94 protein-coding genes and 1 tRNA gene (1 of these 95 running past the window's edge) are annotated in these 115,343 nt (G+C 73.0%); 58 read left to right on the forward strand and 37 right to left on the reverse strand.

The annotated features are described in order from the left end of the window. Positions 1-35 precede the first annotated feature (35 nt). The 5 genes from hisN to MWU57_RS03705 form a co-directional block, all read right to left on the reverse strand. On the reverse strand, positions 36-755 hold the full coding sequence (gene hisN / locus MWU57_RS03685; protein ID WP_246907468.1) for a histidinol-phosphatase: 720 nt from the start codon (positions 753-755) through the stop codon (positions 36-38). Between the two features lie 102 nt (positions 756-857). Then, positions 858-1,907, reverse strand: a complete 1,050-nt coding sequence (rsgA, locus tag MWU57_RS03690; protein WP_246907324.1) for a ribosome small subunit-dependent GTPase A — start codon at positions 1,905-1,907, stop codon at positions 858-860. Continuing rightward, positions 1,907-3,232, reverse strand: coding sequence for a 3-phosphoshikimate 1-carboxyvinyltransferase (gene aroA, locus MWU57_RS03695; RefSeq protein ID WP_246907327.1), 1,326 nt, complete (start codon positions 3,230-3,232; stop codon positions 1,907-1,909). Before aroA ends, rsgA begins: the two co-directional genes overlap by 1 nt. A gap of 50 nt (positions 3,233-3,282) precedes the next feature. Continuing rightward, positions 3,283-3,915, reverse strand: a complete 633-nt coding sequence (locus MWU57_RS03700; RefSeq protein WP_246907329.1) for a DoxX family membrane protein — start codon at positions 3,913-3,915, stop codon at positions 3,283-3,285. 69 nt (positions 3,916-3,984) lie between these two features. Next, positions 3,985-4,131, reverse strand: a complete 147-nt coding sequence (locus MWU57_RS03705; RefSeq protein WP_246907331.1) for a hypothetical protein — start codon at positions 4,129-4,131, stop codon at positions 3,985-3,987. A gap of 93 nt (positions 4,132-4,224) precedes the next feature. Between MWU57_RS03705 and MWU57_RS03710 the strand changes: the two genes are divergently transcribed. From MWU57_RS03710 to rsrA, 3 genes are all read left to right on the forward strand, one after another. Then, the gene (locus tag MWU57_RS03710; RefSeq protein ID WP_106268955.1) at positions 4,225-5,190 is read left to right on the forward strand and encodes a GlxA family transcriptional regulator; all 966 of its coding nucleotides are present in this window, start codon (positions 4,225-4,227) and stop codon (positions 5,188-5,190) included. A 106-nt stretch (positions 5,191-5,296) separates the two neighbouring features. Next, entirely contained in the window at positions 5,297-6,022 is a 726-nt protein-coding gene (locus tag MWU57_RS03715; RefSeq protein WP_374108516.1) for a sigma-70 family RNA polymerase sigma factor, read from the forward strand. Continuing rightward, positions 6,019-6,291 carry a mycothiol system anti-sigma-R factor gene (rsrA, locus tag MWU57_RS03720; protein ID WP_106268953.1) on the forward strand — a complete coding sequence of 91 codons (273 nt, stop codon included), beginning with the start codon at positions 6,019-6,021 and terminating at the stop codon, positions 6,289-6,291. Before MWU57_RS03715 ends, rsrA begins: the two co-directional genes overlap by 4 nt. Positions 6,292-6,413: 122 nt before the next feature. Here rsrA and MWU57_RS18540 read toward each other — a convergent pair whose 3' ends face one another. Continuing rightward, a complete protein-coding gene (locus MWU57_RS18540; RefSeq protein ID WP_374108520.1) occupies positions 6,414-6,488 on the reverse strand; it encodes a 50S ribosomal protein bL37 in 75 nt (24 codons plus the stop codon). Between the two features lie 101 nt (positions 6,489-6,589). Here MWU57_RS18540 and MWU57_RS03725 point away from each other — a divergent pair, with 101 nt between their 5' ends. Further along, a complete protein-coding gene (locus MWU57_RS03725) occupies positions 6,590-7,384 on the forward strand; it encodes a DUF4097 family beta strand repeat-containing protein (protein ID WP_106268952.1) in 795 nt (264 codons plus the stop codon). A gap of 3 nt (positions 7,385-7,387) precedes the next feature. On the opposite strand, the gene MWU57_RS03730 is transcribed toward MWU57_RS03725, so the two are convergent. Further along, positions 7,388-7,999 carry a GDSL-type esterase/lipase family protein gene (locus MWU57_RS03730; RefSeq protein WP_243401053.1) on the reverse strand — a complete coding sequence of 204 codons (612 nt, stop codon included), beginning with the start codon at positions 7,997-7,999 and terminating at the stop codon, positions 7,388-7,390. A gap of 138 nt (positions 8,000-8,137) precedes the next feature. Further along, positions 8,138-9,070 (reverse strand): aldose 1-epimerase family protein, encoded by a 933-nt coding sequence (locus MWU57_RS03735; RefSeq protein ID WP_106269074.1) that lies wholly within the window; start codon positions 9,068-9,070, stop codon positions 8,138-8,140. A gap of 76 nt (positions 9,071-9,146) precedes the next feature. On the opposite strand from MWU57_RS03735, the gene MWU57_RS03740 reads away from it, so the two are divergent. Beyond that, positions 9,147-10,142, forward strand: coding sequence for an aldo/keto reductase (locus MWU57_RS03740; RefSeq protein WP_106268950.1), 996 nt, complete (start codon positions 9,147-9,149; stop codon positions 10,140-10,142). Positions 10,143-10,206: 64 nt separating this feature from the next. Here MWU57_RS03740 and MWU57_RS03745 read toward each other — a convergent pair whose 3' ends face one another. The 3 genes from MWU57_RS03745 to MWU57_RS03755 form a co-directional block, all read right to left on the reverse strand. Further along, positions 10,207-14,046, reverse strand: coding sequence for a multifunctional oxoglutarate decarboxylase/oxoglutarate dehydrogenase thiamine pyrophosphate-binding subunit/dihydrolipoyllysine-residue succinyltransferase subunit (locus MWU57_RS03745; protein ID WP_246907333.1), 3,840 nt, complete (start codon positions 14,044-14,046; stop codon positions 10,207-10,209). A gap of 295 nt (positions 14,047-14,341) precedes the next feature. Further along, positions 14,342-15,445 carry a cell wall metabolism sensor histidine kinase WalK gene (locus MWU57_RS03750; RefSeq protein WP_246907335.1) on the reverse strand — a complete coding sequence of 368 codons (1,104 nt, stop codon included), beginning with the start codon at positions 15,443-15,445 and terminating at the stop codon, positions 14,342-14,344. Between the two features lies 1 nt (position 15,446). Next, positions 15,447-16,175 carry a response regulator transcription factor gene (locus MWU57_RS03755; RefSeq protein ID WP_106268945.1) on the reverse strand — a complete coding sequence of 243 codons (729 nt, stop codon included), beginning with the start codon at positions 16,173-16,175 and terminating at the stop codon, positions 15,447-15,449. Between the two features lie 140 nt (positions 16,176-16,315). On the opposite strand from MWU57_RS03755, the gene MWU57_RS03760 reads away from it, so the two are divergent. The 3 genes from MWU57_RS03760 to MWU57_RS18320 all read left to right on the forward strand — a co-directional run bounded on the left by MWU57_RS03760 (position 16,316) and on the right by MWU57_RS18320 (position 19,744). Next, positions 16,316-17,647 carry a hemolysin family protein gene (locus MWU57_RS03760; protein WP_246907336.1) on the forward strand — a complete coding sequence of 444 codons (1,332 nt, stop codon included), beginning with the start codon at positions 16,316-16,318 and terminating at the stop codon, positions 17,645-17,647. After that, complete coding sequence (locus MWU57_RS03765; RefSeq protein WP_106268941.1) at positions 17,644-18,696, forward strand: hemolysin family protein; 1,053 nt, start codon at positions 17,644-17,646, stop codon at positions 18,694-18,696. The genes MWU57_RS03760 and MWU57_RS03765 overlap by 4 nt, the downstream gene beginning before the upstream one ends. Before the next feature lie 199 nt (positions 18,697-18,895). Continuing rightward, on the forward strand, positions 18,896-19,744 hold the full coding sequence (locus MWU57_RS18320) for a D-alanyl-D-alanine carboxypeptidase family protein (RefSeq protein ID WP_246907337.1): 849 nt from the start codon (positions 18,896-18,898) through the stop codon (positions 19,742-19,744). A 13-nt stretch (positions 19,745-19,757) separates the two neighbouring features. On the opposite strand, the gene MWU57_RS03775 is transcribed toward MWU57_RS18320, so the two are convergent. From MWU57_RS03775 to MWU57_RS03795, 5 genes are all read right to left on the reverse strand, one after another. Then, on the reverse strand, positions 19,758-20,387 hold the full coding sequence (locus MWU57_RS03775) for a CYTH domain-containing protein (RefSeq protein WP_246907338.1): 630 nt from the start codon (positions 20,385-20,387) through the stop codon (positions 19,758-19,760). Positions 20,388-20,397: 10 nt separating this feature from the next. Next, positions 20,398-21,540, reverse strand: coding sequence for a bifunctional 2-methylcitrate synthase/citrate synthase (locus MWU57_RS03780; RefSeq protein ID WP_106268935.1), 1,143 nt, complete (start codon positions 21,538-21,540; stop codon positions 20,398-20,400). Positions 21,541-21,556: 16 nt separating this feature from the next. After that, a complete protein-coding gene (gene prpB, locus MWU57_RS03785) occupies positions 21,557-22,486 on the reverse strand; it encodes a methylisocitrate lyase (RefSeq protein ID WP_246907339.1) in 930 nt (309 codons plus the stop codon). After that, on the reverse strand, positions 22,486-24,003 hold the full coding sequence (locus tag MWU57_RS03790) for an MmgE/PrpD family protein (RefSeq protein ID WP_246907340.1): 1,518 nt from the start codon (positions 24,001-24,003) through the stop codon (positions 22,486-22,488). The genes prpB and MWU57_RS03790 overlap by 1 nt, the downstream gene beginning before the upstream one ends. A gap of 216 nt (positions 24,004-24,219) precedes the next feature. Further along, positions 24,220-24,292, reverse strand: a tRNA-Arg gene (locus tag MWU57_RS03795). 130 nt (positions 24,293-24,422) lie between these two features. Between MWU57_RS03795 and argS the strand changes: the two genes are divergently transcribed. The 23 genes from argS (at position 24,423) to MWU57_RS03910 (ending at position 48,069) form a co-directional block, all read left to right on the forward strand. Then, the gene (argS, locus tag MWU57_RS03800; RefSeq protein ID WP_246907342.1) at positions 24,423-26,108 is read left to right on the forward strand and encodes an arginine--tRNA ligase; all 1,686 of its coding nucleotides are present in this window, start codon (positions 24,423-24,425) and stop codon (positions 26,106-26,108) included. 38 nt (positions 26,109-26,146) lie between these two features. Next, positions 26,147-27,541 carry a diaminopimelate decarboxylase gene (gene lysA, locus MWU57_RS03805; protein ID WP_246907470.1) on the forward strand — a complete coding sequence of 465 codons (1,395 nt, stop codon included), beginning with the start codon at positions 26,147-26,149 and terminating at the stop codon, positions 27,539-27,541. 142 nt (positions 27,542-27,683) lie between these two features. Next, positions 27,684-29,063, forward strand: a complete 1,380-nt coding sequence (locus MWU57_RS03810) for a homoserine dehydrogenase (protein ID WP_246907472.1) — start codon at positions 27,684-27,686, stop codon at positions 29,061-29,063. A gap of 2 nt (positions 29,064-29,065) precedes the next feature. Then, positions 29,066-30,172: a threonine synthase gene (gene thrC / locus MWU57_RS03815; protein WP_246907344.1), complete on the forward strand. Its 1,107-nt coding sequence runs from the start codon at positions 29,066-29,068 to the stop codon at positions 30,170-30,172. 1 nt (position 30,173) lies between these two features. Next, the gene (gene thrB / locus MWU57_RS03820) at positions 30,174-31,112 is read left to right on the forward strand and encodes a homoserine kinase (RefSeq protein ID WP_106268923.1); all 939 of its coding nucleotides are present in this window, start codon (positions 30,174-30,176) and stop codon (positions 31,110-31,112) included. A 280-nt stretch (positions 31,113-31,392) separates the two neighbouring features. Then, positions 31,393-33,321, forward strand: coding sequence for a transcription termination factor Rho (gene rho / locus MWU57_RS03825; RefSeq protein ID WP_308221133.1), 1,929 nt, complete (start codon positions 31,393-31,395; stop codon positions 33,319-33,321). A 131-nt stretch (positions 33,322-33,452) separates the two neighbouring features. Continuing rightward, positions 33,453-33,659: a 50S ribosomal protein L31 gene (gene rpmE, locus MWU57_RS03830; RefSeq protein WP_106268919.1), complete on the forward strand. Its 207-nt coding sequence runs from the start codon at positions 33,453-33,455 to the stop codon at positions 33,657-33,659. A gap of 132 nt (positions 33,660-33,791) precedes the next feature. Then, positions 33,792-34,883, forward strand: coding sequence for a peptide chain release factor 1 (prfA, locus tag MWU57_RS03835; protein ID WP_246907346.1), 1,092 nt, complete (start codon positions 33,792-33,794; stop codon positions 34,881-34,883). Beyond that, positions 34,876-35,871, forward strand: coding sequence for a peptide chain release factor N(5)-glutamine methyltransferase (prmC, locus tag MWU57_RS03840; RefSeq protein WP_246907348.1), 996 nt, complete (start codon positions 34,876-34,878; stop codon positions 35,869-35,871). The genes prfA and prmC overlap by 8 nt, the downstream gene beginning before the upstream one ends. A gap of 5 nt (positions 35,872-35,876) precedes the next feature. Then, positions 35,877-36,563, forward strand: coding sequence for an L-threonylcarbamoyladenylate synthase (locus MWU57_RS03845; RefSeq protein WP_246907477.1), 687 nt, complete (start codon positions 35,877-35,879; stop codon positions 36,561-36,563). Further along, on the forward strand, positions 36,560-37,828 hold the full coding sequence (locus tag MWU57_RS03850; protein WP_246907349.1) for a glycosyltransferase family 4 protein: 1,269 nt from the start codon (positions 36,560-36,562) through the stop codon (positions 37,826-37,828). The genes MWU57_RS03845 and MWU57_RS03850 overlap by 4 nt, the downstream gene beginning before the upstream one ends. After that, on the forward strand, positions 37,794-38,282 hold the full coding sequence (locus MWU57_RS03855) for a hypothetical protein (protein WP_246907350.1): 489 nt from the start codon (positions 37,794-37,796) through the stop codon (positions 38,280-38,282). Before MWU57_RS03850 ends, MWU57_RS03855 begins: the two co-directional genes overlap by 35 nt. A 179-nt stretch (positions 38,283-38,461) precedes the next feature. After that, positions 38,462-39,313 carry a F0F1 ATP synthase subunit A gene (gene atpB, locus MWU57_RS03860; protein WP_106268909.1) on the forward strand — a complete coding sequence of 284 codons (852 nt, stop codon included), beginning with the start codon at positions 38,462-38,464 and terminating at the stop codon, positions 39,311-39,313. Between the two features lie 98 nt (positions 39,314-39,411). Then, positions 39,412-39,648, forward strand: coding sequence for an ATP synthase F0 subunit C (locus tag MWU57_RS03865; RefSeq protein ID WP_098464265.1), 237 nt, complete (start codon positions 39,412-39,414; stop codon positions 39,646-39,648). Then, positions 39,648-40,235 (forward strand): F0F1 ATP synthase subunit B, encoded by a 588-nt coding sequence (locus MWU57_RS03870; protein ID WP_246907351.1) that lies wholly within the window; start codon positions 39,648-39,650, stop codon positions 40,233-40,235. Before MWU57_RS03865 ends, MWU57_RS03870 begins: the two co-directional genes overlap by 1 nt. Next, positions 40,235-41,050: a F0F1 ATP synthase subunit delta gene (locus MWU57_RS03875; protein WP_106268905.1), complete on the forward strand. Its 816-nt coding sequence runs from the start codon at positions 40,235-40,237 to the stop codon at positions 41,048-41,050. The genes MWU57_RS03870 and MWU57_RS03875 overlap by 1 nt, the downstream gene beginning before the upstream one ends. 79 nt (positions 41,051-41,129) lie before the next feature. After that, complete coding sequence (gene atpA / locus MWU57_RS03880; RefSeq protein ID WP_106268903.1) at positions 41,130-42,758, forward strand: F0F1 ATP synthase subunit alpha; 1,629 nt, start codon at positions 41,130-41,132, stop codon at positions 42,756-42,758. A 4-nt stretch (positions 42,759-42,762) separates the two neighbouring features. Next, a complete protein-coding gene (locus tag MWU57_RS03885; protein WP_106268901.1) occupies positions 42,763-43,662 on the forward strand; it encodes a F0F1 ATP synthase subunit gamma in 900 nt (299 codons plus the stop codon). A 67-nt stretch (positions 43,663-43,729) separates the two neighbouring features. Next, positions 43,730-45,211 carry a F0F1 ATP synthase subunit beta gene (gene atpD / locus MWU57_RS03890; protein ID WP_106268899.1) on the forward strand — a complete coding sequence of 494 codons (1,482 nt, stop codon included), beginning with the start codon at positions 43,730-43,732 and terminating at the stop codon, positions 45,209-45,211. A gap of 97 nt (positions 45,212-45,308) precedes the next feature. Then, on the forward strand, positions 45,309-45,596 hold the full coding sequence (locus MWU57_RS03895) for a F0F1 ATP synthase subunit epsilon (RefSeq protein ID WP_106268897.1): 288 nt from the start codon (positions 45,309-45,311) through the stop codon (positions 45,594-45,596). Between the two features lie 13 nt (positions 45,597-45,609). Further along, on the forward strand, positions 45,610-46,026 hold the full coding sequence (locus tag MWU57_RS03900; RefSeq protein WP_106268895.1) for a DUF2550 domain-containing protein: 417 nt from the start codon (positions 45,610-45,612) through the stop codon (positions 46,024-46,026). A 28-nt stretch (positions 46,027-46,054) separates the two neighbouring features. Beyond that, positions 46,055-46,750 carry an endonuclease NucS gene (gene nucS, locus MWU57_RS03905; RefSeq protein WP_246907352.1) on the forward strand — a complete coding sequence of 232 codons (696 nt, stop codon included), beginning with the start codon at positions 46,055-46,057 and terminating at the stop codon, positions 46,748-46,750. A 53-nt stretch (positions 46,751-46,803) separates the two neighbouring features. After that, positions 46,804-48,069: an N-acetylglucosamine-6-phosphate deacetylase gene (locus tag MWU57_RS03910; RefSeq protein WP_246907353.1), complete on the forward strand. Its 1,266-nt coding sequence runs from the start codon at positions 46,804-46,806 to the stop codon at positions 48,067-48,069. A gap of 3 nt (positions 48,070-48,072) precedes the next feature. Here MWU57_RS03910 and MWU57_RS03915 read toward each other — a convergent pair whose 3' ends face one another. Continuing rightward, the gene (locus MWU57_RS03915) at positions 48,073-51,033 is read right to left on the reverse strand and encodes a glycoside hydrolase family 3 C-terminal domain-containing protein (protein ID WP_246907355.1); all 2,961 of its coding nucleotides are present in this window, start codon (positions 51,031-51,033) and stop codon (positions 48,073-48,075) included. Positions 51,034-51,335: 302 nt separating this feature from the next. Here MWU57_RS03915 and MWU57_RS03920 point away from each other — a divergent pair, with 302 nt between their 5' ends. From MWU57_RS03920 to MWU57_RS03930, 3 genes are read left to right on the forward strand one after another with little or no spacing between them, the layout of a single operon-like run. Then, positions 51,336-53,003: an extracellular solute-binding protein gene (locus tag MWU57_RS03920; protein WP_246907357.1), complete on the forward strand. Its 1,668-nt coding sequence runs from the start codon at positions 51,336-51,338 to the stop codon at positions 53,001-53,003. Further along, positions 53,000-54,100 (forward strand): sugar ABC transporter permease, encoded by a 1,101-nt coding sequence (locus tag MWU57_RS03925; protein WP_246907358.1) that lies wholly within the window; start codon positions 53,000-53,002, stop codon positions 54,098-54,100. Before MWU57_RS03920 ends, MWU57_RS03925 begins: the two co-directional genes overlap by 4 nt. Further along, positions 54,097-55,098 carry a carbohydrate ABC transporter permease gene (locus MWU57_RS03930; protein ID WP_243401050.1) on the forward strand — a complete coding sequence of 334 codons (1,002 nt, stop codon included), beginning with the start codon at positions 54,097-54,099 and terminating at the stop codon, positions 55,096-55,098. Before MWU57_RS03925 ends, MWU57_RS03930 begins: the two co-directional genes overlap by 4 nt. Here MWU57_RS03930 and MWU57_RS03935 read toward each other — a convergent pair. Continuing rightward, entirely contained in the window at positions 55,088-56,110 is a 1,023-nt protein-coding gene (locus tag MWU57_RS03935) for a LacI family DNA-binding transcriptional regulator (RefSeq protein WP_106268887.1), read from the reverse strand. The genes MWU57_RS03930 and MWU57_RS03935 overlap by 11 nt on opposite strands. 3 nt (positions 56,111-56,113) lie before the next feature. Further along, complete coding sequence (locus MWU57_RS03940) at positions 56,114-58,759, reverse strand: glycoside hydrolase N-terminal domain-containing protein (protein WP_246907359.1); 2,646 nt, start codon at positions 58,757-58,759, stop codon at positions 56,114-56,116. Between the two features lie 112 nt (positions 58,760-58,871). Here MWU57_RS03940 and MWU57_RS03945 point away from each other — a divergent pair, with 112 nt between their 5' ends. The 7 genes from MWU57_RS03945 to nrdF all read left to right on the forward strand — a co-directional run bounded on the left by MWU57_RS03945 (position 58,872) and on the right by nrdF (position 69,272). Then, positions 58,872-60,977 carry a beta-galactosidase gene (locus MWU57_RS03945; protein ID WP_246907360.1) on the forward strand — a complete coding sequence of 702 codons (2,106 nt, stop codon included), beginning with the start codon at positions 58,872-58,874 and terminating at the stop codon, positions 60,975-60,977. Then, positions 60,974-63,274 carry an alpha-xylosidase gene (gene yicI / locus MWU57_RS03950; protein ID WP_246907361.1) on the forward strand — a complete coding sequence of 767 codons (2,301 nt, stop codon included), beginning with the start codon at positions 60,974-60,976 and terminating at the stop codon, positions 63,272-63,274. The genes MWU57_RS03945 and yicI overlap by 4 nt, the downstream gene beginning before the upstream one ends. After that, the gene (locus MWU57_RS03955; RefSeq protein ID WP_374108517.1) at positions 63,205-64,722 is read left to right on the forward strand and encodes a GH1 family beta-glucosidase; all 1,518 of its coding nucleotides are present in this window, start codon (positions 63,205-63,207) and stop codon (positions 64,720-64,722) included. The genes yicI and MWU57_RS03955 overlap by 70 nt, the downstream gene beginning before the upstream one ends. Before the next feature lie 633 nt (positions 64,723-65,355). Further along, the gene (gene nrdH / locus MWU57_RS03960) at positions 65,356-65,598 is read left to right on the forward strand and encodes a glutaredoxin-like protein NrdH (protein ID WP_106268877.1); all 243 of its coding nucleotides are present in this window, start codon (positions 65,356-65,358) and stop codon (positions 65,596-65,598) included. Between the two features lie 56 nt (positions 65,599-65,654). Then, the gene (nrdI, locus tag MWU57_RS03965) at positions 65,655-66,086 is read left to right on the forward strand and encodes a class Ib ribonucleoside-diphosphate reductase assembly flavoprotein NrdI (RefSeq protein ID WP_106268875.1); all 432 of its coding nucleotides are present in this window, start codon (positions 65,655-65,657) and stop codon (positions 66,084-66,086) included. Then, positions 66,083-68,239, forward strand: a complete 2,157-nt coding sequence (nrdE, locus tag MWU57_RS03970) for a class 1b ribonucleoside-diphosphate reductase subunit alpha (protein ID WP_106268873.1) — start codon at positions 66,083-66,085, stop codon at positions 68,237-68,239. The genes nrdI and nrdE overlap by 4 nt, the downstream gene beginning before the upstream one ends. Before the next feature lie 52 nt (positions 68,240-68,291). Then, entirely contained in the window at positions 68,292-69,272 is a 981-nt protein-coding gene (gene nrdF / locus MWU57_RS03975; protein ID WP_106268871.1) for a class 1b ribonucleoside-diphosphate reductase subunit beta, read from the forward strand. A gap of 224 nt (positions 69,273-69,496) precedes the next feature. Here the strand turns inward: nrdF and MWU57_RS03980 are convergent, their stop codons facing one another. Then, positions 69,497-70,477, reverse strand: a complete 981-nt coding sequence (locus MWU57_RS03980) for an FKBP-type peptidyl-prolyl cis-trans isomerase (RefSeq protein ID WP_246907364.1) — start codon at positions 70,475-70,477, stop codon at positions 69,497-69,499. A 165-nt stretch (positions 70,478-70,642) separates the two neighbouring features. Here MWU57_RS03980 and MWU57_RS03985 point away from each other — a divergent pair, with 165 nt between their 5' ends. The 3 genes from MWU57_RS03985 to MWU57_RS03995 all read left to right on the forward strand — a co-directional run bounded on the left by MWU57_RS03985 (position 70,643) and on the right by MWU57_RS03995 (position 72,488). Beyond that, on the forward strand, positions 70,643-70,882 hold the full coding sequence (locus tag MWU57_RS03985; protein WP_308221135.1) for a hypothetical protein: 240 nt from the start codon (positions 70,643-70,645) through the stop codon (positions 70,880-70,882). Positions 70,883-70,956: 74 nt separating this feature from the next. After that, the gene (locus MWU57_RS03990) at positions 70,957-71,697 is read left to right on the forward strand and encodes an alpha/beta hydrolase (protein ID WP_246907479.1); all 741 of its coding nucleotides are present in this window, start codon (positions 70,957-70,959) and stop codon (positions 71,695-71,697) included. Positions 71,698-71,702: 5 nt separating this feature from the next. Then, positions 71,703-72,488 (forward strand): alpha/beta fold hydrolase, encoded by a 786-nt coding sequence (locus MWU57_RS03995; RefSeq protein WP_246907366.1) that lies wholly within the window; start codon positions 71,703-71,705, stop codon positions 72,486-72,488. 44 nt (positions 72,489-72,532) lie between these two features. On the opposite strand, the gene MWU57_RS04000 is transcribed toward MWU57_RS03995, so the two are convergent. Further along, a complete protein-coding gene (locus MWU57_RS04000) occupies positions 72,533-73,966 on the reverse strand; it encodes a hypothetical protein (RefSeq protein WP_246907368.1) in 1,434 nt (477 codons plus the stop codon). A 283-nt stretch (positions 73,967-74,249) separates the two neighbouring features. On the opposite strand from MWU57_RS04000, the gene MWU57_RS04005 reads away from it, so the two are divergent. The 3 genes from MWU57_RS04005 to MWU57_RS04015 are packed head-to-tail and all read left to right on the forward strand — an operon-like array spanning position 74,250 to position 77,866. Beyond that, positions 74,250-75,803, forward strand: a complete 1,554-nt coding sequence (locus MWU57_RS04005) for a hypothetical protein (RefSeq protein ID WP_246907369.1) — start codon at positions 74,250-74,252, stop codon at positions 75,801-75,803. Then, positions 75,800-76,858: a hypothetical protein gene (locus tag MWU57_RS04010; RefSeq protein ID WP_246907370.1), complete on the forward strand. Its 1,059-nt coding sequence runs from the start codon at positions 75,800-75,802 to the stop codon at positions 76,856-76,858. The genes MWU57_RS04005 and MWU57_RS04010 overlap by 4 nt, the downstream gene beginning before the upstream one ends. 60 nt (positions 76,859-76,918) lie before the next feature. Continuing rightward, positions 76,919-77,866 carry a tetratricopeptide repeat protein gene (locus tag MWU57_RS04015; protein ID WP_246907371.1) on the forward strand — a complete coding sequence of 316 codons (948 nt, stop codon included), beginning with the start codon at positions 76,919-76,921 and terminating at the stop codon, positions 77,864-77,866. On the opposite strand, the gene glgB is transcribed toward MWU57_RS04015, so the two are convergent. Next, positions 77,860-80,076, reverse strand: coding sequence for a 1,4-alpha-glucan branching protein GlgB (gene glgB, locus MWU57_RS04020; protein WP_246907372.1), 2,217 nt, complete (start codon positions 80,074-80,076; stop codon positions 77,860-77,862). The genes MWU57_RS04015 and glgB overlap by 7 nt on opposite strands. Positions 80,077-80,189: 113 nt before the next feature. Here glgB and MWU57_RS04025 point away from each other — a divergent pair, with 113 nt between their 5' ends. From MWU57_RS04025 to MWU57_RS04055, 7 genes are all read left to right on the forward strand, one after another. Continuing rightward, entirely contained in the window at positions 80,190-81,212 is a 1,023-nt protein-coding gene (locus MWU57_RS04025; protein WP_246907373.1) for a LacI family DNA-binding transcriptional regulator, read from the forward strand. Between the two features lie 128 nt (positions 81,213-81,340). After that, positions 81,341-82,654, forward strand: coding sequence for an ABC transporter substrate-binding protein (locus MWU57_RS04030; protein WP_246907374.1), 1,314 nt, complete (start codon positions 81,341-81,343; stop codon positions 82,652-82,654). 63 nt (positions 82,655-82,717) lie between these two features. Further along, positions 82,718-83,665, forward strand: coding sequence for a carbohydrate ABC transporter permease (locus MWU57_RS04035; protein ID WP_106268853.1), 948 nt, complete (start codon positions 82,718-82,720; stop codon positions 83,663-83,665). Then, positions 83,662-84,573: a carbohydrate ABC transporter permease gene (locus tag MWU57_RS04040; protein WP_106268851.1), complete on the forward strand. Its 912-nt coding sequence runs from the start codon at positions 83,662-83,664 to the stop codon at positions 84,571-84,573. The genes MWU57_RS04035 and MWU57_RS04040 overlap by 4 nt, the downstream gene beginning before the upstream one ends. Further along, positions 84,570-87,137: a glycoside hydrolase family 2 protein gene (locus tag MWU57_RS04045; RefSeq protein WP_246907375.1), complete on the forward strand. Its 2,568-nt coding sequence runs from the start codon at positions 84,570-84,572 to the stop codon at positions 87,135-87,137. The genes MWU57_RS04040 and MWU57_RS04045 overlap by 4 nt, the downstream gene beginning before the upstream one ends. Positions 87,138-87,208: 71 nt before the next feature. Next, on the forward strand, positions 87,209-88,141 hold the full coding sequence (locus MWU57_RS04050) for a 1,4-beta-xylanase (RefSeq protein ID WP_106269063.1): 933 nt from the start codon (positions 87,209-87,211) through the stop codon (positions 88,139-88,141). Next, the gene (locus tag MWU57_RS04055; RefSeq protein WP_246907378.1) at positions 88,138-90,303 is read left to right on the forward strand and encodes an alpha-galactosidase; all 2,166 of its coding nucleotides are present in this window, start codon (positions 88,138-88,140) and stop codon (positions 90,301-90,303) included. Before MWU57_RS04050 ends, MWU57_RS04055 begins: the two co-directional genes overlap by 4 nt. On the opposite strand, the gene MWU57_RS04060 is transcribed toward MWU57_RS04055, so the two are convergent. From MWU57_RS04060 to glgX, 5 genes are all read right to left on the reverse strand, one after another. Beyond that, entirely contained in the window at positions 90,287-91,696 is a 1,410-nt protein-coding gene (locus tag MWU57_RS04060) for a phosphotransferase (RefSeq protein ID WP_246907380.1), read from the reverse strand. The genes MWU57_RS04055 and MWU57_RS04060 overlap by 17 nt on opposite strands. Next, positions 91,693-93,507 carry a maltose alpha-D-glucosyltransferase gene (treS, locus tag MWU57_RS04065; protein WP_246907381.1) on the reverse strand — a complete coding sequence of 605 codons (1,815 nt, stop codon included), beginning with the start codon at positions 93,505-93,507 and terminating at the stop codon, positions 91,693-91,695. Before treS ends, MWU57_RS04060 begins: the two co-directional genes overlap by 4 nt. Further along, entirely contained in the window at positions 93,504-95,567 is a 2,064-nt protein-coding gene (locus tag MWU57_RS04070) for an alpha-1,4-glucan--maltose-1-phosphate maltosyltransferase (protein ID WP_246907382.1), read from the reverse strand. Before MWU57_RS04070 ends, treS begins: the two co-directional genes overlap by 4 nt. A gap of 82 nt (positions 95,568-95,649) precedes the next feature. Then, positions 95,650-97,341, reverse strand: a complete 1,692-nt coding sequence (locus MWU57_RS04075) for an FAD-binding dehydrogenase (protein WP_246907383.1) — start codon at positions 97,339-97,341, stop codon at positions 95,650-95,652. A gap of 27 nt (positions 97,342-97,368) precedes the next feature. Further along, complete coding sequence (gene glgX / locus MWU57_RS04080) at positions 97,369-99,606, reverse strand: glycogen debranching protein GlgX (protein ID WP_246907384.1); 2,238 nt, start codon at positions 99,604-99,606, stop codon at positions 97,369-97,371. A 169-nt stretch (positions 99,607-99,775) separates the two neighbouring features. Between glgX and MWU57_RS04085 the strand changes: the two genes are divergently transcribed. From MWU57_RS04085 to MWU57_RS04095, 3 genes are read left to right on the forward strand one after another with little or no spacing between them, the layout of a single operon-like run. Then, positions 99,776-100,579 (forward strand): electron transfer flavoprotein subunit beta/FixA family protein, encoded by an 804-nt coding sequence (locus MWU57_RS04085; protein ID WP_246907385.1) that lies wholly within the window; start codon positions 99,776-99,778, stop codon positions 100,577-100,579. 14 nt (positions 100,580-100,593) lie between these two features. Then, on the forward strand, positions 100,594-101,580 hold the full coding sequence (locus MWU57_RS04090) for an electron transfer flavoprotein subunit alpha/FixB family protein (protein WP_106268833.1): 987 nt from the start codon (positions 100,594-100,596) through the stop codon (positions 101,578-101,580). Next, on the forward strand, positions 101,580-102,707 hold the full coding sequence (locus MWU57_RS04095) for a HesA/MoeB/ThiF family protein (RefSeq protein ID WP_246907387.1): 1,128 nt from the start codon (positions 101,580-101,582) through the stop codon (positions 102,705-102,707). Before MWU57_RS04090 ends, MWU57_RS04095 begins: the two co-directional genes overlap by 1 nt. A gap of 89 nt (positions 102,708-102,796) precedes the next feature. Here the strand turns inward: MWU57_RS04095 and MWU57_RS04100 are convergent, their stop codons facing one another. From MWU57_RS04100 to MWU57_RS04145, 10 genes are all read right to left on the reverse strand, one after another. Next, positions 102,797-103,039 carry a MoaD/ThiS family protein gene (locus MWU57_RS04100; protein ID WP_308221136.1) on the reverse strand — a complete coding sequence of 81 codons (243 nt, stop codon included), beginning with the start codon at positions 103,037-103,039 and terminating at the stop codon, positions 102,797-102,799. A gap of 3 nt (positions 103,040-103,042) precedes the next feature. Continuing rightward, on the reverse strand, positions 103,043-104,125 hold the full coding sequence (moaA, locus tag MWU57_RS04105) for a GTP 3',8-cyclase MoaA (RefSeq protein WP_374108518.1): 1,083 nt from the start codon (positions 104,123-104,125) through the stop codon (positions 103,043-103,045). A gap of 9 nt (positions 104,126-104,134) precedes the next feature. Then, positions 104,135-104,407: a DUF6457 domain-containing protein gene (locus tag MWU57_RS04110; protein ID WP_246907389.1), complete on the reverse strand. Its 273-nt coding sequence runs from the start codon at positions 104,405-104,407 to the stop codon at positions 104,135-104,137. Beyond that, positions 104,404-105,012: a molybdenum cofactor guanylyltransferase gene (locus MWU57_RS04115; RefSeq protein ID WP_246907391.1), complete on the reverse strand. Its 609-nt coding sequence runs from the start codon at positions 105,010-105,012 to the stop codon at positions 104,404-104,406. The genes MWU57_RS04110 and MWU57_RS04115 overlap by 4 nt, the downstream gene beginning before the upstream one ends. Continuing rightward, complete coding sequence (gene glp / locus MWU57_RS04120) at positions 105,009-106,352, reverse strand: gephyrin-like molybdotransferase Glp (RefSeq protein ID WP_246907392.1); 1,344 nt, start codon at positions 106,350-106,352, stop codon at positions 105,009-105,011. Before glp ends, MWU57_RS04115 begins: the two co-directional genes overlap by 4 nt. 73 nt (positions 106,353-106,425) lie before the next feature. Beyond that, entirely contained in the window at positions 106,426-107,652 is a 1,227-nt protein-coding gene (locus tag MWU57_RS04125) for a nitrate/nitrite transporter (protein WP_246907393.1), read from the reverse strand. Beyond that, positions 107,649-108,413 carry a respiratory nitrate reductase subunit gamma gene (gene narI / locus MWU57_RS04130; RefSeq protein ID WP_374108519.1) on the reverse strand — a complete coding sequence of 255 codons (765 nt, stop codon included), beginning with the start codon at positions 108,411-108,413 and terminating at the stop codon, positions 107,649-107,651. The genes MWU57_RS04125 and narI overlap by 4 nt, the downstream gene beginning before the upstream one ends. Then, positions 108,404-109,135: a nitrate reductase molybdenum cofactor assembly chaperone gene (gene narJ / locus MWU57_RS04135; protein ID WP_246907394.1), complete on the reverse strand. Its 732-nt coding sequence runs from the start codon at positions 109,133-109,135 to the stop codon at positions 108,404-108,406. Before narJ ends, narI begins: the two co-directional genes overlap by 10 nt. After that, entirely contained in the window at positions 109,132-110,817 is a 1,686-nt protein-coding gene (gene narH, locus MWU57_RS04140; RefSeq protein WP_246907395.1) for a nitrate reductase subunit beta, read from the reverse strand. Before narH ends, narJ begins: the two co-directional genes overlap by 4 nt. A 30-nt stretch (positions 110,818-110,847) precedes the next feature. Further along, positions 110,848-114,633: a nitrate reductase subunit alpha gene (locus MWU57_RS04145; protein ID WP_246907396.1), complete on the reverse strand. Its 3,786-nt coding sequence runs from the start codon at positions 114,631-114,633 to the stop codon at positions 110,848-110,850. A gap of 276 nt (positions 114,634-114,909) precedes the next feature. On the opposite strand from MWU57_RS04145, the gene MWU57_RS04150 reads away from it, so the two are divergent. Further along, positions 114,910-115,343, forward strand: the start of a protein-coding gene (locus MWU57_RS04150; RefSeq protein ID WP_246907397.1) for an MFS transporter. 976 nt of this gene lie beyond the right edge of the window; only the first 434 of its 1,410 coding nucleotides appear in the window; the start codon lies at positions 114,910-114,912; its stop codon lies beyond the right edge, outside the window.

Consider the following 115,343-nt stretch of genomic DNA (forward strand, 5'->3'; position numbering starts at 1 on the left):
GGTGCAAAACGGGCCAGAAATCGCGCCCACAACGCCTAGCCGAGGTAGACGAGGGCCTTGTCGTGCAGGTGGCTGTTGGTGGCCAGCGCGTTGCCGCCCCACGGGCCGTCCACGCCGTCGAGCGACGTGAAGCGCCCGCCGGCCTCGGTGACGATCGGGACCAGCGCCGCCATGTCGTACAGCTCGAGCTCGGGCTCGGCGGCGACGTCGGCGGCGCCCTCGGCGACCAGCATGTACGACCAGAAGTCGCCGAACCCTCGCGTCCGCCAGCACTCCCGGGTCAGGTCCAGGAAGCCGTTGAGCTTGTCGCGCTCCTCCCACCCGGCCAGCGACGAGTACGCGAACGAGGCGTCGGAGAGCGACTGCACACCCGACACGTGCATGCGGCTCGCGGCCGCGATGGACTTGCCGGTCCAGGCGCCCGAACCCTTGGCCGCCCACCAGCGCCGGCCCAGCGCGGGTGCCGAGACGAGGCCCATGACGACCTCGTCGCCGTCGGCCAGCGCGATGAGCGTGGCCCAGACCGGCACGCCGCGCACGAAGTTCTTGGTCCCGTCGATCGGGTCGATGATCCAGCGCCGAGCGCCGCTGCCGGCCTCGCCGAACTCCTCGCCGACGATCGCGTCGCGGGTCCGTGCACGCGCGAGCTGGGCGCGGATGAACTCCTCGGCGCCCCGGTCGGCGTCCGAGACGGGGGAGTCGTCAGGCTTGGTCTCCACGTGCAGGTCCACCGCCTTGAACCGCGACATCGTCATCGAGTCGACCTGGTCGGCGATCACGTGGGCCAGGCGCAGGTCGTCCTCGTACGTGCGTCCGTGCCCGTGCTGGCTGGAAGTCTGCTGGAAGGTGGCCACGACTCACACGGTAGCGGTCCGGGCGGCCAGCAGGCGCCGGAACGACGCCAGACGGGCAGCGCGTGTCGCCCGGGTGCCGTCGTCGGGGGCGTCGGCCGCCCACTCGTCGAGCGCGCAGTCGGGGGCGTCGGCCAGGTGCGTGCAACCGCGGGGACACTGCGCGGCGACCTTGTCCAGGTCCTCGAACGCGGCGAGCAGGTGGTCCACCTCGACGTGCGCCAGCCCGAAGGAGCGCACGCCGGGGGTGTCGATGACCCAGCCGTCGTGGACGCGCCCGGTGGTCCCGGCGGGCACGGGCAGGCGGAGGGCGACGGCGGAGGTGGAGGTGTGGCGACCGCGGCCCGTCACGTCGTTGACCACGCCGGTGGCCCGGTCGGCATCGGGGACGAGGGCGTTGATGAGCGTCGACTTGCCGACGCCGGAGTGACCGACAAGCACCGACGTGCGGCCCAGGAGGTGCTCGCGGACCGTCTCGACGGCGTCGGGCGAGTCGCGCCGGGTCACGACCACCTCGACACCGAGGGGGGTGTACAGGTCGCGGAGCCGGTCGGGGGAGGCGAGGTCCGCCTTGGTCAGGCACAGCAGGACGTCCATGCCGGCGTCGTACGCGGCGACGACGCAGCGGTCGATCATCCCCGTGCGCGGCTCGGGCTGGGCGAGCGCGGTCACGACCACGAGCTGGTCGGCGTTGGCGACGACGATCCGCTCGTAGGGGTCGGTGTCGTCCGCCGTCCGGCGCAGCACGGAGGTGCGGTCGGTGAGGCGGACGATGCGGGCGAGCGTGCCCTCGTCCCCGGTGGTGTCGCCGACGACGTCGACCCGGTCGCCGACGACGGTACGCGTGCGGCTGAGCTCGCGCGCCTTCATGGCGAGGATCTCGCGCTCGTCCGGACCGCCGTCGTCGATCACGAGGGTGTAGCGCCCCCGGTCGACGCCGACGACCATGCCGGTCACGGCGTCGGCGTGCTCGGGGCGCTGCTTGGTGCGGGGGCGGGAGCCGTGCTTGGAGGGGCGCGTGTACCGCGCGTGCTCGTCGCGGACCCGACGGACCATCAGCCCTGGTCCTCCGGCGTGCGGCCGAGCATGCGCAGCCACATCGTGTCGAAGCCGGGGAGCGTCTTGGCGGTGGTGGCGACGTCCTCGACCTGCAGGCCCGGCACGCGCAGGCCGAGCAGCGCGGCCGACGTCGCCATGCGGTGGTCGGCGTAGGTGCGGAACACGGCGCCGTGCAGCGGGCGCGGGGTGATGACCAGCCCGTCGCGCGTCTCCTCGCAGCGTCCGCCGAGGCGGGTGATCTCGGTGGCGAGCGCGGCCAGGCGGTCGGTCTCGTGGCCGCGCAGGTGCGCGATGCCGCGCAGCCGGCTGGGGGAGTCGGCCAGCGCGGCGAGGACGGCGAAGGTCGGGGCGAGCTCGCCGCCCGCGTGCAGGTCGACGTCGACGCCGCGGACCTGCCCGGTGCCGGTGACCGTGAGGACGTCGCCCTCCACGGTGGTGGTGGCCCCCATCTGCTCGAGCAGGCCGGGGACCATCGCCCCGGGCTGGGTGGTCTGCGCGGGCCAGCCGGGGACGCGCACGGTGCCGCCCGCCACGAGGGCGGCGGCGAGGAAGGGGGCGGCGTTGGACAGGTCGGGCTCGACGCGGACGTCGCGCGCCGCGATCGGCCCGGGGGTCACCTGCCAGATGCCGTCGCGGGAGTCGTCCACCGCGACGCCCACGTCGCGCAGGGTGGCGACGGTCATCGCGATGTGCGGCAGGCTCGGCAGCGTGGCGCCGATGTGGCGCAGGACCAGGGGCCGCTCGAACCGTGCGGCGGCCAGGAGCAGCGCGGAGACGAACTGCGAGGACTCCGAGGCGTCGACGTCGACCGCCCCGCCCGCGACCCGGCCGCGCCCCCGCACGGTGAACGGCAGGTGGGTCGGGAAGTCGGGTCCGTCCCCGACGACCCGGACGCCGAGACTGCGCAGCCCGGCGAGGACCGGCAGCATGGGCCGCACCCGCGCCGCGGGGTCGCCGTCGAACCGGACGTCGCCGTCGGCCAGGGCGGCCACGGGGGGCAGGAACCGCATGACGGTGCCGGCGAGCCCGCAGTCGAGGTCGACGTCACCGGTCACGGGGCCCGGGGTCACGTGCAGCGTGCTCGGCTCGCCGCCCTCGGTGATGGTGGCGCCCAGGGACCGCAGCGCGCCGATCATGAGGTCCGCGTCCCGCGACCGGAGGGCCCCGCGCAGCGTGCCCTCGCCGTCGGCCAGGGCGGCCAGGACGAGCAGCCGGTTCGTGAGGGACTTGCTGCCCGGCACCTCGACCGTCGCGTCCAGGGGGCCGTCGGCCACGGGGGCGTCCCAGAGCGGGGTCGTCGTCCTGTCGGGCGCTGTCGTCATGGGTCCGAGCCTAGTTGACCCGGTCCGACGACGGACGCCGCGTCCGGAGGTCAGGACACCTTGGCCTTGGCCTTCGCGACGGACGCCTTGGCCTGCCGGGCGGCGAGCCTGGCGTCCTTGGTCGCGGACCCGGCGGCGTGCTTCGCGTCCTTGGTCGCGTGCTTGACGGACCGCGACGCCGACGACGCGGCGTGCTTGGCGTCCTTGGTCGCGGCCTCCACGGTGTGCTTCGCCGTCCGGGAGGCCACCGCGCGCTGCTGCCCGATCCGGTAGCTCATACCCGGCCGCCCCTCGAGGTCGATGCCGGCGATGACGGCCGCCCCGACGGCGCCGAGGTTGCGCACGAACTTGCCGGTCTTCTCCTTGCGCAGCTCACCCTGGGACGAGAAGGGCTGGTTGACGACCGCCAGCGGGGCGCTGAGCGCGGCGAGCGTGAGGGCCGCGGTCCGGGGAGCGCGGCCGACGGCGAGCAGCAGCCCGGCGGCGACGGTGACGGCTCCGTGGGCGCGCACCAGCAGCGACACCTGGGTGTCGTCGAGGCGGTCGACCCCGAGGGTCTGGGTCACTCTGTCCGCGCCGTCGCGCGCGGCCGCCGTGTGCTCGGCGGGGTGCAGCGCGGCAGAGAGCCCGTCGTAGACGAACGGGGCGGCCAGCAGGGGGCGGGCGAGGCGTCGCAGCAGCATGGCCCCACTGTGGCAGAGGCCGCGCGTGCATGCTCGCCGACGGCGGTGGCGTGTCGGGGAGCGGGGCGCTCAGCCGGGCGCGGGGCCTTCCCACCAGTCGGGGTGGGAGCGGGGCGGGCGCCGGCTCCCGAGCCCGTCGTGGCGGACGGTGCGGCCGAGGGCGGCGACCCAGGCGCCGAGCAGGAGGGCGGCGAGCAGCAGGAGGAAGAGAGTCATGGCAGTAAGTCTTTGTCCGTCGAGTTCCTGTCACCAGTGGCAGAGATGTCAACGAGCATCGACTTCCAGCCAACCTCGTGGCAGCATGGCGGCATGATCCGCAAGGTCGCCGCCGTCGTGGTTCCCGGTGTCGCCCCGTTCGAGCTCGGCATCGCCTACGAGGTGTTCGGGATCGACCGCCGCGCCACGGGCGGGCCCACGTTCGACTTCACGCTCTGCACGCCGGAGCCCGGCATGGTCCCCACCAAGGGCGGCTTCCCCCTCGGGGTCGCGGCCGGGCTGGAGGCCACCGCCGACGCCGACGTCGTCGTCGTGGTGGCCTACGACGTCATCTCGGGGGCGGGTCGGGTCGACGTCCCGCCCGCCTACCTCCAGGCCGTCCGCGACGCCCACGCCCGTGGCGCCTGGATCCTCTCGCTGTGCTCCGGCGCCTTCGTGCTCGCCGCGGCGGGGCTCCTGGACGGCCGTCGCTGCACGACCCACTGGATGTTCTCGGACCGGCTCGCCGAGGCCGCACCCCGGGCCGACGTCGACCCCGACGTCCTGTTCGTCGACGACGACCGCATCATCACCAGCGCCGGGACCGCCGCCGGGATCGATGCCGCGCTGCACCTCGTGCGCGTCGAGCTCGGCGGGGAGGCGGCGCGGTCCATCGCGCGCCGGATGGTCGTCCCGCCGCAGCGGGACGGCGGTCAGGCGCAGTACGTCGTGGACCCGCTGCCCTGCGAGGCCGACTCCCTGTCCGACCTCCTGGCCTGGATGCGCGAGAACCTCGCCGAGCCGCACACCGTCGCCACCCTGGCCCGCCGCGCCATGCTCTCCGAGCGCACCTTCGCGCGGCGGTTCCGCGACGAGACCGGCACCACGCCCGGTGCCTGGCTCACCCGCCAGCGCGTGGCCCGCGCCCAGGAGCTGCTCGAGTCCACCGACGCGCCGGTCGACGAGGTCGCCCGCCTCGTGGGCTTCGGCAACGCCGCCGTGATGCGGCACCACTTCGCCCGCCGGCTGGGCACCAGCCCCGTCGCCTACCGGCGTCGCTTCGCGGCGGTGGCCTCGTGACCCGCCCGACCGCGGCGCAGCATCCGGCGGGCGGGGCCGCCCGCCGTCGGGCGCCGGAAAGTCGGGCGCAGGGAATGGGAGCGGTCCCCCGGTCGTTGCACCGACCGTGGCTACGCTTGCACCCGAACGACCAGCCGCCGTCGCGCTCGCTGAACTAGGCTCGACGGTGATGACCGACGAGACCGAGCGCACATCAGGTGCGCACCCGACCGCGGACGAGATCGGCGAGGACACCGAGCGCGCCCCGGAGGAGACGACGGCGGACCGCGCCGCGCGCTTCGAGCGGGACGCGCTGCAGTACCTCGACCAGCTCTACTCGGCCGCCCTGCGCATGACGCGCAACCCTGCCGACGCCGAGGACCTCGTCCAGGAGACGTTCGCGAAGGCCTTCGCGGCGTTCCACCAGTACAAGCCCGGGACGAACCTCAAGGCCTGGCTGTACCGCATCCTCACGAACACCTTCATCAACAACTACCGCAAGAAGCAGCGCCAGCCCCAGCAGTCGCAGACCGAGGACATCGAGGACTGGCAGATCGCGCGCGCCGCGACCCACACGTCCCAGGGGCTCCGCTCCGCGGAGGCCGAGGCGCTCGACCGCTTGCCCGACTCCGACGTCAAGCGGGCGCTCGCCGAGCTCCCCGAGGACCGTCGCATGGTCGTGTACTACGCGGACGTCGAGGGCTTCCCGTACAAGGAGATCGCCGAGATCATGGGAACACCGATCGGGACCGTGATGTCCCGGCTGCACCGTGGGCGACGCCAGCTCCGCGAGCTGCTCGCGGACTACGCCGCCGACCGAGGGTTGACCGCGGCACGCGGAGGGACGTCATGAACGCCGACATCACGCCGGTCCCGCACGAGCTCGCCGAGGGCGAGAGCGACTGCGAGCACATCCTCACGCACCTGTACGAGTACCTCGACTCCGAGATGACCGAGGCCGACGAGCACCGCATGCGAGCCCACGTCGCGCACTGCTCACCCTGCCTGGCCGAGCTCAGCGTCGAGGAGCTCGTCAAGAAGCTCGTCAAGCGGTCGTGCGCCGAGCAGGCCCCCGAGGAGCTGCGGTTGCGCATCCGCGCGCAGATCCTCGCCACCGGCTGAGGACGCCGGGCCGGGCCGCCCGGCGGTCACCAGCGCGGACATGAAAGATGCAGGCCTCCTGTCGGGGAGACCTGCATTTTTCACACCCACCGCGTGGGTGTCGGGGTGTGCCTGCCGACGCCTCAGGCGTTGGGGCGCTTGCCGTGGTTCGCGGCCTTGCCCTTGCGGGCGCGACGCTTGCTTCCGCGCTTGCTCATGGCTGTCTCCTCAGGAGAAGGTTTGACATGGGGTCGCTCTATGATCCCACACGGGCGGCCGGCATCGCGGCACCCGGAAGTCCCGGCACCACGGAGGCAGCATGACCAGCGAGTCCTGGGCGGTCGCCGCCCCGCAGACCCTCGACCTGGGCGGGGTCTCCGCGGCGTCGCTGCGGCTGCAGGACGGCCGCGCCGACGTCGTCGTGGACCCTGCGGCCACGCGGACCACGCTCGAGATCGTGGAGGTCGGCAAGAAGCCGTTGCAGGTCGTGCACGAGGGCGGCCGGCTCCGGGTGGCCTACGAACGGTCGCGGGTCGAGGCGTTCGTGGCCCGGGTCAAGTCGCTGGGCGACTCGGACCGCGCCGTCGTCCGGCTCACCGTGCCGCCGGGCGTCAGCGTCGACGTCGGCACCACGGAGGCCGACGTCGACGTCGCCGGGACGACGGGGACCGTCGTCAAGACGGTCACGGGCGCGATCCGGACCAGCGGCACCCACGGCTCGCTCTACCTCCGGTCGGTCTCCGGCGACGTCGCCGCGTCGGGCCACGCCGGTGACGTCTCGGCGCACGTGGTCTCCGGCGCGCTCGCCGTCGACGGCGCCCTGGGTCGGGTCTCGGCGGGCACCGTCTCCGGGGCGGTGGCGGTCACCGCGACCGGTACCGCGCCGATGGTGACCGCCAAGACGGTCTCCGGAGACGTGGCGCTGCGGCTCGACCCGGGCACCCCGGTCAGCCTCAAGGTCCGCGGTGCGGCGGGGCAGGTGGTGCTCGACGGCGAGGTCCAGGCCTCGGCCGCCCGGACCCTCTCCGTCGACCGTTCGGCGGCGGGCGAGGGCAGCGTGGCCTACCTGACGGCGAACGTGACGTCCGCGCGCGTCATCGTCTCCCGAGCCTGAGCGTCAGGACGCCTCGGCGTCGTTCGGCAGGCCCAGCCAGGCGTGCCACCCCGTGTGCAGCACGAGCCAGGCCATGAGCCCGTAGCCGGCCTGACCGGGGTACGTCGCCCCCGTGGTCGCGAGGTCGGCCAACCACTGCTCGTGCTGGGCGAGCGGGGTGTAGGTGTCCACGTACGGCACCCGACGGCGGTTGGCGACGTCCGCGAACGCCGCCGACAGCTCGGCGATGCGGTCGCCGTCCTCGGCGCGGCCGGGCGGGGGTCCGACGACGAACGTCGCCAGCCGGCGGTTGTCGGCCACGTCGAGGATGTTCGCCAGGTTCAGCCGGGACCGCGCCACGGAGAGGCCCGCGTCGATGTCGTGCCTGCCCAGCGCGACGACGAGGCGGTTGTCGCACGTCGCCTCGGGGCCGAAGCGGGACTCCGTCTCGGTCTCCCAGCGCGCACCGAGGGCGGACGTCGTCTCGCCGGGCACGGCGAGGACGAACGACATCGCCGGCCGGTCGAACCTGGTCCGCGCGAGCACCCGGCCCGTCCAGCCCAGGGCGCGTGCGTCCCCGACGCCCACACCGAGCTCGTCGCCCACCACGCAGATGCGCACCTCGCGCTCCGTCACGAACCTTCACCACCCTGCCGTCTTGCCGTTAGCGCCGCCATTGTTCCGTGCTCGGACGCGGCACCGCATGATCCCACGCCGCCCCCCCGGGACGAGGGAGGGCGGCGCGTCCGCGCTGATACCTCCTGCGTGCCGTGCTCAGCGCAGCGTCGCACCCCAGCGCACGGTGTGCGAGTCGCCGGGCGCCAGGAGCACCAGCCGGTCCCCGGTGTTGAAGGCGTCGGCGTAGCAGCTCATCGGCTCGGCGGCGAGGCCGAACCGGTGGTGGCCGGCGATGTGGTCCGCGGAGCACACCTGCCAGCAGTCCATCGAGTCGTCCATCCAGATCGCCGGTGTCCGGCCGTCGGGGCACCCGAGCAGGCACCACGAGAGGCCGTCGGCGTCGCGGGTCGCGCCGACCCACGCGTCGTCCAGGTCGAGCCCGGCCAGCGAGCGCGTCTCGCGCAGGTCGTGGTCACCGGTGACGGGCTCGACCCCGGTGGGCAGGAGGCGTTCGTCGACGGTCACGTGCTCGGCCGCGTCGAGGCGCACCGTGCAGGCGTCCAGGTCGGCGCCGCCGGAGGAGAGCCACGGATGGAAGCCCACGCCGTAGGGCGCGGTGCCGGTGCCGGCGTTGCGGGTCGTGACGCGCACCTCCAGGCCGCGCTCGGCGTCGAGCGAGTACCGGACCTGGCTGGTGAGCTGGAACGGCCAGCCCTTCTGCGCCGGCAGGGCGAGCTCGAGCGTCACGGAGTCGTCGGCGACCTCGACGGGCGACCAGCGGTACCAGCAGGCCAGGCCGTGCAGGGCCGTCCCGCGGTCCGGCTCGCTCACCGCGAGCTGGTACGTGGCGCCGTCGGCCCGGTAGCGGCCGTCGCGCAGCCGGTTCGGCCAGGGGACCAGCACGGCGGCGTTGAAGACGGGCGCCGCCTCGGTCTCGTCGAAGGGGACGAAGACGTCGCGCCCGTCCACGCTGTACTCCCGGACCATGGCCCCGACCTCGGTGATCGTGGCGGCGTGCGTCCCGGCGGTGATGCGGTACTGGGTGCCCGACGGCGCCTCGGGCGCGGCGGGGTTCGAGGTCGTGTTCACGGTCACACCGTAGTCGTCGCGCCGAGAGGCGCCGTGCCGCGTACCGTGTGGTGGTCACCTCAGAGGGAGAAATCACATGGATCAGCGGGTACTCGGCCGGACCGGGCGGATGGTGTCGGTGGTCGGCCTGGGAACCTGGCAGCTCGGCGCGGACTGGGGCGAGGTCGGCGACGACGAGTCGCGGGCCGTGCTCGAGGCGTCGCTCGAGGCCGGGGTCAGCTTCTACGACACCGCCGACGTGTACGGCGACGGCCGGAGCGAGCAGGCGCTGGGACAGTTCCTCGCGGCCCACCCCGGCGAGGGGATCACCGTGGCGACGAAGATGGGCCGCCGCGCGGACCAGGTGCCGGAGAACTACGTGCTGCCGAACTTCCGCGAGTGGACCGACCGGTCCCGGCGGAACCTCGGCGTGGACCGGCTGGACCTGGTGCAGCTGCACTGCCCGCCGACGGCCGTGTACTCCGACGACGAGGTGTACGACGCCCTCGACACGCTGGTCGCGGAACAGGCGATCGCGGCCTACGGCGTCTCCGTGGAGACGGTCGACGAGGCGCTCACCGCCATCGCGCGCCCGGGCGTCGCCACGGTGCAGATCATCCTCAACGCGTTCCGGCACAAGCCGCTCGAGGAGGTCCTGCCGGCGGCCTCCGAGGCGGGCGTGGGGATCATCGCCCGCGTGCCGCTCGCCTCCGGGCTCCTCTCGGGCCGCTACACCAAGGACACGACGTTCGCGGAGAACGACCACCGGACGTTCAACCGGTCGGGTGAGGCGTTCGACGTGGGGGAGACCTTCTCCGGCGTGCCGTTCGAGACCGGGGTCGAGGCCGCGCAGCGGTTCTCCGCCCTGGTCGAGTCGGCGCTGCAGCAGGACCTGACGCCGGCCCAGGCCGCTCTCGCGTGGGTGTGGCAGCGGGCGGGCGTCTCGACGGTCATCCCGGGGGCACGGAACCCGGAACAGGCTCGCCTCAACGCGGCCGCAGGGGACGCCGGCGTGCTCGGCCCCTTCTTCGTCTCCGGCGTGCGCGAGCTCTACGACGAGCTGGTCCGCGAGCACGTCCACGACAGGTGGTAGGTCGCCTCTGACGACAAGGCCCCGGTCACGCCGAGCGTGACCGGGGCCTTCGTCGTGGAGGGCCTCAGCGGGTGAAGACCTCGTCGAGGAGCACCGCCTGCTCCTCCTTGTGGCGCTTGGCCGTGCCGGCGGCGGTGGAGGCCGACGCCGGACGCGAGATCACACCGACGCGCGGCATGTCCTCCGGGAGCGCGAGGTGGAGGTACCACCACGCACCCTGGTTGCGGGGCTCGTCCTGGACCCAGACGACCTCGGCGCCCGGGTACTTCGCGAGCTCCTCGCGCAGCTGCTCCTCCGGGAACGGGTAGAGCTGCTCGAGCCGGACGATGGCGGTGGCCTCGTCCCCCCGCTGCTCCCGCTCGGCGATGAGGTCGTAGTAGACGCGCCCGGTGCAGAGCACGACGCGCTCGACGGCTGACGGCGAGATCTTGCCCGCCGCGACGGCGGAGTCCCCGAGCACCGCCTCGAACGTGCCGGTGGTGAAGTCCTCGACGTCCGAGGCCGCCGCCTTGAGGCGCAGCAGCTGCTTCGGGGTCAGCACCACCAGGGGCCGGCGAGGGCGGTCGTACGCCTGCTTGCGCAGCAGGTGGAAGTACGACGCCGGCGTCGACGGCTGGGCGATCGTCATGTTGTTCTCCGCGGCGAGCTGCAGGAACCGCTCGATCCGGGCCGAGGAGTGGTCCGGGCCCTGGCCCTCGTAGCCGTGCGGCAGCAGCATGACCACCGACGAGTTCTGCGCCCACTTCTGCTCGGCGGACGAGATGAACTCGTCGATCACCGTCTGTGCGCCGTTGACGAAGTCGCCGAACTGCGCCTCCCAGAGCACCAGGGCGTCCGGGCGCTCGACGGAGTAGCCGTACTCGAAGCCGAGCGCGGCGTACTCGCTGAGCGAGGAGTCGTAGACCCAGAACTTGGCCTGGTCGCCCGACAGGTACAGCAGCGGCGTCCACTCGGCGCCGGTGTTGCGGTCGTGCAGGACGGCGTGCCGCTGGACGAAGGTGCCGCGGCGCGAGTCCTGCCCGGCCAGCCGGACCGGTGTGCCCTCGATGAGCAGCGACCCGAAGGCGAGGAGCTCGCCGAAGCCCCAGTCGATCCCGCCCTCCTTGGACATGAGCTGGCGCTTCTCCAGCATCTTGGCCAGCTTGGGGTGGATCGTGAACCCCTCGGGCGCCGAGACGTGGACGTCGCCGACGCGCTCGAGCACGGAGTGGGGGACCGACGTCTTCCAGCCCACCATCGTCCCGGCGTCCTCGCGCTGGGACTCCGGCCGCTCCAGGCCCGCGACCTCCTCGGCACCGTCCGGTGCCGTGTACCCGCTGCCCTTGGTCTCGGTGAAGACCCGCTCGAGCTGCGCCTGGTAGTCCTTCAGCGCCTGCTCGGCCTCCTCGACCGTGATGTCGCCCCGGGCGACGAGGTTCTTCGTGTAGAGCTTGCGGACGGACTGCTTCGCCTCGATGAGGTTGTACATCAGCGGCTGCGTCATCGACGGGTCGTCGCCCTCGTTGTGCCCGCGGCGGCGGTAGCACACGAGGTCGATGATCACGTCGCGGTCGAACTGCTCGCGGTAGGCGAAGGCGAGCTCGGCCACGCGGACGCAGGCCTCCGGGTCGTCGCCGTTCACGTGCAGCACGGGCACCTGGTAGCCCTTGGCGACGTCCGTGGAGTAGGTCGTCGAGCGCGACGACGTCGGGCCGGTGGTGAAGCCGACCTGGTTGTTGATGACCACGTGGATCGTGCCGCCGGTGCGGTAGCCGCGCAGCTGGGCGAGGTTGAGCACCTCGGGCACCACGCCCTGGCCGGCGAACGCCGCGTCGCCGTGCACGAGGATCGGCAGGACGGAGAAGCCGTCCCCGCCCAGGTCGATGCGGTCCTGCTTGGCCCGCACGATGCCCTCGAGCACCGGGTCGACGGCCTCCAGGTGCGACGGGTTCGCGGCCAGGTAGACCTTGGTGGTCGCGCCCGACTCCGCGGTGAAGGTGCCCTCGGTGCCGAGGTGGTACTTCACGTCACCGGAGCCCTGGACGGACTTCGGGTCGATCTGCCCCTCGAACTCCTTGAAGATCTGGCCGTAGCTCTTGCCGGCGATGTTCGCGAGCACGTTGAGCCGGCCGCGGTGGGCCATGCCGATGCCGACCTCGTCGAGGCCGTTCTCGGCGGCCTTCGACAGGATCGCGTCGAGCAGCGGGATGACCGACTCGCCACCCTCCAGCGAGAAGCGCTTCTGGCCGACGTACTTGGTCGCCAGGAACGTCTCGAACGCCTCGGCGGAGTTGAGGCGGCGCAGGATGCGGAGCTGGTCCTCGCGCGGCGTGCGGGCGTACCCGTGCTCGAGCCGGTCCTGCAGCCACTTGCGCTGCGCCGGGTCGGCGATGTGCATGTACTCGATGCCGATGGAGCGGCAGTAGGAGTCGCGCAGCAGGCCGAGGGTGTCGCGGAGCGTGGCCTTGGCGGCACCGCCGAACCCGCCGGTCGGGAAGACGCGGTCGAGGTCCCACAACGTCAGCCCGTGGTTCTGGATGTCGAGGTCCGGGTGCTTGCGCTGGCGGTAGGCGAGCGGGTCCGTGTCCGCCATGAGGTGCCCGCGCGAGCGGTACGAGTGGATGAGCTCGGCGATCTTGGCCGGCTTGCCTGCCTCGACCTCGGCGTCGACGGTGTTGTCGCGTACCCAGCGCACGGGCTCGTACGGCACGCGCAGTGCCGCGAACACGCGGTCGTAGAAGCCGTCCAGGCCCAGGAGCTTGCCGCTGAGGATCTTGAGGAACTCGCCGGACTGCGCACCCTGGATGATGCGGTGGTCGTAGGTCGACGTGATCGTCATGACCTTCGAGACCCCGAGGCGGGCGAGCCGCTCCTCGGAGGCGCCGGCGAACTCCGCGGGGTAGTCCATGGCGCCGACGCCGACGATGGTTCCCTGGCCCTGCATCAGACGGGGCACGGAGTGCACCGTGCCGATGCCGCCCGGGTTCGTCAGCGAGATGGTCGTCCCGGCGAAGTCGTCCATGCCGAGCTTGCCGCCACGCGCCTTGCGCACCAGGTCCTCGTACGCGGCCCAGAAGCCGGCGAAGTCCATCTCCTCGGCCTTCTTGATGCTGGGCACCAGGAGCTGGCGGGAGCCGTCGGGCTTGGCCAGGTCGATCGCCAGGCCGAAGCCGACGTGCGCGGGCTGCACGACGTGCGGCTTGCCGTCGGTCTCCTCGTAGTGGGCGTTCATGACCGGCATGTCGGCCAGCGCCTCGACCAGCGCGAAGCCGATGAGGTGCGTGAACGAGATCTTGCCGCCGCGGCCGCGCTTGAGGTGGTTGTTGATGACGATGCGGTTGTCCACCATCAGCTTGGCGGGCACCGCACGCACCGACGTCGCCGTCGGCACGGAGATCGACGCCTCCATGTTGGTGACGACCCGCGCCGCGGGGCCGCGGAGCTTCTGGACGTCGTCCGTGGCGTCGCCGTCCTCGTCCTTGGGCGTGGACCGCGCGATCTCGGCGTACGGCGCGGTCGCCGGGAGCGCCTCGGCGACCGGCGCGTCGGCGGCGGAGACCGCCGGGTCGGCGGGCACGGGGGCGGGCTCGGGCGGCTGCGACGCCTCGGCGGCCGCCGTGCCCGACGCGGGCGAGGACGCCGTCGCGGCGTCCTTGGCCGGCGGGGCGGCGCGCCGCGGGGCGGGCTCCTCGGCCGCGGGCCTCCCGGCAGGACGCTCGGCCGGAGCAGGCTGCTCGCCCGCACCGGCGGCACCGTCGGACGAGTCGTCCGGCGTGTAGTCCGCGAAGAAGTCCCACCACGCGGGATCGACCGCGTTCTTGTCCTTCAGGTACTGCTCGTAGAGCTCGTCCACGAGCCACTCGTTGGCCCCGAACGACGCACTACCGGCGTTGATCGACTCTGACCCAGCCTTTGGGGACACCACGCCCGGATCGCCCACTTTCCCGTATTGCTTGGTTTGAACTGCTTGGTTTGCACTGCTCCGTCGAACTGCTCGTCGGACCGCGCACCCGTTCTCGGGCACCTCCAGCCTATGCCCTCGGTCGCTTCCTCGGAGTCCCGGGTTCGGCGGTACGGCGCGGCTCGTGGGCCATCTCTCACCGCCGTGTGGTGCCGGGGTAATAGGGCAGGAAAGCGATGGCAGCAGTTACGTCGCAAGGCGTCATGCGCACCTCACGAAGAAGGATCCGGCAGGTTTCGGTGTGATCGATCTCACCCGCTCACGCACCGGATTCCGTCGTCACTCCCGGGGCGGGCCGGGCGACGGCGGGAAGGGTCACCCGCATGGTCGCCCCCGGCTCGGAGTCCGCGACGGCGACGTGCCCGCCGTGCAGGTCCACGGCCCACCGCACGATCGCCAGGCCGATGCCGGTGCCGCCGCTCGCGCTGGGCTGCGGCCGGGCGTCGGTGGTCCCGCGGGCGAACCGCTCGAAGACCCGGTCGCGATCCTCGGCAGGGATGCCGGGACCCTCGTCGCCGACCTCGATGACGACGGCGTCGCCCTGGGGGTAGGCGTCGAGCCGGACGGTGCCGCAGTAGGGCGAGTGCCGGATGGCGTTCTGCAGCAGGTTGGTGACCACCTGGCGCAGGCGCTCGACGTCCGCCTCGAGCGGCAGGTCCTCGGGCGTGACGTCCACCACGTAGGTGAGGCCCTTCGCGGCGTCGACCATCGACATCGCCTCGGCGCACTCCTCGAGGAAGTCGCCGACCGAGAACTCGGTGAGCATCAGCGCGGAGGCGCCGGCCTCGACCCGGGAGAGGTCCAGCAGGTAGGTCACGAGGCGGCTGAGCCGCTCGGTCTGCTCCAGGGAGAGCTCCAGGGACGACGGCGTCGGCTCGGTGACGCCGTCGACCATGTTCTCGAGCTGGGCCTGCAGGGCGGCGACCGGGGTGCGCAGCTCGTGGGACACGTTCGCGATGAGGTCGCGGCGGATGCGGTCGGACGCCTCGAGGTCCCGCGCCATCGTGTTGAACGCCTCGGCGAGCTGACCGACCTCGTCCTGGCTCGTGGAGCGGACGCGGATGGAGTAGTCGCCGTCGGCCATGGTCTGGGCGGCGGCCGTCATCTGCCGCAGCGGTGACGTCATGCCGCGCGCGAGGACCTGCGTGAGCACCAGGGAGACGATGATCGCCAGGGGGAACGTGCGGCTCGGCCCGAGCTCGTTGCGCAGGCCCACCCAGGTGATGACGACGGCGACGGTCACGCTCGCGACGACGAGGAGCCCGAGCTTGACCTTGAGCGAGTGGACCGGGTCCAGCGGCCGGACGTCCGGGAGCCGGTGGTCCCGCCACCGCGCATGGTCGTCGTCGCGCGCGGGGCCCACGTCAGCCTGCCGGGGGCTCGAACGCGTAGCCCACGCCGTGCACGGTCCGGATCAGGTCCGGCCCGAGCTTGCGGCGCAGCGCCTTGATGTGCGAGTCGACGGTCCGGGTGCCGCTCGCGTCGGCCCAGTCCCAGACCTCGGCGAGGAGCTTCTCGCGGGTCTGGACGGTCTTCGGCGCGCTGGCGAGCATCACGAGCAGCTCGAACTCCGTCGGGGTCAGGTGGACCTCGTCGCCGGCTCGGTGCACCCGGCGCTGGGCACGGTCGATGGTCACGTCCCCGGCGACGAGCGGCGGGTCGGCCGGGGCGGTGGCGGCGGCCTGCGCGGCGCGCTCCACGCGGCGGAGCAGCGCCTTGACCCGTGCCACCAGCTCGCGCATGGAGAAGGGCTTGGTCATGTAGTCGTCGGCGCCCACGCCGAGCCCGATCAGCATGTCGGTCTCGTCGTCGCGCGCCGTGAGCATGAGGATCGGCGTGGGGTGGTCCGCCTGGATGCGACGGCACACCTCCAGGCCGTCCAGGCCCGGCAGCATGACGTCGAGCACCACGGCGTCGGGATGGAGCCGGGCGGCGGCGTCGACGCCGGAGATCCCGTCGCGAGCGACCTCGACCCGCCATCCCTCGGCCGAGAGGCGTTGGGCGATCGCCGTCGCGATCGCCGGCTCGTCCTCGACGACGAGGACGGTGGCGTTCTGCTGGCCCTGTCCCGGGCTGGTCGCAGTCGTGGTCATGAGCCCATCTTGCACGCAGAACCTGGGTGTCCGCTGGGGATGCGCTGGCGTGGCGGCGGGACGGGACGACCACGCCGAGTCCGGGATAGCATCGGTGCCACGATGGACGACAGTCGATATCCCGGCCTGCGAGGCCTGCCGTGCTGACCGAGACGATCATGATCGCCGTGGGTGTCCTGCTCACCGCAGGGACCGCGATCTTCGTGGCGAGCGAGTTCTCGCTCGTCACCCTGGACCCCGCCGTCGTGGGCAGCGACGACGAGGAGGGCGACAGTCCGCCGCCCGGCCGGAGGCGTCCCGATCGTCGGGACCGCATCGTCCGGGCCGGGCTCAAGCACCTGTCCACGGAGCTCAGCTCCGCGCAGGTGGGCATCACCGTCACCACGATCCTGCTCGGCTACACCGCGCAGCCGGCGCTGCTGAGCCTGTTCGGCGCCGGGCTGGCGGCCACCCCGCTCGGCACCGCCGCGTCCGCGGTGCTCGCCGGCGTGCTGGCCCTGGTGGTCGTCAACGCGTTCTCCATGCTCTTCGGTGAGCTGATCCCGAAGAACTTCGCGTTGTCGGCCCCGCACCCCACCGCCCGGGCGGTCGTGCCCCTGCAACGCGTCTTCACGATCGTGTGCGGCCCCCTCATCGCCGTGCTGAACGGGTCGGCGAACGCCATCCTGCGCCGGGTCGGCGTCGAGCCCCGCGAGGAGCTGTCCGGCGCCCGGTCGGCGACCGAGCTCCTCTCCCTCGTGCGTCGGTCCGCGCAGGAGGGCACGCTCGAGGAGGGCACGGCGGCGCTCCTGGCCAACACGCTCGAGCTCGACGCGCTCGTCGCCCGCGACGTGATGACCGACCGCACCCGGATGTCCGTCGTCCGGCGGGGCACGAGCGCCGCGGAGGTCGTCGCCCTGGCGCACCGGACGGGTCACTCCCGGTTCCCCGTCATCGGGGACGACCGCGACGACATCGTCGGCCTGGTGCACCTGCGCCGTGCTGTCGGTGTCCCCTTCGAGCGCCGCGACGAGGTGCCTGCGGGGGCCCTGATGGTGGACGCTCCGCGGGTGCCGGACACCGTCAGCCTCGGTCCGCTGCTCGTCGAGCTGCGCGGGCTCGGCCTGCAGATGGCCGTCGTCGTGGACGAGTACGGCGGCACGTCCGGCGTCGTGACCCTCGAGGACGTGGTCGAGGAGCTCGTCGGCGACGTCGCGGACGAGCACGACCGCCGTCGCGGGGGCGCGTCCCGGGCTGCCGACGGTTCCTGGGTCGTGCCCGGCGTCCTGCGCCCCGACGAGCTGGTCGAGACCACGGGCCTGCGGGTCCCCGAGGGCCCCGCCTACGAGACGCTCGGCGGGCTCGTCATGGCCAGTCTCGGCCGGCTGCCGGAGGTCGGCGACGACGTCGAGGTCGACGGCGTCCGCCTGCGTGTGGAGCTCGTCGACGGTCGGCGCGTGGAGCGCCTGCGCGTGCGGGAGGTGACGGCATGAGCACCGGCACCGCCCTGCTGGTCGGCCTGCTCCTGCTGGTCGGCAACGCCTTCTTCGTCGGCGCGGAGTTCGCCGTCCTGTCCGTGCGGCGCAGCACGATCGAGCCGCGCGCCGAGGCGGGCGAGAAGCGCGCCCAGATCGTGCTGTGGGCCATGGAGCACGTCTCGCTCATGCTCGCGTGCGCCCAGCTCGGGATCACCGTCTGCTCGACCGGGCTCGGCATCATCGCCGAGCCCGCGCTCGCGCACCTGCTCGAGGGGCCGTTCGCGGCCCTCGGCATCCCGGAGCAGCTCGTGCACCCGGTCGCGCTCGTCATCGCGCTGAGCATCGTCGTGTACCTGCACGTGGTGCTCGGCGAGATGGTGCCCAAGAACCTCGCCGTCAGCGGGCCGGAGACGGCAGCCCTCTGGTTCGCCCCGCCCCTGGTGCTGATCGCCCGCGTGCTGCGCCCGGTCATCGTGGCGCTCAACTGGGTGGCCAACCACGTGGTCCGTCTTCTCGGTGTCGAGCCGAAGGACGAGGTCGCCTCGGCGTTCACGGCGGAGGAGGTCCAGTCGATCGTGGAGCACTCCCGCGCCGAGGGCGTGCTCACCGACGAGCAGGGCCTCCTGTCGGGTGCGTTCGAGTTCTCGTCCCGCACCGCCGGCGACGTCATGGTCCCGCTCGACGCGCTGGTCACCGTCACGCCGGGGGCGACGCCGGACGACGTCGAGCACCTCGTCTCGCGCACGGGCTTCAGCCGGTTCCCGGTCGTCGACGTCCCCGTGGAGGGCGCCCCCGCGGCGTTGGTCGGCTACCTGCACCTCAAGGACGTGCTCTACGCGACGAACGGTGACCGGGACCGGCCCGTGCCCGCGTGGCGGGTCCGCGCGACGGCGCAGGTCGGCCCGGACGACGAGGTCGAGGACGCGCTGCGGGCGATGCAGCGCTCGGGGGCGCACCTCGCCCGCGTCGAGGACGGGTCGCGGACGGTCGGCGTGGTGTTCCTCGAGGACATCCTCGAGGAGCTCGTCGGCGAGGTCCGTGACGCGATGCAGCGTCTGCGGTGAGGGTGAACAGGTCTTGAACAACCCGGGACTTGGCCGTGGGCTACGTCACCGCTAGGGTGCGGTCACGGATCGACCGCGGGGGCGGCGGCGCTCGGCGTCGCAGGTCGCCGCGCAGGTCGGTCAGGAGATTTGACCGACAGTTCGAGCAGTTTCGAGCAGGTGCCGCGCGCTCGCGCGCGGCGAGAGGCACGGAGGTGGCGTGGACACGACGTCCCAGGGCGACGCTCCCGCTCCGCGTTCCCGGCGGGAGATCCGTGAGGCGGCCGAGGGCCGCTCCGGCCGACCCGCACGCCGTCGGTCCACCGGCACGGCGAAGAGCCGGGGTCGGGGCGCGCACGCCGCGCCGGCCGGGCACACCTGGGTCACGCGCGTGACGGTCCTCGGCTCGCTGGCGGCGGCCACCATCGCGGTGCCGCTGTCCGGCGCGGCGGACGCGGACGAGCGCTCGCCGTTCGACCTGGAGACGGCGCCCACGGGACCCTCCACCCTGGCCCTGCTGCAGTCGGGTGCGCAGACGCCGGGGACGGCGGCCGCCATCGCGGCGGCGCCCCGCGAGCGCAGCGTCGCGGCCGCGAGCCGGACCACCGAGCGTGACCCCCTGCCCGACTGCGACGCCGGCACCGAGGTCGTGGGCACCAACGGGCAGCTCACCGACCACTCCCTGTGCGACCTGTGGCAGAGCGGCGAGCAGCTGCGTCCCGACGCCGCCGTCTCCCTCAGCGCCCTCAACGAGGCGTTCCGCGCGCGGTTCGGCCGGGACCTCTGCCTCGTGGACAGCTACCGGTCGCTCTCCTCGCAGTACTCGGTCAAGGCGAGTCGCGGGTACCTCGCCGCGACGCCGGGCACGTCGATGCACGGCTGGGGTTTGGCGATCGACCTGTGCTCCAAGGAGACGGGCAGCGCCGAGGTCTACAAGTGGCTCTGGGACAACGCCCCGGCCTACGGCTGGGAGAACCCGCCGTGGGCCCAGCGCGGCGGGTCGGGCAAGTACGAGCCGTGGCACTGGGAGTACCGGGCCGGGGTCGAGGAAGTCTCCACCTGGCACTGAGCCGGGGGAGCGGCTACGGCGACTCGAGCCGCTGGTTCTCCCCGAAGTCGTCCCGGAACCGCGGCCCGGTGCGCGCGAGCTCCTGGGCGTGCTCGGCCGCCCACTCCCCGTAGGGCTCCACGGCGAGCGACTCGTTGGAGAACCGGCGCTCGTCGGTGATCTCGGTGACGCAGAAGTCGGGGATCTGCAACGCCGTCACCGGTCCGGAGCGTTCGCACTCGGCGACGACGAGCGGGCTGTTGGCACCGCCGAAGACGTCGACGGACCACCCGTCCGCCCCCAGCCACACCGCGTACCGGGTCTTGACGACGCGCGCGCCGCCCCGCCGGACCAGCTCGACGCCGACCAGGGGGTCGAGCTGCCGCTCCGCCTCGTAGCGGGTGCCGCCCGCCGACGGGCCCTTCACGGTGACGGCGGCGAAGTCGAACTGCTCCCGGTGGGCGTCGATGATCTCGGCCGGGTCGCTCTCGGCGTCGACACCGGCGTCGACGCCGCCGGCCTGCACCCGCACACGCAGCGCGTACCCGCCGTCGGACAGGAAGTACGACTGGACGATGAGCGACGGGGCGTCGCGCAGCACGTCCGGCAGCCGCCGGACGAGGAAGCGGCGCTCGAACTCGAAGTCGGAGTAGCTCGTGGACATGGTCCCGACACTACTGCGGCGGCACCTCGCGGCGCTCCGGGCCGACGTACTGCGACAGCGGGCGGATGAGGGAGTTGGCGGCCTGCTGCTCGGCCACGTGCGCCGTCCAGCCGGTGACGCGTGCCGCCACGAAGAGCGGCGTGAACGTCGGGGTGTCGAACCCCATGAGGTGGTAGGCCGGGCCGGCGGGGTAGTCGAGGTTCGGGTAGATGCCCTTGCGCTCGACGAACGCGGACTCCAGCGCCGCGTAGAGGTCTGCGAGGTCCGGGCGGTCGTAGTGCGCCACGAGGGCGTCCAGCGCGGCCTTCATCGAGGGCACCCGCGAGTCGCCGTGCCGGTAGACCCGGTGGCCGAACCCCATGACCTTGCGCTTGGCGGCCAACGCCTCGTCGAGCCACGCCTCGGCCCGGTCGGCGGTGCCGATCTCGGCGAAGGCGTGCATCACGGCCTCGTTCGCACCGCCGTGCAGCGGGCCCTTGAGCGCACCGATCGCGCCGGTGACCGCGGAGTACACGTCGGACAGCGTCGAGGCGATGACCCGCGCGGTGAACGTCGAGGCGTTGAAGGAGTGCTCGGCGTACAGCACGAGGGAGACGCGGAACGCGTCGACGACGGCGTCGTCCGGCACCTCGCCGAACGTCTGCCACAGGAAGTTGCGGGCGTAGTCGAGGTCGTCGCGCGGTGCGACGGGCTCCAGGCCGTGCCGTCGGCGCTGGCTGTACGCCACGATGCCGGGCAGCTGGGCGAAGAGGTAGACGGCTCGGCCCTGGTTGAGCTCGGGGTCGAGGACGCCGTCCGGGCGTCCCAGGGTGTCGTCCAGGCCGCCGAGCTGGCTGACCGCGGTGCGCAGCACGTCCATCGGGTGCGCCTCGAGCGGCACGTCGTCGATCGCTCGCCGGGTGCGGTCGTCCATCGGCCGCAGGGAGCGCTCGAGCCGCTCGAGCTCGGCGAGCTCCGCCCCGGTCGGCAGCTCGCCGTGCCACAGCAGGTGGGCCACGGCCTCGAACGGCTGGCTCGCCGCGAGGTCCTGGACCGGGTAGCCGCGGTACAGCAGGGAGTTGGTCTCGGGGTCGACCTTCGAGATCGCGGTGGTGTCCGCGACGACTCCGGCCAGGCCCTTGCGGACGTCGGGCTCGGTGCGGGGCTCGGTCATCGGTGCTCCTTCGCTCTCAACGACGTTCGGGGCGGTGGTGGCTGTGGTGCGTCTCCAGGGAGAAGTCGTACACGCCGGCGTCGAACGTGCTGTACGCCGGGTAGTCGAGGAGCTCGTAGAGCTCGGCGCGGGTCTGCATGTGCGGCACCTGCGCGGCGAGGGAGCCCTCGGTCCGCAGGTCGTCCAGCGCGCGGTCCGCGGCGCCCATCGCGAGGCGCAGCAGGGAGACGGGGTAGATCACCAGCGCGACCCCGGCGTCGCGCAGCCGGTCGGCGGTGAACAGCTCCGACTTGCCGAACTCCGTCATGTTCGCCAGGACCGGCACGTCGAGCGCGGCAGCCACGGCCGCGAACTCGTCGAGGTCCCGCAGCGCCTCGGGGAAGACGGCGTCGGCGCCGGCGTCGACGAGCGCGCGGGCCCGTTCGATCGCGACCTCGAGCCCGGCGCCGGCGCGGACGTCGGTGCGGGCCATGATCAGCAGGTTCTCGTCGCGGCGAGCCGTCACGGCCGCGCGGATGCGCTGCAGCGCCGTGGCGTCGTCGACCACCTGCTTGCCGTCCAGGTGGCCGCAGCGCTTGGGGTTGACCTGGTCCTCGATGTGCAGACCGGCGACGCCGGCGTCCTCCATCGTCTGGACGGTCCTGGCCACGTTCATGGCCTCGCCGAAGCCGGTGTCGGCGTCGACGAGCGTCGGCAGGTCGGTCATGCGGGCGATCTGACCGGCGCGGCCGGCGACCTCGCTCAGGGTGGTGAGCCCGACGTCGGGCAGGCCCAGGTCGGCCGCGACGACCGCGCCCGAGACGTAGACGCCGTCGAACCTCTTGGTCTCGATCAGCCGCGCCGAGAGCGGGTTGAACGCGCCGGGCAGCTGCAGCAGCTCCCCGGACCTCAGGCGCTCGCGGAACGCGGCACGCTTGGCCGCCGGGGTGAGCGTCGAGTACAGCATCAGAAGATCCCGGGGACGACGGCGGCACGGGCGGCCGGGTCGTCGGCCGGCGTCACGGTCAGCCCGGCGAGCTCGTCGGCGGTGAGCTCCGGCAGGCGCTGCGCGAGGTCGAGGAACCGCTCGGTCTCCTCCGGGGCGAGCACGCCGTCCGCCAGGGTGCGGAACTTCTGCACGTACTGGGCCCGGGCGAAGGGACGCGCGCCGAGCGGGTGGGCGTCGGCGACGGCGATCTCCTCGACCACGCGCTCGCCGTCGACCAGCTCGATCTCCACCCGTCCGCCGAACGACTTCTCGGCAGGGTCGGCCGAGTGGTAGCGGCGGGTCCACTCCGGGTCCTCCGCCGTGGTGACCTTGCGCCACAGCTCGATCGTGTCGGGCCGTCCGGCCCGCTCGGGCGCGTAGCTGTCGACGTGGTCCCAGTCACCGTCCTGCAGCGCGACGGTGAAGATGTAGGGGATCGAGTGGTCGAGCGTCTCGCGGCTGGCGGTCGGGTCGTACTTCTGCGGGTCGCCGGACCCGGAGCCGATGACGTAGTGGGTGTGGTGCGAGGTGTGCAGCACGACCGAGCGGACGGCCTGCGGCTCGCGCAGCTCGGGCCGCTCGCGGCCCAGACGGCGGGCGAGGTCGATCCACGCCTGCGCCTGGTACTCGGCGGAGTGCTCCTTGGTGTAGGTCTCGAGGATCGCGGTACGCGGCTCGCCGTGCTCCGGGAGCGGCACGGTGTAGCGGGCTTCGGGGCCGGAGAGCAGCCAGGCGATGACGCCGTCGGAGCCCTCGTAGATCGGGCTGGGGGAGGTCTGCCCCCGCATGGCCCGGTCGACGGCCTCGATCGCCATCTTGCCCGCGAAGGCCGGCGCGTGGGCCTTCCAGGTGGAGATCTCGCCCTTGCGGGACTGCCGCGTGGCGGTGGTGGTGTGCAGGGCCTGCCCGATCGCCTGATAGACCGTCTCGGTGGGCAGCCCCAGGAGGGTGCCGATCCCCGCCGCGGCGCTGGGGCCGAGGTGGGCGACGTGGTCGATCTTGTGCTCGTGCAGGCAGATGCCCTTGACGAGGTCGACCTGGATCTCGTACCCGGTGACGATCCCGCGCAGCAGGTCCGCGCCGTCGCGGCCCAGGTGCTGCGCGACGGCCAGGATCGGCGGGATGTTGTCGCCCGGGTGCGAGTAGTCCGCGGCCAGGAACGTGTCGTGGTAGTCGAGCTCGCGCACGGCGACGCCGTTGGCCCAGGCCGCCCACTCGGGGCTGGTGCGCTCGCGGCTGCCGACGATCGTGGCGCCTGCGCCGCCCCGCGAGACGGGGTGCGCCTCCGCCTGGGCGCGGGCGGCGAGGATCGGGGCGCGTCCCAGCGACGCGGTCGCGACGGCGGCGTTGTCGATGACACGGTTGATCACCATGTCGGTCACGGCGTCGGTGGGGTCGCTCTGCTCGGTGGCGACCTCCGCGATCTTCCAGGCGAGCTGGTCGGTGCGGGCCAGCGGCTCGTCCGCCCCGTAGGTGCGCACGGTGTGGTCGATCATGGGTCCTCCGGGTCGCGGGGAGCTGTGGTCGCGCGGACCGCCGGGTCGTGCGGAGCCACGCGTCGTCGTCGTCGACTGCTGCTTGGAACCTAACGTGCGGGTGCGACGGCGTCCAAGCGGCCGGTCCGGCGCCTCGCCCTGAGTCTCGCCCTGAGTCTCGCCACCGGGACGACGAAGGCCCGCACCGCGATCTCTCGCGCTACGGGCCTTCCGCGGTGCGCCTGGAGGGACTCGAACCCCCGACCTTCTGCTCCGGAGGCAGACGCTCTATCCACTGAGCTACAGGCGCGGGTGCCGGACGGCTCGCACGGGGCGACCCTTCGGCACGGTGACCGAGACTATCACCGTGGGTGTGCAGGTCGGAAACAGGGTCGCGAGACGCTGGCAGGTCGCCGTGGGCGGGCCGATAGAATCCCCCGGTGACACCCGACGAGCTCTCGCAAGCACTCAGCACCGCCCTCGCCTCGGCCGTGGCCGACGGCGCCCTCGCGCTCCCCGCCGACGCGGTCCCGGCGTCGGTGCACGTGGAGCGACCCCGCCAGCGCGAGCACGGCGACTGGGCGACCAACGTGGCGCTGCAGCTCGCGAAGAAGGCGGGTACCTCGCCGCGGGCGCTCGCCGAGGAGCTCGCGTCCCGGCTGGGTGCGACGCCGGGCGTCCGGGCCGTGGAGGTCGCCGGTCCGGGGTTCCTCAACATCACGCTCGACGCGGCGGCGGCCGGTGAGCTCGCGCGCACGGTCGTCGAGGCCGGCGGCGCCTACGGCCGCGGCGACTCCGAGGCCGGCAAGCGGGTCAACCTGGAGTTCGTCTCCGCGAACCCGACCGGGCCCATCCACATCGGCGGCGTGCGCTGGGCGGCCGTCGGCGACTCGCTGGCCCGGGTGCTCGAGGCGAGCGGCGCCGAGGTGGCACGCGAGTACTACTTCAACGACCACGGCGCGCAGATCGACCGCTTCGCACGCTCGCTGCTCGCGCGTGCGCGGGGCGAGGCGGCGCCCGAGGACGGCTACGGCGGCCAGTACATCTCCGAGATCGCGGACGCGGTGATCGCCGACGCCGTGGCCGCCGGCGAGCCCGACCCGCGCGAGCTGCCCGACGCCGAGGCCCAGGAGGTCTTCCGGGCCCGTGGCGTCGACCGGATGTTCGGGGAGATCAAGGCCTCGCTGCACGACTTCGGCGTCGACTTCGACGTGTACTTCCACGAGGACTCGCTGCACGAGTCCGGCGCGGTGGACCGTGCGGTCGCCCGGCTGCGGGACGCCGGCCGGATGTTCGACAAGGACGGCGCGACGTGGTTGCGCACCACCGAGTTCGGGGACGACAAGGACCGCGTGGTCCTCAAGTCCGACGGCGAGGCCGCCTACATCGCCGGTGACATCGCCTACTACCTCGACAAGCGCGAGCGGGGGTTCGACGAGGTCATCATCATGCTCGGCGCGGACCACCACGGGTACGTCGGGCGCATGATGGCGGTCTGCGCGGCGTTCGGCGACACGCCGGGCACGAACCTCCAGCTCCTCATCGGCCAGATGGTCAACCTGGTGAAGGACGGCCAGCCGGTCCGGATGTCGAAGCGGGCCGGGACCGTCGTCACGCTCGAGGACCTGGTCGACGCCGTCGGGGTGGACGCCGCCCGCTACTCGCTCGCCCGGTCGTCGGTCGACTCCACCATCGACCTCGACCTGGACCTGCTCACGCGGGCCACGAACGAGAACCCCGTCTACTACGTGCAGTACGCGCACTCGCGGACGTGCGCGGTGGACCGCAACGCGGCCGACCGCGACGTGTCCCGCGCGGACGGGTTCGACCCGGCGCTCCTCGACCACGCCACCGAGGCGGCGCTGCTCGGCCGGCTCACGGAGTTCCCGCGGATCGTGGCGCAGGCCGCCGAGCTCCGCGAGCCCCACCGGGTCGCGCGCTACCTCGAGGCGCTCGCCGGTGATTACCACACGTGGTACCAGCAGAAGGACCGCCGCGTCCTGCCCTACCCGGACGAGCCGGTCGAGGACCTGCACCGCACGCGTCTGTGGCTCAACGACGCGGTGCGTCAGGTGCTGGCCAACGGCCTCGGCCTGCTCGGCGTGACCGCGCCGGAGCGGATGTGAGCGCCGCGCCGGAGGCCGGCCGGTCCGCCGTCCTCCCGGTGGGCGGTCCGGGCGCGGCGGGCGCACCGTGGTCGTCGGGCGTCCGACGGCGCGCGGACGGCGAGGTCGAGGTCGCCGGCGTCCCGGTGAGCGAGCTGGCGGCCGCGCACGGCACCCCGGCCTACGTGCTGGACGAGGCCGACTTCCGCGCCCGGGCGCGGGCCTACCGGACGGCGTTCGAGTCCGCCTTCGCGGAGGTGGGTGCCGGCGTCGACGTCTACTACGCCGGCAAGGCGCTCCTCACGGTCGCCGTCGCGCGCTGGGCCACGCAGGAGGGGCTGCGCGTCGACACCGCCTCGGGCGGTGAGCTCGCGGTCGCGCTGCGGGCCGGCGTCCCGGGCGCTGCGATCGGGCTGCACGGCAACAACAAGTCCGACGCCGAGATCCTCGCCGCGCTCGACGCCGGCGTGGGTCGGCTCATCGTCGACTCGCTCGTGGAGATCGAACGCGTGGCGGACCTGGCGGCGTCGCGCGGGGTGGTCGCCCCGGTCATGGTGCGCGTCACCACGGGCGTCCATGCCGGCGGTCACGAGTACATCTCGACGGCCCACGAGGACCAGAAGTTCGGGCTGTCGGTGAACGCCGGGCCGGACGGCGGCACCTCGCCGGCGCTCGCGGCCCTCGAGGCGGTCGTGGCGCGGCCCGAGCTGGACCTGCTGGGCATCCACTCGCACATCGGCTCGCAGATCCTCGAGCCGTCGGGCTTCGAGGCGGCGGCGCGCGTGGTGCTGCAGCTGCGCGCCGACCTGGCGACCCGCACCGGGGTGCTCGTCGAGGAGGTCGACCTGGGCGGGGGGTACGGCATCGCCTACCTGCCGGGTGAGGAGCCGCTCGAGCCGGCACCGGTGGCCGTCTCGGTGGCGCAGGCCGTCGCGTCCGTCGCCCGCGAGCTCGGCACGCCCCTGCCGCGGTTCTCGATCGAGCCGGGGCGTGCGGTGGTCGGGCCGGCCGGGCTGACCCTCTACACGGTCGGGACGGTCAAGCCCGTCACGGTCTCGGCCCCGGCCGAGGACCCCGGGGCCGGCGCGACCTTCACCCGCCTGTACGTCTCCGTGGACGGCGGCATGAGCGACAACATCCGCCCGGCGCTCTACGGCGCGGACTACCACGCGGAGGTCGTGGGCCGGGCGTCCGCCGCCGGGACGGTGCTGGCCCGCGTGGTCGGCAAGCACTGCGAGAGCGGGGACGTCGTCGTGCACGAGGTCATGCTGCCTGCCGACGTGCGGGCCGGCGACCTGCTCGCGGTCCCGGCGACCGGCGCCTACGGCCGGTCGATGGCCTCGAACTACAACGGGCTGACGCGCCCACCCGTGGTGGCCGTGGCGGACGGCGCGTCCCGCGTCCTCGTCCGCCGGGAGACGCTCGAGGACCTCCTCGGGCTCGACCTCGGCTGACGAACGGGCCGACGGCCCGACCCGCGGCCCGGACGACGGCCCCACCATGCGGGACGGTGGGCCGCCGTCCGCCGGGCGTGGCTATCCTGAGCCACGTCCTCCCGATCTCGACCAAGGTGGTTTCGTGCCTGCTGCAGCTGACCTGCCCCCCGCGCCCGCGTCGTCGGGTGCCGCGCGGCCCGAGGTACGACCCCTGCGGGTCGCCCTGCTCGGGTGCGGCGTGGTGGGGACCGAGGTGGCGCGCGGGCTGCTCGAGAACTCCGCCGAGCTCGCCGCGCGGGCCGGCGCCCCGCTGGAGGTCGTCGGTATCGCGGTCCGCGACGCCTCGCGGCCGCGCGAGGGGATCCCGGCCGGGCTGCTCACCGAGGACGCCGAGGGCCTGGTGGCCCAGGCCGACGTCGTGGTCGAGCTGATGGGTGGCATCGAGCCGGCCCGCACCCTCATCCTGAGCGCCCTCGCCCGCGGCGCCAGCGTGGTCACCGCGAACAAGCAGCTCCTCGCCGAGCAGGGACCGGTCCTGTTCGAGGCGGCGGACGACGCCCGGGCCGACCTGTCCTTCGAGGCGGCGGTCGCCGGCGCGATCCCGATCGTGCGGCCGGTGCGCGAGTCGCTCGCCGGGGACCAGGTCCAGCGCGTCCTGGGCATCGTCAACGGCACCACGAACTACGTCCTGGACGAGATGACCAGCCAGGGCCTCGACCTCGAGGACGTCGTCAAGCGGGCCCAGGAGCTCGGGTACGCGGAAGCCGACCCGACGGCCGACGTCGACGGGTTCGACGCCGCGGCGAAGGCGGCCATCCTCGCCTCCCTGGCGTTCCACACGCGCGTCTCGATCCACCAGGTCGCCCGGGAAGGCATCCGGGGCATCACGCGCGACGACGTCGACTGGGCGCGCCGGACCGGCTACGTGCTCAAGCTGCTCGCCATCGCGGAGCGGACGTCGGAGGGTGTGGCGGCTCGCGTGCACCCCGCCCTCGTGCCGACGGACCACCCGCTGGCAGCCGTCCGCGGCGCGTTCAACGCCGTCTTCGTGGAGGCCGAGTCCGCCGGTCCGCTGATGTTCTACGGGCAGGGTGCCGGTGGCCGGCCCACGTCGTCGGCCGTGCTCGGCGATCTGGTCTCTGCCGCCCGGGACCGGTTGGTGGGCGGCAAGGGGCCGCGCGAGTCGGCCTACGCCTCCCTGCCGGTGCTGTCGGCCGACGCCGCCGTGACGCGGTACCAGGTCCGTCTCGAGGTGGCCGACCGGACCGGTGTGCTCGCCCAGGTCGCCGGGGTCCTCGCCGACCACGGCGTCTCCATCGACACGGTGCGCCAGAGCGAGGCGCTGACCGCGTCCTTCGAGGCGGAGCCCGCCTCCGAGCCGGCCGCGGAGGTCGAGCCCGAGGAGACCGAACCGGTCGCGCGTCTGGTCATCACCACCCACGCCGCCCGCGAGGCGTCGCTGGCCGCGACCGTCGCAGCCCTGGACGGGCTCGAGCCCGTCCGCCAGATCACGTCCGTCCTGCGAGTCGAGGGAGTCTGAGAATGCCGGCACACCAGTGGCGCGGTGTCATCACCGAGTACGCCGACCGCCTGCCGGCCCACGTCGCCGCGAGCATCGTCACCCTGGGGGAGGGCGGCACCCCGCTCGTCGAGGCCCCTGCGCTCTCGGAGCGCACGGGTGCCGAGGTGTACGTCAAGGTCGAGGGCATGAACCCGACGGGCTCCTTCAAGGACCGCGGCATGACGACGGCGATGTCGGCCGCGGCCGGGCGCGGCGCGAAGGTCGTCGTGTGCGCCTCGACGGGCAACACCTCGGCGTCCGCGGCCGCGTACGCGACCCGGGCGGGCATGACCTGCGCCGTCCTCGTCCCCGAGGGCAAGATCGCCATGGGCAAGCTGAGCCAGGCCGTCGCCCACGGTGCCCGGCTGCTCCAGGTGGACGGCAACTTCGACGACTGCCTCGTGGTCGCCCGCAAGCTCGCCGAGGCCTACCCGGTCGAGCTGGTGAACTCCGTGAACCCCGACCGCATCGAGGGGCAGAAGACGGGGGCCTTCGAGGTGGTCGACGCCCTCGGTGACGCCCCGGACATCCACGCGTTGCCCGTGGGCAACGCCGGCAACATCACGGCCTACTGGAAGGGCTACCGCGAGTACGCGGGCATCCCCACCAGCGAGGAGGGCCCCGGGGCGGCACCGCAGGCCGTCGCCACCCGGACCCCGGCGATGTGGGGGTTCCAGGCGGCGGGCGCGGCACCCATCGTCAAGGGTCATCCCGTCGACCCCGAGACGATCGCCACGGCGATCCGGATCGGCAACCCGGCCTCCTGGGCGCAGGCGGAGGCCGCGCGCGACGACTCCGGCGGTGTCATCGAGGCCGTGTCGGACGAGGCGATCCTCGCGGCGCACCGGGTGCTCTCGGCCGACGTGGGCGTCTTCGTGGAGCCGGCGTCGGCGGCCGGCGTGGCCGGGGTGCTCTCGCGCGCCGAGCGCGGACTGGTCCCGGCCGGTGCCCGTGTCGTGATCACGGTGACGGGGCACGGGCTGAAGGACCCGCAGTGGGCGCTGCGGACGCTCGACGGCGGCGAGGTCACGCCGACCCGCGTGTCGGCCGACGTCGTGTCCGTCGCGGACGCGCTCGGGCTGGAGTGACATGAGGCTCGGAGCCGACCACGTCCTGGTCCGCGTCCCCGCCACGAGCGCGAACCTGGGGCCCGGCTTCGACGCGATGGGCCTCGCCCTGGGGCTGTACGACGAGATCGAGGTCCAGCTCGTCGCGAGCGACGAGGTCCGCGTCGACGTCGCGGGGGAGGGCGCCGGCGAGGTGCCCGGCGGTGCCGACCACCTCGTGGTCCGGGCGCTGCAGCACACCCTCGAGCTCGCCGGAGCCCCGTTGACCGGGGTGCACCTGCGGTGCACGAACCGGATCCCGCACGGTCGCGGCCTGGGATCGTCCGCGGCGGCCGTCGTCTCGGGGATCGTGGCGGCACGCGGACTGCTCGCCGACCCGCAGGCGCTCGACGCCCGGACGATGCTCGGCGTCGCGACGGAGTTCGAGGGTCACCCGGACAACGCCGCCCCGGCGCTGCGCGGCGGCGCCACGCTGGCGTGGTCCGGTGCGGACGGGCCCCGTGCCGTGGACCTGGAGGTCGACCCGCGGATCCGGGCGACCGTGCTCGTCCCGGACGTCCGGCTCGCCACCAGCCGTGCGCGGGGCGTGCTCCCCGGGCACGTGCCGCACGCCGACGCGGCATTCACGGCCGGCCGTGCCGCGCTGCTGGTCGAGGCGCTCGCGCGGCGTCCGGAGCTGCTGCTCGACGCGACCGAGGACCGGCTGCACCAGGAGTACCGGGCCGGGGTCATGGCGGGCACGGCGGAGCTCGTCCGCTCGCTGCGCGCCGCCGGGCTGGCGGCGACCGTCTCGGGAGCGGGACCCACGGTGCTGGTGCTCACCACCGCCGACGCCGGACCGGAGCTCGAGTCGGCGCTGCGCGACCTGCTGGGCGATCCGCGCGGCGGTGCCGGCTGGCACGTCGGGCACCCGGCGATCGACACGTCCGGCACGACGTGTCGGAGCCTGCCGCATGAGTGATAGCATGAAGCAAGCCTTCAGGTTCGACCACGACGGCACCCACCCCACCCTGCGCCGCGCTCACGCGCGCATCGTCGCAGTCCGGGAGTGTCAGGGCGCGGCGGCAGCCACATCGCTACCGACGTCCCGTGCAGAAGGCCGACAGCAACCCCGTCAGCCGACGTCGTCGTACCACTGACGTGAGGTTCCGCGTCCAGGCGCCCCCCTGCGCCCGGACGCCCACCACCCCGGTCCGTGCGGATGAAACCGCCGGACCGCATACGAGGGGGAAGGGTCCTTCGTGACGAACACCACCGACAACCTGAGCTCGATGAAGCTTGCCGAGCTCCAGGCGCTGGCGTCCCAGATGGGCGTCAAGGGCACGAGCCGCATGCGCAAGGGCGACCTCGCCGAGACCATCCGCGCGAAGCGTGGTGGCGCGTCGGGCTCGCAGCCCACCACCGAGAAGCGTCCCGCCCAGCAGGGCGGCCCCGCCGTGGCCGAGGCCCCGGCCGTCGAGCAGGCCTCGTCCGCCGCTCCGGTCGCGGCGGCGTCCACCGGGACGCCGACGGTGCGCACCGATGCCCAGGCCGAGTCCGGCCAGCGCCGCCGGCGCGCCACGCGCCCGACCGGCTCCTCGGCCGACACCGGCACCGACCGGTCCGGCGGCAGCGCGTCCGGCGAGAGCGGCGCGGACCGCGAGGCGCGCCTCGCCGAGCTGGCCGACGCCGTGGCCGCACCCCGGGAGCGCGGGCAGCGCCAGCGGGGCGAGCGGCAGCCCAACCAGGGCGCCGGTCAGGGCGGCCAGAGCAACCAGGCCGCCACCAAGGGCTCCGACCAGGGTGCCGACGCCGACGACCGCGGCCAGCAGGACCGCCAGCGTCCCGGCGACCCGCAGGACCGGAACGGCTCGCGCCGCCGGCGGGGTCGCGACCGCGGCCGGGACCGCAAGCGCAACCGCGGCGGCCAGGGTGGCGGTCGGGGCGGCAACGCCCCCGACCTCGGCCCCGAAGAGGTCGAGGTCCGCGACGACGACGTCCTGATCCCCGTCGCGGGCATCCTCGACATCCTCGACAACTACGCGTTCGTGCGTACGAGCGGCTACCTGCCCGGCCCGAAGGACGTCTACGTCTCGCTCAACCAGGTCCGCAAGTCGGGCCTGCGCCGCGGTGACGCCGTCGTCGGCGCGATCCGTCAGCCGCGCGAGGGCGAGGAGCCGCCCAGCGGCGGCACCCAGACCGGCAAGAACGTGCGCAGCAAGTTCGCGGCGCTCGTGCGGCTCGACTCCGTCAACGGCATGACGCCGGACGAGGCGCGCCAGCGGCCCGAGTTCACCAAGCTCACGCCGCTGTACCCGCAGGACCGGCTCCGCCTGGAGAACCCCGAGGCGACCCGGCTCACGCCGCGCGTCATCGACATCGTCGCCCCGATCGGCAAGGGCCAGCGTGGTCTCATCGTGTCGCCGCCCAAGGCCGGCAAGACGATCATCATGCAGCAGATCGCCAACGCGATCACCGCGAACAACCCCGAGGTCCACCTCATGGTGGTGCTCGTGGACGAGCGGCCCGAAGAGGTCACCGACATGGAGCGGACGGTCAAGGGCGAGGTCATCGCCTCGACGTTCGACCGCCCCGCCTCGGACCACACGATCGTCGCCGAGCTGGCCATCGAGCGCGCCAAGCGTCTCGTCGAGCTGGGTCAGGACGTCGTCGTGCTGCTCGACTCCATCACCCGCCTGTCGCGCGCCTACAACCTGGCCGCGCCGGCGTCGGGCCGCATCCTCTCCGGTGGTGTGGACGCCGCGGCGCTCTACCCGCCGAAGAAGTTCTTCGGCGCCGCCCGGAACATCGAGGAGGGCGGCTCGCTGACCATCCTCGGCTCCGCGCTGGTCGAGACCGGCTCGAAGATGGACGAGGTGATCTTCGAGGAGTTCAAGGGCACCGGCAACATGGAGCTGCGCCTGTCCCGCAACCTCGCGGACAAGCGGATCTTCCCGGCGGTGGACGTCAACGGGTCCGGCACGCGCCGCGAGGAGATCCTGCTGTCGAAGGACGAGCTCGGGATCGTCTACAAGCTGCGGCGCGTCATGGGTGCGCTGGACCAGCAGCAGGCGATCGAGCTCCTGCTCGGTCAGCTCCGCAAGACCAAGACCAACGTCGAGTTCCTCCTGCACGTGCAGAAGACGACGCCGGCGGGTCTGTCGCACGACGACCCCGGCGAGACCGTCTGACGTCGCTCGACGTCATCACAGCGGGGAATACTCCAGGCGCGCACGCGTTCTGGCACAATGGTTCGTCGGCCGACCGGTTCACGGCTCGCTGTCCTGCGAGGCGACCCGGCGGCATCACACCAAGGAGCATCATGAAGTCCGGAATCCACCCCGAGTACGTCGTCACCGAGGTGACCTGTACCTGCGGCAACACGTTCACCACGCGCAGCACCGAGAAGTCCGGCAAGATCGCCGCCGACGTCTGCAGCGCCTGCCACCCGTTCTACACGGGCAAGCAGAAGATCCTGGACACCGGTGGCCGCGTCGCCCGGTTCCAGGCCCGCTACGGCAAGAAGTAGCCACCCCGCAGCGCCGGTGGTCCGCCCGACAACCTCTCCAGGGGCAGTCGGACGTCGGACCACCGGCGCTGTCGTGTCTCCGCACCGTGGGTACGGGACCGCTCGTGCCCATGACGAGAGAGAAGAGATGACGTGACGGAAGACTTCGCGGTGGCGGAGCCGCTCCTCGCCGAGCACGCCGAGATCGAGCGTGCGCTGGCGGACCCGGCGGTGCACGCCGACGCCGGGCGCGCCCGGACGCTCGGGCGGCGGTACGCCGAGCTCAACCGCGTCGTCGGCGCCTACCGGGGGTGGCAGACCGCACGGGACGACGCCGAGGCGGCCGCCGAGCTGGCCCGCGACGACGCGTCGTTCGCGGCCGAGCTGCCGGTCCTGCGATCGGCCCTGGACCGTGCGGCCGAGCACCTGCGGCGCGTGCTCGTCCCGCGCGACCCGGACGACGGCCGCGACGTCATCCTCGAGATCAAGGCGGGGGAGGGCGGCGACGAGTCCGCGCTCTTCGCCGGTGACCTGCTGCGGATGTACCTGCGGTACGCCGAGCGCCACGGCTGGAGCACGCAGGTCCTGGAGGCCACGGACACCGAGCTCGGCGGGTACAAGGACGTCCAGGTCGCGATCAAGTCGAAGGGCACGCCGCAGGACCCCGGTGACGGCGTCTGGGCCCACCTCAAGTACGAGGGTGGTGTGCACCGGGTGCAGCGCGTGCCCGTCACGGAGTCGCAGGGCCGCATCCACACGTCGGCCGCGGGCGTGCTCGTCTTCCCGGAGGTCGACGACCCCGGCGAGGTCGAGATCGACACGAACGACCTGCGCATCGACGTGTACCGGTCCTCCGGCCCGGGTGGTCAGTCCGTCAACACGACCGACTCCGCCGTGCGCATCACCCACCTGCCGACCGGCATCGTCGTGTCGATGCAGAACGAGAAGTCGCAGCTGCAGAACAAGGAACAGGCGATGCGTGTGCTCCGGGCGCGCCTGCTCGCCGCGCAGCAGGAGGAGGCGGCCGCCGCGGCGGCGGACATCCGCCGGTCCCAGATCCGGACCGTGGACCGGTCGGAGCGGATCCGCACCTACAACTTCCCGGAGAACCGCATCGCGGACCACCGCACGGGCTACAAGGCGTACAACCTCGACCACGTGCTGGCGGGGGATCTCGACCCGGTGGTGCAGTCGGCGATCGACGCCGACGAGGCGGCCCGGCTGGCCGCGGCCGGCGATGCCTGACCCGCGGGTGCCGGAGCTGCGCACGGCCACACTGCTCCGTACGGCGACGGGGACGCTCGCCGCGGCCGCCGTACCGTCGCCGCGGGTGGACGCCGAGGTCCTGCTCGCGCACGTGCTCGGCGTCGACCGGGGCGAGGTGCGGCGCCGGGCGCTGCTGGACGCCCCCGTCGCGGTCGTCGCGCCCGACGGCGGCACTCCGGACGCCGTCGCCGTCGCCGCACGCTTCGACCGTCTCGTGGCGCGCCGCGCCCGCCGGGAGCCGCTGCAGCACCTCACCGGGCTCGCCCCGTTCCGTCACCTCGAGCTGGCGGTGGGGCCGGGGGTGTTCGTGCCCCGTCCGGAGACGGAGGAGGTCGCCCAGGTGGCGATCGACGCGGCCGCCCGCACCGTCGCCGACCGCGGCAGCGCCGTCGTCGTCGACCTGTGCACCGGGTCGGGCGCGATCGCGCTGGCCGTCGCGACGGAGGTGCCGGGAGCGGTGGTCCACGCCGTCGAGCTGGACGCCGCCGCCCACGGGTGGGCCGCACGCAACGTCGAGGCGACGTCGGAGCAGCGGGGTGCCGCCGTCGTGCACCTGGTGCGCGGCGACGCCCGCACGGCCCTGACCGAGCTCGACGGGACCGTCGACGTCGTGGTCTCCAACCCGCCGTACGTGCCGCCGGGCGCGGTACCGCACGACCCGGAGGTCGCGGACCACGACCCGGCCGTCGCCCTCTACGGGCTGGGCACGGACGGCCTCGAGGTCCCGCGCGGGGTGACGGCCGCGGCCGCCCGGCTGCTGCGGCCCGGCGGGCTCTACGTCATGGAGCACGCCGAGGTCCAGGCCGAGCAGGCCCGCGCGACGGCGGCCGGCGCGGGGCTCGTCGACGCGACCACCCGTGCCGACCTCACCGGCCGGCCCCGGATGGTCGTCGCCCGGCAGGCGTCCGGGACCGTGCCGGGCCGTGCGCCGGGCGCCCCGCGAACCGTGACAGACTGGGACGTGTGAGCAGCGTGCACGACGTCACCGACGCGAACACCTGGGGACCCGGCATCGACGAGGCGGTCAACGCGATCTCCCGCGGTGGCCTGGTGGTCCTCCCCACCGACACCGTCTACGGCATCGGGGCCGACGCCTTCGACGCCGACGCGGTCGCCGCGCTCCTGGCGGCGAAGGGCCGGGGGCGCCAGATGCCGCCACCGGTCCTCGTGCCGGACGCGCGCACCCTCGACGGGCTGGCGACCGAGGTGCCCGACGCCGCGCGCGCCCTCGTCGAGGCGTTCTGGCCCGGCGGCTTCACCATCATCCTGCGCGCCCAGCCGTCGCTCCAGTGGGACCTGGGCGAGACGAACGGCACCGTGGCGCTGCGCATGCCGGACCACGAGGCCGCGCTCGCGCTGCTGCGCCGGACCGGGCCGCTCGCGGTCTCCAGCGCCAACCGCACCGGTCGTCCCGCGGCGCTCGAGGCCGCCGACGCCCTCGAGCAGCTCGGCGACGCCGTCACGTGCTACCTCGACGGCGGGACCGCGCCCGGCGGCGTGGCCTCGACCATCGTCGACGCGACCGGCGAGCACCTGCGCGTCGTGCGCGACGGCGCCGTGTCCCTGGAGCAGCTCCGTGCGGTCGCGCCCGTGCTGGGCGCGGGCGAGGAGCCCGGCGGGAACCCGGGCGAGGAGCAGGGCGAGGTGCCGGCCGGGTGAGGGCGTACCTCCTGGTCATGCTCATCGCCGCGGCGGTGACGTACCTGGCCACCCCCGGTGCCCGGTGGGTCGCCAACAGGACGAACGCGATCTCCGCCGTCCGGGCCCGGGACGTCCACGTGCTGCCGACGCCGCGCCTCGGCGGCCTGGCGATGCTGCTGGGGATCGTCGTCGCCGTGCTCCTCGCCGGCCAGATGCCGTTCCTCGACGGGGTGGCCGAGGAGCCGCAGGTGCTCGGCATCGTCGGGGGCGCGGTCATCGTCTGCCTGCTCGGATGGGCCGACGACGTCTGGGACCTCGACTGGATGACCAAGCTGGCCGGCCAAGTCCTCGCGGCCGGCTTCATGGCGTTCAACCAGGTCCAGCTCACGTCGCTGCCCACCCCCGGCGGGCTCACGATCCCGTCGGCCAGGCTGTCGTTGTTCGTGACCGTGCTCGTCGTCGTCGTGGCGATGAACGCCGTGAACTTCGTCGACGGGCTCGACGGGCTGGCGGCGGGCATCGTGGCGATCGGTGGTTCGGCGTTCTTCCTGTACACCTACTCGCTCACCACGCAGGCGAGCCCGACGGACTTCTCGAGCCTCGCGGCCATGATGACGGCCGTGCTGGTGGGCGTGTGCCTCGGCTTCCTGCCGCACAACTTCTATCCGTCGCACATCTTCATGGGCGACTCCGGGTCGATGGTGCTGGGCCTGGTGTTCGCCGGTGCCGCGATCTCGGTGACCGGGCGGATCGACCCGACGATCACCGACGCGCTGTCCGGCGCCCAGCGTGCGCCGCTGTTCATCCCGCTGCTGCTGCCGCTCGCCGTGGTGATGCTGCCGCTGCTCGACATGACGATGGCCGTGGTCCGGCGGCTGGCCGCGGGCAAGTCGCCCATGGCCCCGGACCGGATGCACCTGCACCACCGGATGCTGGCGCTCGGGCACTCGCACCGCCGCGCCGTGCTGATCCTCTACGTCTGGACGGCGGTGTTCGCGTTCGGCGCGTCGGCGTTCGTCCGGTGGCGCTGGCAGGTGGTCCTCGTCTGGCTGCTCGTCGCGGTCGTCGTCGCCCTCCTGCTGACGCTCGGCCCGCTGCGCACGCGGGGCCGCTTCCTGGACGACGACGTCGCCTCGGGCGCGCTGCCCACCGCCCGGGTCGCGGCCGCGCAGGCGGCGCAGACCGCTCAGGTCGCCCGGGGCGCAGGACCACCTCCCACCGTGACACCGCAGCCGAAGGAGTCGGACCATGACCGCACAGCCACCCGTCCCGGACAACCCTGACGAGACCGCGGACCAGCAGCCCGCCACGTCGGGGCGCTCGTTCGACGAGGTCCAGGCCGGCGAGCGGGCCATGCTGCGCCGCGCCATGCGGTCCACGCTGCTCCTCGTCGGCGCGCTGGTGGTCCTCGGCTGCGCCGTGGGAGCGCTCGTCGCCGGACTGCCTGGTGTCTGGGGCGCTCTCGTGGGCGCCGGCCTCGCCGCGTTGTTCTGCGGCACGACCGTCTGGTCGATGCAGCGCACGGTGGGCAAGCCCCCGACGGTGATGGCGGGTGTGGTCATGGGTGCGTGGCTGGCGAAGATCGTGGTGCTGGTCGTCGTCCTGGCCGTGCTGCGGGGTGCCGACTTCTACGACCCGTACGTGCTCTTCGTCGTGCTGGCGATCGGGGCGATCGGTTCCGCGCTGCTCGACTACCAGGCGGTCAAGGGCGCTCGCATCCCCTACGTCCAGCCCTGAGCGCCGCGTCGTCGCCCGTGTCGGGACGGCGCGCCGGTCGAAGAAAGTGCCGTCGTTCACAAGGCGCAGGATTCCAGCCTCGGTCGGCCGTGGAGAGTGTCGGAGCACGGCCGAGCATCCGGTAGGCTGTACCCGAATCCATGACGGCCAGGTCCGACGGCGTGCCCACTCCGTGGGGTATGCGCCGAGAAGACCATCGACCTCCGGGAGTCCTCCTGTTTACGTCAGCGACCCCCACGCTGCTCGCCGCCACCGAAGGTGAGGGCGGCTTCCACGTGCCGTCCATCGACGAGTTCTTCCCCCCGGCGATCCTGTTCGAGGACACGATCTTCCAGATCGACCGGATCTGGATCATCCGCGTCGTCGCGATGATCTTCCTGCTCACGGTCTTCGTCGTGGCCGCTCGCCGGGCCAAGCTCGTGCCCGGTCGCTTCCAGGGCGCGATCGAGATGATCCTCGACTTCGTCCGGGTCCAGATCGCGGAGGAGATCCTCGGCAAGGTGAACGCACGGCGCTTCGTGCCGATGCTGACGACCATCTTCCTGGCGATCCTCGTCTTCAACCTCACGGGTGTGATCCCGTTCCTCAACATGGCCGGCACCGCCCGGATCGGCCTGCCGCTGGTGCTCGCCCTGTGGGTCTTCGTGACCTACTGGTGGGTGGGCATCCGGCAGCACGGGCTGGGCGGCTACCTGAAGAACAACCTGTTCCCGCCGGGGATCCCGTGGCCGATCTACCTGATCGTCACGCCGATCGAGGCGCTGCAGATCCTCGTGGTCCGCCCGCTCTCGCTCGCGCTGCGACTCGCGGCCAACATGATCGCCGGGCACATCATGCTCGTGCTGTGCTTCGCCGCGACGCAGTTCTTCCTGCTCGAGGCGGCCCCGGCTCTCAAGGGGATCGGTGCGCTGACGCTCGTCGGCGGGTTCGCCATCACCCTGTTCGAACTTCTGGTCGCGGGGCTGCAGGCGTACATCTTCGCCCTGCTCGCCGCGGTCTACATCTCCCTGTCGCTGGAGGAGGAGCACTGACCCTCCGGTCGGCTCCCTGACTCGACAACGCCCACCACACCAAGACGCAAGTCAGCGACGTCGGACCGCCGGTCCGACGCCCAACGGAAGGAAACCCAGTGGACGTCACCACCCTCGCCGAGGTCACCGGTAACCTCAACGCTGTCGGCTACGGCCTCGCCGCCGTCGGCCCCGGCATCGGTCTCGGTATCCTCATCGGCAAGACCATCGAGGGCATGGCCCGCCAGCCCGAGGTCGCCGGCCAGCTGCGCGCCACCATGTTCCTCGGTGTCGCGTTCGTCGAGCTCCTCGCGCTCCTCGGTCTCGTCGCCGGCTTCCTCTTCCCGGCCGCGTGATGGCGGCGGCGCACATCGCCGCCCCGATCATCGTGGCGGCGGAGGACACGGCAGCGGAGGGGATCGACCTCTTCCTGCCTGCCTGGTACGACATCATCTGGTCGTCGGTCGTCATGATCGTCATCGCCGTCGTCTTCTACAAGTACGTGCTGCCTCGGTTCCAGGCTGTCCTGGACGAGCGCACGGCGAAGATCGAGGGAGGCCTCGCGAAGGCCGAGAAGGCGCAGGAGGAGGCCGCGGCAGCGCTGGCGGAGTACCACCAGCAGCTGGCCGAGGCCCGCGCCGAGGCGTCGAGGACCCGCGAGGAGGCACGTGCCGAGGGCACGGCCATCGTCGCGGAGCTGAAGACGAAGGCCAACGAGGAGGCGTCGCGCATCGTCGAGACCGCGCACCGTCAGATCGAGGCCGAGCGCCAGTCCGCGGCGGTCTCGCTGCGGGCCGAGGTGGGCACGCTGGCCACCGAGCTGGCGTCGAAGATCGTCGGCGAGTCCCTCGAGGACTCCGCCCGCCAGTCGCGCGTGGTCGACCGGTTCCTCGACGAGCTCGAGGCCGACCAGTCGGCGACGACGAGCGTCAAGGAGGTCTGATGCGAGGGACGAGCGGAGCATCGCTGGCAGCGGCCCAGGAGCGGTTCGAGCCGGTGCTGCGGTCTGCGGCCGGCGAGTCGGTCACGCTCGGCGAGCAGCTGTTCGCCGTCGTGACCGCTCTCGACGGGTCCGCTGCGCTGCGCCGCTCGCTCGGGGACCCGTCGCGGAACGGCGAGGACAAGGCACGTGTCGTGTCGGCCGTGCTGGCCGGCGGGTTCGACGAGCGCGTGGTCGACCTCGTGTCGGGTCTCGCCCGGTCGCGCTGGTCGCACGACGCCGACCTGGTCGACGCCGTCGAGCGCCTCGGCGTCGACGCGCTGCTGGCCGGGGCCGAGTCGCGGGGTGCGCTGGAGACGGTGGAGGACGAGCTCTTCCACCTGACGCGTGCGCTGGTCGGTCAGCGTGACGCCCGGCAGATCCTGTCGGACGAGACGACCGACCCGGCCCGCCGCACGGCACTGGTCGACGCGCTGGTCGAGGGCAAGGTCGACGAGGTCACGCTGGCGCTGGTGCGTCGCGCCACCACGACGCTGCGGGGTCGCCGGTTCGTGCCGACCCTCACCTGGTACGGGGACGTGGCGGCCGAACGTCGCCGGCGCCTCGTCGCTACCGTGACGAGCGGCTCGGTGCTGACCGTGGCACAGGAGCAGCGTCTCGGCGAGATCCTCGAGCGCGCCTACGGCCGCCCCGTGCAGCTCAACGTGACGGTCGACCCGGCCGTCGTCGGCGGGCTGCGAATCCAGGTCGGCGCAGACGTCGTCGACTCCACCGTGCTGTCCCGCCTGGCTGACGCCCGTCGCCGGCTGGCCGGCTGATCCATTCGACGCCCAGCCGGCCACCGGTCGGCGCAGATGAACGTTCGGTCGCAGACGCGGCCACGACAGGAGAAGAGCAATGGCTGAGCTGACGATCAGGCCGGAGGAGATCCGCGCCGCTCTGGACAGCTTCGTGAAGTCCTACGAGCCCGAGGGCGCGGTGACCGAGGAGGTCGGTCGCGTCACCTTCGCCGCCGACGGTATCGCCAACGTCGAGGGCCTTCCCGGCGCCATGGCCAACGAGCTGCTCCGTTTCGAGGACGGCACGCTGGGCCTCGCGCTGAACCTGGACGTCCGCGAGATCGGTGTCGTCGTCCTCGGCGAGTTCACCGGCATCGAGGAGGGCCAGGAGGTCCGCCGCACCGGCGAGGTGCTCTCGGTCCCGGTGGGCGAGGGCTACCTGGGTCGCGTCGTCGACCCGCTGGGCAACCCGATCGACGGCCTCGGCGAGGTCGAGACCGACGGACGTCGCGCCCTGGAGCTCCAGGCGCCCGGCGTCATGCAGCGCAAGTCGGTGCACGAGCCGCTGCAGACCGGCATCAAGGCGATCGACTCGATGATCCCCGTGGGCCGCGGCCAGCGACAGCTGATCATCGGTGACCGCCAGACCGGCAAGACGGCGATCGCGGTCGACACCATCATCAACCAGAAGGCCAACTGGGAGTCCGGCGACCCGACGAAGCAGGTTCGCTGCATCTACGTCGCCATCGGTCAGAAGGGCTCGACGATCGCCTCGGTGCGTGGCGCGCTCGAGGAGGCCGGCGCCCTCGAGTACACGACGATCGTGGCCGCGCCGGCGTCCGACCCGGCCGGCTTCAAGTACCTCGCCCCCTACACGGGCTCGGCCATCGGCCAGCACTGGATGTACGACGGCAAGCACGTCCTGATCATCTTCGACGACCTGTCGAAGCAGGCCGACGCCTACCGTGCCGTCTCGCTGCTCCTGCGTCGTCCGCCGGGCCGTGAGGCGTACCCCGGTGACGTCTTCTACCTGCACTCCCGCCTGCTGGAGCGTTGCGCGAAGCTCTCGGACGAGCTCGGTGCCGGCTCGATGACGGGCCTGCCGATCATCGAGACCAAGGCGAACGACGTGTCCGCCTTCATCCCGACCAACGTCATCTCCATCACCGACGGGCAGATCTTCCTGCAGTCGGACCTCTTCAACGCCGACCAGCGCCCGGCGGTCGACGTCGGTATCTCCGTCTCCCGAGTCGGTGGTGACGCGCAGGTCAAGGCCATGAAGAAGGTCTCCGGCACGCTGAAGCTCGAGCTCGCCCAGTACCGCTCGCTCGAGGCGTTCGCCATGTTCGCCTCCGACCTCGACGCGGCCTCGCGCGGCCAGCTCGCCCGTGGTGCGGTGCTGATGGAGCTGCTCAAGCAGCCGCAGTACACGCCGTACCCCGTCGAGGAGCAGGTCGCGTCCATCTGGGCCGGCACCAAGGGCAAGCTCGACGACGTCCCGGTGCCGGACGTCAAGCGGTTCGAGTCCGAGCTGCTCGACCACCTGCGGCGCAACACCGACGTCTTCGGCACGATCGAGAAGACCGGCAAGCTCGAGCAGGACACCGAGGACGCGCTCGCCGCGGCTGTCGACGACTTCCGCAACGGGTTCCTCAAGGGTGATGGCAGCCCGCTCGTCGGTGGCGACACCGCGGCGGAGCAGTCCGACGTCGAGCAGGAGCAGCTCGTCGTGCAGAAGAAGGCCTGATCGTATGGCCGGAGGATCCCAGCGCGTCTACAAGCAGCGGATCAAGTCGACGCAGTCGCTGAAGAAGATGTTCCGCGCGCAGGAGCTGATCGCGGCGTCCCGCATCAGCAAGGCGCGGGGGCGCACCGCGGCGGCGGCGCCGTACGAGCGGGCGATCACCCGCGCCGTCTCGGCGGTCGCGACGCACACGTCGACCGACCACCCGTTGACGAGCGAGCGGCCCGACACGAACCGTGTCGCGGTCCTCGTGATCGCGTCGGACCGTGGCATGGCCGGCTCCTACTCGGCGTCGCTCATCCGTGAGTCGGAGCGTCTCGTCGCCCAGCTGACGGCGGAGGGCAAGGACGTCGCCCTCTACGCCGCCGGCCGGCGGGCGATCTCGTTCTACCGCTACCGCGGGCGCGAGCTCGCCGGGCAGTGGTCGTACGGCTCGGACCACCCGCAGTCGGACACGGCCGCGGAGATCGCGGACACGCTGCTCGGAGCGTTCCTCGCGCCGGTGGCCGAGGGTGGTGTGGGTGAGCTGCACGTCGTGTACACGCAGTTCGTCAACATGGTCACCCAGCGGCCGCGCGTCGTGCGGATGCTGCCGCTCGAGGTCGTCGAGGGCGTCGCCGTCCCCGGCGAGCACGAGACGCTGCCGCTCTACGACTTCGAGCCGTCCCCCGAGCAGGTGCTCGACTCCCTGCTCCCGAGGTACGTGCGCAGCCGGATCTTCAGCTTCATGCTCGACGCCGCGGCCTCCGAGCTGGCCTCCCGCCAGCGCGCGATGCACACGGCGACGGACAACGCCGAGGACCTGATCCGTACCTACACGCGCCTGGCGAACCAGGCCCGCCAGGCGGACATCACCCAGGAGATCAGCGAGATCGTCTCGGGTGCCGACGCCCTCGCGGCATCGTGACGACCACCCGCGCACGACGCCGTCGACCGACGAACTCACACCCGAACCTTTCGAAGCGAGGCAAGCAATGACCGCCACTACCGTGGAATCACGCGGCGCGGCCCCGGCTGAGCCGGCAACTGGCCGTGTTGCCCGCGTGATCGGCCCTGTCGTCGACATCGAGTTCCCCGAGGACTCGATCCCCGACATCTACAACGCCCTGACCGTCGAGCTGGACCTGACGGGGATGGGCGAGGGGGAGAACAAGTTCACCCTCACGCTCGAGACCGCCCAGCACCTCGGCGACTCGCTGATCCGCGCGATCGCGCTGAAGCCGACCGACGGTCTCGTCCGCGGCGCCGTGGTCACGGACACCGGCGAGCCGATCTCCGTGCCCGTCGGTGACGTCACCAAGGGCAAGGTCTTCAACGTCACGGGCGACGTCCTCAACCTCGCCGAGGGCGAGAAGTTCGAGGTCACCGAGCGCTGGCCGATCCACCGCAAGCCGCCGGCCTTCGACCAGCTCGAGTCGAAGACCCAGATGTTCGAGACCGGCATCAAGTCCATCGACCTGCTGACCCCGTACGTCCAGGGCGGCAAGATCGGTCTCTTCGGTGGTGCGGGCGTCGGCAAGACCGTCCTCATCCAGGAGATGATCCAGCGTGTCGCGCAGGATCACGGTGGTGTGTCGGTGTTCGCCGGTGTCGGCGAGCGCACCCGTGAGGGCAACGACCTGATCGCCGAGATGGACGAGGCCGGTGTCTTCGACAAGACCGCCCTCGTCTTCGGCCAGATGGACGAGCCGCCGGGCACGCGTCTGCGCGTGGCGCTCTCGGCGCTGACGATGGCGGAGTACTTCCGCGACGTGAAGAAGCAGGACGTGCTGCTCTTCATCGACAACATCTTCCGCTTCACGCAGGCGGGCTCCGAGGTCTCGACGCTGCTCGGCCGCATGCCGTCCGCGGTGGGCTACCAGCCGAACCTCGCGGACGAGATGGGCATCCTGCAGGAGCGCATCACCTCGACGCGCGGTCACTCGATCACCTCGCTGCAGGCGATCTACGTCCCGGCCGACGACTACACGGACCCGGCGCCGGCCACGACGTTCGCCCACCTGGACGCGACGACCGAGCTGTCGCGAGAGATCGCCTCGAAGGGTCTGTACCCGGCGATCGACCCGCTCACCTCGACGTCCCGGATCCTGGACCCGCGGTACGTGGGTCAGGAGCACTACGAGGTCGCGACCACGGTCAAGCAGATCCTCCAGCGCAACAAGGAGCTGCAGGACATCATCGCGATCCTCGGCGTGGACGAGCTCTCGGAGGAGGACAAGACGCTGGTGGCGCGTGCGCGTCGTATCCAGCAGTTCCTCTCCCAGAACACCTACATGGCCAAGAAGTTCACCGGCGTCGAGGGTTCGACCGTGCCGCTGAGCGAGACCATCGAGGCGTTCAAGAAGATCTCCGAGGGCGAGTACGACCACGTGGCCGAGCAGGCCTTCTACAACATCGGTGGGCTCGAGGACCTCGAGCAGAACTGGGCGCGGATCCAGAAGGAGTACGGGGCCTGAGCCCTCGTCCTCGGACGCCCCCGCGTCGTCCTGCCGGCCCGGCCACGGGCCGGCAGGACGACCTCCCATCCTCGACTGAAGAACTCTGGAGCCCGACATGGCAGAGCTGAACGTCGACCTCGTCGCAGCCGACCGCAAGGTCTGGTCCGGCGCGGCGCGCGAGGTCAGCGCACCGTCCGCCGACGGTCAGATCGGCATCCTCGCCGGCCACACGCCGCTGCTCGCCGTGCTGCGGCCGGGCATCGTGAAGGTCTCCACCGCACCTGGACAGGTGGCGGTCGAGGCGCAGGTCAGCGGAGGCTTCGTCTCGGTGGACGCGAACGTCGTCACGATCGTCGTCGACGAGATCACCGAGGTCTCCGGCCGCGAGAGCGCGCTGGCCTGAGGCGGGGAGCACGGTGGGGTACGCGCTCGGGATCGTCATCACGATCGCGGTGGTGCTCGCCCTCGGGCTGGTGCTCGGAGCGTCGCGCCTGCACACGCTCTCGCGCCGCGTGGGCTCGTTCCCGTGCGGTGCGAGGCCTGCCCGACCGCAGGCACCGTGGTCGGCCGGCATCGCCCAGTACGGGGTGGGCCGGATCGACTGGTGGCGCTGCTGGTCGCTCGCGCCGCGACCGACCCGCACCTGGCACCGCGACCGGCTCACCGTGACCGGTCGTGCGCCGCTGGACCAGGCCGGCCAGGTGGACCAGTACCTGGTCCGTTGCCGCTACGACGGCGTGGACTTCGAGCTGACGATGTCGTCCGGCGCGTACGCCGGTCTCGCGTCGTGGCTCGAGTCCGCCCCTCCGGGTCGCCGCGGCCTCGTCGTCTGACCGACCACACAGCACCCGAAGGGGGACCGTGCGACTCGTCGTCGCTCGCTGCTCGGCTCGCTACACCGGCCGACTCACCGCGCACCTGCCGCAGGCCACCCGGCTGCTCGTCGTCAAGAGCGACGGCAGCGTGCTGCTGCACTCCGACGGCGGGTCGTACAAGCCGCTGAACTGGATGAGTCCGCCCTGCACGCTCGCGGTCTCCGCGCCGGACGCCGAGGCCGCGGCCCGCGGGGTGACCGCCGTGTGGACGGTGCAGCACCAGAAGTCGGACGACCGCCTGGAGATCGACCTGCACGAGGTGCACCACGACTCGTCGCACGACCTGGGCGTGGACCCGGGGCTCGTGAAGGACGGCGTCGAGGCGCACCTGCAGGAGCTGCTCGCCGCCCAGATCGAGCTCCTCGGGACGGGGCACACCCTCGTGCGCCGCGAGTACATGACGGCGATCGGCCCGGTCGACATCCTCGCGAAGCACCCCGACGGCGGCACGGTGGCCGTCGAGATCAAGCGCCGGGGCGACATCGACGGTGTCGAGCAGCTCACGCGCTACCTGGACCTGCTGAACCGGGATCCGCTGCTGGCCCCGGTGCGCGGCGTCTTCGCCGCACAGGAGATCAAGCCGCAGGCCCGGGTGCTCGCCACGGACCGGGGGATCGGTTGCCTCGTCCTGGACTACGACGCCATGCGAGGCGTGGACGACCCGGAGTCCCGCCTCTTCTAACCTGTTTGGCAGGGCAGTTTCCTAACCCCGCGGGCGTGGTGCAGGATGGAGGGATGGCCCTCGAACCCACGCCCGTGCCGACGGATCCTCCCGCCGCGCCCGCTGTCTTCGCCGTCCGCGGGGACGTCGTCACGCCCACGGGGCTGGTCCCGGACGCCGCCGTCGTGGTCGCCGGCGACCGCATCGTCTGGGTCGGGCCGCTGGAGGACGCGGCTGCCGCGGGCGTCGGCGACGCGGTGCTGGCCGCTGAGGAGCCGCCGCCGGGGACCTACGTGCTCCCGGGTCTGGTGGACCTTCACGACCACGGGGGTGGGGGCGCCAGCTTCCCGGACGCCACGACCTACGACGAGGCGCTCACCGCGGTGCACCAGCACCGCCGGCACGGCACGACGACGATGCTCGCCTCGCTGGTCACGGCCGACCGCGCGACGCTCCTGGACCGGGCCGCGCTCCTGGCCGACCTGGCCGACGCCGGAGAGCTGGCCGGGATCCACGCGGAGGGGCCGTTCCTGGCGCCCGCCCGACGCGGGGCGCACGACCCCGCCCACCTGCTGGCGGGCGACGTCACGCTGGTGCGCGAGCTGGTGGAGGCCGCCCGCGGGCACCTGCGGACGATGACCGTCGCCCCCGACGTCGAGGGCGTCGCGGGGGCGGGCGGAGTGGCCGACGCGCTGGTGCGCGCCGGCGTCGTCCCGTCGATCGGCCACACCGACGCGACGACGCAGGAGTCCGAGGACCTGGTCGCCCAGGTCGTCGCGCGGCTGCGGGAGGCCGAGGTGCCGCGGCGGATGACGGCGACGCACCTGTTCAACGCCATGCGGCCGCTGCACCACCGGGACGCGGGACCGATCCCCGCGTGCCTGGCGGCGGCACGCCGTGGCGACCTGGTCGTGGAGCTCGTCGCGGACGGCGTGCACCTCGACCCCGCGCTGGTCCGTACGGTGCTCCAGACCGTGGGCGTCGACCAGGTCGCGCTCGTCACCGACGCCATGGCCGCCGCCGGCATGGCGGACGGCGCCTACGAGCTCGGTCCGATGTCGGTCACCGTGACCGACGGCGTCGCCCGTGTCGTCGACGCGGACCACCCCGAGGGTGGCCCGATCGCCGGCGGCACCGCCCACCTGGTCGACGTCGTCCGTGCCACGGTAGCGGCGGGCGTCCCGCTCGCCGCGGCGGTGCGGTGCGCCTCCTGGGTGCCGGCCGGGGTGCTGGGGCTCGACGACGTGGGCGGGCTCGTCGCCGGTCGGCGCGCCGATCTCGTCGTGACCGACCGCGACCTGGCGGTGCGGCACGTGTGCCGGGGCGGGCGGACGGTCTGAGGCTCAGGCGCTGATCGCCGCGAGCCGTGCCCCCGGGGGGAGGGTGACCCGGACGTCGACGGGCCCCACGGGCGCCTCGTGCAGCGCTGCCGCAGCCTCCTGCCAGCGGTAGCGGCTGTCGACGCCCACGGGTCGCGGCACAACGGCGGTCGCGAGGGGAAGCCACGGAGCGTGCCGCTCCCCGGCGGGCCGCCAGTCCAGGCGCACCGGGGAGGCGGCGGTCCGGGTGGCGGCGAGGCGCAGGCGCGCGGTGCTGCACCCGTCGAGGTCCACTCCGTCGTACCGCACGACGCCCGGCGACCCGCCGGCGGGGACCTCGACGCAGGCTCCGGCCTCCCGGCTCAGGTCGCCGACGACGACGCCGGTGCCGGCGTGGAACGCGTGGGCCTGCAGCGGTTCGTCCACGATCCTGCGCACCCGCGGGGCCGAGCCCGTGACGCGGAGCGCGGCCCGGACCGGCAGCTCCGCGGCGGAGGTCCCCGCCGCCACGGTGTACGACCCGGGCTGGACGCGCAGCGCCCCGGCGTGGACCCAGTCCGCCGGGGCGCCGGGCAGCAGCTCGGCCACGTCCCAGACGGCGAGCCGCGCGACGTCGAAGGCCAGCGTCACCTCGCGGGCCTCGCCCGGCTCCAGCACCACGCGCTCGTGGGCGACGAGCAGCCGCCGCGGACCGGGCACGGGGAGCTCGCCGGGCAGCACGTAGAGCTGCACGAGCTCGTGCGCGGGCCGGGCGCCGGTGTTGCGCAGCGAGACCCGTGCCCGGACGCTGCGTGCCGGGGCCGCCGGGACGTCGCCGTACGCCGGGTGCGCGTGCGTGGGGGCGGGGGCGTCGACGTCGGACCGCTCGAGGACCAGGTCGGTGTACTCGACCGTCGTGTAGGTCAGTCCGTGCCCGAACGCGAAGGCGGGCTCGGCGTCGGCGAACCGGTAGGTGGCGTGCTGGCCGGCCAGGTCGTGGTCGAGCAGGTCCCCCGGGTCGGCCTCCGCGGCGGGCCAGGTCTGGGCGAGGCGGCCGGCGGGCTCCACGTCACCGGCGAGCACGTCGGTGATCCCGTGCCCCAGCTCCTGGCCGCCGTGACAGGACCACAGGACCGCGCGGGCGTCGGCAGTCTCTGCGCCCAGCACGTACGGGTAGCTCGAGACGAGGGCCAGGACGGCGTCGGGGTGCGCCTCGCGGGCCGTGCGCCACACCTCGACCGCGGCGTCGGGCAGGCGCAGGTGCGGACGGTCCTCCGTCTCCCGGCCGGCCAGGTGGGGGTCGTTGCCGACCACCACGACGACGGCGTCGGCCCCTGCGGCTGCCGTGGCGACGTCGGCGTGGCCCGAGCGGACGGTGCGCGCGGTGAAGCGTTCCGCCTCGGCGGGGGAGTGCGCCTCCGCGACGACGAGGCCGGAGCCGTGCTGCACACGCAGCCACCGGCCGGAGCCGACGTGCTGGAGGGACCAGGTGCCGTCGGTGTGGTGGTGGCGGCGGAAGCTCTCCTGGGCGACCCAGCCGCCGACCCGCGTGGCGGTGGCGCGCACGATCCATCCGGCACCCGTCAGCAGGCGGTCCCGGGCCACCGCGCGCAGCGTGAGCAGGCCGTCTCCCCAGTCGGTCACCTCGAGGTGGGTGGCGGGCCCCGCGTCGGGTGACGAGGCCGCCAGCACCGGACCGGCGTCGCCGTCCTCGGTGACCGTCAGGTAGGCGTGCGCCGTGGTCGAGCGCAGCGCCACCACGTCCGCGCCGGTCGCCACGGTGACCTCCGCACCGGGCCACCGCTCGCGGAGCGCGGCGGCGACGTCCACCGCGTGGGGCGGCGTGCCGGAGTACCAGTCGGTGAGCACGCGGTCGGCGAGCGGGCCGACGACGGCGACACGGGTCGGCGCTGCCGGCCTCCCGAGCGGCAGGACGCCCTCGTTGCGCAGCAGCACGACGGCGCGGGACGAGGCCTCCCGCGCGAGCGCCCGGTGAGCAGGCAGGTCGAGCGCGTCCGGCCCGATCCGGGCGTACGGGTCGGCGTCGCCGTCGAGCTCGCCGGTGCGCAGGCGCAGCTCGAGGAGCCGGAGCACGGCCCGGTCGACGTCCTCGGCGGTGAGGAGCCCGCGGTCCAGGGCCGCGGTGATCCGCGCGACGGTGGGTCCGGCGTCGGCGTCGTTGTCGGTGAAGGAGTCCACGCCGGCGCGCAGGGCCGCCGCGTGGGAGGTGACGTGGTCGTCGAAGTAGCGCTCGCCGGTGACCAGGTTGGTGGGCGCCGCGGCGTCGGAGACCACGGCGAGCGAGCCGTCGAGCGATGCGTCGGCCCAACGGCGCAGCTCGTCGAACAGCTCGCCGGAGACGTGGCAGGGCCGACCGTCGACGAGGTTGTAGGCAGGCATGACGGCTCCGACCGCACCCGCCTCGACCGGTCCGCGGTACGCGGCCAGCTCGTGCTCGTGCAGGGTGCGCAGCGTCAGGTTCGAGCTCGTCACGGCGCGGTCGGTCTCGTGGCCGTAGGCGAGGAAGTGCTTGAGCGTCGGGACCGTCTTCCAGACCGCCGGGTGGTCGCCGCGCAGGCCGGCGGCGAAGGCGCCGCCGAGGTAGGCCGTGAGGTGGGCGTCCTCCGACCAGCCCTCCTCGGTGCGGCCCCAGCGGGGATGGCGCAGCGGGTTCACGACCGGTGCCCACACGTTGAGGCTGATCGTGGGGTCGGCAGCGTGCTTGGCCCGCACCTCGGTCGCGACGGCGTCGCCGACCCGGCGCAGGAGCGCGGTGTCCCAGGTCGCGGCGAGGCCCACCGGCTGCGGGAACACCGTCGCCGTGCCCAGCCAGGCCACCCCGTGGAGACCCTCGGTGCCGGTGCGGAACGGGGCCAGCCCCAGACGCTCGACGCCGGGGGAGACCTGGTGGAGCATGGCGACGCGCTCGCCCGGGTCGAGCCGCCCGAGCAGGTCGCGCGCACGGTCGTGCAGGGGCAGCGTGGGGTCGCGGAACGGGTGGGTCACGACGGCGTGATCCTTTCCATCAAGGTCGAAACGGTTCGACTGCGCGGGCCGGTGAAGGGTGCGTGGGCAGACCCTACGGCATGGGCGACGCGGGCGTGCGCCTCGGCGCGAACCACGCGTCGGTGAGCCCACCTCACGAACGTCCGGGCCGCACAGGGCCCGGGCGTCGATGTGCGTCGAGGTGTTGTCAGGGGCGCCCGAGATGGCTACCCTTCCTAGTCGAAGCGCTTCGACGGAGAATCGCGGAGCAGTTGTCTGCACGGCGCCACCGGGTGCCGTGGTGTCCACGAAGGAGTGTCCGCATGACGACGAAGTCTCCCGGAATCCCGCCGGCCCGGTACCGGGTCGGCCGCAGAGGGTTCCTCGGCCTGATGGGACTCGGTGCCGCGGCGATCGGCGCGCCGACGCTGCTCGCCGCCTGCGGCAACGGTGGCGGTGCGGTCGGCTCGGCCGGCGGCGGCGGCTCGGTGAGCGCCGGCGTGCTGCCGAACTACCTGCCGATCGAGTACATCGCCCCTGACTTCCCGAGCGTCAACGGCTCCACGGCCGGCTACTCCTCCATCCCCGGCGACCTGGTCAAGGCGTTCTCCGCGCCGCCGGGCTCCGGCGGCACGTTCACGGCGATGACGCCGCTGTGGGGCACCATCCCGCCCACGGAGGGCAACCAGTACTACGACGCGGTCAACGGTGCGCTCGGCTCGACGCTCCGGTTCCAGATCTCCGACGGCAACACCTACGGCGACAAGCTCGCCGCCGTCCTGGCCTCCGCCGACGACGTCCCGGACTGGGTCAGCATCCCCACCTGGAACGTGCCGCCGCGGTTCACCGAGGCCGTCGAAGGACTCTTCGAGGACCTGACCCCCTACCTCTCCGGGGCCAACGTCGAGAAGTACAAGAACCTCGCCAACATCCCGACGGACGTGTGGAAGTTCTGCGTCTTCAACGACAAGCTGTACGCCCTGCCGTTCCCCGGCGAGGTCATCAACAACGCGATCTTCTACCGCAGGGACGTCCTGGAGGGCCTCGGCATCACCGAGCAGCCCACGGACGCCCGGGGCCTGGCCGACCTGGCGAAGGAGCTCACCAGCCCCGGGGACCAGCGCTGGGGCTGCGAGGACCTCTGGACCGCCGCGACGATGATGTTCGCCGTGCCCGAGAAGTGGACGCAGGACGACGCCGGCAACCTGGTCCACCGCATCGAGACCGAGCAGTACCGCGCCGCGCTCGAGTGGCAGGTCGAGCTCTACGCCTCCGGCGCCGTCCACCCCGACGCCGTCGCGGACAAGACCGAGGAGTCCAAGCAGCGGTTCGAGTCCGGCGAGTCGCTCATCGCGACCGACGGCGTGGGCGGCTGGCACGAGGCGCTCTCGCGTCAGCTCCAGTCGAACCCCGGCTACGACCAGCAGGCGTTCGCCCCCATCGCCGCCGACGGCGGTACCCCGGTGCTCTACAAGGGCTCCCCGGCCAACATCTTCTCCTTCCTCAAGAAGAACGAGGACCCGGCCAGGATCGAGGAGCTCCTCGCGGTCGCGGACTTCCTCGCGGCCCCGTTCGGCACCGAGGAGTACCACCTCGTCAACTTCGGCGTCGAGGGCGTGCACTACGAGACGGACGGCGACGGGCTGCCGGTGGCGACCGATCTCGCCGCGACCGAGCTGCAGCCCACGTACACGTTCCTCGTGGACCCGCCCGTGGTGAACACCAAGGTGCAGTACCCCGGATTCGTCGAGGACTACTGCACGTGGATGGCGGACGCGGCCCAGTACCTCGCCGACCCGCTGTTCTACGGCATGCAGATCAGCGAGCCGAGCCGGTTCGCCGCCCTCGACGCGCCGTTCCCCGACCTCGAGAAGGACATCGCCCGCGGCCGCAAGTCCATGGCGGACATGGACGAGGCGGTCGAGACGTGGCGCACCTCCGGTGGCGACGAGCTGCGGCAGTTCTACCAGGACATCCTGGACGCGCAGTGACGCACGGCTCCTCCCAGGACGTCCGCGGACGGGGGGACGCGGACGACCCGGCGCTCGCGACGGTCGCACCGACCGCCGCGAGCGCCGCGGCCGGCACCGCCGCCCCCGCGCTCGCGACCGCAGGCGACGCCGTCGTCGTCGACGAGGGTTCCGGCAGGCCGTCCGGCGCGGTCCAGCCCCGCCGGAAGGTCTCGTGGCGGGCACGGCTCGCCCGCGACCGGTCGCTGATCCTCATGACGATGCCGGCCGTGCTGCTGCTGGCCGTCTTCGCCTACATCCCCATCGCGGGCAACGTCGTGGCGTGGCAGGACTACTCGCCGTTCCTCGGGATCGCGGACAGCCAGTGGGTCGGGTGGTACAACTTCCAGCGCCTGTTCGTCAACGACGCGTTCTGGCACGCCGTGGGCAACACCCTGCTCATCACGGCGTTCCAGCTCGTGTTCTTCTTCCCGGTCCCCATCGTCATGGCGCTGCTGCTCAACAGCGTGATGACGCCCAGGGTGCGCACCACGATCCAGTCGATCGTCTACCTGCCCCACTTCTTCTCGTGGGTCATCGTGGTCACCGTCTTCCAGCAGCTCTTCGGCGGGGCGGGGTTCGTGGCCCAGCGGCTGGCCGACCTGGGGTACGACGGGTTCGACCTCATGACCGACCCGGACACGTTCCTGGTGCTCATCACCATGCAGAGCGTCTGGAAGGACGCCGGCTGGGGGATGATCATCTTCCTGGCGGCCCTGTCCACCGTCGACCCGGCGCTCTACGAGGCGGCCGTGGTGGACGGCGCGAACCGGTGGCGTCGCATCTGGCACGTCACGCTGCCGGCGCTGCGACCGGTCATCATCCTGCTGCTCATCCTGCGGCTCGGCGACGCCCTGACGGTCGGGTTCGAGCAGCTCATCCTGCAACGAGGAGCGGTCGGCGTGGACGCCTCCGAGGTCCTCGACACGTTCGTCTACTACCAGGGCGTCATCAACGGCGACTGGTCCTTCGCCGCGGCGGCCGGGCTCCTCAAGGGTGTCGTCTCGCTCGTGCTCGTCCTCGGCGCCAACAAGCTCGCCCATCTGTTCGGCGAGGCGGGGGTGTACAAGCGCGCATGACTTCCACGACACACCGACCTGCTCCGTCCACGGACGGGGAGCCCGACGCGGCGACCGGCGGGCCGACCGCACGCCCGGCGACGGCTCGGCGACGTCGCCGGTCCCAGCACCGGCCCGTCTGGGAGGAGGCTCCTGGACCGTTGGGGTTCACCGGCAAGGTCGTCCTGCTGGCGTTCATCGTGCTGGCCGTCGCCTTCCCGCTCTACACGATCATGCTGACCAGCGTCTCGACGCAGGCGGACGTGACGCGCTCCGGCGGCCTGGTCACCGTCCCCGGCGAGCTGTCCCTGGCGGCCTACGAGCAGATCCTCTCGGGCGGCATCGTCACCCGGGCGGCGCTGGTGTCGATCGGTATCACCGCGGTCGGCACCCTGCTGTCGACGGTGGTGTCCGTGCTGGCGGCGTTCGGGCTCTCCCGGCCCGGCTCGTTCGGCCACCGACCGCTGCTGTTCGTCCTGCTGATCACCATGTTCTTCGGCGCCGGGATGATCCCGACCTACCTGCTGGTCTCGGCGCTGGGGCTCATCGACTCGTACTGGGCGCTGATCCTGCCGACGGCGGTCTCCGCCTTCAACGTGCTGATCCTGCGGTCGTTCTTCATGGGGATCGACCCGGCCATCACCGACGCCGCCCGGATCGACGGCGCCGGGGACTGGCGGGTGCTGTTCCAGATCGTCACACCGATGTCCAAGGCGGCGATCGCCGTCGTGGCCCTGTTCTACGGGGTGGGGTACTGGAACGCGTTCTTCAACGCGATGCTCTACATCAACGACAACGCCAAGTGGCCCCTGCAGCTCGTGCTCCGTTCGTACGTGCTGCAGGGGGCGACGCTGCCCGGGTCGGGGGCCGGGCAGATCGACGTCGCGACGGGGGCCGTGACGGGCCTGCCGGTCAAGATGGCCGTCCTCGTGCTGGCGGTCGTGCCGATCCTGCTGGTCTACCCGTTCGTGCAGCGCCACTTCACCAAGGGCGTCATCTTCGGGGCCATCAAGGGGTGACGGGCAGCGCCGCGGGGCCGGGTGTCCCGCTGGCCCGTTCGGTGAGGACGGGGGCGAGCAGCCGGGTCTCTGCCGGCTGCTCGCCCTCGAGCCGCGCCATGACCATCTCGACGGCGACGGACCCGATGAGCTCGGCCGGGATGTCGATGCTCGTCATGGGCAGCGCCTGCGAGAGTGCGACGTCGGCCGGGCAGACCGCCACCACCGAGGTGTCGTGTCCGACGACGCGTCCGCGCTCGCGCAGGTGGGCCAGCACGTGCGGCAGCGCCCGCTCGTTGTGCACGACCAGGCCCGTGGTGCCCGGCGCCCGGTCGAGGACGGCGTCGACGGCCTGCTGGGCGCCGGCCGGGCTGGACCCGCACGGCTCGACGGTGGCCGCGAGACCGCGGGCGGAGGCCGTGGCGGTGAACCCGCGCACCACCCGGTCGGCGTACGAGGTGTGGCGGTCCATGACCTCGGGCGGCGATCCGAGCAGGGCGACGTCGTGATGCCCCGTGTCCGCCAGGTGCCGGGCTCCCAGCGCCCCCACGGCCTCGAAGTCCAGGTCGACGCAGCTCAGGCCGCCCGCGTCGCGGGGCAGACCGATCAGCACCGTCGGCTGACGCAGGGAGCCGAGCACAGGGATGCGCGGGTCGTCCGCCTCGACGTCCATCACGACGACGGCGTCCACCATGGATCCTGCGGCGACGCGTTCGAGCCCTCCGACGTCGTCCTGGGTGAGCAGCAGCACGTCGTGCTCGAACCCGCGCGCCCGGGTGACGACACCGGTGACGAACTGCATGATCACCGAGACGTCGACGCCGGAGCGCAGGGGTGCCATGAGCCCGATCACGTGGGTCCGGTTCGAGGCGAGGGCCCGGGCGCCCATGTGCGGCCGGTAGCCGAGCTCGGCGATGGCCTGCTCGACGCGTCGGCGCGTGGGCGGGGAGATCGACCGCTTGCCGGACAGCACGTACGACACGGTCGACGCCGAGACACCGGCGGCCCGGGCGACGTCCTCGATCGTGGCCATTCCTCAGCTCCTCGTGGTGGGGTGCACGTCGGCACCCTCGGTGAGGGAAACGGTAGCGCCCGCCGGCAGGTGCACCGGCGCGGCCTCGGCGAGTTCACCCGGACGGTGCACGACGACGGACGTCGCGGCCGAGGCGCGCAGCCCGGCGGCGGTCAGGCGCCCGGCCCGCCAGGCCAGGTCGACGACGACGCCGCCCCGCGCGCGCAGGCCGCACACCGATCCGTCGGGCCACGCGTCGGGCAGGGCGGGCAGCAGGTCGAGGCGGACCAGCCCGTCGGTGGTGCGGTGCGACTGCAGCAGCATCTCGGCGACACCGGCGGTGAGCCCGCAGTTGCCGTCCAGCTGGTACGGCGGGTGCGCGCTGAAGAGGTTGGGGTACATGCCGCCCCGGTGACCCGCCCCCTCGCCGCCGGCGGGCCGCAGCGCGAGGAGCACCTGGTCGTGGGCGCGCGCACCGTCGCCCAGCCGGGCCCACAGGGCCAGCCGCCAGGCGAGGGACCAGCCGGTGGACTCGGGCCCCCGCCGCTCGATGCTGCGGGTGGCCGCCGCGGCGAGCTCCGGCGTCGTCACCGGGTCCAGGGTGCCGAGCGGGAACAGGCCCACGAGGTGCGACAGGTGCCGGTGCTCGGGCTCGGCCTCGGGCAGGTCGGCAGCCCACTCGGCGAGCGCGCCCCGGCCGTCCACCCGCGGGTCGGGGAGCGCCGCGGCGACCTCCTCGAGCCGGCGCAGCCACGTCTCCGCCTCGCCGGCGCAACCTCCGAGCCCGAGCTCGGTGGCCGCGGCGCGGCAGGTCGCCGCGAGCCCTCGGACGAGGGCCACGTCCATCGTGGCCGACGTCGTCACGGCGGCCGGGGCGCCGTCGTCGGCCACGAACCGGTTCTCCGGAGAGGTCGAGGGCGAGGTCCAGGCGCTCCCGGCGCTCTCGGTGGTGCCGGTCTGCACCCAGTCGAGGGCGAACCGGGCTGCGCCGGCGAGGACAGGCCACGCCGCGTCGCGCAGGAACGTCAGGTCGGGGGCGAACTGGTGGTGCTCCCACAGGTGCTGGGCGAGCCACACCCCGCCCCAGGGCCACATGGCCCAGGACGCGTCGCCGTGGCCTGCACCGACGGGTGCGGCGTGCCCCCAGGCGTCGGAGTTGTGGTGCGCGACCCAGCCGCGCGTGCCGTACAGGTCGCGCGCGACGGCGGCACCCGGCCCGGCGGCGAGCCCGGCGACGAAGCGCAGCAGCGGCTCGTGGCACTCGGGCAGGCCCGTGACCTCGGCCGGCCAGTAGGCCATCTGGAGGTTGATGTTGAGGGTGTAGGCGCTCGACCAGGGCCCCGGCAGCTCGGTGTTCCAGATGCCCTGCAGGGTGGCCGGCAGGCCACCCGGGCGCGAGGAGGACATCAGCAGGTAGCGGCCGTGGTGCACGGCCAGCGCGGCGAGCCCCGGATCGGGGCGGTCGACGGCTGCCGCGATGCGGGCGTCGGTCGGCAGGGCGTCGGCGCCGGAAGCACTGGGCAGGTCGAGGTGGAATCGGTCGTAGAGCGCGGCGTGGGCCCGGACGTGCTGCTCGCGATCCACGCGCACGGCGGAGACGTGGCGCCCAGCCGCGTTCACGGGCGCGGGGCGCCCTCCACGTCGGGCTTGACGGCCGGGCGCCACGTCTCCGCCGAGCGCGTTGGTGACGGGCGGCGTCGTGCTCGTGTCGATGAGGAGTGTGTGCTGCCGACGAGGGGAGGTGCGCAGGGTGCCGGCGGTGACGTGCGCGTCGGGGTCATCGAGGGCGGCGACCGTCACGTGGCCGCGCCGGCCGTGCTCGGTGTCGTAGCGCACGGGTTCGGGGACGTCCTCGTGGCCGGGGGCCACGTCGACGGGCAGGTGCCACGTGCGGTGCAGCGTGCCGCCGGTGCCCGACGACGGCGCCGCGGTCGCGCTCGCGGCCGGGGTCGCGTCGTCGGTCGGGCGCAGGAGGCTGCTCAGCGCGACCTCGAGGCGCACGGGATGCTCCGCGTGCACGGTGTGGACGACCGGTCCGCCGTCCGAGGCGGCCGCGTCGGCCCACGTCTCCTGGACGACGCGGCCGGTCGTGGGCGAGGTCCAGGTGTGGGTGGCGACGGCCGTGCGCAGGTCGAGCTCGCGCCGCACCAGCAGCGGTGCGGCACGGTGGGCATCGGCAGGTGCGGCACCGGCAGCCCGGACGGCGACGTCGACCGCCGCGAGGGGCAGGTAGGCCTGGACCCAGGGGCTCTGCATCCGGGCCAGGAGGTCCTCGGCGCGGCGCACGTCACCGCCGGCGAGTGCCGCCCGCGCCGCGGTGAGGTGCGCCGGTCCGCGGGCGGCGACCCCGGACAGCGGGTCGGCGCCGGGCAGCCCGGACCAGGCGGTGAGGTCGTTGAGCCACAGGTGCTCGGTCCCGGGACGGCCGGCGCAGAGGGCGCCGCGGTGCCCGTTGCCGACCGGAAGCGCTTCGATCCAATCTGCTGCCGGAGTGTCGAACCAGAGTCGATGGAGGCTGCGGTCGTCCGACGGAGGGGCGCCGCCGCCGCCGCGGCCCGAGTCGCTTGCCTGTGGAGCGGGATGCCCGGACTGCTGCGGCTGAGAGCGTGTCTCGAGGGGCGGTTCGGTCGGGGAGGAGGGCGCGGTCGTTCGACGCTGGACACCGGGCATGGAGACAGGCTAGCGTGTTGAAACGCTTCGACGATCGCGCTCCAACGCCGGGTCGACGGGCACGAGCTGACCGAGCACGCGACGAGGCGTGCCGAGCGACAGGAGGGCGACGGTGCCGCACGAGAAGAGCGCGACCCGGCGGGCCGGCGACCTCGCCGGGTTCGCCGCGCTGACCGCCGACCTCGGCCTGCTCTACGGCGGTGACTACAACCCCGAGCAGTGGGACCGCCGGACGTGGCGCGAGGACATCAGGCTGATGGCCGGCGCGGGCGTCAACCTCGTCACCGTCGGGGTCTTCTCCTGGGCGCGCTACGAGCCGCGACCCGGCGCCCGCGAGTTCGCCTGGCTCGACGAGGTCCTCGACCTGCTGGGCGCGGCCGGCATCGCGGTGGACCTCGCCACGCCCACCGCCTCGCCGCCCCCCTGGCTCGGCCGGCTGCACCCGGACACGCTGCCCGTCGACGCCGACGGCGTGCGGCTCGTGGCCGGGTCGCGCAACCAGTTCAGCCCTGCCTCTCGCGTCTACCGCGAGCACGCGCTGGCGATCACCCGCGACCTGGTGGAGCGGTACGCGGGCCACCCGGCCGTGCGGATGTGGCACGTCGGCAACGAGCTCGGCCAGGTCTGCTACGGGGACGAGTCCGCCGCCGCGTTCCGGCGGTGGCTGCGCGCCCGGTACGGGACGGTCGAGGCGCTCAACGAGGCCTGGGCCACGACCGTCTGGTCCCAGCAGTACGCCTCGTTCGACGAGGTCCTGCCGCCGCGTCGGATGCCGTACCACGTCAACCCCTCGCAGTCGCTCGACTTCCGCCGCTACTCCTCGGACCAGCTGCGCACGCTGTACCGCGAGCAGCGCGACGTGATCCGCGCCGTCGACCCCGAGCGGCCCGTGACCACGAACCTCATGGGTTTCTTCGCCCTGGCGGACTACTGGTCGTGGGCCCGGGACCTCGACGTCGTCGCGGACGACGCCTACCCCGACCCGGGCGACCCGCGCTCGCCGGCCGACGCCGCCCTGACGGCCGACCTGATGCGCTCGCTCGGCGGCGGCCGTCCCTGGATGCTCATGGAGGCCGCCGTCGGCGCCGTGAGCTGGCGGGACCACAACCTGCCCCGATCGCCCGAACGGTCACGACGCGAGGCGCTGCAGGCGGTGGCGCACGGGGCCGACGGCGTCTGCTACTTCCAGTGGCGCGCGTCCCGGGCCGGGGCCGAGCGCTTCCACTCGGCGATGCTCCCGCACGCGGGTGCGGACACCCGGGTGCACGCTGGGGTGGTGCGTGTCGGCGGTGACCTGGCCCGGCTGCGCGACGTCGTCGGGCAGCGGGTCCCGGCACGCGTGGTCGCGCTCTTCGACTGGGAGTCCTGGTGGGCGGCCGAGGAACAGGCCCGGCCCACCGGGCGGCTGCGCACCCTGGACGTGCTGCGCGCCTGGTACCGCGTGCTCTGGGACGCGGGCGTCGCGGTCGACCTGGTCCACCCGGACGATCTGGCAATCACCGGCTCCGCAGGCTACGACGTCGTCCTCGTCCCGCAGAGCTACCTGCTCTCACCCGAGGCGGCCGACGCGCTCGGGCGCGCCGCCTCGCGGGGAGCGAGCGTCGTCGTCGGCTGCTTCACCGGTGTCGCCGACCGGGACGCCCACGTCCGCACCGGCCGGTTCCCGGTGCTCCTGGCCGACCTCCTCGGCGTGAGCGGCGAGGAGTGGGCCGCGCTGCCCGACGCCGGCGTGCCGCTCGCCGGGCCGCTCGTGGGCCCGGACGAGCCCGCGGACGCCGGCCCACGCGCCCACGTGCTCGGCGAGCTGCTGCGGACCGACGGGGCCGAGGTGCTGGCGAGCTACGCCGTCGGCCACCTCGCCGGTGCGCCCGCCGTGACCCGGCGCCGGGTGCCGCGGTCGGACGGCGTCGCGACCGCCGCGGACGCCGGCTGCGCCTGGTACGTGGGCACGGTCCTGCCCGAGCCCCTGCTGCGCCGCGTCCTGGCCGACGCCTGCGAGCGGGCGGGGGTGTCCGGCGTCGTGCCGGGCCTGGCCGACCTGCCCGACGTCGAGGCCGTGCGTCGCGGCGACCACCTGTTCGTGCTCAACCACTCCGGGGCCGCGGCGCACGTGCGCATCCCCGGGGAGCACTCCGACGTGCTGAGCGGCTCCGTCTTCACCGACCTGGTCGACGTGCCCGCGGGCGACGTCGTCGTCCTGACCGAGAGGAACGCATGAAGTTCACCGACGGCTACTGGCTGTCCCGGCCGGGCCTGCACCCGCTGTACGCGACGGAGGTCGACGACGTCCGCGTGGACGAGGTCGCGGGCACGATGACGGTCTTCGCGCCGACGTCCGTGGTCCGTGACCGCGGCGACACCCTCAACCGGCCCGTGGTCACGCTCACCTACTCCTCGCCGGCGCCGGGCGTCGTCACGGTCCGCGTGGAGCACCACACCGGGGCCGTTCGCCGCGGGCCGGACTTCGCGGTGCACGCCGAGCCCGGGTTCCGGCCCGTGGTCAAGGTCGACGAGACGGCGGGCGTGCTGGAGACCGGCGGGCTCAGCGTCCGGGTGCACCGGCAGGGTGCCTGGCGGGTGGACTTCGAGCACGAGGGCCGGGTGATCACCTCGAGCCTGCCGAAGTCGGTCGCCGTCATCGCGGCGGACACCGGCGAGCACTGGGTGCACGAGCAGCTCGCGCTCTCCCCGGGCGAGCACGTCTACGGGCTGGGGGAGCGGTTCGGCCCGTTCGTCAAGAACGGCCAGGAGGTCGACGTCTGGAACGCCGACGGCGGCACCTCCAGCGAGCAGGCCTACAAGAACGTCCCGTTCTACGTCACGTCCGCCGGGTACGGCGTCTTCGTCGCGCACCCCGAGAAGGTGTCCCTCGAGGTGGCCTCCGAGGTCAACTCGCGCGTCCAGCTCTCCGTGCCGGGGCAGTCCCTCACGTACCACGTGGTCGCGGGGCCGACGCCGAAGGACGTGCTGCGCCGCTACACGGCGCTGACCGGACGACCTCCGCGGGTGCCCGCCTGGTCCTACGGGCTGTGGCTGTCGACGTCGTTCACCACCGACTACGACGAGCGGACCGTGACCTCCTTCATCGACGGGATGGCCGAGCGGGACCTGCCCCTGAGCGTCTTCCACTTCGACTGCTTCTGGATGCGCGAGTACCAGTGGTGCGACTTCGAGTGGGACCCGCGGACCTTCCCCGACCCGGAGGGCATGCTCGCCCGCCTGCACGCGCGCGGCCTGCAGGTCAGCGCCTGGATCAACCCGTACATCGCCCAGCGCTCGCCGCTGTTCGCCGAGGGTGCCGAGCGGGGCTACCTGCTGCGCACCGAGGACGGCGGGGTGTGGCAGTGGGACCTCTGGCAGGCGGGCATGGGGCTGGTGGACTTCACCAACCCGGCCGCCACCGACTGGTACCTCGGCCACCTCGAGCGGCTGCTCGACCAGGGCGTGGACTGCTTCAAGACGGACTTCGGCGAACGTGTCCCGGCGCAGGGCGTGGTCTGGCACGACGGCTCCGACCCGCAACGGATGCACAACTACTACGCCCAGCTCTACAACGAGGCCGTGTTCGGGCTGCTCGAGCGACGGCGCGGCGCGGGCGAGGCGGTCGTCTTCGCCCGGGCGGCGACGGCGGGCGGGCAGCAGATGCCGGTGCACTGGGGCGGCGACTGCGACTCGACGTACACCGCGATGGCGGAGTCCCTGCGCGGTGGCCTCTCGCTGGCGATGTCCGGGTTCGGGTACTGGAGCCACGACATCGGCGGGTTCGAGGGCACCCCGGACGCGGGCGTCTTCAAGCGCTGGCTCGCGTTCGGGCTGCTGTCGAGCCACTCACGCCTGCACGGCTCCTCGTCGTACCGGGTGCCGTGGGCGTTCGACGACGAGGCGGTGGACGTCGCCCGGCGGTTCACGCACCTGAAGATGCGCCTCATGCCCTACCTGGGCCGCCTCGCCGAGGAGGTCGCGGGCGCCGGGACGCCCATGATGCGCCCGATGGTGCTCGAGTTCCCCGGCGACCGGAGCACGTACGGCGTCGACACCCAGTACATGCTGGGCGACTCGCTGCTCGTGGCGCCGGTCCTGCGCGAGGACGGCACGGCGGACGTCTACGTGCCCGAGGGGCGCTGGACCCTCGTCGACCCGGGATCCGTGGCCGACGGCGGTCCGGTCGAGGGGCCCGTGGTGACCGGTCCGCGGTGGGTCGCCGAGACACACGGGTACGCGAGTCTGCCGCTGCTGGTGCGACCGGGTAGCGTGCTCCCCGTCGGGGCCCGCACCGACCGTCCCGACTACGCCTGGGCCGAGGGCGTGACCCTCCACTGCGTCGAGCTCGCAGCGGGTCACGACTCCGAGGTCAGCGTGCCCGGTGGCGAGGGCGCACCGGCGACATTCCGTGTACGACGCACCGAGAGCGCCGTCGTCGTCTCGAGTGGGAACGCTTCCACCCGATGGGCGGTCCAGGTCGGTGGCCTGCGGACCGAGGCGAACGGTCCGGACGAAGTGAGGATCGACCTGTGAGCACCATCAGCACGACCGGGCAGTTCCCGGACGGCTTCCTGTGGGGTACCGCCACGGCGGCCTACCAGATCGAGGGCGCGGCGGCGGAAGGCGGGCGGGGTCCGTCCATCTGGGACACGCTCTGCCGTGTGCCCGGCGCCGTCCAGGGCGGCGACACCGGCGACGTCGCCTGCGACCACTACCACCGCTGGGCCGAGGACGTGGACCACCTGGCGCGGCTCGGGGTCAGCGCCTACCGGCTGTCGATCTCCTGGTCGCGCGTGCAGCCGGGGGGCAGCGGGCCGCTCAACGCCGAGGGCGTCGACTTCTACCGGAACCTGCTCGACGCGCTCCGGGAGCGGGGGATCACGCCCTACGTGACCCTGTACCACTGGGACCTGCCCCAGGAGCTCGAGGACGCCGGCGGCTGGGCCGCCCGCGAGACGGCGTACGCGTTCGCCGACTACGCCCGGGCGATGGCCCGTGAGCTCGGCGACCGGGTCGCGCTGTGGACCACGCTGAACGAGCCCTGGTGCTCCGCCTACCTCGGGTACGCCTCCGGGGTGCACGCGCCGGGACGCACGGAGCCGGCGGCGGCGCTCGCGGCCGTGCACCACCTCAACCTCGCGCACGGCCTGGCCGTCCGGGCCATCCGCGAGGAGCTGCCCGGGGCCGCGTGCTCGATCACGCTGAACCTGCACGTGCTGCGGGCGGCCTCCGGCTCGGACGCCGACGCCGACGCCGTGCGCCAGATCGACGGGCTGGCCAACCGGGTGTTCCTCGGGCCGCTGCTCGAGGGCACCTACCCGGCCGACGTCCAGCAGGACACGGCGAGCGTCTCGGACTGGTCGTTCGTGCACGACGGCGACCTCGACGTCGTGCGGCAGCCGCTGGACGTGCTGGGGGTCAACTACTACTCGTCCACCCGGGTGCGCCGGTTCGACGGCGAGGGCGAGCCCGTGCGAGCCGACGGGCACAAGACCACGGCGGCGTCGCCGTGGGTCGCGGCCGACGACGTCGAGTTCCTGCCGCAGCCCGGCCCGTACACCGCGATGGGCTGGAACGTCGAGCCCGCGGGCCTGACGGAGCTGCTGCTGGACCTGCACGAGCGCTACCCGGACCAGCCGCTCGCCGTGACGGAGAACGGCGCGTCGTTCGCGGACGAGGTGGTCCAGGACCCGGCGCTCGGGATCCCGCGCGTCCACGACATCGCCCGTGTGGCGTACCTGCGGGACCACGTGGCCGCCGTCGCCGCGGCGATCGACGCCGGCGCGGACGTGCGCGGCTACTTCGCGTGGTCGCTGATGGACAACTTCGAGTGGGCCTACGGGTACTCCAAGCGGTTCGGCATCCTGCACGTCGACTACCCGACGGGGGAGCGCACCTGGAAGGACTCGGCGTACTGGTACGCCCGGCTCACCCGGACCGGCCGGATCCCGGCGGTCTTCGAGGCCGGTCCCGCGGCCTGAGCGCCCGTCCCGCCACGAGCGTGCGGGCCTCGTCCTCGAGCGGGTGCCGAGGAGGGGGCCGCACGCTCGTGGTGCGTCCGGGGACGACGACGCGCCCGGCCGGCGCGACACGCCCGGCCCGCGCAGGTGTGAGGAAGATCAGAGGTAGGCCTCTCCGGTCGTCGCCCGCGACCGGTGCGGAGCCGTGCACAGGGTGTGGACCGCCGTCGTCCACGGGCTGTGGACGAACCGCCCCGAGGCGCGTGACGCCGCCGCCGAGGGGTGTCCGGACCGGTGCACCGAGCGGTGGACGGCGAGCCCTGTCAGACCCCCGTGCGACGATGCTCGCAGGTGGCTCCCGGAGCCTCACGAGGGTCAATCCGGGCGAATCACGCCCGTGTAACCACATCCGTGTCGACCACAACATGTCGTGGGCAGGCAGTCGCGGAACACTAGGTGTAGTGTTTGAGGGACGCGAGGGGCTCTGCTCCTCGCACCGGCAACATCGGTGTAGTTCCACCGGTGTCGGCACTGGTCACAGGCCTCTCGACAGGGGGCGCGGAGGCCGGTCCCGGCCCCCGCGGGACGCCGCCGGAAACGACATCACAGGACTGACGGACACCGCCGATCGGGCGGCGAGACAGGGAGTGCGACATGAGCGTCACGGTCTACAGCAAGCCGGCCTGCGTGCAGTGCGATGCGACCTACCGCGCCCTCGACCGCAAGGGCGTCGAGTACACGGTCGTGGACATCACCGAGGACGCCGAGGCCCTCGAGATGGTCCGTGGGCTCGGTTACCTGCAGGCTCCTGTCGTCGTCGCCGGGGACACCCACTGGTCGGGCTTCCGCCCCGACCAGATCAGCGCCGTCGCGGCGCAGCAGGCCGTCTCGGCCTGACCTCCTCGCCGGCCGCGGTCGGCGAGCACGCAGCACGTCCTTCGGGGGAGGGTGACATGGGGTCGCTCGTCTACTTCTCCAGCGTCTCGGAGAACACGCACCGGTTCGTCCAGCGCCTCGACCTCGAGGAGCTGGGCATGCCGGTCCACCGCATCCCGGTGCGCCCCGCCGACGGGTTCCTGACGGTCGACGAGCCGTACGTCCTCATGGTCCCCACCTACGGCGGGGGCAACGAGGGCGGATCGGTGCCGCGCCAGGTCCGCCGGTTCCTCGGCGACGCGCACAACCGGTCGTTGATCCGTGGCGTCATCGCCGCGGGCAACACCAACTTCGGCGCTGCGTACTGCATCGCCGGCGACATCATCTCGGCGAAGTGCCAGGTGCCGTACCTGTACGCCTTCGAGCTGCTCGGGACGGCCGAGGACGCCCAGCGCGTCCGTGACGGATTGGGACGATTTTGGCAACGACAGTCACTGATCCCGGCGTGAGCAGCACGCCGGGCACCGCCACGGCGGTCCCGCTGCAGCAGGCGGAGCTCGACTACCACGCGCTCAACGCGATGCTGAACCTGTACGGACCGGACGGCACGATCCAGTTCGACAAGGACCACGAGGCCGCGTCCGCGTACTTCCGGCAGCACGTGCTGCCCAACACGATCGAGTTCGACACGCTCGACGAGAAGCTCGACCACCTGGTCGAGAACAAGTACTACGACCCCACCGTGCTGGCGAAGTACTCCCGCGCGTTCGTCAAGGAGCTGTTCCAGCGCGCCTACGCCGCGGACTTCCGCTTCGAGTCGTTCCTCGGCGCGTTCAAGTACTACACCTCGTACACGCTCAAGACGTTCGACGGCAAGAAGTACCTCGAGCGGTTCGAGGACCGGGTCTCGATGGTCGCGCTCGGCCTCGCCGACGGGGACGAGCAGACGGCTCGCGACATCGTCGACGAGGTCATCTCCGGCCGCTTCCAGCCGGCCACCCCGACGTTCCTCAACGTGGGCAAGGCGCAGCGCGGCGAGCCCGTGTCCTGCTTCCTGCTGCGCATCGAGGACAACATGGAGTCCATCGCGCGCGGCATCAACTCCGCGCTGCAGCTCTCCAAGCGCGGCGGCGGTGTGGCGCTGCTGCTGAGCAACGTCCGTGAGCACGGCGCGCCGATCAAGCACATCCAGAACCAGTCGTCCGGCGTCATCCCCGTGATGAAGCTCCTCGAGGACTCGTTCTCCTACGCCAACCAGCTCGGTGCCCGCCAGGGAGCCGGCGCGGTGTACCTGCACGCGCACCACCCGGACATCCTCCGGTTCCTCGACACCAAGCGCGAGAACGCCGACGAGAAGATCCGGATCAAGACCCTCTCGCTGGGCGTCGTGATCCCGGACATCACGTTCGAGCTCGCCAAGCGCAACGAGGACATGCACCTGTTCAGCCCGTACGACGTCGAGCGCGTCTACGGCAAGCCGTTCGCCGACGTCTCGATCACCGAGAAGTACGACGAGCTGGTCGCGGACGAGCGGATCCGGTCCACGACGATCAAGGCCCGCGACTTCTTCCAGACGATCGCGGAGCTGCAGTTCGAGTCCGGCTACCCGTACGTGATGTTCGAGGACACGGTGAACCGCGCGAACCCGATCAAGGGGCGCATCACCCACTCGAACCTCTGCTCCGAGATCCTGCAGGTCTCCACCCCGTCGACGTTCCACGAGGACCTGTCCTACGACGAGGTCGGCCGGGACATCTCCTGCAACCTCGGTTCGCTGAACATCGCCAAGACGATGGACTCGCCGGACTTCGGCGCGACGATCGACACGGCGATCCGTGCGCTGACCGCGGTCTCCGACCAGACCAGCATCGAGTCGGTGCCGTCGGTCAAGCGGGCCAACGAGATGGGGCACGCCATCGGCCTGGGGCAGATGAACCTGCACGGCTACCTCGCGCGCGAGCGGATCTACTACGGCTCCGACGAGGGCATCGACTTCACGAACATGTACTTCTACACGGTCGCGTACCACGCGATCGCGGCCTCGAACCGGCTCGCCGAGCAGCGCGGGCGGGCGTTCGGCGGCTTCGAGGACTCGAAGTACGCCACCGGGGAGTACTTCGACAAGTACACGGACGCCGAGTGGAAGCCCGCCACCGAGCGGGTGGCCCGCCTCTTCGCGGACGCCGGCGTGCACATCCCGACGCAGGACGACTGGCGCCGTCTCAAGGCGTCCGTCATGGAGCACGGCATCTACAACCAGAACCTCCAGGCGGTGCCGCCGACCGGCTCGATCAGCTACATCAACAACTCGACGTCCTCCATCCACCCGGTGGCGGCCAAGATCGAGATCCGCAAGGAAGGCAAGCTCGGCCGGGCCTACTACCCGGCGCCGTACATGACGAACGACAACCTGGAGTTCTACCAGGACGCGTACGAGATCGGCTACGAGAAGATCATCGACACCTATGCGGCGGCCACCCAGCACGTCGACCAGGGCCTGTCGCTGACGCTGTTCTTCCCGGACACGGTGACCACGCGCGACGTGAACAAGGCGCAGATCTACGCCTGGCGCAAGGGCATCAAGACGCTCTACTACATCCGCCTGCGTCAGCTGGCGCTCGAGGGCACCGAGGTGGAGAACTGCGTCAGCTGCATGCTGTGACGCCGACCCGCTCTCGACCGCATCCCGTCACTCGTACCTGAAGGAACCCGCCATGGCACCCACCGGCCAGCTCAAGCTCATCGACCGCGTCAGCGCGATCAACTGGAACCGTGTCCAGGACGAGAAGGACCTGGAGGTCTGGGACCGCCTGGTCGGCAACTTCTGGCTGCCGGAGAAGGTCCCGGTGTCCAACGACATCCAGTCGTGGAACACGCTCTCGGACGCCGAGAAGCTCATGACCACGCGCGTCTTCGCCGGGCTGACGCTGCTGGACACGATCCAGGGCACCGTCGGCGCGGTCTCGCTCATCCCCGACGCGATCACGCCGCACGAAGAGGCGGTGTACACCAACATCGCGTTCATGGAGTCGGTGCACGCCAAGAGCTACTCCTCGATCTTCTCCACGCTGATCTCGACCAAGGAGATCGACGAGGCCTTCGCCTGGTCCGAGGACAACCCGTACCTGCAGCGCAAGGCGGAGATCGTCCTCGACTACTACCGCGGCGACGACCCGCTGAAGCGCAAGGTCGCCTCGACGATGCTCGAGTCGTTCCTGTTCTACTCGGGCTTCTACGCACCGATGTACTGGTCCAGCCGCGCCAAGCTGACCAACACGGCCGACCTGGTCCGCCTCATCATCCGCGACGAGGCCGTGCACGGGTACTACATCGGCTACAAGTTCCAGAAGGGGCTGGCCAAGCTCACCTCGGCCGAGCAGGACGAGATGAAGGCCTACACCTTCGAGCTCCTCTTCGAGCTCTACGAGAACGAGGTCGAGTACACCGACGCGCTGTACGGCGAGCTCGGCCTCACCGAGGACGTCAAGAAGTTCCTGCGCTACAACGCCAACAAGGCCCTGATGAACCTGGGCTACGAGGGCCTCTTCCCGAAGGACGAGACCGACGTCAACCCGGCGATCCTCGCGGCGCTGAGCCCGAACGCGGACGAGAACCACGACTTCTTCTCGGGGTCGGGCTCCTCGTACGTCATCGGCAAGGCGGTCGAGACCGAGGACGACGACTGGGACTTCTGATCGCTGACCCGGGGCGGTGACCACCGCCCGACGCCCCTCCGCTCAGGCCGAGCGGAGGGGCGTCGTCGTCCCCGCTGCTACCTCGGCGGGGCCGCTACTACCTCGGCGATGTCGGCACTACCTCGCGGCGCGCGCCACTACCTCGAGGGATCCGGAGACGACGACGGCGGGCCCTCGCATGGAGCGAGGGCCCGCCGTCGTCGTGGTGGGCCGCGGCCCGGGGATCAGTCGGCGTCGAGGATGTCGACGACGAAGACGAGAGGACTGTCCGGCTCGATTCCGCTGCCCTCCGGCGGGTTGGCGCCATAGGCCTGCTCAGCAGGGATGACGAGCAGCACCTGGCTGCCCACCGTCTGGCCGGAGATCCCGTCGGTCCAACCGGGGATGACCTGCTGCAGCGAGAACGACGACGGCTCACCGCGCTCCCAGGACGAGTCGAAGACCTCGCCGTCCAGCGTCCAGCCGGTGTAGTGCGCGATGACCGTCTGGTCGGGGGTCACCTCCGCGCCGTCGCCCTTGATCAGCGTCTGGGCGACGAGCTCCTCCGGGGCCTCGTAGCCCTCGGGGATTTCGACCGACGGGGCGCCGTCGTCGCCCAGGGTGACCGTCGGCAGGCCCTCGGCGGGCTCGACGGCCTCGCCCTCGGCCCGCGACGGGATCTGGACGGCGTCGGTGATCTCGATGAGGTTGACGACCGTCGAGGGCTCGTTCTGCGCGTCGACGGTCGGGTTGGCGATGAGGAGCCGCGTGCCGACGGGCTGGCCGACCAGAGGCTCCGTCAGGATTGAATAACGCTCATCTCCGAGCGTGAAGCTCTCCGGGGCGTCGTTCTCCCAGGTGGAACCGAGCCGCTCGCCCGCGGCGTCGTAGGCGACGTACTGCATGGTGACCTTCATGCCCTCGGCGAGCTCCTCGCCGTCGCCGGTGTCGACGACGCGGGTCGTCGGCACGGAGACCTCGAGCCCCTCGAAGGCGAGCTCGGGCTCGGAGCCCGGGTCACCGGTGACCTTGATCGCCTCGACCGCGGCGATGTCTGCCTCGGTCGGCTCGGCCTGGTCGGTGGCCTCGGCGGACTCCGACGTCTCGGCGGACGCCTCGGGGGAGGGGGAGTTCTCCTCGGGCGCGCTGTCGTCGGCGCAGCCGGCCAGTGCGAGGGAGGCGGCCAGCACGACGCTGGTGGCGCCGACGGCGGTACGGAGCTTCACGAGGTGCCCTTCGGTCGACAGTGGATCCGGGACACTCTAACGGCCGAACCTGAGCCCCGTTCCCAGGTGCGCCGCCGGAGTCGCGGACGCGTGACAATGGATGGCATGCCGTCGCGTCGACCCTCCCGGAAGCGCCCCTGGGGCGCCGAGCACCAGCCTCTCGACATGGACCGCGCCCTCGGCGGCACCCGGCACGTCAGTGCGGGCGACGGAGAGTGGACCGTCCGGCGCGTCCGTGGGGGAGACAAGGTCTACACGTGCCCGACGTGCCACCAGCAGATCCCGGCGGGGACGCCGCACGTGGTGGCGTGGGCCCGCGACGCGATCGGCGGCGAGGCGGCCGGCCTCGAGTCGCGCCGGCACTGGCACTCCGCATGCTGGGAGCGGCGCGAACGGCTGCGCTGACCTGCGGGAGCTGGCGCCCGAACTAGGGTGGAAGAGTGAACGACGACGCCACCACCGGCCACCAGATCCGCTCCATGACCGTCCTGCCCGCCCGTCGCGAGGACGTCGAGCTGCACACCGCGGACGGGCTGACGCTCGTCGGTGAGCTCGCGCTGCCGGCCGCGAAGGAGCCGGTGGCGAGCCTGCTGACGTTCCACCCGCTGCCGACGCACGGCGGGTTCATGGACTCGCACGTGTACCGCAAGGCGGCGTGGCGGCTGCCGGAGCTCGCCGACCTGGCGGTCCTGCGCTTCAACACCCGCGGGACGTCGTCCGCCCGGGGCACCTCGCAGGGCGAGTTCGACGGCGGCGACGCGGAACGCTACGACGTCGCGGCGGCCCTCGAGCTCGCCGAGTTCCGCGAGCTGCCGCACCCCTGGCTCGTCGGCTGGTCGTTCGGCACGGAGCTGGTCCTCAAGCACGGCGCGGACCCGAGCATCGAGGGTGCGATCCTGCTCTCGCCCCCGCTGCACCGTGCCACGGACGCCGACCTCGACCGCTGGGCCGCGTTCGGCAAGCCGCTCGTCGTCCTCGTGCCGGAGCACGACGACTACCTCCGGCCCGCCGAGGCGCGGGAGCGGTTCGCCCGCGTGCCGCAGGCGGAGGTGATCGGCGTGGACGGCGCCAAGCACCTGTGGGTGGGGGAGCCGGCGGTGCGGCGCGTGCTGGACGAGATCGTCCAGCACGTGCTGCCCGGCCACCCCTCGCTGCCCACGCACTACGACGGCGAGGTGCAGCACGCCTCGGACGTCGCACCGGCCACGACGAGAGGATGACGACGATGACGAACCCGACCCTGGCCACCTACCTGCTGCGCGACGGCGCCGGCGTGCCCCTGGTGCTGCTGCACGGCTTCCCGCTCGACCATCGCATGTGGGTCGCCATGGTCGACGAGCTGCCGCAGGGCCCCCGTGTCATCGCCGTGGACCTGCCGGGTCACGGGCACAGCGACCTCGGTCAGCTCCCGGCGAGCCTCGACGCGACGGCGGACCTCGTGCACGCGACGCTGCGCGAGCAGGGGGAGGGCAACGCCGTTGTGGTGGGGCTGTCGATGGGCGGCTACGTGGCCCTCGCGATGGCGGAGCGGCACCCCGGGTTCGTGCGCGGCCTCGGTCTCGTGGACACGAAGTCGACCGCCGACGACGACGCGGCCCGCGACGGCCGGCTGCGGGTCGCCGCCGCGGTCGAGTCGACGCAGACCCTCGACGCGGTGATGGGCATGCCGGCCAAGCTCCTCGGCCCGACGTCGGAGCTGGAGCGGCGCTCGCTCTACCCGACGGTGTACGCCTGGATCCGCTCGCAGGGTCTGTCCGGTGTGGCCTGGGCGCAGCGGGCGATGGCGGCGCGGCCGGACCGGACGGACGTCCTGCGTTCCTTCGGCGGGCCGGTGGCCGTCGTCGTCGGGGCGGAGGACCAGGTGACCACGGTCGACGACGCGCGCCACATGGCCGGCGCTGCGCGGGACGCGACGCTCGCCGTGGTGCCGAACGCGGCTCACCTCAGCGCGGTCGAGGAGCCCGCCGCGGTGGCCCGGGCCGTGGCAGACCTGCACGCCAGGGTGAGGTGACCGCCGCGCGGTGACCTCCGCGCGGTGACCCGGGCCGCCCGGCGTCAGGCCCGGGTCGTCGCCGTCTCGTCCGTGGGCGAGGCGCCCTCCTCCGCCGACTGCGCGGAGGCGGCACGCGCCCGCTGGGCGGGGGTCTGGTCGAGCGGGCTGGCGGGCTGCGGGCTCTCCGAGCTCGCGGCCGACCGCGGCTCGGCCGAGGGCGTGCCGCCGGACCGGCCCGAGGGGGCGTCGACGGTCGCGACCGGGATGGCGTCGGCCGCCTTCTCCGTGCCCAGCAGGCCGCGCAGCTCCTCGAGGTAGGAGTTGATCGAGTCGTGCCGGCGCGTCAGGTCCTCGAGCTGACGCTCCGCGGTCGTCCGGCTCTGCTCGGCCTCGGCCTGGGCGTCGGAGACGGTCTGGTCGGCGAAGGTGCGTGCCTCGGCCACGATGGAGTCGGCCGTGCGGCGCGCGTCGGCGACGAGCTCCTTGATGTAGGCGTCCGACTCGGTGCGGACCTGGTCCGCCTGCTCGAGGGCGACGGCGACGCGCTTCTCGGCCTCGGCGGCGTGCTCCTCGGCCGCGGCGACCAGACGCTCGGTCTCGGCCCGGGCGACCTCGTGGCGCTCAGCGGCCTCGTTCTCGACGCGCTCGCGGATCTGGGCCGCCTCGAGCTCGGCGTCGGAGAGGGCGCGGCGCGCGCGCTCCCGGAGGTCCTCCAGCTCGGTCGTGACGGCGTTGGCCGCCTCGGCGGCCTGGTGCTTGGCCTCCGCCACGATCCGTGCGGCCTCGGTCCGGGTGCGCTCCAGGAGGTCGTTGGACTCGCGCTCGGCCTCCTCGCGCAGGGCGGCCGACTCGGCGGCGGCCTCGGCCCGGAGCTGGGCGACCTCGCGGTCCGTCGTGACGCGCGCCTCGGTCACCTCGCGCTCCGCGGTGGACCGCATCGTGCCGATCTCACGCTCGAGGGACGCGCGCCGCTCGCTCTCCTCCGTGGTGAGGGTGCTCATGATGAGCGCCGACTCGCGTTCCGCGGACCCGACCAGCTCCTCGGCGCGGCGCTGGGCGCCCTGCAGGACGCCCTCGGCCTCCGACCGGGTGGTCGAGCGGATCTCCTCGGCCTCGCGGCGGGCGCTGGACAGCAGCTCGGAGGCCTCGGTCTCCGCCCGCTGGCGGACCTGGCCGGCCGACAGCTTGGCCCGCGCCATGACGTCGGACGCCTGCTGGTTGGCCTGCGTCAGGACCTCGGCGGCCTGCTCGTCGGCCGAGCGGAGCAGCCGCTCCGCACGAGCGCCGAGCCCTGCGTAGGACGGCTTGTCGTTCTCCCGGAGCTGGCGGTGCGCCTCGGCGAGCTCGGAGGAGAGCTGCATGGCGCGGGCGTCGGTCGACTCGACGTTGCGTCGAGCCTCCTCGACGGCCTGCTCGAGGCGGGAGATCTGGTTCTCGACCGCGGCGCGGTCGTAGCCGCGCATGGTGATCGGGAAGAGCGTGCGCTCGTCGGACACGTGAAGACCTCCGTCTGTCGTGGGTGCCGAGGCTCCGGCCAGGATAGACGTCACGTGCAGCCACCGACAGCCGAGCAGGGGGTCCGATCCTCACGAAAGGGAAAGATCACCGTCCTGCGGCGACCCGTGCGGTGGTCGTGGGGCCCGGAGCCGTGGGAGGCTCGGGGATGCTGGTACCGGACTCGTGAAGGGTTCGTGAACCGATCCGTCCCGGGCGCCCTCGTGGTCCTGGGCGATCGCCACGCCTCCCTATCCTGAGGAGTCCACGTCGAAGGGAAGCTTGGTGCTGCAACGCATTCTCGGTGCCGTCCTGGTCATCGCCGGTCTGGCCGCCATCGCGTTCGGGGTCGCGACAGCGACGGTCCTGCGCGAGTCGGACACGGTGGTCGCCACGGCCCGTCCGGTGGGCGACGGCACGCTCGTCGTCACCGACCCCGGGGTCCTCGACCTCGTCGACTCCGACGTCACGGTCACCGCCTCGGTACCCGCCGGCCAAGAGGTCACCGTCGTCGTCGGCCGTGACGTCGACGTGCTCGGGTGGCTCGACGGCGACCCGTACGCACGGGTCACCGGCCTCGCGGACTGGGACACGCTCACCACCTCGGAGGTGCGCCCCGAGGAGGCGGAGGACACCGAGGAAGCGGCGGAGTCCGAGGAGTCGGAGGAGTCGGCCGAGCTGCCGGACCCGGCGGGCTCCGACATGTGGATCACCGAGCTGACCGCCGCCGAGGAGGTCAGCCTGCGTTGGAGCGACCGGCCGGGCCCGTGGATGCTGCTCGCCGCCGGCACCGGTGCGGCCCCCGTCGAGGAGGCCGCCGAGGGCGAGGAGGCCCCGGTCGAGGCGTCCGACGCCGACGCGGTGGCCCCCACCCTCACGCTCACCTGGGACCGCGAGGTCGGCACGCCCTGGCTGTGGCCGGCCGTCGGGCTCGGTGGCCTGCTCCTGCTGATCGGCATCGTCCTGCTCCTGCTCGGACGCCGGGGGTCGACGAAGAAGACCGGCCGTGGCCGCCGTGCCGGCGCCAGGTCCGGCGCCACGGCCGACGCGTCGCCGCAGACGGCGTCGTCCGCACCGGCGGTCGAGAGCCCCGACGATCCCGCGTCGCCCGCCTCGCCCTCCTCACCGGCTGCGCCCGCGTCGCCCTTCGGGCCGACGTCGTCGTCGAGCGGCCCGGCGTGGGCCGCTCCGGCCGCGGGTGCCGCTGCGGGCGCCGGCTGGCCCGCCCCCGCACCCGCCCACGGCGCGCCGTCCGACGCACCGGCCGGGGCCGCGGACACCCCCGCCGGGGACGGTCCGGGCGAGGAGCCCGCCGGCGACGGCCGGACGGGCACGGCACCGGTGCCGGTGGCCGGCCGGTTCTCCCGCCGGTCGTCCCGCCTGCGGCGCACGCGTTCCGCCCCGGAACCGGCACCCGCCGACGGCGAGGGCTCGCCGTCCGGGGCCACACCTGCGCCGGCATCCCTACCAGCACAGGGACCGGCACCTGCGCAGCCGCCCGCCGAGTCGCCCACTGAGCCGCCCACTGAGCCGCCCACCACGACGACCGGCTCGATGCCGATGGTCGACGGCCGACCGCTGACGCGCCGCGAGCTGCGCCGGCGCGAGGAGGAACGGCGCACGGACGCCCAGTCCGGCATGGGCCGGGCGCTGCGCGCGCTCACCGGCCAGACCCCGGTGGTCCGGCCGGCACCGGCGCCGGAGTCGCCACCGGCCGCCGACGACGCCCCCAGCACCTCGGGGCGTCGTGCCGCGGCCTGGCGGGAGACCTGGGGCTTCGACCCCACCGCCGCCCGCCAGGACCAGCAGGACGACCCGATCGACGGGGGGACCCGATGACCGCCAGGACCACGCGCGTCGCGCGGCGCACGAGCGCCGCCGTCGGGGTGGCGGCCACCGCCGCCCTCCTCGCCGGCTGCGCCGAGGAGCTGCCCACCCCGGCCGCGGACGAGCCCTTCGAGGGCCCCGTGCTGACGATGGAGCAGGAGACCGCCGTCGTGCAGGACGTCGGGAGCGTCCTCGAGCAGGCGGGGGAGGAGTCCGACCCGAAGATCCTGCGCGAGCGCGTCGGAGGGCCGGCCTACGAGGTCCGCCGGAGCCAGATCAAGGTGGCCGAGGCACGAGGCGACGACTCGCTGGTGACGCAGATCCCGACCGACCTCCGGGCGGCGATCATCCCCACGACCGAGTCCTGGCCCCGGGTCACCTACACGATCACGCAGCCCACCGAGAACCTCGAGGTCCCCCGGATGGTGGCCTACCAGCAGGAGTCGGCGCGGGACAACTACAAGCTGTGGTCGTGGGTCCAGCTCATCCCCGGCACCACGATGCCGAACTTCGCCGACCCCGAGGCGATCGGCTCGGAGGAGGTGGCCGCGGACGACGACTCGCTCACGGTGACCCCCGCCGACGCCGTCGCGCAGTACGCCGACCTGGTGACCAAGGGCCCCGAGGAGTCGGAGTACGCCGACGCCTTCGAGCTCCCCGGCGACAGCCAGGACCTCGTCAAGCGCATCCAGGCCGACGCGCGCAACGTGCGCGGGGCCGACACGTTCGACGCCGCCGACGGCCGGTACCGGCTGGCCTTCGCCGCGCGGGACGAGCCCCTCACGGTGCGGACGTCCGACGGCGGCGCCGTGGTCATGGGCGCCCTGGACGGCAACGTCCGGCTCGACGTCGAGGAAGGCGGCACGATCCCGCCGCTCACCGAGACGCAGTCGGCGCTCCTGGAGGGCGAGGACGAGACGAACGAGCTCTATGTCGAGTACACCGACCAGGTGGCGCTCTACGTGCCGCCGGCGGGTTCGGAGGAGCCGATGCGGCCCCTCGGGTACTCCCACGTGGCGGTCGACGCGGCGAACGAGATCCCGAGCGAGCGGAACACGGACCGATAGCGGCCGAGCCGCTGGTCCGGCCCGGTCCGCCCCACCTCCGAGACTTCGTAGGATGAGCGCATGAGCAACCCTGTGCCCGACCCGAGCTTCAGCCCGCGCGGCGCCGTCGACCTGTCGGCGCTGAACCGCCCGCAGTCACCGCCCCCGGGGGAGCCCGGCGGCGCACCGACGGCCGGCGGCTACGTCGTCGACCTGACGGACGCGAACTTCCAGCAGGTCGTGCAGGACTCGACGAAGCACCTCGTGGTGGTCCTGCTGTGGAAGCCCACCGACCAGGCGAACGCGGACCTGGCCACGAGCCTGGGAACCATCGCCGACGAGTACGCCGGACGGTTCCTCCTGGGCCGCCTCGACGTCGACGCGTACCCCCAGATCGCGGCGGCGTTCCAGCCGGAGGGCGTGCCGACCGTCGTCGCCGTCCTGCAGGGCCAGCCCGTGCCGCTCTTCGCCGGCGGCGCGTCGGACGAGCAGGTGCGCGGCGTCCTGGAGCAGCTCCTGGCCGCCGCCGAGCAGAACGGTGTGACCGGGCGCGCCCCCGCGCAGGGCGGGGAAGCGCCCGCCGCGGACGAGCCGGCCGAGGAGCCCGAGGAGCCGCTGCCGCCGCTGCACCAGGAGGCCTACGACGCGATCGAGCGTGACGACCTGGACGCGGCCGCCGCGGCGTACGACAAGGCGCTCAAGCAGGACCCGAAGGACGCGCAGGCGGTCGCCGGGCTCGCGCAGGTGGCACTCATGCAGCGCACCCGCGGCGCCGACCTGCAGCAGGTCCGGCAGGCTGCGGCCGACGCGCCCGCGGACGTCGACGCCCAGCTCGCCGTGGCCGACATGGACATGCTCGGCGGCAAGGTCGAAGACGCGCTGGCGCGCCTGCTGGACCTCCTGCCGGGTGCGGACGACGACGCCAAGGAGAAGCTGCGCGGCCGCCTGGTCGACTACTTCGAGGTCGTCGGCGTGGCCGACCCGCGGGTCGGCAAGGCCCGCCGACGCCTCGCGATGTACCTCTACTGACGGCGCAGGACCAGGCCGCCCAGCGGGGGCACGCGTAGCGCGAGGGAGTGCCGGCGCCCGTGCGACGGCACGTCCTCGGCGTGCAGCTCGCCGGTGTTCACCACGCCGGAGCCGCCGTACTGCAGCGCGTCCGAGCAGAACGCCTCGACCCACGTGCCGCCGTCGGGCAGCCCGAGCCGGTAGCCCTCGTGGGGCACCCCGGCGAAGTTGACCACGACGACGACCGGCGTGCCGTCGGCGGCCCGCCGGGCGTAGGCGAGGACGTTCCGGGCGGCGTCGTCGGCCTCGAGCCACTCGAAGCCGGAGCCGTCGAAGTCGCGTTCCCAGAGCGCGGGCGTGGCCCGGTAGAGGGCGTTGAGGTCGCGCACGGCCCGCTGGACCCCCGCGTGGCCAGGGTCGTCCAGGTGCCGCCAGTCGAGGCCCCGCCCCTCGCTCCACTCGGCCTCCTGGGCGAGCTCGCAGCCCATGAAGAGCAGCTGCTTGCCGGGGTGCGTCCACTGGTAGGTCAGGAAGGCCCGGACCCCGGCGAGCTGCTGCCAGCGGTCGCCGGGCATCTTGCTCAGCAGGGAGCCCTTGCCGTGCACGACCTCGTCGTGGCTGATTGGCAGGACGTACTGCTCGGAGAACGCGTACACCAGCGAGAAGGTGAGCTCGCCGTGGTGGTGGCTGCGGTACATCGGGTCCTTGGCCATGTAGCGCAGGGAGTCGTTCATCCAGCCCATGTTCCACTTGAGGCCGAACCCGAGGCCGCCGGTGTCGGTGGGGCGGGTGACGCCAGGGAACGCCGTCGACTCCTCGGCGATCATCATCACGCCGGGGCTGCGCCGGTAGGCCGTGGCGTTCGCCTCCTGCAGGAACGAGATCGCCTCCAGGTTCTCGCGCCCGCCGTGGACGTTGGGGGTCCAGCCACCCTCCTCGCGCGAGTAGTCGAGGTAGAGCATCGAGGCGACGGCGTCGACGCGCAGCCCGTCGGCGTGGAACTCCTCGAACCAGTAGGTGGCGTTCGCCACGAGGAAGTTGCGCACCTCCCGGCGGCCGAAGTCGAAGACGAGCGTGCCCCAGTCGAGCTGCTCGCCGCGGCGGGGGTCCGGGTGCTCGTACAGCGGCGTGCCGTCGAAGCGGGCGAGCGCGAACTCGTCGCGGGGGAAGTGCGCCGGCACCCAGTCGAGGATGACGCCGACGCCGGCCTGGTGGAGCCGGTCGACGAGGTACCGGAAGTCGTCGGGGGAGCCGAGCCGCGCCGTGGGCGCGAAGTAGCCGGTCACCTGGTAGCCCCACGAGCCGCCGAAGGGGTGCTCGGCCACCGGCATGAGCTCGACGTGCGTGAAGCCCTGCTCGGTCACGTAGGCCGTCAGCTCCTCGGCGAGCTCCCGGTACCCGAGGCCGGGACGCCACGAGGCGAGGTGGACCTCGTAGACGCTGATCGGCCCGGCGTGCGGGTCGGACGACGCGCGGCGGGCCATCCACTCGCCGTCGTTCCACTCGTGGTCGGCGGCGGCGACGACGGAGGCGGTGGCCGGGGGTGTCTCGCTCGCCTTGGCCACGGGGTCGGCCTTGGCGCGCCAGACGCCGTCCGGACCGCAGATCTCGTACTTGTAGCGGCACCCGACGCCGACGTCCGGGACGAAGATCTCCCACACCCCGCTGGAACCGAGCGAGCGCAGGGGGTGCACCGACGACCAGCGGTTGTGGTCGCCCACGAGCCGGACGCCGCGGGCGTTCGGGGCCCAGACGGCGAAGGAGGTGCCGGTGATGTCCCCTCCGGCAGCGGGGTAGGACTTGAGGTTCGCACCGAGGACCCGCCAGAGCGTCTCGTGGCGGCCCTCGCCGATCAGGTGCAGGTCCATCTCGCCCAGGGAGGGCAGGAACCGGTACGGGTCGTCGGTCGTGGTCGTCTCGTCGCCGTACCGCGAGCGGACGCGGTAGTCGGGCGCGTGCCGCGTGCCGTCGTCGTCCACCGGGGCGGGGACGACGACGGACCACACGCCGGCGGCCTGGTGCGTCGTCGGGTGCTCGGTCCGGGACCCGTCCGGACCGCCGGTCAGGATCACGACCTCGTCGGCCAGCGGCCGCAGCACCCGGACCACGGCGTACGGGCCCTCCTCGGGAGCGAGCAGGTGCGGCCCGAGCACGGCGTGCGGGTCGTGGGTGGTGCCCTGCGCGACGGCGGTGAGGACCTCGGGATCGACGGCGGGAGGCTCGGGTGTCATACGTCCACCCTTCCACCGTGGCCGCGAGTTGTCGCCATGTGCGCGCCGACGTGTCGGGTCCGGTCCTGCCGGCTGCGGGAGGACGTACGATCCTTGGCGAGGAGAGGTGAGGAATGGCTCGCATCACGATCGCCGACATCGCCGACCGCGCCGGGGTGTCGACCGGAGCCGTCTCGTACGCCCTGAACGACCGGCCGGGGGTCTCGGCACGGACGCGCGAGCGCATCCTCGCGATCGCCGCCGAGATGGGCTGGCGGCCCAGCCAGGCGGCGCGGTCGCTGTCCGGCGCGCGGGCCGAGACCATCGGCCTGATCCTGGCGCGGGCGCCGGAGACCCTCGGGTTCGAGTCGTTCTACATGCAGTTCGTGGCCGGCATCGAGCAGGTGCTCTCCGAGCGGTCCTACGGACTGCTCCTGCAGGTCGTGCCCGACGTCGACGCCGAGATCGCGGCGCACCGGCGGTGGCGTGCGGCCCGCCGGGTCGACGGCGTCGTGGTGGTGGACCCGCGCCAGGACGACCCCCGGCTCCCGCTGCTCACCGACGCCGACGCCCTGCCCGCCGTCGTCGTGGGGGACCCGTCCCTCGCCGGCGGTGCCACCGCGGTCTGGACCGACGACGCCGCGGCGCTGCGCGAGTGCGTCGGCTACCTGGCCGGGCTGGGGCACCGGCGGATCGGTCGGGTGACGGGGACGGAGACGTTCGGGCACACCCACATCCGGGACCTCGCGTTCGACGACGAGACGCGACGGCGGGGGGTGGAGCCCCGCGTGGAGCGCGCCGACTTCACCCCGGAGGCCGGCGCCGCGGCGACGCGCGCGCTGCTCACCGCGGACCGGCCGGTCAGCGCCGTCGTCTTCGACAACGACGTCATGGCGCTCGCGGGGCTCGGCGTCGCCAACGAGCTGGGCGTGCGCGTCCCGCAGGACCTCTCGCTGGTGGCTTGGGACGACTCACCGCTGTGCGAGGCCGCGTTCCCGCAGCTCACCGCCCTGAGCCACGACGTGACCAGCTACGGGGCGCACGTCGCCCGCCGGCTCTTCGAGCGGATCGAGGGAGCTCCGCACGGGAGCTTCCTCGACGCCACCCCGGTGCTCCGGGTGCGCGGCTCGACCGGTCCGGCTCCCGCGGAGTCCTGACCGGCGCTCGTCCCGACGGGGGCGAAGCGACGAGGCATCGATCCGGCGGTGGTGGTTGACCGCCGATAACTTAACCGCTTAAGGTGAGCGTCGTCACCCCGTCAACGACGACCGGAATCGAGCACGACATGGCAACGAGGCACCTCATCCCCGGCGCGGCCGTCACCGCGGCCGCTGCGCTCGCGCTGTCCGCCTGCGGTGGCGGCACCGACCCGGGCGGGTCCGCCGACGACGGCGAGCCGTCGGGCGAGATCACCGTCATCACCCAGCGCACCGACATCGTCGACACCGTCTTCATGGACTACAAGGAGCGGTTCGAGGCCGAGTACCCCGACGTCACCGTCGAGTTCGAGGCGCTCACCGACTACGAGGGCGAGATCGCCGTCCGGATGAACACGGCGGACTACGGCGACGTCCTGCTCATCCCCAACAGCGTCACCCCCGACCAGCTCGGCACCTACTTCGAGCCGCTGGGCACCGTGGAGGAGCTGAGCGAGAAGTACCGCCTGGTCGAGGAGAAGGCCTACGACGGACAGGGCTACGGCGTCTCCATCACCGTCAACACCCAGGGCCTGGTCTACAACAAGAAGGTCTGGGAGGCCGCCGGCATCACCGACCTGCCGACCACGCCGGACGAGTTCCTCGACGACCTGCAGGCCATCGCCGACAGCACCGACGCGGTGCCGTACTACACGAACTACGCCGACGGCTGGCCGCTGAGCCAGTGGGACGGCAACCGGGGCGCCATGGGCGACCCCGAGTACCAGAACACGCACGTCGCCCACAGCGACACGCCCTGGGCCGCCGACGAGTGGCACGGCATCTCCGACGGGCTGCTGTTCGACATCGTGGCGAACGGCCTCAGCGAGGAGGACCCGACCACCACGAACTGGGAGGAGTCCAAGACCCTCCTGGGTTCCGGGGAGGTCGCCACGATGCTCCTGGGCTCCTGGGCCATCACCCAGATGCAGCAGGCTGCCGAGGACGCCGGCGCCTCGGCGGACGACATCGGCTACATGCCGTTCCCGTACCAGGTGGACGGCACCTTCCACGCCCAGGTGGCGGGCGACTACAAGAACGCGATCAACGTCAACTCCGAGCACAAGGCCGCCGCCCGCGCCTGGATCGAGTGGTTCGCCGAGGAGTCCGGCTACGCCTACGACGAGGGCGGGATCTCCCCGCTCGTCGACGGCCCGGCGCCCGAGACGCTCGGTGACTTCGACGCCGCCGGCGTGGAGTACGTGGAGATGACGCCGGCCCCTGCGGGTCAGGAGGCCTACGAGTCCGAGGTCGTCAACACCGCCGAGATCGACCTGTACGGGAACATCTACCGCCAGGAGCTCGTCGACGTCGCCCGCGGTGCCGCGGACGGCGACAAGGAGTCCTTCTTCGCCGAGCTGAACCAGCGCTGGGCCGACGCCCGCGCCGCCGTCGGCGAGTGACCGAGCTCCCCGGTGCGGCGGAGGACCTCCGCCGCACCGGGGCCCAGCGAGAGGAGGACCGCCATGTCGACGGTCTCGTCCCCGGTCCGTGGGGCGGCAGTCCGCACCACGGCCACCCCGCCCCCGGCGCCACGACGGCGCGGGCCGGGCCGCGGCTGGAGGGTCACGCCGTGGCTCTTCCTCGCGGCACCCCTCGGCCTGCTGGTGCTGTTCACGTACGTCCCCGTGGCCAACATGGTCTGGTACAGCTTCACGAGCTGGAACGGGATGGCGCCCGTCAAGGAACCCGTCGGGCTGGAGAACTACCAGCGGATCTTCACCGACCCGGACATGTTCAGCGTCTTCCTCGTGAGCCTGTACTACCTGGCGGGCGCCTTCCTGCAGCTCGGGCTCGCGCTGTACTTCGCGACGATCCTCAGCTTCCGCACCCGGGCACGGAACTTCTTCAAGGGGATCATCTTCTTCCCCTACCTGATCAACGGGGTCGCGATCGGCCTGGTGTTCCTGTTCTTCCTGCGCCCGGGCGGCACCCTGGACGCCCTGCTCGCCCTCGTCGGGGTCGCCGAGCCTCCCCAGTGGCTGGGGAACCCCGACCTGGCGAACGTCTCGTTGGCCTCGACCAGCGTGTGGCGCTACATGGGCCTCAACTTCGTGCTGTTCCTCGGGGCGATCCAGTCGATCCCGCACGAGCTCTACGAGGCCGCGGACCTCGACGGCGCCACGAGCTGGCAGAAGTTCCGCTACATCATCGCGCCAGGGATCAAGCAGGTGATCGGCCTGACCACGATCCTGGCGATCTCCGGGTCGCTGGCCGTGTTCGAGATCCCCTGGATCATGACCGGCGGGGCCAACGGCACCACGACGTTCGTCATCCAGACCGTCCAGCAAGCCTTCGAGTTCAAGAAGTTCGGTCTCGCGTCGGCGATGGCCGTGGTGCTGCTGCTCATCGTGCTGCTCATCACCTGGATCCAGCGCCGGATCTTCCCCGACGAGAAGGTGGACCTGACATGAGCACGACGACGCTGCCCGGACGGACGGGTCCCGTCGAACGGACGGTGCTGCGGCTGCGGCACGGCGTGCGTGCGCTGCACCCGCTCCTCGGGCCCGTGGCCACCACCGCGAAGTACGCCAGCCTGGTCGTGGCCTGCGCCGCCGCGATCATCCCGCTGGTGACCGTCTTCATGGCGGCCTTCAAGACCAAGGAGGAGTTCGCGACCACCGACCCCCTCACCCCGCCGACGACCTGGACGAACCTCGACAACTTCGTCACGGCCTTCACCCAGGGCGGCATGGTGCAGGGGTTCGTCAACACCTCGATCATCCTCGTGGTGGCGCTCGTCGGCACCATCGTCATCGGCACGATGACGGCCTACGCCGTCGACCGCTTCGACTTCCGTGGACGGCGCCTGGTCATGGGCGCGTTCCTGCTCGCCACGCTCGTGCCGGCGGTGACCACGCAGGTCGCCACGTTCCAGGTGGTCAACGGCCTGGGGCTGTTCAACACCCGGTGGGCCGCGATCGTGCTGTTCACGGGGACCGACATCATCTCGATCTACATCTTCCTGCAGTTCATGCGGGGCATCTCGCGGTCGCTGGACGAGGCCGCGATGCTCGACGGCGCGAACCGCCTGACCATCTACGCACGGATCATCTTCCCGCTGCTGCGGCCGGCGATCGCGACCGTCGTCATCGTCAAGGGCATCGCGATCTACAACGAGTACTACATCCCGTTCCTCTACATGCCCTCGCGCGACCTCGGCGTCGTCTCGACCTCGCTGTTCCGGTTCATGGGCCCGTTCGGCGCCCAGTGGGAGATCATCTCCGCCGGCGCCGTGCTCGTGATCGTCCCGACCCTCGTCGCGTTCCTCCTGCTGCAGCGGCAGATCTACAGCGGACTGACCTCCGGAGCCACCAAGTGACCCACCCTTCCCCCCGCCGCACCGCACCGCTCCACACCGGGTGGACCGCCCGGAGCACGAGCCCCCGCGTCCCCGAGCACCTGGCCGAGCACCTCGCCGGCCCGGGGGTCGCGGCCACCGTGCCGGGCTGCATCCACACCGACCTCCTGGCCGCCGGGCTGATCCCCGACCCGTACCTCGACGACCACGAGCGCCTGCTCGGCTGGATCGGCCGGTGCGACTGGGAGTACACGACGACCTTCACGCACGCCGCCGGTCCGGACGACGCCCGCCACGAGCTGGCGTTCGACGGCCTGGACACCGTCGCGACCGTGCTGCTCAACGGCACCGAGGTCGCCCGCACCGCGAACCAGCACCGCTCCTACCGGTTCGACGTCACGGAGCTGCTGACCGACGGCGACAACGAGCTCGTGGTGCGGTTCACCGCCCCGGTGCCGTACGCCGACGCCCAGAGCCTCGCGCTCGGCCAGCGGCCCCAGGTCAACCACCACCCGTTCAACGCGATGCGCAAGATGGCGTCCAACTTCGGCTGGGACTGGGGGATCGACGTCGCCACCGTGGGCATCTGGCGCCCGGTGCGCCTCGAGTCGTGGCGCGCCGCTCGCCTCGGCGCGGTCCGCGTGCTCGCGACGGCGTCGTCGGGCACCGCGGAGACCGGCCGGGGGACCGGTCCGCGGACGCCGGACGACGGCGCTCGCGGGCACCTGGAGGTCCGCGCGGACGTGGCGGCGGCGCCCGGTGGGGTGGGCGGGACCGCCGACGTGTCGGTCCGGCTCGCCGGCCGCCAGGTCGACCTGACGGGTACCGCCACCGTCCCCGCGAGCGGGGGGACCGCCGTCGTCCACCTCGAGGTGCCCGACGTCGACCGTTGGTGGCCACGCGGGCACGGCGCCCAGCCGCTGTACGACGTCGAGGTGGGCCTCGCCGTCGGCGGCGCGGTCGTCGACACGTGGCGGGGCCGTACCGGCTTCCGCTCGACCCGGCTGGACCAGGTCCCGGACGACGACGGCACCTCGTTCACGCTGGTGGTCAACGACCGCCCGGTGTGGGTCAAGGGTGCCAACTGGATCCCGGACGACGCGTTCGTGCACCGCGTGGACCGGGCGCGGTACGCCCGCCGGCTCGACCAGGCCGAGCACGCGGGCATCAACCTGCTGCGCGTGTGGGGCGGTGGCATCTACGAGGCGGACGACTTCTACGAGCTGTGCGACGAGCGCGGCATCCTCACCTGGCAGGACTTCGCCTTCGCCTGCGCCGCCTACAGCGAGGACGAGCCGCTGCGCTCCGAGGTGGAGGCGGAGGCCCGCGAGAACGTCGCCCGGTTGACGCCGCACCCCTCGCTGGTGCTGTGGAACGGCTCCAACGAGAACGTCTGGGGCGTGCAGGAGTGGGGCTGGGAGCCCCTCCTGGAGGGCAGGTCGTGGGGATGGGGCTACTACTCCGAGCTGCTGCCGACCGTCGTGGCCGAGGTCGACGGCACGCGGCCCTACACGCCGTCGTCGCCGTGGTCCGAGGACCCGGCCGTGCACCCGAACGACCCCGACCACGGCTCCATGCACTCCTGGGAGGTGTGGAACCGGCTGGACTGGACCCGCTACCGCGACGACGTCCCGCGGTTCATGGCGGAGTTCGGCTGGCAGGGGCCGCCGACGTGGGCGACGCTCACCCGCGCCGTCAGCGACGACCCGCTGACCCCTGAGTCACCCGGCATGCAGGTGCACCAGAAGGCGATGGAGGGCAACAAGAAGCTCAGCCTCGGGCTCGTGCCGCACCTCGCGCTGCCGGACGACATGGAGGACTGGCACTGGGCGATGTCGTGGAACCAGGCCACGGCGGTGCAGGTCGCCGTGGAGCACCTGCGCTCCTGGGCGCCGCGCTGCACGGGCTCGGTGGTGTGGCAGCTCAACGACTGCTGGCCGGTGACGTCCTGGGCGGCGGTGGACGGCGACGAGCGCCCGAAGCCCCTGCTGTTCGCGCTGCGGCACGCACACGCCGACCGCTTGGTCACCGTGCAGCCTCGCCGGACGCACGGGCGCGACGGCCTCGCCGCGGTGCTCGTCAACGACAGCGACGAGCGCTGGACGGGCGACGTCGTCGTGCAGCGTCTCGACGACGCCGGCACGGAGCTCGCCAAGACCTGCGAGCGCGTGGACGTGGCGCCGCGTTCCACGCACACGCTGCCGCTGCCCGACGACGTCGCCGGAGCGGGCGAGGCGGGCGGCGAGCTCGTCCGCGCCCACCTGGGCGACGTGCGCGGGCTGTGGTTCTTCGCCGAGCCGCGCGACTCGGCGCTCGCCGCCCCCGTGCTCGAGACCACGGTGGAACCCACCGGTGACGGGTACCGGCTCCGGGTGCGGGCGCAGAACCTGGTGCGGGACCTGACGCTGCTCGCCGACAAGCTCCACCCGGACGCGCGCGTGGACGACCAGCTGGTCACGCTGCTGCCCGGCGAGGAGGTCGCCCTGCACGTCACGGTGCCCGACGGCGTCACGCTCGACGCCGAGGCGATGGTGGCCCCGACCGTCCTGCGATCGCTCAACCAGCTCGTGGTGGCTGGCCGATGACCGGGCCGACGACCGGCCCGGTGGCCGGCCGGGCACCCGTGGTGCCGCTGCCCGGCGGCCCCGTGCTCGGGATGACGTGGGGCTGGACCGGGGTCCGTGGCACGTGGGCCACGCCGGAGGCCGAGCGGTCGATGGACGCGATGGTCGAGTCGCTGGCCACCACCTGGACGGCGGTGACGTACGCCGCCGAGCAGGCCACCGCGCAGTCCACCGAGATCCCGTTCCGGGACGCCCCGGCGCTCACGGACGACGAGGTGCGCTGGGCGGTGCGCGCGGCGAAGGCGCGCGGGCAGCGCGTGTGCCTCAAGCCGGTGGTCAACGTGGCCGACGGCACGTGGCGCGCCCACATCGGGTTCCTCGAGCCGGACGTGCCGCACGAACCGACGTGGTCGCAGTGGTTCGCCGCGTACACGGAGTTCGTGGTGCACCACGCCAGGATCGCGGCCGCCGAGGGTGCGGAGATGTTCTGCGTGGGCTGCGAGATGGTCCGCGCCGACGCCCACGCCGACCACTGGCGGGCCGTCGTCGCGGCCGTGCGCGAGGTCTACGACGGGTTGATCACCTACAACTGCGACAAGTACCAGGAGGACCGGCTGACCTGGTGGGACGCCGTCGACGTGATGAGCGCGTCCGGCTACTACCCGCTGGGGCAGTGGGAGGCGCAGCTCGACCGCATCGAGGAGGTCGTCGCCCGGGAGGGCAAGCCGTTCTTCTTCATGGAGACCGGCTGCCCCAGCCGGTCCGGCTCGGCGGCGCTGCCCAACGACTGGACCCTCGCCGGCGCGCCGGACCCCGCCGAGCAGGAGCGCTGGTACGCCGACATGCTCGCCGCCACGGCCGCGCGGCCCTGGGTGCAGGGCTGGGTGCTGTGGGACTGGCCCGCCGGACTCTACGCGCCGCAGGATGCGGCGACGGACGACGACTACTGCCCCTACGGCAAGCCGGCTGCCGACGTGATCGCGGCGACGTACCGCCGGCTCGGCGGGGGAGGCACGAGCGCATGAGCGGCCGCACCGGCCTGCACCACCTGCGTGCCGGCGGCGTCAGCCTCGTGCTCGACGTGGCCGACGGCCGCCTGCCGGTGGTCGTGCACTGGGGGACCGACCTCGGCGAGCTCACCGACGCCGAGCTGCACGCGCTCGCCCTCGGCGTCGCGCCGCAGCCGTTCGGGTACCCCGTCGACGGGCCGATGCCCGTGTCCGTGCTGCCGGAGGCCTCGACCGGGTGGCCGGGCGTGCGCGGGGTGGCCGGGCACCGGGCCGGGGCCGCGCCGTCGACCCGGTTCGCCGTCACGGCGGTCGAGCGCGACGAGCGCCCCGCACCGTGGGCGTCGGGCCTGACCGTCCACGCCACCGACGACGCGGCCGGGCTCGACCTGCGCCTGGAGATCGAGCAGGCGCACACCGGACTCCTCCGGCTACGGGCGGCCATCACCTCCCGCGCCGGCGACGTGTACGACCTGGCCGGCGTGCTGCCCGCGCTGCCCGTGCCCGCCCGGGCCACCGAGCTCCTCGACTTCACCGGTCACCAGCTCCGCGAGCGGGCCCCGCAGCGGCAACCGTTCGCGCACGGCACGCACGAGCGCAGCGGGCACCGGGGGCGGCCCGGGTTCGACAGCGGGTTCCTCCTCTGCGCCGGCGAACCGGGGTTCGGCGCCCGGTCCGGTGAGGTCTGGGGCGTGCACCCCGGCTGGTCCGGCAACCAGCGGATGCTCGCCGAGCGGAGCCACCACGGCGTGTCCCTGCTGGCCGCCGGCGAGCTGCTCGAGCCCGGCGAGGTCCGGCTCGGACCCGACGAGAGCTATGTCTCGCCGTGGACGTACGCCACCTACGGGGTGGGGCTCGACGACGCCGGCGCGCGGGTGCACGACTGGCTGCGCGCCCGGCCCGAGCATCCCCGCAGCCCTCGCCCCGTGGTCGTCAACACGTGGGAGGCGGTCACGTTCGACCACTCCCTCGACCGGCTGACGGCGCTCGCGGACGCCGCCGCCGAGGTGGGCGCGGAACGGTTCGTCCTCGACGACGGCTGGTTCGGCGCGCGGCGCGACGACTCCACCGGGCTGGGCGACTGGACGGTGGCGCGCGACGTCTACCCCGACGGGCTGTGGCCGCTGGTGGACCACGTGCGCGCACTGGGCATGGACGTCGGCCTCTGGGTGGAGCCGGAGATGGTCAACCCCGACTCCGACCTCGCCCGCGCCCACCCCGAGTGGGTGCTCACCGGGGCGGGCGGGCGCCTGCCCGGCGCGGCCCGGAACCAGCAGGTCCTCGACCTCGCCGACCCGGGGGCGTTCGACCACGTGCTCGTCCGGCTCGACGCGCTGCTCGCCGAGTACCCGATCGCGTGCCTCAAGTGGGACCACAACCGGGAGGTCGGCGAGGCCGGGCTGCCGCCGTCGGGCCGCGGTGCCGTCCACGCCCAGACGCACGCCGTCCTGCGGCTGATGGACACGCTGCGCGCGCGGCACCCCGGCCTGGAGATCGAGACGTGCGCCTCGGGCGGCGGGCGCGTCGACCTCGGCATCCTGCAGCACACCGACCGGGTGTGGGCGTCGGACTCCACCGACGCCCACGAGCGCACCGCGATCCAGCGCTGGACCTCCCTGCTGGTGCCGTACGAGCTGCTCGGTGCGCACGTCTCCGCCCCCGTGGCGCCGACGTCGGACCGGGCGCTGCCCCTGGACTTCCGGTGCGCCGTCGCGCTGTTCGGGCACTTCGGCATCGAGTGGGACGTCACCGAGGCCGATGCGGCCGAGCGGCGGCGGCTGGCCGAGTGGGTGGCGCTCTTCCAGGAGCGGCGCGCGCTGCTGCACTCCGGCCGCGTGGTGCACGCGGACGTCCCGGACCCGGCCTACGACCTGCACGGCGTCGTCGCGCACGACGGTTCCGAGGCCCTGTACGCCTGGGTGTGCACGGCGTCGTCGGACACCTGGCCGCCACCGCCGGTACGGCTGCCGGGTCTGAGCGCGGACCGGACGTACCGCGTGGCGCTCGACGGCCCGGTGCGCGAGCTCGACGGCATCGCCGCCCGGTGGGGCGTGCCGCTGCCCTGGGTCGAGGCCGGGGGAGCGGTGCTGCCGGGTCGCGTCCTGGGCGAGGTGGGCCTGGCGATGCCGGTGCTGTTTCCCGACCGCGCGGTCCTGCTGCGGGTCACACCGGCCGGGTGAAGACCCGGTCGACGGCCCCGAGCGGGATCGGCAGCCACTGCGGGCGGTGGTGGGTCTCGTAGACCACCTCGTACAGCGCCTTGTCGAGGACCAGCGCCCGGAGCACCAGCTCCGCGGTGTCGTCCGTCATGCCCGACGGCGGCACCCGCCCCGAGCGGTACCCGGTCAGGAACGCGCCGGTAGCCTCCGCCTGCCAGGTCGCCGGGTCCGGTGCGGCACCGACCGCGGCGGCGTAGTCGAACGACCGCAGCATCCCGGCGACGTCACGCCACGGCAGGTCCGGACGGGTCCGCTCGGCCACGGGGCGCTGCGGCTCGCCCTCGAAGTCGAGGACCTTCCACGCGCCGTCGCCGAACAGCGTCTGGCCGAGGTGCAGGTCGCCGTGGATGCGCTGGGTCGGGACGGGCTCGGCGAGGGCCCCCAGCCGCTCCTCGAGCGCGTCCAGCAGGGACGCGATCTCGCCGGTGTGGTCCGCCAGCGACGGCGCGTCGGCCACGGCGCGGGCCGCCCGGCCGCGCAGCCCGGCCACGAAGGCCGCGGCGTCGAGCGGAGGCCCGGTCGGCAGCACGCGCGCCATCCGTTCGTGCAGCTCGGCGACCAGCCGGCCGAGCGCCGTCGCATGGGCGGTGAAGGACTCGCCGCGGCTCGCGAGGTCGCACGCCAGCTCGAACCCGTCGACCGCGTGCGGCACGAGCTCGGACATGATCGCCAGGTGCACCGGCACCGGTACCGCCCCGTCGGCGTCGCCGGTCTCGATCTCGAGCGCGCCCAGGAACCGCGGCACACCGTCCCAGCCGTCCTCGGTCAGGGCCTGGGGCACCACGACGTCCGGGTGCGGCCCGTCCGCGACCGTCCGCAGGATCTTCAGCATCCCGCCCGCGCCTCCCGCCGACGGGACGCCCGGCAGGATCACCGAGGTGTTCGACTGCTCGCCGGCCAGCACGCGTCCGCGATCGGTCAGCGTCGTCGCGGGGCCCTCGATGCCCATCGCCCGGGCCAGGGTGAGCCAGCAGACCGGGTGCGCGCCGCCGTCGTGCACGGCGACGTCGCCGGACGACGTCGCCACCGTGTCGATGTACCCGGGTCCGGGCGCGGCCGGGTCGGAGAGCACGAGCGGCACCTGCACCGTGACGGCGCCGCCGGGCAGCGCGTCGCCCTCCAGCCGGGTGAGCAGCAGCACGACGTCCGCCGACGTCGCCTCGAGGGTCTCGCCGTCGGGTCCGGTGGTGGTCTCGCCGTCGTCGCCGGGGTCGAAGGTGACGGCCAGCCACGGCTCGGCGTGGACCTCGCCGCGCCCGGGGTACCAGCGCCGCGTGGGCAGCCACGTGGCCAGCAGGGCCTCGACGCTCGGGTCGGGTCCCTGCGCGGCTGCCCGCACGGCGAGATCGGTCATGACGACTCGCCTGCCCGCGTCGGCTCGGTCCGGTCCTTGGAGGGGTCGTCGGGCGGGGTGGCCACCAGCCAGTAGAAGTCGCGGGACCCCCACGAGAGACTCACGCGCCCGTCGGGGCCGACGTCCGGGAACTTCCCGCCACCGAACAGGTCGGTGAGCGACCAGCCCTCGAGGCCCTCCAGCGTGATCGCCGCGGACCGCGCGGTGGCCGACAGGTTCGCCGCGACCACCAGCGTCTCGCCCTCCGTGCGGGTGAAGGCCAGGATCGCCTCGTCGTCGGCCTCGCACGCGGCGAAGGCCCCCGTGCCGAACGCCGGGTGGAGACGCCGCACGGCCAGCATGCCGTGCACCCAGTGCAGCAGCGACGACGGCTGCGCCAGCTGCGCCTCGACGTTCGTGTGCTGGTAGTGGTGCACCATCGACTGGATCAGCGGCAGGTAGAGCTTGCCCGGGTCGGACGTGGAGAAGCCCGCGTTGCGGTCCGGGGTCCACTGCATCGGGGTGCGCACGGCGTCGCGGTCGGGCAGCCAGATGTTGTCGCCCATGCCGATCTCGTCGCCGTAGTACAGGCACGGGCTGCCGGGCAGGGAGAGCAGCAGGGCGTGGACGAGCTCGATCTCCTTGCGCGAGTTGTCCAGCAACGGGGCGAGCCGACGGCGGATGCCCACGTTCGCGCGCATGCGCGGGTCGTGCGCATACCAGCCGTACATGGCGGCGCGTTCCTCCGTGGAGACCATCTCCAGGGTGAGCTCGTCGTGGTTGCGCAGGAACGTGCTCCACTGGCCCCCCGGGGCGGGGATGTCCGGCGTGTCGGCCAGGATGTCCAGGAGCTGGTTGGCCCGCTGGTCCTTCACCGAGTAGAAGATGCGCGGCATGACCGGGAAGTGGAAGCACATGTGGCACTCGGGCTCCTCGTCGGTGCCGAAGTACTCCACGACGTCGCGCGGCCACTGGTTGGCCTCGGCCAGCATGATCCGGCCGGGGAACTCGTCGTCGATCATCCGCCGTACCTGGCGCAGGAACTGGTGCGTGCGGGGCAGGTTCTCGCAGTTGGTGCCCTCCTCCTCGAAGAGGTAGGGCACGGCGTCGAGGCGGAAGCCGTCCACGCCGATCCGCAGCCAGAACCGGGCGACGTCGATCATCGCCTGCGTCACCTTGGGGTTCTCGAAGTTGAGGTCCGGCTGGTGGTGGAAGAACCGGTGCCAGTAGTACTGCCTGCGCACCGGGTCGAACGTCCAGTTCGACGTCTCGGTGTCGACGAAGATGATCCGCGCGTCCTCGTAGCGCGTGTCGTCCTCGGACCACACGTAGAAGTCGCCGTACGGTCCCTCGGGGTCCGAGCGGGACGCCTGGAACCACGGGTGCTGGTCGCTCGTGTGGTTCATGACCAGGTCGATCACCACGCGGATGCCGCGGGCGTGCGCCGCCTCGATGAGGCGCTGGAAGTCCTGCAGCGTGCCGTACTGGGGGGCGATCGCCGTGAAGTCCGCGACGTCGTAGCCGCCGTCGCGCTGCGGCGACGGGTAGAAGGGCGGCAGCCACAGGCAGTCCACCCCGAGCCACTGCAGGTAGTCGAGCCGGTCGGCGATCCCGCGCAGGTCGCCCGACCCGGCCCCCTCTGTGTCGGAGAAGGCGCGGACGATGACCTCGTAGAAGACCGCCTTGCGGTACCAGTCCGGGTCGTCGCTCAGGCCCGGCTTGGCCAGCGGCGGCGGCTCCGGCTGCTGGCGCGGGGGCAGCGCCTGCACGGGGATCTGCCGGGTGATGGGGCGGGGGACCTCGACGCCACCGGCGCTCACGGACGCGTTCATGCCGGACCGATCCTCAGGAGATGGGCCACCTGCTGCTGGGGGTCCAGGCGGACGTACGGATGCTCTCCCCAGGGGTAGGACTCCCCGGAGAGCAGGTCGTGCGCCGTGAAGAACGGCTGGTCCTCCACGCCGTCGGGTCGGGTCAGGCCCAGGGCCTCGAGGTCCAGGAGCACGGTCGACTCCTGCACCTGGTGCGGGTCGAGCGTCAGCACGACGAGGACGACGTCGTCCTGGGTGGCACCGGGGTGGCCGGTGGCCGGCAGGTGCTCGGCCCGGACCCGGCGGGAGAAGGCCACGACCTGGTCGTTGGTGGTCGGGTGGACGGCGAGGTTGCGCAGCTGCTGCAGGGCGGGGTGCGCGCGGCGGATCTCGTTGAGGCGCCCCAGGAGCATCGAGATGCCGATCTCGTCGGCCCGCCCCCAGTCCCGTGGCCGGTACTCGTACTTCTCGTTGTCGATCTGCTCGTCGGCGCCGGGCCGGGGCACGTCCTCGACCAGCTCGTAGCCGGAGTAGATCCCCCAGGTGGGGGCGCCGGTCGCCGCGAGGACCGCGCGGATCGCGAAGCCCGCGACGCCGCTCTGCTGCAGGTACGGCGGCAGGATGTCGTGGGTGGTCGGCCAGAAGCTGGGCCGCATCACCGACCCGGCCTCGCCCGAGACCTCCTCGAGGTACTCGAGCACCTCCTCCTTGGTGTTGCGCCAGGTGAAGTACGTGTACGACTGGTGGAAGCCGATCCGGGCGAGGGTGGCCATCATGGCGGGCTTGGTGAACGCCTCCGACAGGAAGATCACGTCCGGGTCGGTCGCGTGGACCTCCGCCAGCAGCCACTCCCAGACGTCCAGGGGCTTGGTGTGCGGGTTGTCCACGCGGAACAGCGTGACGCCGCGGTCGATCCACCGCCGCACGACGCGCAGGACCTCGGCGTAGATGCCGGCCGGGTCCCTGTCGAAGTTCAGCGGGTAGATGTCCTGGTACTTCTTGGGCGGGTTCTCGGCGTACGCGATCGACCCGTCGGCGCGGACGGTGAACCACTCCGGGTGCTCGGTGACCCAGGGGTGGTCGGGCGAGCACTGGAGCGCCAGGTCGAGCGCCACCTCCAGGCCGTTCTCCCGGGCCTCCGCGACGAACGCCTTGAAGCCGCGCTCCGTTCCGAGCTCCGGGTGGATGGCGTCGTGCCCGCCCTCCGGCGAACCGATCGCGTAGGGGCTGCCCGGGTCGCCGGGCTGGGCGTCGAGCGTGTTGTTGCGGCCCTTGCGGAACGTGGTGCCGATGGGGTGGATCGGGGTGAGGTAGACGACGTCGAACCCCATGGCCGCGATGGCGGGCAGCCGCTTCGCCGCGGAGACGAACGTCCCCGACCGCCAGGTGCCGTCGCGCCGCTGCGTGGCGCCCTCGGACCGGGGGAACATCTCGTACCAGGCGCCGGCCAGCGCCAGACGCCGGTGGACGCGCAGGGGATAGGTGGCGCTCGGGCTCATGAGGCGCCGCAGCGGGATGCGCCGCAGCGCGTCCCGGACGTCGTGGGTGGTGGCCATCGCGAGGCGCGCCTCCGCGGGGCGGGTGGTGTCGGCGAGCTCGCGGGCCACGTCGGCGAGCAGCGCGGCGTCCTGCGGGGTCCGGCGTCGCTGGAGGCTCTTGACGGTGATCTGCTCGAAGAGCCGCGCGCCCTCGGCGAGCATGAGGTCGACGTCCTGCCCGGCACCGACCTTGATCGTCGCGTCGTGCGCCCACGTGGCGTAGGGGTCCGACCAGGCCTCGACCCGGAACGACCAGTCGCCCGTGTCGTCGGGCTGGAGGAACCCGCGGAACCGGTCGAGACCCGGTGCGACGTCCTCCATCGGTGCCCACGAGTGGACCCGGCCGTCCGGGCCGAACAGGACGGCGGTGGCGGCCACGGCGTCGTGCCCCTCGCGGAACACCGTCGCCTCGACGGGCACGACCTCGCCGGGGGTGGCCTTGGCGGGCCACCTGCCTCCCTCGACGACGGGGGAGACCTCGATGACAGGGATGCGTCCGATGGGCCGGGGCGGTGCTGGCTGGGGCGACGTCACAGCCCCCACGCTAGTCACGGCGTCGCTGGTCTGCGCGACAACATGCCCGGAGAACCTGGTCCGGTACCTGTTGTTCACGAGCCGCACCAGGTCAGACGGCGGCCAGCGCACGCCCCGTGACGCGCCCCGTGTGCAGGCAACCGCCCAGGAAGGTGCCCTCGAGCGCCCGGTGCCCGTGCACCCCGCCGCCGCCGAACCCGGCCGCCTCACCGACGGCCCACAGCCCGTCCAGGACGGACCCGTCGGGCCTCAGCACCCGGCCCGACGGGTCGCACCACAGGCCACCGAGAGTCTTGCGCGTCAGCACCGAGAGCCGGACGGCGAGCAGCGGCCCGTCCTTCGGCGTCGTGAGGGGTCGGGGCGGGGACACGCGGATCATCTTGTCGACCCGGAAGTCCCGAGCCGCCCGGGTGGCCACCACCTGGGGGTCCTTGCCGAGCCCCGAGGCCACCTGCGCGTCCCGGGCGCGGACGACGGCGGCCAGGGCGGCCGGGTCCACGTGCCCGGTCGAGCCCGGGGTCGCCTCGGTGAGCGCGTTCATCGCGCCGGCGAGCTCCTCGGGGGTGTCCGCCCAGAGGAACTCGGGGGACTCGCGGGCGAACCGGGCGACCGGTCCCACGGCGCCCGGCAGCACCCGCTGGGCGAGCAGCCGGACGTCCTTCCCGGTCAGGTCGGGGTTCTGCTCCGACCCGGACAGGGCGAACTCCGAGTCCATGATGGCCTTGTTGAGGACGAACCAGGAGTGGTCGTCACCGCGCCGGGTGACGTGCTGCAGCGCGCCGAGGGCGTCGAACCCCGGGAACAGGGGCGCGGGCAGGCGCCGGCCGTCGGCGTCCAGCCACAGCGAGGACGGTCCCGGCAGGATGCGGATGCCGTGGTTCGTCCAGACCGGGGAGTGGTTCGTGATGCCCTCGGGGTAGTGCCACATGCGGTCCTCGTGCACCAGGGCGGCGCCGGCGTCGGCGGCGTGGCCCAGCATCAGGCCGTCGGTGGAGTCGGGGACGCCGGAGAGCATGCGCGCCGGCAGCGTGCCCGCCGCGCGGTCCCACCGGGACCGGGCCAGCTCGTGGTTGGCCCCGATGCCGCCCGAGGCGACGACGACGGCGCCGGCCGAGATCTCCTCGGTGCCCACCACCTCGCGGGTGCTGGGAGCGCCCCGCACCGCGTCGTCGTCGGCCAGGATCTCGGTCCGGACGCCGGTGACGCGCCCGTCCGTCAGGACGAGCTCGACGGCCCGACGGCGGAAGCGCAGGTCGAGCCGTCCGGCCGACCGGGCCTCCAGCGCCGCCTGGACGAAGGGCTCGATGATGGCGGGGCCGGTACCCCACGTGACGTGGAAGCGCGGCACGGTGTTGCCGTGGGCGGTGCCGTGGTCCGGACCGAAGGCGTACCCGCCCCGCTCGGCCCACTGCACCAGCGGGAACCAGCGGACGCCCTTGGCGTGCAACCACGACCGCAGGTCGCCGCTCGCCGTCTCCACGAAGTGCTGCGCCCAGGCGTACCCGTGCCGGTCGGGACCCTCCCCGCGCTCGGCACCCGGCGCGAACCGGGCCGACCCGAGCCAGTCCGCCCACGCGAGCTCGGCGCTGTCGTGGACCCCGAGGCGACGCTGCTCCGGGGAGTCGACGAGGAACAGCCCGCCGAAGGACCACCACGCCTGGCCACCGAGCGAGGCCTCGGGCTCCTGGTCGAGCAGCACCACCCGGCGTCCCGCGGCGGTGAGCTCGGTGGCGGTGACCAGGCCCGACAGACCGGCCCCGATGACGATGACGTCGGCGTCCATGCCCGCAGTCTGCCAGAGCGGGGCGCGTCAGCGGCGGGCGACCAGCACGTCGACGCTGAGCGACTCCAGCACCACGTGGCCGGGCTCGGCGGCCTCGTCGGCCTGCTCGGGGCCCTCCGGCGTGTCCCACGTCGAGCTCCAGACGCGTTCCCACGGACCGGCACCCGTCAAGGGCTCGGGCAGCGTCACGTCGGCGTCCTCCAGCCCGCCGTTGATCACGAGCAGCACGTCGGCCTCGCCCGCGTCCGGACCCGGCCGGAGCATCTGGATGATCCGGCGGCCCTGCACGGCCCAGGCGTCGTGGTCCATCGACGTGCCGGAGTCGTCGAACCAGAGCAGGTCGGGCACCTCCTCGCCGGGCCGGGGGGACCCCAGGAAGAACGACTCCGCCCGGAGCGCGGCGTGCTCGGCCCGCAGGCCGGTGAGGAACCGGGCCGTGGCCAGCAGGTCGCGGCCCGCCGGGTCCAGGTCCCAGCCCAGCCACGAGACGGGCGAGTCCTGGGTGTAGGCGTTGTTGTTCCCGCCCTGGCTGCGGCCCAGCTCGTCCCCGGCCGTCAGCATGGGCGTGCCCGCCGCGAGCAGGAGCGTCGCGAGCAGGTTGCGCTGCGAGCGCCGGCGCAGCGGCACGACGGCGGACCACGGCTCGGTCGCGGCGTCGTCGCCACCCGGTGCGTGCCCCTCCACGCCGTGGTTCCAGGAGCGGTTGTCGTCGGTGCCGTCGCGGTTGTCCTCGCCGTTGGCCTCGTTGTGCTTGCGGTCGAACGCCACCAGGTCGGCGAGGGTGAAGCCGTCGTGCGCGGTGACGTAGTTGACCGACGCGACCGGCCCGCGCATCAGCGGCGGGTCGGAGTGCCCGAACAGGTCCGCCGACCCGGCCAGCCGGGTGGTCAGCTCCCGCATGCCGAACATCGGCTCGCCCCGCGAGCCCCGCTGGGGGGCCTCGAGCCAGAACGACCGGACCGCGTTGCGGAACCGGTCGTTCCACTCGGCCATCGGCGCGGGGAACTGGCCGGTCTGCCAGCCGCCAGGGCCCACGTCCCACGGTTCGGCGACGAGCTTGAGCCCGGAGAGCACCGGGTCCGTCTGCAGCGCGACCAGGAACGGGTGGTCGGGCGTGAAGCCCTCGTGGTCGCGGCCCAGGGTCACCGCCAGGTCGAACCGGAAGCCGTCCACCCCGACCACGTCCGCCCAGTAGCGCAGGGAGTCCAGGGTCAGCTGGACAACCCGGTGCCGGCGGAAGTCGAGCGTGTTGCCGGTCCCGGTGACGTCGGCGAGCGCGGCCGGGCTGGCGCCGTCGTGCAGGTAGTAGAGCGGGTTGTCGAGGCCGCGCCACGAGAGGAACAGCGCGTCGTCGCCGCCCTCGCAGGTGTGGTTGTAGACGACGTCGAGCAGCACCTCGATCCCGGCCTCGTGCAGGAGGTGCACCATGCCGCGCACCTCGTCCAGGACCGCCGCCGGGCCGGCCTCCTGCGCGGCGCGCGTGGCGTACCCGGCGTGCGGGGCGAAGAACCCCATCGTCGAGTAGCCCCAGTAGTTGGTCAGGCCCCGGCCTGCCAGCCACGGCTCCGCCGTCGAGGCATGGATCGGCAGCAGCTCGAGCGTCGTCACGCCGAGGGACGTCAGGTGCTCGATCATGGCCGGGTGCGCCACGCCCGCGTAGGTGCCCCGGAGCTCCTCGGGGACCTCGGGGTGCTGCTGCGTCAGGCCGCGCACGTGCGCCTCGTAGACCACGGTGTCGGCCCAGGGGATCCGCGGCCGCGTCAGCGGGGGTGCCTCGGGCAGCCCGTCCAGGACGACCGCGTGGGGGACGAACGGCAGCGAGTCCTGCTCGTCGGGCCCGCCGTCGTCGTCCGCACCGCCGCGCAGCGTCGCGGGGACGTACGCGAGGTCGCCGACGTAGCCGCGGGCGTACGGGTCCAGCAACAGCTTGGCCGGGTTGTGCCGCATGCCGGCGCCGGGGTCCCACGACCCGTGGGCGCGGAAGCCGTAGCGCTGGCCGGGCGGGACGTCGGGGACGTGCCCGTGCCAGACGCCGTAGGTCGGGCCGTCCAGGGTGATGCGACGCTCGGCGTAGCGTGCCGGGTCGTGCTGGTCCTTCTCGGGGGCCACGACGTCGATCAGGCACAGCTCGACGCCCGACGCGTGCGAGGCCAGCACCGCGACGTCGATGCCGCCGTCGCGGGTGGTGCGCACACCGAGGGGCGGGACGTGGCTGCGCGTCCGGTTGGGGCGGGTCAGCGGGGTGACCTTGGGGCGGGCCTGCATGGGCCCATCCTGGACCAGAGCACCGACAGCGACGAGCGGAGCCCCGCCGCACGGCGCGTCGCGCGATGCGGACGACGGCGGTCCGGACGGTCGCGGCCGAGTAGGCTCGGGCGAGGTGGCCCCGGCCGCCAGCGTCCACCCGTCGAGCACCTGGATCGGAAGGTTCCCCGTGCGCATCGCCGTTCTCGTGAAGTACGTGCCGGACATCAACGCCGAGCGGCGGTTCGAGGACTGTCGCGTCGTGCGCGACCCGGCGGAGGGCACGCTCAACGAGCTCGACGAGAACGCGCTCGAGGCCGCCCTGCGGATCGTCGAGGCGCTGCCCGACGACGAGCGCGAGGCGAGCGAGGTCGTCGCCCTCACCGTGGCCCCGCCGGAGGGCGACATCGCGGTGCGCAAGTCGTTCCAGATGGGCGTGGACCGCGGCGTCCGCGTCTCCGACGACGCCCTGGCCGGCTCCGACTACTTCGGCACGACGGCGGCCCTGGCGGCCGCGGTCCGCCGGCTCGAGGCCGACGGCCCGGTCGACCTGGTCGTGACCGGGATGGCGGCCCTCGACGGGCTCGGCTCCGTGGTGCCCGCGCTGCTCGCCGCCGAGCTGGGCCGGCCGGCGCTCACCTTCGCGAAGAAGGTCGCCGTCGAGGGCGGGACCCTCGAGATCACCCGCGAGACGGACGAGGCGACCGAGACGCTGTCGGCGCCCCTGCCCGCCGTGCTGTCGGTCGCGGACACCGCGAACACGCCGCGGTTCCCGAACTTCAAGCTGATCATGGCCGCGCGGACCAAGCAGATCGAGACCTGGTCCGCCGCCGACCTGGACCTGGACCTCGCCGCGGTCGGCACCGCCGGTGCCCGCACCGAGACGACGCAGGCCGCCCCGCGCCCGGAGAAGCCCGAGGTGGAGCTCGTCCAGGACAAGGGCTCGGGCGGCCAGGCCCTGGCCGAGTTCCTCATCCGCAACGACCTGGTCTGAACGGAGACACCGACATGTCTGCGCCCACGCACAACCGCACCGTGCTGGTCCTGCTCGACCCCGCCACCGAGGTCCGCTCGAGCGTCCTCGAGCTGCTGACCGTCGCCCGGTCGCTGGGCCGCGTCGAGGCGGTCACGCTCGAGGCCCCCACCGTCGAGGCGCTCGCGCAGCTCGGTGCCTACGGCGTCGAGACCGTCCACCAGGCCGAGCTCCCGCCGTCCGCGCAGGGGCAGGCCCGCCACCTGCCCGCCGTGGTCGCGGCGACCCTCGCGGCCGCCGTCCGGCTCACCGACGCCGACGTCGTGCTGGCACCGTCGTCGTTCGCCGCCAAGGAGGCGGCCGCGCTGGCCGCCCGCGAGCTCGGGGCCGGCGTCGTCATCGACGCGGCGAGCGTCAGCCAGGACGACGAGGGCCGCGTCGTCGCCGGCAAGCGCGTCTTCGCCGGGTCGTGGGACACCACGAGCGTGGTCCGCACCGCCGTGGCCGTGGTGACGGTCCGGGCCAACTCCGTGGTCCCCCAGCCCGCCGACACCGCGGTCAGCACCGACGTCGAGGGTTTCGCCGTGGCGGTCGACGGCGCCCTGCCGACGGTCGTGGAGCGCACGCCCACCGAGCGCGACGCCGCCCGGCCCACCCTCGAGGAGGCGGCGGTCGTCGTGGCCGGCGGCCGCGGGACCGGGGGCGACTTCGGGCCCGTCACCGAGCTGGCCGACGCCCTCGGTGCGGCCGTCGGTGCGTCCCGCGACGCCGTGTTCGAGGGCTGGTTCGACCGCTACGTCGGCCAGACAGGAGTCACCGTCGCGCCCCGCCTGTACATCGGTGCGGGGATCTCCGGTGCCCCGCACCACCGGGGCGGCATGCAGGCCTCGCAGGTGGTCGTCGCGGTCAACAACGACCCCGAGGCGCCGATCTTCGAGATCTGCGACTTCGCCGTCGTCGGCGACCTCGCCGAGGTGCTCCCGCAGGCCGCCGAGATCATCCGGGCGCACAAGGAGCAGTAGTGCCGCTCGACCCGGTGGTGCCGCAGGACCGGTCGGCCGGCCCGCTGCCGCCCGAGGAACGGCGGAGGGCCGCACGCCACCTGCTGCTCGAGGGTTTCGGCCGCGCGGCGCAGGAGCGGCTCGCCGCGGCGCGGGTGCTGGTGGTCGGCGCCGGCGGGCTCGGCTCGCCGGTGCTGCAGTACCTGGCCGCCGCCGGCGTCGGCACGCTGGGCGTGGTCGACGACGACGTCGTCGAGCTGTCGAACCTGCAGCGACAGGTCCTCCACGGCGAGGACACCGTCGGCTCGCCCAAGACGGCGTCCGCGGCGCGTGCCCTGCGACGCCTGGCGCCCGAGGTGGAGGTCGTCGAGCACCGCGAACGCCTCGACGCGTCGAACGCGCGCCGGGTCCTGGCCGGCTACGACGTCGTCGTGGACGGCTGTGACACGTTCGCCACCCGCTACGCCGTCTCCGACGCCGCGTCCGCGCTGGGCCTGCCCGTCGTGTGGGGGACGGTGCTCGGCTGGGACGGTCAGGTCGCCGTGTGGTGGTCGGCGGCGCCCGACGGTCGGTCGATCACCTACCCGGACGTCTTCGGTCCGCAGCCCGCCGCCGAGGGCGAGTCCTGCGCGACGGTCGGGGTGCTGTCCCCGGCGTGCGGCGTCGTCGGCGCCACCCTGGCGGTGGAGGCCGTCAAGCTGCTCACCGGCACGGGCGAGCCGGCGCTGGGGCGGTTGTTGTCGTACGACGCGCGGACGTCGACGTGGGAGGAGGTGCCGCTGGCCGCCGTCGGGGGGCCGTCGGTGGAGGAGGCGGGCGCGGCCGCATCCCGTTCCCCGTCGCGTTCACGGGCGCGGGGCGCTTCCGGCGGCGCCGGCGAGGGCTCGGAGGGGCCGCTGGTGGTGGACGTGTCGCTCGTGGCCGGGGGTGGGCCCGAGGGTTCCGTGTGGGTGCGGTTGGAGGACCTGGCCGGGGGCGAGTACCCGCCGGAGCTGGCGGCCCACCCGAAGGACGCCCCCGTCGTCGTGGTGTGCCCCTACGGCCTGCGGTCGCGCGGCGCGGCGACGCTGCTCGCGGGCGACGGCTGGACGGCCGTCGAGTCCCGGCCGCTGCGTCCCGGCGTCGCGGACCGCTCGCCCGACGCATGATCGGTTCGGCAGGACGTGACCGGTTCGGCACGAAGGAGTGCCGAACTGGTCACCTCGTGCCGAACCGATCCCTCGGATCCTTGGACGGGTCAGCCGCCCGCGAAGGGCGGCAGCAGGTCGATCCGTGACCCGTCGGGGACGACGTCGGTCGGCGCGGCCCGGCGTCCGTCCAGCAGCACCGCGCAGCGGGCGAGCACCGGCCCCGCGTCGGGCGAGCCCTGCGTGACGAGGCCGACGACGTCGCCGACGGTGGCGCCGTCGGGCACGGCCAGCGCGTCCTGCGAGCGTCCCAGGGCCGCCCGCGCGGCGGCGAAGTAGCGCAGCTCCACCACGGCCTAGCCTCCGATCGCGCTCATGGTCCGCTCGGGCTGGGTGAACGACGGGTCGTCCATGCCGTGCCCGGCGCCCTTGCCCCACATGGCGGTGCGCCACAGGTCGGCCAGCTCCGCGTCGGAGGCGCCGTCGCGCAGCGGCCCGAGCAGGTCCGTCTCGTCGTGGGCGAACAGGCAGTCGCGCATGCCGCCCTCGGCGGTGAGACGGGTGCGGCGGCAGTCGGCGCAGAACGGCTCGGTGACCGACGCGATGATGCCGACGCGGCCGAGCCGCTCGCCGGTGGCGAGCGAGCGGACCGCGAACCGCTCGGCCGGGGCGCCGTCGCGGGGCTCGTCGTCGGGCGCCAGGGTGAAACGGCGACCCAGGAGCTCGCGCACCTCGGCCGCGGTCACCATGGCCGACCGGTCCCACGAGTGGTCCGCGTCGAGCGGCATCTGCTCGATGAAGCGCAGCTCGAACCCGCGCTCCAGCGACCAGGCCAGCAGCTCGGCGGCGTGGTCGAGGTTGACGCCGCGCACCAGGACGGCGTTGATCTTGACCAGGTCGAACACACGCGCCGCGGCGTCGATCCCCGCGAGGGTGCGCTCGAGGAACGGGCGCCGGGCCAGGGTCGCGAACGTGTCCGGGTCCAGGGTGTCCAGGGAGACGTTGACGCGGTCCAGGCCGGCGTCGCGCAGCGCGTCGGCCCGCGAGTCGAGCCCCACCGCATTGGTGGTGAGGCTGATCTCGGGCCGGTGCTCCAGGGCCGCCACGTCCCGGACGATGTCGGCCAGGTCGCGGCGCAGCAGCGGCTCGCCGCCGGTGAACCGGACCTGGCGCACGCCGAGCTCGCGCGTCGCGACGCCGACCAGCCGGGCGATCTCCGTGCGGGTCATCACCGAGTCCTTCGGCAGCGCCGGCAGACCCTCGGCGGGCATGCAGTAGGTGCAGCGCAGGTTGCAGCGGTCGGTCAGGGAGACACGGAGGTCGGTGGCCACGCGCCCGTAGCGGTCCACCAGGCCGGCCGTGGCGGGCCGGTCAGCGGGCAGCGAGGCGTCCTGCCAGGCGGTGGGGATCGAGGGGATCCCGAGGTCGACGGGTGGCACGGGGCCTCCTCAGGTCCGGTCGGGCTGCCAGCCCAGGGCGAGTCGGGAGGTGCGCGCCGCCACGGCCTCGTCCGGCGTGGGACGGCCGGAGGACGCCGCGAGCCCGCGTGCGTAGCCGACGAGGTAGGTGGTCACGGGTGCGGCGGGCCGGGCGACGTGGTGCGCGGCGTCCCGGGCGAGGTCGAGGACCTCGTCGACGTCGATGCTGCCGGCGGGCAGCTCGAGCTCGGCCTCGACGGCCTCGACCCATCGCGCGAGCACGGCCGGGGTGTCCTGCGTCATCGTTCTCCCTCCTCGGCGTCGCCCACCGAGTACCGCACGGTGAGCCTCTCCACATCCTCCCAGGTGTCCACGTCGTCGCTCGTCCCGGCCTCGTCCGGCACGGTGACCAGCCGCAGCCGGGCCACGAGACGGCGGACGGGGGCGCCGTGCGGGTCGATCGCCCGCAGCGCCCCGGTCAGCGCCGTCCGCCGGTACAGCCCGACGAGCCACTGGGCGCGGTCGGCGCGGACCAGGTGTGCGCCGTCGGCGTCCGGTGCCCCGGCGACGGCGGAGCGTAGGGCGGGCACGGCGGCCCCGGCCCCGGGCACGTCGACGGCGAGCAGCAGGACCCACGGCGGGGCGCCCGGCCGATCGAGCGCGCGGAGGCCCGCGTCGAGGCCGGCGACGGGTCCGCCGAAGGGCGGGTCCTCCCGGGTGACGACGAGGGAGCGGCCGGCCTGCCCGACGGCGTCCTGCGGGCCGACGACGGCGGTCACCTCGGCCTCGGCGGTGGCGGCCAGCGCGTGGTCGAGCAGCGACGCCGACCCGACGACGATGCCCGGCTTGGGGGTGCCGCCCAGGCGGGTGGCACGGCCTCCGGCGAGGACGACGGCGTCGCACCTCATGTCGCCTCCCCGAGGGGACGGACCGCGACCTCGTCGCCGGCAGCGACCTCGGTGACACCGGCGGGGACGATCGCGAGCGCGTCGGCGGCGGGCAGAGCGGACAGGTGGTGACCGTCGCGCGCGGCCGGGCTGACGCCGTCGGGCCCGGTGATGACGGGGAGCACCTGCTCGGCGCCGGGCGGGCTGGACCAGCCGCGCGCGACCCGTGCCGTGCGGTCCGCCGGCAGGCCACGGCGGCCGGCGAGCCGCCGTACCGCCGGCCGGGCGAAGAGCGTGAACGACACGAACGCGCTGACCGGGTTGCCGGGGACGGCGATCCACGGCACGCCGCGCCAGGCGGCCAGCGCCTGCGGCCGGCCGGGGCGCATGGCGACCGCGGCGACGTCCACCTCCTGCGCCGATCCCGCCGCGAGCACCTCGCGCACCACGTCGCTGGCTCCGGCCGAGACGCCGCCGGAGGTGACGACCAGATCCGTTGTGGGTATGAAATCTGCAGGTCTGGACGGTTCCAGACCTGCAGATTTCATACCCACAACGCTGTCGAGGGCGGAGGCGAGGGCGCGGGCGTCGTCCGGGACCGCGCCCACGCGGACGACGTCGGCGCCCGCCGCACGGGCCAGCGCGGCCAGCATGAGGGAGTTGGAGTCGGGGATCGTCCCGGGCGCGGTCGTGCCGAGCGCGGCCAGCTCGGAGCCGGTGGAGATCACCGCGACCCGCGGGCGCCGGTGCACGGGGACGGTGGTCACCCCGGCGGCCGCGGCGACGGCAACCAGGCCGGGGATCATGGCCGCGCCGGCGCGTGCCAGGACCGCACCGACGCCGACGTCCGTCCCGGCACGGCGCACGTGGTCGCGGTGCTGGCGACCCAGCGTGACGGTGCGTTCCGTCGTCGGGCGGCCGGCGACGAACCGGCCGGTCGAGGTGCGCTCGACCGGCACGACGGCGTCGAACCCGTCCGGCAGCGGCGCCCCGGTCATGATCCGGACCACCCCGGAGCGCTGTGGGCGCGATCTCTGGCCCGATTCGTCCTCCGAACCGGGACGAGTCGGGCCAGAGATCGCGCCCACGACACCGACCGGGTGGCCGGGGCGGGCGTCGGCCAGCACGGGCAGCGTGACCTCCGTGCCGTCGTCGGGCAGGTCCCCCTGCCGCACCGCGTAACCGTCCATCGCGGAGTTGTCGAACGCCGGCACCGGGGTGGCCGCCACGACGTCGCGCGCGAGCACGAGGCCGAGCACGTCGTCCGCGTCGAGCCGCACGTCGACCACCTCGAGCGGACACACGCGAGCCAGCGTCGCCGCGACGTGCTCGGCGATGGTGCGCGGCGTCGGACCGGTCATGCCGCCACCGTAGGCGGCCGATGTGTCGCCCGTGCAGCGCCGACCTCACAACGTGTCGACGGTCGCGGTGAGGTCACCGTGCCTGCGCGCCGGCACGGCGTCGGACCGGCCCCAGGGTGAACAGCAGCGTGAGCAGCGCCGTCACCGCCAGGAGGCCGAACCCGAGGTCGTAGTCCCCGTCTGCGCTGTACACCGCACCCATGATGAGGGGCGGGATGAACCCGCCGAGCCCGCCGGCCGCACCGACGACGCCGGTCACCCCGCCGACCTTGTCGGCCGGGGCCATCTCCGCCACCAGCGCGAACGTCGCCCCCGACGACGCCCCCAGGCCGGCGGCCATGCCGAGGAACGCGATCGTCGCGCCGGGAACCAGTGCCGGTTGGAGCACGATGACGGCGGCGAACAGGGTGACGACCGCGTAGCACACCGCGTTGACCGCGACCCCGCCGAACCTGTCCGACAGGGTGCCGCCCACCGGCCGCATCACCACCGCCAGCACCACGAAGCCCGCCGTGCGGAACGACGCGTCCGACGGTTCCAGGCCGTAGGCGTTCTCCAGGAACGTCGGCAGGTACACGGAGAACGCGACGAAGCCACCGAACCCGATGGCGTACAGCCAGGACAGCTGCAGCGTCGCCGGGAGCCGGAGGATCGACCATGTCCGTGCCAGCATCCCGCCGCCCGTGCCCGGCACCCAGGCCGGCGAGTCGCGCAGCAGCATGCGCGAGACCACGGCGAACAGGGCCAGGGCCGCCGAGACGATGAGGAACGGCGCGCCGTCGCCCCACGCGTCCCGGATCGGCACCGTGGAGAACGAGGCCACCGCGGTGCCGCCCATCCCCGCGCCGAAGATGCCGATCGCCGTCCCGCGGCGTGCCGGCGGGTACCAGTTGTTGACGAACGGGACCCCGATGGCGAACGTCGTGCCACCCAGCCCGAGGAAGAACCCGCCGATCAGCAACCAGACCAGGCTGTCCGCGACGAACCCGATGAACAGCACGGGCACGATCGTCAGCGCCGCGGCCAGCGGGAACATGACCCGAGCGCCGAGCCGGTCCGTCAGGGCGCCCATCGGGATCCGGCCCAGCGAGCCGACGATCACCGGGACGGCGACCAGCACCGACACCTCGAAGTCCGACAGGGAGTACAGCTCGCCGTAGCTGTTGCCGAGCGGGCTGAGCAGCGCCCAGGCCCAGAAGCAGATCGCGAAGCCGAGCGTGGCCAGCGCGAGCTGCAGCGCCGACCCGGGCGGTTCGACGGCGCTCGCGGGCGTGCGGGTGGGCCGCGTCTCGGACGTCATCGCTTCTCCCGTCGTGCGGTGCTGGGTTCCCATCCCGGTCGGGGGGCGCGCGTTCCGCCACCGCTGGCGGCGTCGCGCGACCGGTAGACGATGTACGGGCGCAGGGGATACGTGATCGGCGCGGAGAACGCGTGCACCAGCCGGGTGAACGGCCACACCGCGAACAGCAGCAGGGCGAGCGTGACGTGCACAACGAAGGCCAGGGGCACGCCGACCATCAGGGCCGGTTCCGGCTGCAGGAGGAACAGCGAGCGGAACCAGGGCGAGATGGTCTGGCGGTAGTCGTACCCGAGCCCGCCCGCCAGGATCTGGGTGTGCACGGTGGCCCAGGTCCCGGACAGGATCGAGGCGGCCAGCATCACGTACATGAGCTTGTCGGTGCGGGTGGTCGCGAGGAAGACCGGCCCGGTGGACCGGCGGCGGTAGATCAGGATGACCAGCCCGGCGACGAGCATCAGCGCGCCGAGGGTGCCGAGCCACGTCGCCAGGAAGTGGTAGGCCACCTCGGAGACGCCGACGGCGTGCGTCCACGACTCCGGGATGACGAGCCCCACGAAGTGACCGGCGATGACGGCCAGCAGGCCGAAGTGGAACAGCGGGCTGCCCAGCCGCAGCAGCCGCTTCTCGTACAGCTCGCTGGACCGCGTGGTCCAGCCGAACTTGTCGTACCGGTACCGCCAGACGGTGCCCACCACGAAGGTGGTCAGGCACGCGTACGGCACCACGACCCAGAGCAAGATCTGTGCGGCGCTCACCTCCACGGCAGCTCCCTCCCTCCGGGCGCGCTGGCGGCCGGCGTCGCCGGCCCGGCTCCGTAGCCCTCGAGCCCGACGGCCTCGGCCGGGGGGCCGGACGCCACGAGGTCGGCGACGCGCTCGGCCGTCGCGGAGTCCACCGGCGGCAGGGTGAGGCACACGGCCTCGACGCCGGCGGTCCACGGCACGTCGAGCGCGGCCAGCGCCGAGCGCAGCACCTCGATCCCCTCGCGGTGCGCGTCCAGCAGGGCACCGGCGATGCGCGCGCCGTCCGGGCCGCCGCGGGCGGAGAGCTCCAGCACGGTGGGCAGGTAGTCCGGCAGCTCGGTGCCGGTGGTCTCCCACCCGGCCGCCCGGTACGCCTCGACGAACCGGACCAACGCCTCGCCCCGCCGTCGGGTGTCCCCGGCCGCGTAGTACGACAGGTACATCGAGCACCGCCGCTTGAGGTCGAACGTCGCCACGTAGCGCGCCTGCAGGTCGCACTGGTCCTCGGTCAGCAGGGTGGCCGCGAGCCCGTCCAGCCGGTCGCGCACGGGCGCCGGGAGGTGGCCGACGGCGGCACGCACCTCGCGCGCCGCCGTGAGCGTCGCGTCGTCGGGATAGGCGAGCAGCAGCGAGGCGGCCATGTGGGCCGTGGCGCGGGCACCGCCGTCGAGCCGCACGGGCTCGAGGGCATCCAGGCGGCGCGCCCGTACACCGGGCCGGGGCAGGAACGCGAGCCTCACGACGCCTCCCGCGGGGCGTACTGCCCCGGTTCGTCGGGCGGGAAGAGCCCGTCGGGGCGGCCGTTGCCGTCCCAGTTGAGCAGGTTGACCCGGCCCGGGGTGGACGGCCCGTAGGGGGAGTCCGCCGTCTGCCGCGAGGACAGGGCGTGGAAGTTCTCCACGGCGACGGGTGTCGGCTGCCCGGACGACGAGCCGAACGGGCCGGCGCCGTCCATGCCCTGACCGCCCATGCCCGGGCCGCCCTCGAAGTCCAGCGAGCAGGCCATCTCCTCCAGGTCGTCGGCGACCTCGGCGTGCGCGGTGGGGATCACGTACCGCTCCTCGTACTTGGCGATCGCCAGCAGCCGGTACATCTCCTGGACCTCGGCGCCGGTCATCCCGACGGCGGCCGCGGTCTCCTCGACCGGCTCCCGGCCGAGGTTGACGTCCCGCATGTAGGACCGCATCGCCGCGAGCCGCCGGAGCACCCGCTCGACCGGCGCGGTGTCGCCGGCGGTGAACAGCCCGGCGAGGTAGTCCAGCGGGATGCGCAGCTGCGAGATCGCGGCGAACAGCGTGCGCCCGTCCTCGCCGTCGTTGCCCGACGACGTCACGACGTCCACGACGGGCGACAGCGGCGGGATGTACCAGACCATCGGCAGCGTCCGGTACTCGGGGTGCAGGGGCAGCGCCACCTCGTAGTCGGAGATGAGCCGCCACACGGGGGAGCGCTGGGCCGCGTCGATCCAGTCGTCCGGGATGCCCTCCCGGCGGGCCGCGGCGACCACCTCGGGGTCGTGCGGGTCGAGGAGCACCGAGCGCTGGGCGGCGAGGAGGTCCTGCTCGTCCTCGGTCGCCGCGGCCTGGCCGACCCGGTCGGCGTCGTAGAGCACGAGCCCGAGGTAGCGCAGGCGGCCGACGCAGGTCTCGGAGCAGACGGTGGGCAGGCCGACCTCGATGCGCGGGTAGCACAGCGTGCACTTCTCGGCCTTGCCGGTCTTGTGGTTGAAGTAGACCTTCTTGTACGGGCAGCCCGTGACGCACATCCGCCAGCCGCGGCACTGGTCCTGGTCCACGAGGACGATGCCGTCCTCGGCCCGCTTGTACATCGCCCCCGACGGGCACGAGGCCACGCACGACGGGTTGAGGCAGTGCTCGCAGATGCGCGGCAGGTAGAACATGAAGGTCTTCTCGAGCTCCTCGGCGACGTGGGAGCTCATGTGCTGCAGGACGGGGTCCTGCTGCATGGTGGCCGTGGAGCCGCCCAGGTCGTCGTCCCAGTTCGCCGACCAGGAGATCTTCATGTCCTCGCCGGTCAGCAGCGACTTCGGCTTGGCGACGGGGGTGTGCTCCTGCGCCGGGGCGTTGAGCAGCATGTCGTACTCGTACGTCCACGGCTCGTAGTAGTCGTGGATGTCGGGCAGCTTGGGGTTGAAGAAGATCGAGGCGAGCTTCTTCCAGCGGCCGCCGGCCTTGAGCGTGAGCCGGCCCCGCCTGCTGAGCTTCCAGCCGCCCTGCCACTTCTCCTGGTCCTGGTAGGTGCGCGGGTAGCCGAGCCCGGGCCGGGTCTCCACGTTGTTGAACCAGACGTACTCCATGCCGGTGCGGTTGGTCCACGCCTGCTTGCAGGTCACGGAGCAGGTGTGGCACCCGATGCACTTGTCGAGGTTCATCACCATCGACATCTGGGCCATGACCTTCATCTGGTCGCGCTCCCCTCGGGACTCGTCATGTCAGTACCGCACGTCCTGCGAGCGCCGGCGGACCACCGTGATCTCGTCGCGCTGGTTGCCGGTGGGGCCGAGATAGTTGAACGCGTACGTGAGCTGGGCGTACCCGCCGGCCAGGTGGGTGGGCTTGAGCAGGATGCGCGTCAGGGAGTTGTGGATGCCGCCGCGCTTCCCGGATGTCTCGGCGAGCGGCACGTCCACCGTGCGCTCGGTGGCGTGGTACATGTACACGGTGCCCTCGGGCATGCGGTGGCTCACGATCGCGCGGGCCACCACGACGCCGTTGCGGTTCACCGCTTCGACCCACTCGTTGTCGGCCACGCCGATCTTCGCCGCGTCGGCGGGACTCATCCAGATGTTCGGGCCGCCCCGGGAGAGCGACAGCATGAACAGGTTGTCCTGGTACTCCGAGTGGATGGACCACTTGGAGTGCGGGGTCAGGTAGCGCACGGCGACCGACGCCTGACCGCCCTCGGTGCCGAGGGTGCCGGGTACCGGAGAGTCGCCGAACAGCCGGTGCATGTCCAGCGGCGGCCGGTAGACGGGCAGCTGCTCGCCGAGCTCGACCATCCAGTCGTGGTCCAGGTAGAAGTGCTGGCGACCCGTCAGGGTGTGCCAGGGCTTGAGCCGGTCGACGTTGACGGCGAACGCCGTGTACCGCCGTCCGCCGTGCTCCGAGCCGGACCACTCCGGGGAGGTGATGACCGGCACGGGCCGCGCCTGGGTGTCGGCGAACGTGATGCGCTTGCCCGCCTCGTCGCTCGCCAGGTCGGCGAGCCGCCGGCCGGTGCGCTGCTCCAGGTGCTCGAAGCCCTGGACGGCGAGGCGGCCGTTGGAGGTGCCGGACAGCGCGAGGATCATCTCGCACGCGTGGGTGTCCTGGTCGAGCCGCGGGCGGCCGGCGGCCGGTCCGCTGGGCACGATCCCGTTGCGTCGTCCGAGCGCCTGCACCTCCTCGGCCGGTGAGAACTTCACGCCCTTGGTGACCATGCCGGCGCTCTCCGTCAGGGGTCCCAGCGCCGCCATCCGTGCGGCGAACGCGGGGTAGTCGCGCTCGACCACCGTCAGCTTCGGCATGGTCACGCCGGGCACCAGATCCCGCTCGGTCGGTGGTTTGCCCGAGTCGGGCACCGTGCCGTGCGGCATCGCCAGCTCGTCGGCCGTGTCGTGGGCCAGCGGCGAGGCGACCAGGTCCTCGCGCACGCCCAGATGGGTCTCGGCGAGCCGGGAGAACGCCCGCGCGATCGTGTGGAACATCGCGAAGTCGGTGCGGCACTGCCACGGCGGGTCGATCGCCGGGCTGAACGAGTGGATGAACGGGTGCATGTCCGTGCTGGACAGGTCGTGCTTCTCGTACCAGGTGGCCGCGGGGAGCACAACGTCGGAGAACAGCGTGGTGCTCGTCATGCGGAAGTCGGCGGTCACCAGCAGGTCGAGCTTGCCGCGGGGTGCCTCGTCGCGCCACACCATCGAGGCGGGTCGGCGGTCGGGCGGCGACTCCTCGGCGCGGACGGAGGAGTCGGTGCCCAGCAGGTGCTTGAGGAAGTACTCGTTGCCCTTGGCGGAGGAGCCGAGGATGTTGGACCGCCACACGGTGAGCACGCGGGGGAAGTTCTCGGGGGCGTCCGGGTCCTCGACGGCGAACCGCAGACGACCGGTCCGCAGCTCGTCGACGACGTGCGCGGCGGGGTCCTTGCCGGCCGCGCGGGCCTCGTCGACCAGGTCGAGCGGGTTGCGGTCGAACGTCGGGTAGGCGGGCATCCAGCCGCGCTGGACCGACTCGACCAGCGCGTCCGCCGTCGTACGGCCCGCCAGGAGGCCCTTCGCGAGCGGGGAGGCCAGGGCGTCGGCGGGCAGCCCGTCGTAGCGCCACTGGTCCGTGGCCAGGTAGAGGAACCCGGTGCCGATCGTCTGCCGCGGGGGCCGCACCCAGTCCAGCCCGCCCGCGTACTGCGCCCAGCCGGTGACGGGGCGGCACTTCTCCTGGCCCACGTAGTGCGCCCAGCCGCCCCCGTTGACGCCTTGGCAGCCGGTCACCGTGGTCAGCGTGAGGAACGCGCGGTAGGTCGCGTCGCCGTGGAACCACTGGTTGGCGCCCGCGCCCATGATGATCATCGAGCGGCCGTCCGAGTCGACGGCGTTCTGGGCGAACTCGCGACCGATCCGCTCGGCGGCCGGAGCGGGCACGCCGGTGATCTCCTCCTGCCACGCCGGCGTGCCGGGCGTGCTCGCGTCGTCGTACCCGGAAGGCCACGTGCCGGGCAGGTCCAGGCCGGGGCGGTCGACGCCGTACTGGGCCAGCAGCAGGTCGAACACGGTCGTCACGAGGTGGCCGCCGACCCGCCGGACCGGGACGCCGCGGACGACGACGCCCGAGCCGCCGACGTGGGCGGACGCCTCGTCGTCGGGCAGCAGGTCGAAGCGCGGCAGCAGCACGGGCACGGTCTCGGGCGCCTCGGCGCCGTCCGCGACGCTGAGCAACGGGTCCACGTCGCCGAGGTCGAGGTTCCAGCGCCCCTCGTCGGCCTCCCCGTAGCGGTGGCCGAGCGTCCCGTTCGGGACCACCGGGACGCCGTCGGCGTCGAGCAGCACGGTCTTGAAGTGGGCGTTGGCCTCGCCGGCGTGCTCGGGCAGGTCGGCCGCCGTCAGGAACTTGCCGGGCACGACGGCGGAGGTCCCGCCCGCGGCGTCCGCTTCGCTGCGGTCGAGCGCCACGAGGAACGGGGCGTCCGCGTACCGCTTGAGGTAGGCCTCGAACCGCGGCGTGCGCCGCTCGGCGAGGAACTCGCGCAGGATGACGTGCCCCATCGCGAAGGCGAGCGCGCCGTCGGTGCCGGGGTGCGGCGAGAGCCACTCGTCGGCGAACTTGGTGCTGTCGGCGAAGTCCGGAGAGACGTTGACGACCTTCTGGCCGCGGTACCGCGCCTCGGCCATGAAGTGGGCGTCCGGGGTGCGCGTCACCGGCACGTTGGAGCCCCACATCATGAGGTAGGCGGCGTTCCACCAGTCGGCGGACTCGGGGACGTCGGTCTGGTCACCGAACACCTGCGGGCTCGCCACCGGCAGGTCCGCGTACCAGTCGTAGAAGGACAGCATGGTGCCGCCGAGCATCTGCACGAACCGCGCGCCGGCGCCGTGGGAGACCATCGACATCGCCGGGATGGGTGAGAACCCGGCGACCCGGTCCGGACCCCAGCGCTTGATCGTGTGCACGTGGGCCGCCGCGACGATCTCGGCCGCCTCGTCCCAGGTGGCGCGCACGAGGCCGCCCTTGCCCCGGGCGGCCTTGTAGCGCCGCGCCACCTCCGCGTCGCCGGTGACCTCCGCCCAGGCGAGCACCGGGTCCCCGGTGCGGGACCGCGCCGCCCGGTAGGCCTCGAGCAGGACCCCGCGCACGTACGGGTAGCGCACCCGCGTGGGGGAGTAGGTGTACCAGCTGAAGGCCGCGCCGCGCGGGCAGCCGCGGGGCTCGTACTCCGGCGAGTCCGGGCCCACCGACGGGTAGTCGGTCTGCTGCGTCTCCCAGGTGATGATGCCGTCCTTGACGTACACCTTCCACGAGCAGGAGCCGGTGCAGTTGACGCCGTGGGTCGAGCGGACCACCTTGTCGTGCGACCACCGGTCGCGGTAGAAGACGTCGCCGCCCCGCCCACCGGAGAGGAAGAGCTGGCGCAGGTCCTCGCTCGTCTCGCCCCGCCTGAGGTGGCGCCCCAGGCGCAGCAGCGGGTCGGTCTCGCGCGGTACGTCCTGGCCGGCGTTCCGGGGCCGACCTGCGGGGGCCTGCGTCATCGCGACCTTCCTGGTGGGAGCACGTGGTCGTCCGACCCTCGAAGTCAAGCGCAGCGAGCCTGGCTCCGCATGCCGAGCCAGGAACTCACAGGGGGTGCGCCGGACCTGAGAGATTCGCCTCATCGAGAATTCACGCCCCCACGCCGCACGGTGAAACACCCGGTTCCTACTGTCGTCAGCACCGGCCCGACGTCGAGCCGGTCCGGCACCCGGCACCCGTCGGGCGCCGTGGCCCGCCCGACGTCGTCGGGCACGAGCACGGAGGGGAGAACGACGATGGTCGCTCCGACCAGTGGGACCACCTCGTCCGAGGCGGTGCCGGCCGGCACCGCCACCGCCGCCGCGACAGCCGGGGCGATCGCCGCAGACGCGCCGCCGCGCCGCCCGGTCCACCGCTCCGGCCGGTGGATCGACCACTGGGACCCCGAGGACCCGGTCTTCTGGCGCGACGGCGGCCGCCGCATCGCTCGCCGCAACCTCGTCGTCTCGATCTTCGCCGAGTTCCTGGGCTTCTGCGTCTGGGCGATCTGGTCGATCGTCGTCCCCCAGCTCCCTGCCGCCGGGTTCGCGCTCACCGCCGACCAGATGTTCTGGCTCATCGGCCTGCCGGCGCTCGTCGGCGCCGCGCTGCGGGTGCCCTACACGCTGGCGGTGCCCGTCTTCGGCGGCCGCAACTGGACCATGATCTCCGCGGCCCTGCTGCTGATCCC

Origin of the sequence: Isoptericola sp. S6320L (genome assembly GCF_023015685.1) — a bacterium.
Lineage (GTDB): Bacteria > Actinomycetota > Actinomycetes > Actinomycetales > Cellulomonadaceae > Isoptericola > Isoptericola halotolerans_A.

What these genes read in the sequence shown, in the direction of transcription:
- hisN (WP_246907468.1), bottom strand. Translation starts at nt 755, where the DNA reads ATGACGATGTCGCGGTTCAAGGCGGTGGACCTGCACGTGGAGACCAAG.
- rsgA (WP_246907324.1), bottom strand. Translation starts at nt 1,907, where the DNA reads ATGGTCCGTCGGGTCCGCGACGAGCACGCGCGGTACACGCGCCCCTCC.
- aroA (WP_246907327.1), bottom strand. Translation starts at nt 3,232, where the DNA reads ATGACGACAGCGCCCGACAGGACGACGACCCCGCTCTGGGACGCCCCC.
- MWU57_RS03700 (WP_246907329.1), bottom strand. Translation starts at nt 3,915, where the DNA reads ATGCTGCTGCGACGCCTCGCCCGCCCCCTGCTGGCCGCCCCGTTCGTC.
- MWU57_RS03705 (WP_246907331.1), bottom strand. Translation starts at nt 4,131, where the DNA reads ATGACTCTCTTCCTCCTGCTGCTCGCCGCCCTCCTGCTCGGCGCCTGG.
- MWU57_RS03710 (WP_106268955.1), top strand. Translation starts at nt 4,225, where the DNA reads ATGATCCGCAAGGTCGCCGCCGTCGTGGTTCCCGGTGTCGCCCCGTTC.
- rsrA (WP_106268953.1), top strand. Translation starts at nt 6,019, where the DNA reads ATGAACGCCGACATCACGCCGGTCCCGCACGAGCTCGCCGAGGGCGAG.
- MWU57_RS03725 (WP_106268952.1), top strand. Translation starts at nt 6,590, where the DNA reads ATGACCAGCGAGTCCTGGGCGGTCGCCGCCCCGCAGACCCTCGACCTG.
- MWU57_RS03740 (WP_106268950.1), top strand. Translation starts at nt 9,147, where the DNA reads ATGGATCAGCGGGTACTCGGCCGGACCGGGCGGATGGTGTCGGTGGTC.
- MWU57_RS03755 (WP_106268945.1), bottom strand. Translation starts at nt 16,175, where the DNA reads ATGACCACGACTGCGACCAGCCCGGGACAGGGCCAGCAGAACGCCACC.
- MWU57_RS03765 (WP_106268941.1), top strand. Translation starts at nt 17,644, where the DNA reads ATGAGCACCGGCACCGCCCTGCTGGTCGGCCTGCTCCTGCTGGTCGGC.
- MWU57_RS03775 (WP_246907338.1), bottom strand. Translation starts at nt 20,387, where the DNA reads ATGTCCACGAGCTACTCCGACTTCGAGTTCGAGCGCCGCTTCCTCGTC.
- MWU57_RS03780 (WP_106268935.1), bottom strand. Translation starts at nt 21,540, where the DNA reads ATGACCGAGCCCCGCACCGAGCCCGACGTCCGCAAGGGCCTGGCCGGA.
- prpB (WP_246907339.1), bottom strand. Translation starts at nt 22,486, where the DNA reads ATGCTGTACTCGACGCTCACCCCGGCGGCCAAGCGTGCCGCGTTCCGC.
- MWU57_RS03790 (WP_246907340.1), bottom strand. Translation starts at nt 24,003, where the DNA reads ATGATCGACCACACCGTGCGCACCTACGGGGCGGACGAGCCGCTGGCC.
- thrC (WP_246907344.1), top strand. Translation starts at nt 29,066, where the DNA reads ATGCCGGCACACCAGTGGCGCGGTGTCATCACCGAGTACGCCGACCGC.
- thrB (WP_106268923.1), top strand. Translation starts at nt 30,174, where the DNA reads ATGAGGCTCGGAGCCGACCACGTCCTGGTCCGCGTCCCCGCCACGAGC.
- rpmE (WP_106268919.1), top strand. Translation starts at nt 33,453, where the DNA reads ATGAAGTCCGGAATCCACCCCGAGTACGTCGTCACCGAGGTGACCTGT.
- prmC (WP_246907348.1), top strand. Translation starts at nt 34,876, where the DNA reads ATGCCTGACCCGCGGGTGCCGGAGCTGCGCACGGCCACACTGCTCCGT.
- MWU57_RS03855 (WP_246907350.1), top strand. Translation starts at nt 37,794, where the DNA reads ATGACCGCACAGCCACCCGTCCCGGACAACCCTGACGAGACCGCGGAC.
- atpB (WP_106268909.1), top strand. Translation starts at nt 38,462, where the DNA reads ATGCGCCGAGAAGACCATCGACCTCCGGGAGTCCTCCTGTTTACGTCA.
- MWU57_RS03870 (WP_246907351.1), top strand. Translation starts at nt 39,648, where the DNA reads ATGGCGGCGGCGCACATCGCCGCCCCGATCATCGTGGCGGCGGAGGAC.
- MWU57_RS03875 (WP_106268905.1), top strand. Translation starts at nt 40,235, where the DNA reads ATGCGAGGGACGAGCGGAGCATCGCTGGCAGCGGCCCAGGAGCGGTTC.
- atpA (WP_106268903.1), top strand. Translation starts at nt 41,130, where the DNA reads ATGGCTGAGCTGACGATCAGGCCGGAGGAGATCCGCGCCGCTCTGGAC.
- MWU57_RS03885 (WP_106268901.1), top strand. Translation starts at nt 42,763, where the DNA reads ATGGCCGGAGGATCCCAGCGCGTCTACAAGCAGCGGATCAAGTCGACG.
- atpD (WP_106268899.1), top strand. Translation starts at nt 43,730, where the DNA reads ATGACCGCCACTACCGTGGAATCACGCGGCGCGGCCCCGGCTGAGCCG.
- MWU57_RS03895 (WP_106268897.1), top strand. Translation starts at nt 45,309, where the DNA reads ATGGCAGAGCTGAACGTCGACCTCGTCGCAGCCGACCGCAAGGTCTGG.
- MWU57_RS03910 (WP_246907353.1), top strand. Translation starts at nt 46,804, where the DNA reads ATGGCCCTCGAACCCACGCCCGTGCCGACGGATCCTCCCGCCGCGCCC.
- MWU57_RS03920 (WP_246907357.1), top strand. Translation starts at nt 51,336, where the DNA reads ATGACGACGAAGTCTCCCGGAATCCCGCCGGCCCGGTACCGGGTCGGC.
- MWU57_RS03930 (WP_243401050.1), top strand. Translation starts at nt 54,097, where the DNA reads ATGACTTCCACGACACACCGACCTGCTCCGTCCACGGACGGGGAGCCC.
- MWU57_RS03935 (WP_106268887.1), bottom strand. Translation starts at nt 56,110, where the DNA reads ATGGCCACGATCGAGGACGTCGCCCGGGCCGCCGGTGTCTCGGCGTCG.
- MWU57_RS03940 (WP_246907359.1), bottom strand. Translation starts at nt 58,759, where the DNA reads ATGCCCGGTGTCCAGCGTCGAACGACCGCGCCCTCCTCCCCGACCGAA.
- yicI (WP_246907361.1), top strand. Translation starts at nt 60,974, where the DNA reads ATGAAGTTCACCGACGGCTACTGGCTGTCCCGGCCGGGCCTGCACCCG.
- MWU57_RS03955 (WP_374108517.1), top strand. Translation starts at nt 63,205, where the DNA reads ATGGGCGGTCCAGGTCGGTGGCCTGCGGACCGAGGCGAACGGTCCGGA.
- nrdH (WP_106268877.1), top strand. Translation starts at nt 65,356, where the DNA reads ATGAGCGTCACGGTCTACAGCAAGCCGGCCTGCGTGCAGTGCGATGCG.
- nrdI (WP_106268875.1), top strand. Translation starts at nt 65,655, where the DNA reads ATGGGGTCGCTCGTCTACTTCTCCAGCGTCTCGGAGAACACGCACCGG.
- nrdF (WP_106268871.1), top strand. Translation starts at nt 68,292, where the DNA reads ATGGCACCCACCGGCCAGCTCAAGCTCATCGACCGCGTCAGCGCGATC.
- MWU57_RS03985 (WP_308221135.1), top strand. Translation starts at nt 70,643, where the DNA reads ATGGACCGCGCCCTCGGCGGCACCCGGCACGTCAGTGCGGGCGACGGA.
- MWU57_RS03990 (WP_246907479.1), top strand. Translation starts at nt 70,957, where the DNA reads ATGACCGTCCTGCCCGCCCGTCGCGAGGACGTCGAGCTGCACACCGCG.
- MWU57_RS03995 (WP_246907366.1), top strand. Translation starts at nt 71,703, where the DNA reads ATGACGAACCCGACCCTGGCCACCTACCTGCTGCGCGACGGCGCCGGC.
- MWU57_RS04010 (WP_246907370.1), top strand. Translation starts at nt 75,800, where the DNA reads ATGACCGCCAGGACCACGCGCGTCGCGCGGCGCACGAGCGCCGCCGTC.
- MWU57_RS04015 (WP_246907371.1), top strand. Translation starts at nt 76,919, where the DNA reads ATGAGCAACCCTGTGCCCGACCCGAGCTTCAGCCCGCGCGGCGCCGTC.
- glgB (WP_246907372.1), bottom strand. Translation starts at nt 80,076, where the DNA reads ATGACACCCGAGCCTCCCGCCGTCGATCCCGAGGTCCTCACCGCCGTC.
- MWU57_RS04025 (WP_246907373.1), top strand. Translation starts at nt 80,190, where the DNA reads ATGGCTCGCATCACGATCGCCGACATCGCCGACCGCGCCGGGGTGTCG.
- MWU57_RS04030 (WP_246907374.1), top strand. Translation starts at nt 81,341, where the DNA reads ATGGCAACGAGGCACCTCATCCCCGGCGCGGCCGTCACCGCGGCCGCT.
- MWU57_RS04035 (WP_106268853.1), top strand. Translation starts at nt 82,718, where the DNA reads ATGTCGACGGTCTCGTCCCCGGTCCGTGGGGCGGCAGTCCGCACCACG.
- MWU57_RS04040 (WP_106268851.1), top strand. Translation starts at nt 83,662, where the DNA reads ATGAGCACGACGACGCTGCCCGGACGGACGGGTCCCGTCGAACGGACG.
- MWU57_RS04050 (WP_106269063.1), top strand. Translation starts at nt 87,209, where the DNA reads ATGACGTGGGGCTGGACCGGGGTCCGTGGCACGTGGGCCACGCCGGAG.
- MWU57_RS04055 (WP_246907378.1), top strand. Translation starts at nt 88,138, where the DNA reads ATGAGCGGCCGCACCGGCCTGCACCACCTGCGTGCCGGCGGCGTCAGC.
- MWU57_RS04060 (WP_246907380.1), bottom strand. Translation starts at nt 91,696, where the DNA reads ATGACCGATCTCGCCGTGCGGGCAGCCGCGCAGGGACCCGACCCGAGC.
- treS (WP_246907381.1), bottom strand. Translation starts at nt 93,507, where the DNA reads ATGAACGCGTCCGTGAGCGCCGGTGGCGTCGAGGTCCCCCGCCCCATC.
- MWU57_RS04075 (WP_246907383.1), bottom strand. Translation starts at nt 97,341, where the DNA reads ATGGACGCCGACGTCATCGTCATCGGGGCCGGTCTGTCGGGCCTGGTC.
- glgX (WP_246907384.1), bottom strand. Translation starts at nt 99,606, where the DNA reads ATGCAGGCCCGCCCCAAGGTCACCCCGCTGACCCGCCCCAACCGGACG.
- MWU57_RS04090 (WP_106268833.1), top strand. Translation starts at nt 100,594, where the DNA reads ATGTCTGCGCCCACGCACAACCGCACCGTGCTGGTCCTGCTCGACCCC.
- MWU57_RS04110 (WP_246907389.1), bottom strand. Translation starts at nt 104,407, where the DNA reads ATGACGCAGGACACCCCGGCCGTGCTCGCGCGATGGGTCGAGGCCGTC.
- MWU57_RS04115 (WP_246907391.1), bottom strand. Translation starts at nt 105,012, where the DNA reads ATGAGGTGCGACGCCGTCGTCCTCGCCGGAGGCCGTGCCACCCGCCTG.
- glp (WP_246907392.1), bottom strand. Translation starts at nt 106,352, where the DNA reads ATGACCGGTCCGACGCCGCGCACCATCGCCGAGCACGTCGCGGCGACG.
- MWU57_RS04125 (WP_246907393.1), bottom strand. Translation starts at nt 107,652, where the DNA reads ATGACGTCCGAGACGCGGCCCACCCGCACGCCCGCGAGCGCCGTCGAA.
- narH (WP_246907395.1), bottom strand. Translation starts at nt 110,817, where the DNA reads ATGAAGGTCATGGCCCAGATGTCGATGGTGATGAACCTCGACAAGTGC.
- MWU57_RS04145 (WP_246907396.1), bottom strand. Translation starts at nt 114,633, where the DNA reads ATGACGCAGGCCCCCGCAGGTCGGCCCCGGAACGCCGGCCAGGACGTA.